Raw genomic sequence first — 115,343 nt, 5'->3', positions numbered from 1 at the left:
GGTCTAAGCCCAATTTTATGGCCTTTTTAGCTAAAGCTATTTTACCTTGATTAAGATAGTGGTGAATGATGTTTTCAAATTCTTCGGAATCGAAGAACAAAACATGATTTGTTTTTAGCATCGATTCAAACTTGGTTAATGGTAAATCGTTATTGTCATCATGACTAAACTCCATAAGCACATTTGTAAAGTTCTACTTGAATAAATTTAAGCTTCTATTCCTTTTTATTAGTCGTAAAACTCAAATGTTTTTAACAAAGTAATGAACACTTTTGTTTTTTGTAAGAATAAAATGGTCTTATTTATTGGTTTTCAAAAAGTTATGATATAAATATTATTTGTGAATTTTATTTAAAATATCAATAATAATAGCACATCCTTTGATGATTTCGTCGTTTGAGATGGTTAAAGGCGGGGTAATTCGTATCGCTTTAGGTTCAAAAAGTAACCAAAAGAGTATCAAACCGTTATCTTGACACTGCAAAATAACCGAATTTGTTATGTCTGCAGAAGGTGTCATTATGGCAAGCATGAGTCCTTTTCCACGAACATCTTCAATTAATGGGTGCACTAAAAGTTTACGAAATAACTGTTCTTTTTCTAAGGCTCGGGCCATTAAATTACTTTCGGTTATTTCTTTTAAAGTAGCAAGTGCCGAGGCTGCTATTACAGGATGCCCACCAAAGGTGGTAATATGTCCAAGTTTAGGATTGTCCTGCAGTAAATTCATCAAGTTACTTGAAGCTGTAAAAGCACCAATGGGCATACCGCCACCTAAACCTTTGCCCATTACTAAAATATCTGGTATACAGTTGTAGTTTTCAAAACCAAAAAGTTTTCCGGTTCTACCTACACCAGGTTGAATTTCATCTAAAATTAAAAGAGCGCCAACGGCATCGCAACGATTTCTAACTTTTTCTAAATAACCATTTTGGGGTTCAATAAAACCAGCACCGCCTTGTATGGTTTCTAAAATAACACCTGCAGTTTTTGTGGTTATAAGCTTTAAATCGTCTTCATTATTAAAATTAATAAACCGAACATCAGGTAATAATGGTCTAAATGCTTGTTTGCGTTCTTCATAACCCATAACGCTCATAGAACCCATGGTGTTGCCATGATATGCATTTTTGGCGGATATAATTTCACTCCTGCCTGTAGCACGTTTAGCCAATTTTAAAGCACCTTCAATAGCCTCAGTTCCTGAATTGACCAAATAGGTGTTTTCTAAGGGGTAAGGTAGGTTTTTGGCCAATAACTTAGCAAGTTCTACAGCGGGTTTTTGAATGTATTCGCCATAAACCATCACATGCAAATACTTGTCTAATTGCTCTTTGATGGCATTTATAACTTTTGGGTGATTATGCCCTAAAGGTGTAGCTGAAACACCTGCAACAAAATCTAGATAGGCTTTGTTATTGGTGTCGTAAATATAACTTCCGTTGGCATGTGAAACTTCCATAGCTAACGGATTTGGTGTTGTTTGGGCTTGGTATTTGAGGAAGTCTTGTTTCATTTATTTATTTTTTTGTAATTCGACTAACTCTGCGCCCCATAGATATATTTTATCAGTTTTCTTTGTCTTGCTTATTACCGCCCTTATGTCGTTGATGTCAATAGCTTTTTTACAGGTAATAGTATATTTTTCCCATTTATCTGTTAGGATTATATTTTGAACGGTATAATTAGTGTAATCACCACCTTCTTCTTGCAAATGCATAAACACAGATCCAGATCCTTTCATCCATAAAGAAAACTTAAAATCACCTTTTTTATAAGGAACTGATTGATATATATATCCGCTATCACTTTCATTGCCATAAATAAAATCAGCAGTATTTGTTTTATTTGGAGCTGAAGTAACGTTAGACTTTACTATGAGTTCATTTTTAGACCAAGCTACGGCATTAAATTCAAGGTTTGATTTTAGTAAATTTTCTTCGGAAAAAGTAAAAGAATCTTCTGGTACATTTCTGGCTGCTTTATTTATAATACCTGGTTGTCCTGCCAATTTTACCCGTTCCAACAATTCTTCATCAAAGAAGGCATCTTGCGGGATGTAATCATCCAAACCTTTAATAATGGGTAATTCCAATGGTTCATCATCTTTGAATAAATCTTCAACGCTTAGTGGACGTTCATCCTCACGCCAATCGAAACCTTTTAGAAGCTTTTCGTTTTTAGGATATTTAGATTCTGGGTATAAATTACCGTCAACTTGGTTGAACCTAGTGTATTCTTCAATATCACCATCAGCAAAAAGAATGGATATACTTCCAGACCTTGCTTTGTCAATACCAATAAGTTCCTGTTTGTCGTTCCTTGCGTAAAAAATAGATTCGGCATTTTTATCGATGTTTACTTTTCTAAGTTTGTTTTCTTCATTAAATAATCCAGTTAATTTTATCCCAAAAATTTGATTGAAGCCATTCTTGCTTATAGTGTCCTTGCTTATAATGAATGCATTGTTGAATACGAGTAGTGAGTCTAGTTTTTCTGTCTTGGAGTTAGAAATTAAGTGAATGGTGTCACCTGTCATTTGATTTTCAATATTCCACATGATGGGTCTACGTTTGGTAGAAAAAACATCTTTAGATGAAAAGCGCGCTAAATTTATAAGTTTTGTAATACCTGTTTTTTGGTCTGAATGAATAGAATCAGCCTTTCCGCTTATATCCGATTTGTATATTTTAGCATTGTAATAAGCCCTAACTATACGGTTTTCTGGTTTGCCGGTCATCATTATTTTATCGGCATGCATATAAATAGAATCGTTTTCTTGTTTGGTTGCAACTAAGGCGCGTTTTGTTATGAATAAGGAATCCTGGGCTTTAAAAACTTCAGCGTAATGGCCTTTTGCGATGCTATGGTTAACAGTATCTGTTACTTTTACATTGTTGGTTGCAGATGCAAATTTTTTGGAATCATCAAAGTATAAACTATCGGCTTCTATAATACGATTGTTGTAATGAATTTTAGAATTTTTAACGGCATAACCATTTTTATTCTTAGTATCATAAAATCCTTTTTCAGTGTAGGTTTTACTTTCCGCGGTGGTTATAGTTGAAGGTCCGTATATATAGGCGTATTTAGTGTCTGAATAAAAATCGAAGTAATTTGAATTGATGGTGGCGTCTTTATTTACTAACACAACATCATTTACAAATTGATACTTCTTTTCGTTCATATAATAACGACCAATTTTACTGGTAACAGTGCCAGATGTATCTACTACAACAGTACCACCATTTTTATAAAAAGCTTGTTGTTTTACACGATCATAATATAAAGTGTCGGATGAAATGGTTGAATTTGGATCTTTCAAAAACACATCGCCACTTGCAAAAGCCAATTGTGTAATACCACTATATTCAATATATTTTGAGGTCATGTGGATGGTGTCTCCTTGAATCAATTTCACATTTCCATAGGCTTCAATAAAATTTTCTCCACTGTAATAAATGGCTTTATCGCTCCACATATTTATGCTGCCTTGCATAATATGTACTTGTTGCATCTCGTCTCTAGTTAAAACTTTTGCTCCTGGGTAGTTTTCTTCATCAATAGTTAGTCTACCAGCATATTCAATTTCAATCTTCTTTTTTTCTTGAGCATATAAAGAAGTTATTGAAATAAAGCAAAAAAGCAGTATGGAATATATAGATTGTCTTTTCAAATTGTAAAAGTTTGTCGCAAAAATAACGATAATTATAATGTATAATTGTATGTGAACAAAAAACGCTCCAAAATAATTCGGAGCGTTTTTTTAATATATTTAGTGGAATATCCTACTTTCTAAAAATAGTCTGTTTTCTATCTGGTCCAACAGAAACGATGGTGATAGGGATTTCCAATTCTTTTTCTAAAAACTCAATATAATCGTTTAGAGCTTTAGGCATTTGAGAAGTGTCAGACATTTCGGTTAAATCTTCTGCCCAACCTTCTACTTCAGTATAGATAGGCTCTACATTTTCTGGTTCGATGTTGTATGGAAAATGCGAAATAACTTCACCTTTATATTTGTAAGCGGTACATACTTTTAAGGTTTTAAACCCAGAAAGCACATCGCCTTTCATCATCATTAATTGTGTAACACCGTTTACCTGACAAGCGTATTTTAAGGCAACTAAGTCTAGCCATCCGCAACGTCTTGGGCGGCCAGTAGTAGCACCAAACTCATTACCAACACGACTCATAGTGGCGCCATCTTCATCAAACAATTCAGTAGGGAAGGGGCCTGAACCAACACGGGTTGTGTATGCTTTAAAAATACCAAAAACCTCACCTATTTGGTTTGGAGCCACACCTAGGCCAGTACAAGCACCAGCAGCAGTGGTGTTACTTGAGGTTACAAACGGATAGGTTCCAAAATCGATATCTAATAACGATCCTTGAGCACCTTCGGCAAGAATGGTTTGTCCAGATTTTTGCGCTTGGTATATAAATTCTTCCGAATCAATGAATTTTAATGATTTTAAAACTTCAATAGCTTTAAAAAATTCAGTTTCCAATTCAGCTAAGTTATATTCAATATCAACATTGTAAAAAGCAATCATACTTTCGTGCTTATCAGCCAATGCTCTATAGCGTTCTTTCCAATCGCTTAATTCCAAATCGCCCACACGCAGTCCGTTTCTACCTGTTTTGTCCATGTAAGTTGGGCCAATACCTTTTAGGGTAGAGCCAATTTTAGCTTTTCCTTTTGAAGCTTCACTAGCAGCATCTAATAAACGATGTGTTGGTAAAATGATGTGTGCTTTACGAGAAATTACTAAGGATTTTCTGTAATCTACATCCTGCGCTTCAAGTTTGTCTAATTCTCCTTTAAAAATTACAGGGTCTATTACAACGCCATTACCAACTAAATTGGTTGTGTCATCATGAAAAATTCCTGAAGGAATGGTATGCAATACGTGTTTTTTTCCGTTGAAAACTAGTGTGTGTCCTGCATTTGGACCTCCTTGAAAACGTGCAATAATATTGTAGTTAGAGGTCAGTACGTCAACAATTTTCCCTTTGCCTTCGTCTCCCCATTGTAATCCTAGTAGTAAATCTACTGCCATTGTAAAAAAAAGTTATTTAGTTGATTTTCTATTTCCGTAGAAATAAAGTGAATGATTATTAATTTCGATATCGAATATTTCTTCGATGGTTTTTTTGATGGATTGAATTCTTGGGTCACAAAATTCTATAACTTCGCCGGTATCTGTTAAAATAACATGATCGTGTTGTCTGTCGAAATACGATTTTTCGTAATGTGCTTGGTTTTGCCCAAATTGGTGTTTTCTAACCAATTTACATTCAAGAAGCAATTCTATGGTATTATAAAGTGTTGCGCGAGATACACGATACTTTTTATTTTTCATATTAAGATATAGAGATTCTATATCAAAATGTTCCTTATTGTTATAAATTTCTTGCAGTATAGCGTATCGTTCGGGCGTTTTGCGGTGTCCGTTATTCTCTAAAAAGTTAGTAAAAACAGTTTTTACTATCTCTTGATTTTTAGTTTCTGCGTTATCATCCATAATTTCGTCGCAAATTTACACTTTTTTTACTGTCTAGTAACCTTATCTATACCATTAATTTTTTTAAGTTTATCTAATAGCTTTTTTAAAAGGGTATTATTTTTTACCACCACATTAATTTTTCCAGAAAATATACCACCATCACTTTCAAAACTGATACTTTTCATGTTTACGTGCATATTTTCAGAAATTACTTTGGTAACATCGTTTACCAAGCCTATATGGTCTATACCCGTAATTACAATTTGAGCTAAAAATTCTTGTTGCGTAGAATCTACCCACTTTGCGGGCATAATTCTATAAGCATAATTAGACTGTAAACTTAATGCGTTCGGACAGTTTTTTTTATGCACTTTTATGCCTTCTGAAACGGTTAAAAAACCAAAAACATCATCACCAGGAATGGGGTTGCAACAACTTGAAAGCTTATAATCTAACTTTTCTTCTTCTTTACCAAATACAAGTGAATCATAATTAGTTGTTACTTCCTCTTTGTCAATATCCTCCTTCTTAATAGTAGCTTTTCTTGAAATTTTACTTTTAATAAAACTCATTAAAGCATTACTTCTAGAAGCAGCATAATCTTTAAGCATGTTGTTGTCTATAGTGCCGATGCCTACACGATAGAATAAATCTAAACTGGTTTTTAGTTTAAAAAAACTAACCAATTCGTTTACGGACGCTTCGTTTAAATTTATTTTAAGTTGTTTTAGTTTACGCCGTAGTATTTCTTTTCCTTCTTCACCAAGTCGTTTTTTATCTTCTTTTAAAGCCGATTTAATTTTGCTTCTAGCCCTTGCTGTTGTGGCATAGTCTAACCAGTTTGCGTTTGGCTTAGCAGTTTCAGATGTTAAAATATCAACTTGATCACCACTTTGTAGAACATGATTTAAGGGTACTAATTTGCCATTTACTTTGGCTCCTCGGGTTTTCATACCAACTTCGGTATGTATATTAAAAGCAAAATCTAACGAGGTTGCACCTTTAGGGAGTGATTTTAATTCACCGGCAGGTGTAAAAACAAAAATTTCTTTTGAGTATAAATTGAGTTTGAATTGTTCAACAAAATCTACGGCATTTGTTTCTGGGTTTTCCAATGCTTCTTGCAGTTTGTTTATCCAGTCTTCTAAACTATCTTCTTTTTCGCCTTCTTGTTTATATTTGTAATGTGCTGCATATCCTTTTTCAGCAATTTCATTCATGCGTTCGCTTCGTATCTGTACTTCAACCCAGCGTCCTTTTGGTCCCATTACGGTTATATGCAAGGCTTCGTAACCTGTTGATTTTGGCGAAGAAATCCAATCGCGCAATCGAATGGGATTCGGTCTAAAATGGTCAGTTACTATAGAGTAAATTTTCCAAGCGAGAAATTTTTCACTTTCAGGATCGCTTGCATAAATAATTCTAATGGCAAATTTATCGTATACTTCATCAAAAGAAACACCTTGTTTAATCATTTTTCTTCTGATGGAGAAAATAGATTTCGGACGTCCTTTAATAGTGTAAGCTAAATTTTCTTTATCCAATGATTTTTTTATAACCTCACTAAATTGTGCTATATACAGGTCTTGCTCTTCCTTGCTTTCTTTTATTTTGAATAAAATATCATTATAAACATCCGGATCGGTATATTTTAAGCCTAAATCTTCAAGCTTGGTTTTGATATTATATAGTCCAATACGATGCGCTAAGGGTGCATAAATATATAAGGTTTCAGATGCTATTTTTTCTTGTTTGTCAGAGCGCATCGAATCCATGGTCTGCATATTGTGCAAACGGTCTGCTATTTTTATAATGATTACACGTACATCATCATTAAGAGTAAGTAGCATTTTTCTGAAATTTTCAGCTTGCAAAGACACATTCATGTCTTTCTCTTTACTTAATGATGATATTTTGGTAAGTCCATCTACAATGGTTGCAACGGTTTTTCCGAATAGTTTTTCAATATCTGCAATTTCATAATCAGGGCTATCTTCAACCACATCATGCAGTAATGCCGCAGCAATGGAAGTGGCGTCAAGCCCAATTTCTTGTGCTACAATTTTGGCAACAGCTATGGGATGAAAAATATAGGCTTCACCCGATTTTCTACGCTGATCTTTATGTCCGTCCAATGCAATTTCAAAAGCCTTACGAATTAGTTTTTTATCGTCGTCAGTAAGTGTAGTGTAACTAACTTTTAATAACTCTTTGTAGGCTTTGGTTATGGCTGCATTTTCTTTTTCAATTTCTTCCTCTGTCATGATTTAAAAGTAACATAAAGAATATTAACAACCAATAGCATTGTTAAAATTTATAATGATTTTTTAAGTTTGAGAATTTAAAAAAGCAACGAGTTGCAATACAGCTTTTCCTCGGTGTCCAATACTGTTTTTTAAACTTAAATCCATTTCGGCAAATGTTTTTTCATGGCCTTGCGGTTTAAAAATGGGGTCGTATCCAAAACCATGTTCACCTTGTTTTGCTTTTGTAATTTCTCCTTTGCAAATACCTGTAAAGATGTGTTGTTTGTTGTTAAGTTGTAAGGCAATTACGGTTTTAAATTGGGCGTTTCTGTTGGGGCTGCTTTTTAATGACTCTAATAATTTGTTCATATTGTCATTATCATTGCGTTGCTCACCTGCGTAACGTGCGGAAAACACACCTGGTTCCCCATTTAAAGACTCAACTTCTAAACCTGTATCATCTGCAAAACAATCGTATCCGTATTTTTCCTTAATATAGGTCGCTTTTTGAACAGCGTTACCTTCAATGCTGTTTTGGGTTTCAGGAATATCTTCAAAACATTCAATATCTTTTAAACTGAGTAGTTTGATATGATTAGGAATTAAAGCTTGTACTTCTTTAAGCTTATTTAAATTATTGGTAGCGAAGACGAGTTGCATATAAATTTGATATAGAATTGTTTTCAAAAATACTATTATAAAATTTTCAAGATGAATCTATATACGGAAATATTTTAACTTTTTTTATGATTAAAGCATGAAATATTTCATTAAAAATAATGTAATTTACATGACGTTAAATTAATAAAAAGTAATTATTATGACAGTAAATTTCCAATACGTAGGAGTAGATGTAAGTGACACATTATCAACTTTCACAGAAGAAAAATTAATAAAACTATTCAATAAATATGAATTTTTAATAAGTGCTACCGTGTACTTTAAACAGGATGAAAATAAGCATCAATCAGGTAAAATATGTAATATAGAACTAAGTTTGCCAGGTCCTAGAATTTTTGCTACTTCCACCGAACGCAATTTTGAAGTAGCTGTAAGAGAAACTATTAGTGATTTAGAACGCCAATTATCTAAAAGAAAAGAGGTTTTTAAAACACATTAGTCAATTAATAATCAACAATTGTCAATTACGAATTATCTATGGTGGTAGGGTTCATTTTTTAATATAGTAAACCCTCTGTATAGTTGTTCTATAAAAAATAAGCGAATCATTTGATGGGAAAATGTCATTTTAGATAATGATAGTTTCCCATTTGCTTTATTATAAACATCCTGTGAAAACCCGTAGGGACCTCCAATAACAAAAACCAATTGTTTGATGCCAGAATTCATGTGTTTTTGTAAATATTCCGAAAATGCTACCGAATCGTGTTGTTTTCCGTTTTCATCCAGTAATATTAAGATATCTATCGCCATTAACTTACTTAAAATAAGTTCACCTTCTTTTTGTTTTTGTTGTTCTTCACTTAGGTTTTTAGCCTTTTTTATATCTGGAATAATATCAATTGAAAACTTAATATAAAAACCTAAACGCTTGGTATAGTCGTCCATTAACGATTGTAAATGGTTGTTATCCGTTTTTCCTATGGCAATTAATTTGATGGTCATAATGGCAAAATTACTACATACTATTTATGAATAATGAATTTAAATATGAAAATTTTATAAAATTCATAATTGTAAAATTTAAAAAAGTAAATCTATTTCTTATTTTTGTGCCAAATCAACCCTTAATATGATAACACAAGAGCAATTTGATCAAGAAGTCAAATCTATAATTTCTAATGCCATTAGAGAAGATGTTGGAGATGGCGATCATAGTTCATTAGCATGTATTCCTGAGAATGCCCGAGGAAAAGCGAAGCTTTTAGTAAAAGACAAAGGTATTATTGGTGGTGTTAACTTTGCTAAAAAGGTTTTTGCGTATGTTGATAAAAACTTGAAATTAGAAGTGCTTATTGAAGATGGTACAGAAGTAACTTATGGCGATGTGGTTATGTACGTAGAAGGTTCATCTCAATCTATATTAAAAGCGGAACGTACTGTGCTTAATGCTATGCAACGTATGAGTGCTATTGCCACCAAAACCAGAATGTTTGTAGATTTGTTAAAAGGCACCAAAACCCAAATTTTAGATACAAGAAAAACCACTCCAGGTATTCGAGTATTAGAAAAATGGGCAGTAAAAATTGGTGGCGGTGAAAACCACAGGTTTGCTTTATATGATATGATCATGCTAAAAGATAACCATATTGATTTTGCAGGCGGTATTACCAAAGCTGTTGAAATGAGCAAGCAATATTTAAAAGACACTGGGAAAGATTTAAAAATAATGGTTGAAGCAAGAAACTTAATTGAAGTTGAGGAAATTCTGCAAAACGATGGTGTTTATAGAATTTTACTTGATAATTTCGATTATGAAGATACTAAGAAAGCAGTAAAAATGATAGGGGATAGATGTTTAACGGAATCTTCTGGCAACATAAACGAAACTACCATTAGGCATTATGCAGAGTGCGGGGTCAATTATATTTCATCGGGTGCATTAACGCATTCCGTTCATAATATGGATTTAAGCTTAAAAGCCATCAAGTAGTTTTACTTACTATATTTTTAATGTCAGTATAATTTACTTTTATTATACTGACATTTTTAATTTTAATAACTTTGTTGTGAATTTTAACGTACACTATTAATGACAAAGCCCCTTGACGAAAGACTCGATAAAATTCCCGTTTTAAATGTTTTGGTGCGTTTTTTTAAACGAGCCAAATTGCCAGGTTTAGAAGGTTTATCGTTCTACGATTTATTAGAACTCTATATTACCGGTATTGTAAAAGGAGCTTTAACCACTAGGGCAAGTGCCATAGCCTTTAGTTTTTTTATGGCATTGTTTCCTTTTTTGCTGTTTGTTCTAATCGTTATACCTTATGTACCAATTGACGATTTTAAAATTGAGTTTTTACGCTTCTTAGAATCGTTTTTGCCACCAAACACTTCAGATTTTTTCTTTGAGAGTATTTTTGAGGGGATAGACCAATCACAACGTGGTGGTTTGTTATCCTCCGTATTTGTATTATCTATAGTACTTATGGCAAATGGCGTGAATGCCTTGTTTTCTGGTTTTGAAAATTCGTACCACGAGCAGTTATCTAGAAACGTATTTAAGCAATATCTATACGCATTGGGAGTGGCTTTAATTTTGGCTTTTTTATTAATATTTACCATTGCGGTATTGGGATATTTTCAAATTTATGTAGTGCAAAGGGTGTTAGATACTTTGCATAATAAAGGGTACAATGTTGAGGCGCAAAGTGTATTTTGGTTTAATATGGCCAAATATGTGTTTTTCGTTTTCATTGTATATATAGCTACGGCAACCATGTATTATTTTGGAACTAAAGAAGGGAAATATTCTAAATTCTTTTCTGTAGGCGCTATTTTTACCACGTCGCTTATTATTATATTGTCTTATTTGTTTGGTATTTATATTGAAAATTTTGGTCAGTATAACAAACTTTATGGCTCTATTGGAGCGCTTTTAATTCTCATGATTTATTTATGGCTTAATGCCAATATTTTATTGTTGGGTTATGAGTTAAATGCATCAATTCAATTTTTAAAAAAATATCCTAAAGAGAATAATTAATACTAACATTTTTAACGTTACACACTTTGGGATATACAACCAAAGTGAATTCAACTCATTTATTCTCAGTAATTAATGTAAATTGAAGTGTGTTTCCTTTAAAATTTTAAAATCGAATTTTATTTTCTAAGATAGTTTTTAAAGGAAACCTGCTATCTTTGATTATGCTAAATTTTATAGATGTCATTATACCCGTACCACTTCAAAAGTTGTTTACTTATAGCATTACAACTGCTGAATCTGAATTTTTACAACAGGGTATGCGCGTGTCTGTGCCTTTCGGAAAATCAAAAATTTATACAGGTATAGTCACTAAAATCCATAACGATCCACCAACAACCTATGAAGCAAAAGAAATTCATCAAATATTAGATGAAGATCCAATTGTTAACGAAAAACAGTTACAACTGTGGCAATGGATAGCCAATTATTACATGTGTACATTAGGTGAAGTGATGCGAGCAGCTTTACCAAATGCATTTATTTTAGAGAGCGAAACGGTTATTACCAAACACAGCAAAATTATAGATGAATCTATATTGAAAGATGATGAGTTTTTGGTTTATGAAGCATTGCAGCACCAATCATCATTAAAAATCCATGATATTTCCAATATTCTTGATAAAAAAAATGTACTTCCCGTTATCAAACGATTGATTGAAAAAGAAGCCATTTCAGTAGAAGAAGAAGTGTATGAAAAATACAAACCAAAATTAGTTAGATATGTAAAGCTGCACTCAAACTTTACATCGGAATCATCACTTCAAAAATTGTTAGACGATTTAAGTCGCGCACCCAAACAGCATCAAGTTATTTTAACCTTGTTTTCTATTTCGGCAACAACAAAAAAGCCTGTAAAAGTAGCCGATTTATCAAAGGAAAGCGATGCTTCCCCAGCCATCATAAAATCATTAATAGATAAAGGCATTCTTGAGGAATATTTTATTCAAACAGACCGAGTTCAATATTCGGGTGATGAAAGTGAAGATTCAAAAAACTTAAACGAATATCAAAGCATAGCATTAACCGAAATAAAGGAATCGTTTAAAGAGCAATCTGTGGTGTTGCTTCATGGTGTAACATCTTCAGGTAAAACTGAAGTATATGTAAAACTTATTGAAGACGTTTTAAACAAAGGACAACAAGTGTTGTATTTGTTGCCTGAAATAGCATTAACAGCACAATTAATCACCCGTTTACAAAATTATTTTGGCGAACAAGTGGCAGTGTTCCATTCTAAATATTCGTCGCATGAACGTGTGGAGGTTTGGAATAATGTGTTAAACAATTCCGCGAAAGCTCAAATAGTTTTAGGTGCACGTTCTTCTATATTTTTACCATTTAATAGTTTAGGTTTGATTATTGTAGATGAAGAGCACGAACAATCTTTCAAACAATTCGACCCAGCACCGCGTTACCATGCACGCGATACCGCTGTTGTTTTGGCACATATACACGAAGCGAAAATGCTATTAGGTTCGGCAACCCCCAGTTTGGAAAGTTTTTTTAATGCGAAACAAAATAAATACGGTTTTGTTGAAATTACCAAACGGTTTAATGATGTTTTAATGCCCGATATTGAGTTGGTTGATATTAAGGATAAGCTAAAAAAGAAGTTGATGAAAGGGCATTTTAGCGACCGACTTATAGAGGAAATGACTGAGGCTTTGCGCGACGGCCATCAAATTATACTATTTCAAAACCGACGCGGATTTTCGCCTATTGTAGAATGTCATACCTGTGGGCATTCACCGCAGTGCCCTAATTGCGATGTTAGTTTAACTTACCATCAATATCGCGACCAATTACGTTGCCATTATTGTGGGTTTGTTGAAGTGATGCCTAAAACCTGTAAAGCTTGCGGAAGTCCCGAATTGGATAATAAAGGATTTGGAACCGAACAAATAGAGGCCGAAGTTAAATTGTTATTTCCAGATTACAAAGTTGCAAGAATGGATTTAGATACCACACGTGGTAAATATGGTTATGAGAAAATAATTACCGCCCTAGAACAGCAAGAAATTGATATTTTGGTGGGAACACAAATGTTAACCAAAGGCTTGGACTTTAGGAACGTCAAGTTGGTGGGCATTATGAATGCAGATAACATGCTAAACTTCCCCGATTTTAGAGCGCACGAACGCAGTTTTCAACTCATGTTGCAAGTATCGGGAAGGGCAGGACGTACCGAAGAACGTGGAAAAGTGTTAATTCAAACCTATAATCCGCACCATAATATATTGCAGCAAGTATCTACCAATAATTATATAGATATGTATAACGAGCAAATGAACGATCGTTATAATTATAAATACCCACCTGTTTATAAACAGATCAAGATTACTTTAAAGCATAAAGATTTTAATAGAGTGGATACCGCTTCCATTTGGTATGCTAAATCTTTAAGGAATGTATTTGGTGATTATATTTTAGGACCCGAATCGCCACCAATAGCCAGAATTAGAAATCAATTCCATAAAAACATTTTGGTAAAGATTCCTAAAAAGCAGTCATTGTCAAAAACAAAAGAAGCTATCATTAAAATAAATAATAGCTTCTTAAGTGTAAAAGATTTTCGGTCGGTTAAAGTAATTTTAAATGTCGATAACTTCTAAATTTAGTTGGTTATAAATTTAAATATTATTTAAAGCATCAACCAATTGAGTCTTTTTATTTCTGCTTAAAGGAATTTCGTAAGCACCAACTTCAACATTTTTACTGTTAAATCTGTCTATTTTATCTAAATTCACGATATACGATTTGTGAATTCGTAAAAATTTACCTTCAGGCAATTCGGTTTCAAAAGATTTCATAGTAGATAGTACTACTAAGCTGTTTTCTTCTGTAACAAGTTTTACATAATCACCAAGGGCTTCAATCCACTTAATGTCTTTTATGTACACTTTACGTTTTTTTAAATTACTTTTAACAAAGATGTGTTCACCCTCTTCTTCGTTAAAATCTTGGGTTAATTTATGCTGCTCTAGGGCTTTTTCTACAGCTACGTTAAAACGTTCTCTCGTAATTGGTTTATGTAAATAGTCGGTAGCATCATAATTAAATGCTTTAAAAGCATATTCGGTTTTACCGGTTACAAAAATAATTTGAGGTTTGTTGTTTAAAACATCCAAAAGTTCAAATCCGTTTAGCACTGGCATTTCAATGTCTAAAAAGATTAAGTCTACTTGGTGCGTGTTTAAACCATTTTTGGTTTCTAAGGCACTACTGTACTCTGCAATTAAGTTTAGAGCGGGGTGGTTCTCTACTAACTTAACAATAGAGAGACGCTGTATTGCTGAATCGTCTACTACTACACAGTTTAAAGTCATAACATTTGTATTATTTCGGTTAAGATATCGACAATAGTACAAAAAATTCGGCTAAAAACCAAAAAACATCGTTAAACTGTTTAATTTAACATAATTTTAACATTTGTTTCCTAATGCAAATATAGTATAAAATATAGTATCAATATAGTTGTTTAATATGTTTTTATTAGCTATTTTTGCACCCATTTTTAACAATAAACACGATTTTTATGAATCATTATGAAACTGTTTTCATCTTAAATCCCGTTTTATCTGAAGACCAGATAAAGGAAACAGTAAAGAAATACGAAGATTTTCTTGTTTCTAACGGCGCTAAGATGGTATCAAAAGAAGATTGGGGGCTTAAAAAATTAGCTTATCCAATTCAAAACAAGAAAAGTGGTTTTTATCACTTATTCGAGTACACTGTTGCCGGTGAGGTAATTAATACTTTGGAAGTAGAGTTTAGACGTGACGAGCGTTTTATGCGTTATTTAACGGTAGCGTTAGATAAGCACGCTATTTCTTGGGCAGAGAGAAGAAGAGTTAAACTTAAACAAAAAGCTTAATTATGTCATCTATAGAACAACAATCTAAAGGAAAAAAAGACGGAGAAATTAGATATTTAACTCCTCTTAATATTGATACAAACAAGAAGAAAAAGTATTGTATGTTTCAAAAATCTGGAATCAAATATGTTGATTACAAAGATCCAGATTTTTTATTAAGATTTATAAACGAACAAGGTAAAATTTTACCAAGACGTTTAACAGGAACTTCATTAAAGTATCAAAGAAAAGTGGCTGTTGCTGTAAAAAGAGCACGTCATTTAGCTTTAATGCCTTATGTAGCAGATTTATTAAAATAAAATACCGATAACAATGGAACTTATATTAAAACAAGACGTTGAAAATTTAGGATTTAAAGACGATGTTGTAACAGTTAAGAACGGTTATGGTAGAAATTTTTTAATTCCTCAAGGACAAGCTATTATGGCGACGGTTTCAGCTAAAAAAGTATTAGCAGAAAACTTAAAGCAAAGAGCTTATAAAGAAAAGAAAATAGTTGATGAAGCTAACAAAATTGCTGAGGCTTTAAGAGCTTTAGAAATTAAAATAGCTGCAAAAGTAGGAACAGGCGATAAATTATTCGGTTCTGTAAATAATATTGATGTTGCTGCTGCTTTAGAAAAAGAAGGTCAGTCTATCGATAAAAAATTTATCACAGTTACTACAGTAAAACGCACAGGAAAATACACTGCTGCTATACGTTTGCATAGAGAAGTAACAGTAGATTTAGAATTTGAGGTTATAGCACAAGCTGCTGAGTAATTTCAAATAGATTTATATAAAAGCCTCAACCTAGTTGGGGCTTTTTTGTTGTTTTTTAGACCTCACAGGTTTTTAAAACCTGTGAGGTCTCTTAAGAACAAGATTTAACTTTAAATAATTATTCCCTCCAAGGAGATTAAGAAGGAACATGAAATATTCAAGACTTACAAAAGAGCAATTTGAAGAACTGCACCAAGAGTTTATAAATTTTTTGGCTACCCAATCTATTACTGCCGATGAGTGGGCTAATTTAAAAGCCAATAAACCTGAATTGGCAGAAATGGAATTAGATGTTTTTAGCGATTTAATTTGGGAAGGCGTTTTAAACAAAGCAAAATATTTAGAACATTTTTCGGCACAACACATGTATTTGTTCCGTTTAGGAAAAAATAAAATGAAAGCTATTGTGGTAAACGTAAAGAATAAAAGCGTAGATATTACCACCAAAGAAGGCTATAATTGGCTACGCGAAAATTTGATGGACGATACCGTTGAATTTTTTCAAGCAGATAAAGATTATACCGACGATAAAAACCTAGATAAGTTTAAAATGATTGAACAAGGTGCCGTAATAACCAAAGGCGATTTGTTTAAGTATTTTGATGAATTAATCAATTAGTCTTTTGTAAATTCGCGGCTAATACAAATTTGTTTAATTGTTTATGCGTTGAATTGTTTAGTCGTAACGACCAATTCGTAATTCGTAATTCGTAATTCGTAATTGAATATGGCTAAAAAACCAAGCATCCCAAAAGGAACCCGAGATTTTAATCCTGAACAAGTAGCAAAACGCAATTATATTTTTAATACCATTCGTGGTGCTTTTGAAACCTTCGGATTTCAACCTATTGAAACACCAAGTTTTGAAAACTCTGAAACCTTAATGGGAAAATATGGCGATGAAGGCGATCGATTGATTTTTAAAATTTTGAATTCTGGTAATTTTTTAACCAATTTTAATGATTCAATTAAATCAATACTTACTGATTCTATCTATAATTTACTTGGTTTTTTAAGCAAGGAATCATTAGATTGGAAAATATATAAAGATAGATTTTTAAAAAATATTCCAAATGAAATTAGAACAACAAAAAGAATACAATTATCAGAAGAGAAAATTGATTTTGAACAGTTGGCATTGGATTTATGGAATATAATTGAAGATAAAATTCTTAATACTGAGAGTAATACTGAGATATTTATTAAAGAAGGGGAAAATAGATTTAGTAAATATGTTTTACTTGTCTTAGGCGAATTTTATAATAGGGACGGGGAAAATTATTTATCCAAATATATCACCGAAAAAGCCCTACGTTACGACCTAACCGTACCATTTGCACGTTACGTAGTACAACACCAAAACGAGATAGAATTCCCATTCAAACGTTATCAAATTCAACCTGTTTGGCGTGCCGATAGACCACAAAAAGGGCGTTTTAGAGAATTTTACCAATGCGATGCCGATGTGGTTGGTAGTAAATCGCTTTGGCAAGAAGTGGAATTTATTCAATTATACGACACCGTTTTTTCAACTTTAAAACTGGAAGGTGTTACCATTAAAATCAATAACCGTAAAATACTTTCTGGTATAGCGGAAGTTATTGGAGCTTCCGATAAACTCATCGATTTTACAGTCGCTTTAGATAAGCTTGATAAAATAGGTGAGGATAAGGTAAAAGAAGAAATGCTTTCCAAAGGTATTTCAGAGGAAGGAATTTCTAAATTGCAACCCTTATTTACCTTATCAGGTTCGTTTGAATCACAAATAGAAAGTTTAAAAACCATTTTATCTGCTTCAGTAGAAGGGACAAAAGGCATTGAAGAATTGGCTTTTATAAATGAAGCTATTTCAGAATTAGGTTTGAAAACAGCTACTTTACAATTAGATGTTACGTTGGCACGTGGTTTAAACTACTACACAGGCGCTATTTTTGAAGTTGCTGCACCAAAAACCGTACAAATGGGTTCTATTGGTGGTGGCGGACGTTATGACGACCTTACTAGTATTTTTGGAAAACCAGATACCAGTGGTGTAGGCATCAGTTTTGGCTTGGACCGTATTTATTTGGTATTGGAAGAATTAGGTTTGTTCCCGGAAACGGTGACTAAAAACGTAGAGGTTTTGTTTATCAATTTTGGAGATAAAGAAGCCTTGTACTGTTTAAAAGCTATTAAGGAATTACGTTCCGCAGGTATTCATACTGAATTATACCCGGATGCCACTAAAATGAGAAAGCAAATGGATCATGCCAATAAAAGAAATATTCCGTTTGTGGTTTTAGTAGGCGAGGAGGAAGTTACTTCAAATACCTATACTCTTAAAAACATGGTTTCGGGCGAGCAGTTTAAACTATCGATTTCCGAACTTATAAAACATATAAAATAAAAGAGTCCTAATTATCTCATTAGGACTCAGTTATAAAGCTTGATAAAATGATGGTAGATTTGGAACTACAATTGACTAACTCAAAAAGCTTTAATTTATTAATACTTTTTTAGAAACTATTCCAGCATCTGTTTTAAGTTTTATAATGTATGTGCCTGAACTTATGTGTTTAGGTTTATACTCTAAATAATTTTTGTTTGTATTATCATTCGATTGAAAAACAGATTGACCTAAAACATTAAATATTTCGATAGATATAATATTTTTTAAATGAGGATTGTGAATGATTACACTCCTGTTTTCATTTGAAAAATAGACTTGAAGCGAACTGTTTTCAATATTATTAGTATTTAATGACGCTTGATCTTCATTAGCAAATGTAACTTCAAAACGGTTTAAGTATTTTCCGGGTGATAGATATACGTCATATTTGCTTTCCTTTAAATTATGATAAGTGTTTAACTGTTTATCATGTAAATAAATATTCAAATCGGTATCTATATTTTCTAAAGCCTCAATTTTAATAGAAGCTAAACCTTGTTTGCTAATTTTTATTCCTAAAGGAAGTATTTGTTCAACATCCAATTTATTTACGGCTTGTATAATGAAATTGTTGTTGTTGAATACCCAAAATAGATCTTCATTGTTGTTTTCTACAAGTGGCGCATCATAACCTAAATCAAAATTATTAGAGGCATTCTCATCTGCACCCACTAATAATTGACGGTGGTACCCTTTAGGTGAATCAAACTTTAGTCTAATTTTTTGTCTACTATCAACATTAGCTGTCGTTGAAGCCGTTTGTTTACTTTTTGTATTTGAATTTTTTACAAATAAAGAAGTACCAGAAGTTTCGGTAACAAAAGCACGCTGACTGTTTTTGAATATTATGTTGCCGCCATCAATGGAACTTGCTAAGTTGGGATCGTTGCTGGTTCCTACAAGTGCAGGGTCTAAAATGGCATTTACAAAAAAGCCTTGAGCTACTGGAATATAACGTCCGGGTACTTTTGTGCCTACAACACCAGTTGCTTTAATTCTTGCATCATTACTAACGGCAGGAGTGCCACCCATTAAGGTGTACGTAGCATAACCACCTTGATATTCTGCTAAAGCGTGTGTGTTGCTAGCAAAATGATCCCAGAAATAAAGTGCACCACTAATAACATTGTTAGTGTTATTTCCACCATCTTTTATATTATCTCTGATGAATTCGTCTGCATCTAAGGCTGAAGGGTATGGGTTTCCAACTAAGTACTCGTTTCCAGCTGAAATAGATAGTGTAATATCACCATTATTAGGTTTTCCGTTAAACACATAGTTTTGTGTTTGGGTTATATTACCACTGGTGTTTGCAACTCCTTTCATGGTAAATCCTTCTGCGGGTAATATGGTTCCATTTCGTCTCATATGTTGCCATGAGCTGTAACTGTCATAGGTTTTATTTGCGAATTTCCATATCCAATAGTCTGCAATGCTAATATTGGTTCCGGATGTATTGCCATTATAGCCAGAGGTTAAGAAAGTAATGTTATTTGGAGTCGCTGATACAGTACCATTTTTCAGAACATTATCTATCATTCTGTAACTATTGTTATTGGATGTGCTATTACGAATCCCTACTGGTGAAGACCAATAATTATATGTAAATAAATCTTTAGTGCCTTGTTGGTCTCTTTCAATATAACCGCTACTTGTTACGTCCAATTTGCTATCGGGCCCTTGAACTAATTGGGATTCGCCATCTAAATCTACAAAACCGTCAAGTTTTAAATACCAACTTACACTAAGTTCAGAGTCATCTTGTATACTAAATTCTATTGGGTTTGAACTAATTTTATCTAGAGCATCAACTATAAGGCCTACATGTTTTTGATTGGCGTTATAAGTAATAGCATCGTGTGAAATTTTTACAATGGACCAATCGTAAGTAACAGCATCATTACCATTTACACCTTCACCGGGGATATTTAATGCTGTAAGTAAGGAGGTTCCGCTTTGTTGCGTAACGAATGGGAGAGGTGCCGATTGTACATCTATAATTTTTGTATTGTATATTTTTGCGCCACTACCAGTATCTATGCTAGCAGTTGTGAAATCATCAAGAATATCGTCTTTATAAGCATCCATTCTAAAATACCTTTTCACGTTTGCCCAAGGCAATGCGGAAGCCACATCTGTTATAGGGTCATAATCGGTTACATCCAAAGGAATTATGGCACCTCTTGTGGTTCCAGAGTTGTTTGATAGCTCTTGATAAATCATTTTATGAATTTCATTAGCAGTTAAAGCTTTGTCAAATACACGTAATTCATCCATATACCCATGATAATGTTTATCACCTGCTGATGATCGTCCTATCATAAGATTAGATGCATCTGTAATACCTCCAGAAGCATTACTAGCTTCTTCAACACCATTAATATATAATTTAGTACTTCCGGATTTTGTGGTGGCTGCAATATGAGTCCATCTACCATCTACAATGGCTGTTGTAGAGGTTAGTGTAGTCCCTTCAACTACAACACTTACTGTGTTATCTGCATGGTTTACTCTTAAATAAAAGTCATTTTGACCAGCAACTATTCTATCTTGATTAAGGGTGTTAGCGCCATTGGATCTTATAAAAACCATTATGGAAGCATCTCCAGAAGGGATCACATTCGTATCTTCTCCATAATCATTACGACCATCAAAAAATAAATGGAGTTTTCTGTCTAAATCTCTAGGTGAGCCAAAACGGTTATCATCAGTATCAAATAAATCGACGATGCCATCGCCATCGGCATCATTGGTATCGTCTATAACACCATCATTATTGGCATCTAGACTTGCATAAAGTGTACCAGCAATATCCCAAGTTGAACCATTCGACATCGTATCTATATAATCAGGAATGCCATCGCCATCTGTATCCTTAACATAGTAAACAGTTCCTGTAACAGTTCCTTGGCTATCATTACCATAGGCATTTGTATAGTTATTAGCGCTGCTATGAAAATCGTAAATATCTAATATACCATCCCCAAAGTATTCCGGTGTACCATCACCATATACATCTTTTTCACGAAATGCTTCCGATTCTGGTCCGTCACCAACGCCATCGCCGTTAATATCGCCATCACCATTTTGGAAGTAAGCATTTCCAGTATTTCCAGTTCCCGATTCATCTACGTCAAAAATGCTATCATTATCACTATCTAAATCATGGTAGTTAGGTACACCATCACCGTCAGAGTCTAATACAACATTTCCTTCTGCTGCATCATGCATTCCATTACCATTAGCATCTACCCAAGCAACATCTATTTTTCCAGTACCGTTACTAAGATGACCTAACCCAATTTCAACAATATCAGGAATCCCGTCATTGTCATCGTCTAAATCAAAAATATCAGCAATGCCATCGTTATCAAAATCGCAAAGGGTTTGTCTAATTTCAATATCATCCAAAGCCAAGTCGTTACCCGTACCACCTGTTTCATTGTTGGTAAAGATTACTTGAAACTCGGTGACACTAAAAGTTAAATTTGCAGTAAACTGATGCCAGCTATTTGTAGGATCGCCATTAATGGATGGTGGGATGTTTCCAGTAGTAACTACTGCTGGTAGGCCTGTTGCAATATTTGTTAGCACATTACCTGCCATATCTTGGAATTCCACTTTTATATTTGGTCTTAATCGAGTTGCGATTCCTGGTGCCAATGTAGTATCTAGGTTAAGTACCCAAAAACTATAAGTAATAGGTACATTGGCAAGGGATCCTCTTATGTGTGCCGTATAGAAAATACCTGGATCATAAGAAGCATTAAACATAGCCATTCTACCATTTACATCGCCCGAAGTATGGTCTTCTCCAGTATACCAATAGGCATCTGCCCAAGAAGACACTTCGCCATTAGGCGTATCATTAACACCATCGCCATCGGCTGCTTTATAGTACAAAGTGTATTCACCATCGTTTAAGTCGATAGAATTTAAAGATGTACAGCTTCCTGTATTGGTGCCTACTGTACCATCTTCATAGCAATATGTCGTTAAGGCATCGTAAGTTGTGTTTATTGTTGTACGATTTCCAGTTCCAAAAGTTTCTTCTAAGAATTTATAATTTACAGAATATGAAATGGGTGAATTTCTACAATCTGCTTCTTCTTCTGAATCGATGATACCATCATTATCATCATCAATATCTATATTGTCAAAAATACCATCATTATCACTGTCATAGAACAGTTGAACTGCGGTACCTTGAATAACAAAATCGTAAACTGCTTCATTAGAGTCGTTATTATTTACTGTAACAGTACAGGTTTTAGTCCCTACGCTCACACCTGTAAAAGTAACCCCAAACGTGGTAGTACCCCCAGAAGTTACAGGAGAACTATAGGCTGTTGTTATTGAGAAATCGGTTGTGTTGGATAAGGTGATGCTAGAAACTGTTAAATTTGCTGTTCCAGCTGTATTATCTATCGTAAACATTCTTTCTAAAGTATTGCCCACATTAATGGATCCATAATTGGTGCCATCTACATTATCTGGTACGGTATCCCCATCTACAATCTCTGTAAGTACAGTGCCTCCCATAATTTTAATTTCTGGGGCTGGTGTAAACGATGTACCCGACAAAGTAAAGGTATAAGGGTTCTCGTTGCTGTCATTGTTATTAATGTTTATTACAGCTGTATGCGTACCGTTTGCCAAAGGGTTATAGTTAACGGTAAATGTTACATTAGATCCCCCAGCAATATTTGTGTTTTGGGCTGGTTGCGATGTAATGGAAAAATAACCTGAAGGGTTACTGGTAAATGTTATATTGACCCCTTGGCTAATTATTAATGTACTAGCCGCAGCAGCAGTGTTTTTTATAGTAAACGTATGTGGGGTGTTGCTGCCAGTACCAACAGTTCCCCAGCCTGTATTATCGGTGGTAGTGGGTGTCGCGTCTCCAGTGACTATGCTAACACCTAGACCTGTTACATCAATTTCTGGTGGTGGCAATGTTCCTGTACCTTGAATACTAAATGTCCAAGGATTTTCATCAGGGTCGTTACTATTTATAGTAATTGTAGCTGTTCTAAGTCCAACTGCAGAAGGGTTAAATGATATTGTAAAGGTAGCACTATTGCTTCTTGCTATTGTAGAAATGGAACTTGTAATAGTAAAATCTGAAGCATTTGTACCTGATTTAGTAATACTAGTGATGTTTAAAACATTATTGGATGGACTTCCGCCTGAATGTGTGTTTTGTATTTCGAAAGTTTTTACAACTGGGGTTCCAATAGCTGTACTGCCAAATTCCGTGCCTTCTCCAACAGAGGGACTTGTGTCTCCTCTTTGTATATCCATTAGTGGAGAACCTCCACGAACATTAATGTCTTGTGATTGCGAGTAGCCTCTGGAAACTAAAAGACATAAAAAGAGCAGTGTTGAAAAAGTGAGAGACAAATTTTTCATAATGGTTAATTTTTATTTTGGGACTAATTATTTTAACAATTTACGGTTGTAAAACTATGTATTTTATCCATGAAATGCAAATATATTCGATAAAATACATATGTTGAATTTTAAATAATTGAAAATCAATTATTTAAAAATTTTATTTATTTTGGGGATTTGATACTAATTATTATAAAACCAGAAAATGTGAAGTGATATTATGTAACTATTTGATTTGTATTACATAGTAAAAAAGGGCTACTAATAAAAGCAACCCTTTTGGTTATAATAGTTGCACCCAACGGGTTATGGTTTTTTATTTAAAATTTAATCAATCGTTTACGTATGCTTATTCCTGTTTTTATACTGGTTAGTTCTATTAAGTATGGAGCTTGTTCTAATTTACTTAAACCCGAAACATTAATAATTCCATTTATATTGTCGTATTTTTTACTGAATACCAGTCTTCCATTTAGGTCGAAAACTTTTATATCAAATTTACTATTGTTATAACTAAGTGGAAGTTTAATATTGATTGCATCATTAAATGGATTTGGAGTAATTAGTGTGTATTCTAAATTGAAATCATTAATTTCCAATACACCATCAAGTGTCGCTGGGTTACAATCGTCGTCAATACTGTTGCCTGGTATTTCAGTTGAACCTGGGTTGGTATTTGCATCATTATCATCACAATCAGTATTGTCAGTTACATATCCGGTTGGAGTTGTACAATCAAGTATGGTGTTATTTGGGTCTCCAAATCCGTCTTTATCTGTATCGGCAAAATATGTGTTTGGTGTACCGGACACTTCCCATTCACAAGTTGTGTTGTTGAAGTTTGTAGTTTCCCAACAATTTGTGGCAACAGGCTCGGTAGGTTGCGTACCTTCATTAATCCAAGCACATGTATCGGTATCGAATTGGTAATCGTCCCAACAGTTTGTGGCAACGGGCTCGGTAGGTTGTGTACCTTCATTAATCCAAGCACATGTATCGGTATCGAATTGGTAATCGTCCCAACAGTTTGTGGCAGCAGGCTCGGTAGGTTGTGTACCTTCATTAATCCAAGCACACGTATCGGTATCGAATTGGTAATCGTCCCAACAGTTTGTGGCAGCAGGCTCGGTAGGTTGTGTACCTTCATTAATCCAAGCACACGTATTGGTATCAAATTGGTAATCGTCCCAACAGTTTGTGGCAACAGGCTCGGTAGGTTGTGTACCTTCATTAATCCAAGCACACGTATCGGTATCAAATTGGTAATCGTCCCAACAGTTTGTGGCAACAGGCTCGGTAGGTTGTGTTCCATTATTATCCCAGCTGCATGTTCCAGCATTAAATACAAAGTTATCCCAACAATTTGTTTTTGCTGGTGCAGGTGCATCAGGGTATATGGTGTCATCGCTATCATCACAATCATCATTGGTCAAGCTATAACCAGTACCAGGATCAGAAGGAAATTGCGTACCTGTAGTATCGTTTATGTCGCCAAAACCATCTCCATCGGCATCCACATAATAAGTGGTTCCGGTGGTCCCAATATATGTAAATTTCATTATGACCCCCGGATTTGAAAGAGTAACGCTGGAGCTGCCGGAAGGCCCAGAAGTTGTTCCCTGTGAATCGGTAATGGCATAAAAGGTAATGCCGTCAGGATCCATGGCAAGATCCCTGTAGCGGTCGTTGGAAGAATGGAATTCCTCAAATTTATTATCAGTGGTTATGTCTACCAAAGCGTCGCCAGATGTATTTAATTTAGCTCTAAAAATAGTACCTTCTTTAAGGGTCGTGATCAGTAATGAGCTTCCCCAATTGGGAATGAGGCCACCTTCATATATATCGATACTTGAAGGCGCCACGGTAGGCCATGTCAGCCACCCACCTGAAGGGTCGTAATTCGTGGTACTGTCATAAGTTCCGATAGGAGGTTGAAAATTTGACAATAAAGAATTGTTTACAGGGTTGAATTCATTTACAGATGTAACACCGGAAGGGCAGTTATGGTCCGTAAACCCTCCAGAGCTACAACCGCCAGGGGTGCTTGACCAGTTGCAATAGCTATAGGCCAGATTATCATAGTAGCCGGCAATATGTGGCCATCCATAGTTTTTACCGGCAGTGACAATGTTCAGTTCATCATCTACTTTTGCACCATGTTCCGAGGCGTACAGTTTTCCATTGGAACCAAAGATGATGCCTTGCGTATTTCTGTGTCCATAAGTATAAACGTGACTTTTAACGCCGTTCAGTGATGGATTATCGGAAGGAACGGTACCGTCTAAGTTTAAACGTAAAACCTTTCCTTTATAAACGCTATAATCTGAAGGTGAGGACGGCAAACTTTGGGATTCTATAGGGTTACAGGCATTTCCAAATTGGTTGGCGCCTTGATCTCCAATGGTATAGTATAATTTTAGATCAGGGCCAATTATCAACCTTCCAGAGTTATGGTCGTTACTGGCATGGGGTATTTCTATAATTTTACCATTGGCGTCGAGCGAGGTATCTACGGCAAGGGTTTTGGTTGTGTTGTTATAGAGCAATCTGGCAATTCTCAACTTTCTGCCGCTGTCAGCACCATTAGAAGAAAACGTATATGCAACATAAACATAATTATTCGTAGCAGTGCCTGGATTGGCCATTAAATCTGGATGGATGGCCATACCCATCAAACCATCTTGTCCTCCTGTTTGATAAACGGAACCGGAAAGGTTTATCATATCCGCTTTAGTATTGCCGGTACCTACAGAGTTGACCCTAACTATTTTTTTGTTTGTACGCTCGGTGACCCATAAATAGCCATCGGTAAAATAGGTTATTTCGTAAGGGTTGTTCAATTGCGAGTTCGCGGTTATGTTCGTAACGGTCCAAAGGCCTGTGTCTCCGGTCGCTTTTGAGGACCCACGGATAACAAATGTATAAGTCCCTTCATCACTATCATCACTTTCAATAGTTACCGTAGAAGAATGTTTGCCAGAGGTTCCTGTATATCGAATACTGAATTGGGTATTTCCGCCAGGACTGACCGAAGCGCTATAGGGCGTTCCCACAATTTGAAAATCGGTGGTATTTGATAAGCTGATATCGGAAATGTTTAAAGGGCTAACTCCCGTATTGTATATATTGTAGACTTTAGTGGACGTATTGCCAATATTTACAGAACCGAAATTGGTATTGTTGAATGTACTGGGGTACAGGTCCCCATCGGCAATACTGGAACCGTTCCCGGTCACATTAATTTCTGGAGCAGGGGATACGGAAGTTCCCTGAACGGTAAATGTATAAGGGTTTTCATTGCTGTCGTTATTGTCAATGCTTATTATCGCAGCGTGTGTGCCATCTGTTAGCGGGTTATATTCTACTGAAAAGTTTAAGCTGTTTACGCCATTGATGCTATTTGAGGCGGGTTGCACTGCAATTGAAAATTCGCTATCACCGGTAATATTGACAATAGGTGATCCTGTTAAAGCTAATGTTGTGTTCCCAACAGTGTTTTGGATAATGAATTGCTGGTTAAAAGAGGTTCCCGTAGCGATGGTTCCAAAATTGGTTCCGTCCGTGGTACTGGGCGAACCATCGCCGCTTGCAATGGTATTGCCTTTGCCTGTTATGTTTATCTCGGGTGTTGGCAAAACTCCTGTTCCTTGAATGGTAAAGGTATAGGGACTATTTGTGCCCGTTGTAAACGTTATTGTCACATGGGCTGTTTTAACACCAGTTGAAGTTGGTGTAAATGTTATGGTATGATTTAACGGTGTGGCATTTCCTTTTAAATCACCAAGGCTGGCAGTGTTTGTTGCAAAATCTGAAGAACCACTAATAGCTATTTGGATACCTGTAAGTTGATCAGATGGATTTCCATTGGTTGCTGTGTTGTCTAGAACAAATATATTTTGCTTATTGGCACCAATTTGTACGTTCCCAAAATCAGTAAGATTATCTGTATTGGTTGTAGTAGGTAGGGTGCCACTATTAATAGGGTTTCCATTAGCAGTTACAGCCAGAGTACCTTGGGCAAATATAGGGGCAGTAAAAGATAACAATGAAAATACTACAATAATGTGTAATGAAATGTTCGAGAGAAATTTTGTTTTCATGTGAGAGATTAGGTTTAATTTGAACTTTTGGTTAGTTGTTCAATCAATTTACGCGGCTAAGATATAATAATAATTTAAAAAACATCCATGAAATGCAAAAAAAATCGATAAAGTGTATTATTTTGGTTGTTGTTATATAGATTTTCAATAGGTTGTAAATTCTGCTAATTATTGTGATAATCTTAGTTATGGACTATAATGTTCTCGAATTGGAATAAAAAAAAGAGTGAAGTATTTAACCTCACTCTTTTTTAAATTAATTTAAATTCTATTATGTTTTATCAATCTACCTTTATGATAATACGGTCCGTTTTAATAGGTTCGCCTTTTTCGTTTGAAATTCGAACAAGGTATAATCCTTCAGAAAGCCCATCTATATCAATTTTAGATAAATTAGTTTTCAAAATAATATGTCTTACCAGTTGTCCTGTAACAGTATATAATTTTAAATCAGAACTTGAATTGAAACCATCACGTGTTATAAACAAATTACTCGATGCAGGATTTGGATATATTTTTATTGGTTCTGCAATAGCACCATTTATTGCTTTTTTGTTCACTGCAATTTTAGAAAATACATTGGTTGAACAATAGGACACAGCACTTAAATTTATGCTCATATTGCTATTGGTGTTACCATTTAGTCCATCAGATAAACTTACAATAATACGTTTTACAACTCCAGCTTGCACAACATTTACACTACTAACATTTGTACCATCAAATACTCCGTATAATTGAGTGACATCATTTCCATCAATATATGAAACGGTTACAAGATCAATATATCTATCACTAGGTTTTCCATTAGTAACGGAACTTAAACCACTAATACCAAAGGAAATGTCTTCGCTAATTCCTGTTAAGTCTAAAATTGTGGTGTTAGATCCAGAACCAGAATGCGTTAATGGGTTTTCGTTAAAAGGGGTGATCAAATCTTCGCAAGTAGTATCACAACCATCAGGAATACCATCCCCGTCAGCATCAAGGTTATCATCAAACCCAGGACACTGGTCTACAGAATCGGCCACGCCATCATTATCAGAATCAATTAGTGGATCACAACCATCAGGTATGCTATCACCATCCACATCCACGTTATCATCAAATCCGGGACATTGATCTTCTGAGTCTGCCACACCATCATTGTCTGAATCAACTAAAGAATCACAGCCATCTGGGGTACCATCCGCATCCGCATCAATGGTGTCATCATATCCTTGACATATATCGCATCCATCAGCAACCCCATCAGCATCTGTATCTGCTGTGTCATCAAAGCCTGGGCATTGATCTTCAGCATCAGCCACACCATCATTGTCAGAATCAATTAAAGGGTCACAGCCATCAGGAATGCCATCAGCATCTATATCTATTGCATCATCAAAACCAGGACATTGGTCTTCAGAATCAATAACGCCATCACCATCAGAATCTTCATAATCTAAAGTTAAAGGGTCACAATCGTTATCAATACCGTCATATAGTACCTCGGTGTTTCCAGGATAAGCTAACGGTTGATTATCATCACAATCGATATCAGAATTCACACCATCACCATCGGCATCTACAGTATCCAATGTTAAAGGGTCACAATCATTATCAATACCATCATATAGTATTTCGGTATTTCCAGGATAAGCTAGCGGTTGATTATCATCACAATCGGTATCAGAATTCACACCATCACCATCGGCATCTACAGTATCCAATGTTAAAGGGTCACAATCGTTATCAATACCATCATATAATATTTCAGTGTTACCTGGATAAACTAATGGTTGATTATCATCACAATCATCATTGGTCAAGCTATAACCATTACCAGGATCAGAAGGAAATTGAGAGCCTGTAGTATCGTTTATGTCGCCAAAACCATCTCCATCGGCATCTACATAATAAGTGGTTCCGGTAGCCCCAACATATGTAAATTTCATTATGACCCCCGGATTTGAAAGAGTAACGCTGGAGCTGCCCGAAGGCCCAGAAGTTGTTCCCTGTGAATCGGTAATGGCATAAAAGGTAAGTCCGTCAGGATCCATGGCAAGATCCCTGTATCTGTCGTTTGAAGAATGGAATTCCTCAAATTTATTATCAGTGGTTATATCCATTAGAGCGTCGCCAGATGCATTTAATTTAGCCCTGAATATGGTGCCTTCCTTAAGGGTCGTGATCAGTAATGAGCTTCCCCAATTGGGAATGAGGCCACCTTCATATATATCGATACTTGAAGGCGCCACGGTAGGCCATGTCAGCCACCCACCGGAAGGGTCGTAATTCGTGGTACTGTCATAAGTTCCGATAGGAGGTTGAAAATTTGACAATAAAGAATTATTTACAGGGTTGAATTCATTTACAGATGTCACGCCTGAAGGGCAGTTATGGTCCGTAAACCCTCCAGAGCTACAACCTCCAGGAGTGCTTGACCAGTTGCAATAGCTATAGGCCAGATTATCATAGTAGCCAGCAATATGTGGCCATCCATAGTTTTTACCGGCAGTGATAATGTTCAGTTCATCATCTACTTTAGCGCCATGTTCCGAGGCGTACAGTTTTCCATTGGAACCAAAGATGATGCCTTGCGTATTTCTGTGTCCATAAGTATAAACGTGGCTTTTAACGCCGTTCAGAGATGGGTTGTCGGAAGGAACGGTACCGTCTAAATTTAAACGTAAGACCTTTCCTTTATAAACGCTATAATCTGAAGGTGAGGCCGGCAAACTTTGGGATTCTATAGGGTTACAGGCATTTCCAAATTGGTTGGCACCTTGATCTCCAATGGTATAGTATAATTTTAGATCAGGGCCAATTATCAACCTTCCAGAATTATGGTCGTTACTGGCATGGGGTATTTCTATAATTTTACCATTGGTGTCGAGCGAGGTATCTACGGCAAGGGTTTTAGTCGTGTTGCTATAGAGCAACCTGGCAATTCTTAACTTTCTGCCGCTGTCAGCACCATTAGAAGAAAACGTATATGCAACATAAACATAATTATTCGTAGCAGTGCCTGGATTGGCCATTAAATCTGGATGGATGGCCATACCCATCAAACCATCTTGTCCTCCCGTTTGATAAACGGAACCGGAAAGGTTTATCATGTCCGTTTTGGTATTGCCGGTACCTACAGAATTGACCCTGACTATTTTTTTGCTAGTACGTTCGGTGACCCATAAATAGCCATCGGTAAAATAGGTTATCTCGTAAGGGTTGTTCAATTGCGAGTTCGCGGTTATGTTCGTAACGGTCCAAAGCCCAGTATCTCCGGTCGCTTTTGAGGACCCACGGATAACAAATGTATAGGTACCTTCATCACTATCATCACTTTCAATAGTTACCGTAGAAGAATGTTTGCCGGAAGTTCCTGTATATCGAATACTGAATTGGGTATTTCCGCCAGGACTGACCGAAGCGCTATAGGGTGTTCCCACAATTTGAAAATCGGTGGTATTGGATAAGCTGATATCGGAAATGCTTAAAGGGCTAACTCCCGTATTGTGTATGTTGTAGACTTTAGTGGACGTATTGCCAATATTTACAGAGCCGAAATTGGTATTGTTGAATGTACTGGGGTACAGGTCCCCATCGGCAATACTGGAACCATTCCCGGTCACATTAATTTCAGGAGCAGGGGATACGGAAGTTCCCTGAACGGTAAATGTATAAGGGTTTTCATTGCTGTCGTTATTGTCAATGCTTATTATCGCAGCGTGTGTGCCATCTGTTAGCGGGTTATATTCTACTGAAAAGTTTAAGCTGTTTACGCCATTGATGCTATTTGAGGCGGGTTGCACTGCAATTGAAAATTCGCTATCACCGGTAATATTGACAATAGGTGATCCTGTTAAAGCTAATGTTGTGTTCCCAACAGTGTTTTGGATAATGAATTGCTGGTTAAAAGAGGTTCCCGTAGCGATGGTTCCAAAATTGGTTCCGTCCGTGGTACTGGGCGAACCATCACCGCTTGCAATGGAATTGCCTTTACCTGTTATGTTTATCTCGGGTGTTGGCAAAACTCCTGTTCCTTGGATGGTATAAATATAAGGGTTTTCATCAGGGTCGTTGCTTGATATAGTTACTCTAGCTGTTCTTAACCCAGCTGCACTTGGCCTAAAGGTTATTGTAAAGGTGCTACTATTATTTCTTGAAATAGTTGTAATGGAACTGTTTATCAAAAATTCACCAGCATTTGTTCCAGAAACTGAAATACTATTAATCGTTAATTCGTTCTTGTTAGGGTTGCCATTTGGGTACGTATTCTGAATTTCAAAAGTTTTTACAACATTTACACCTAAAGAAGAACTTCCAAAGTCAGTATTATCGGAAAGGCTAGGGTTCGTATCATTGTTTAAAATTGTAATGGCATTCCCTCTAATATTGATATCCTGATCTTGAGAGTAACCATTTGAAAATGATAGAAATAAAGAAAAAATAAATAAATAGAAATTGATTTTTAATGTAAATGGTAGTATTATTTTCATTGTTGGTTGGTTTTTTTATAAAGTAACTACTTTTTTATTTTTTATCAACGAATTAATACTACTTAGATATTGACATTTTATTAACAGAATGATGAAAATTTAAAATTCTGAGGAATACAAAAAAACTAACTCCCTGCTTTATTTAAAGCATCGAGAACTATTATTAAGAATATGGTTTAATTACTAAAGATGTTGTCTGGTGACAAATTTCATTATTGTAGTGGTTGTACAATAAAAGTGATTGATACCGCTTGAACAGGGGATTCGTTCTTAGAGTCTTTAATAAGTCAGTTTAAAAATAGAGTTAAGTTCCAAGTAGCTTTAAATTTTGCTTGTGCAGTTGGTGCATAGGTGACATAAAGTGAGCGCACAAATCCTGTAATATTAAGACAAGATATTGTTGCTTTTATAAAGCCATATTGAAGTATTGAAAGCAGAAAACTAAAGGTCTTTTTTAATAAAATTATTTAGGTATCTGTTGGCTTAAACAATGCAACGTACCAAATCCCCAAATAAAATCGGTTGCAGCAATTCCAATAATTTCCCTATCGGGGAAGCAATCAGCAATTATATTTAGTGCAATACGGTCCTTAGCGTCATTAAAAGTAGGTACTAAAACAGTTTTGTTCAATATTAAAAAGTTGGCATAACTTGCAGGAATCCTAATACCATCAAAATCTAAGCGTTTAGGCATTGGTAAGATAACAATTTTTGGTTGTTTGCCATTCTCTAAAACAGAAGCTTGCAAACGCTTTAAATTATCTTGAAGTGGTTTGTAATTGGCATCTTTTGGATTATCTTCCACAACAGTAATGATGGTATCGTCATTTGCAAAACGAGCCAAATCATCTATATGTCCGTGCGTATCATCTCCTTCTATGCCATTTCCAAGCCAAATAACATTGGTAACTCCTAAATATTCTTTAAAAACAGCTTCGTAATCTTGTTTGGTAAAACCTTCATTTCTAACCTGTACCGTTGGGTGCAGTAAACATTCTTCAGAAGTTAACAACGTTCCTTTTCCGTTAACGTCAATAGCACCGCCTTCTAAAATCACAGGTTTGCCATTATGAGTAGCTTGTTCTAAAGGAATATTTAAAAATTCAGCTACTTTTGAAGGTACATGTTTATCTAATTTATAGTTAGTATATTTTGCCCAACCATTAAAATTGAAGTTGATGGCTTTTCTTGAAATACCATTTTTTACGACAATAGGCCCAGAATCACGCATCCAACTGCGATTGGTTTTATGAATGATAAAAGACACATTTTTTAACTGAACATGTGCCTTTTCAAGCATGCCGGTTACTTTGTTTTTTAGTTTTTCATCGGCAACTAAAAGTATCACTTCTTCAACCGAAGCAACTTTTTTTATAAACTCAACAAATGCCCATTGTACCGCTTCGTATTTCCCTGGCCAATCGTTACCGTTATGTGGAAAACATAATAAAATACCTTGTTGTTTTTCCCATTCGGCAGGAAATATCCAGTCATTTTTCATTTTTAAAATTATTGGAATTTGGAATTTATTTTTTGGATTTAAATTTAATCGATAGCTCTTTTAGTGATTTCTCCATATTTATCAATACGTCTGTCGCGTAAAAAGGGCCAGTTTTGGCGAACGTTTTCTTGTAAACTTAAATCGACTTCAGCTATTAAAATTTCTTCTTTATCAATCGAAGCTTGTGCTAAAATTTCACCTTGAGGACCCACAATAAACGATGAGCCCCAAAATTCAATACCATTTGTATCTGGTAAGTATTTTTCCAATCCAATTCTATTGGCAGCGGCTACGTAAATACCGTTTGCAACAGCATGCCCACGCATCACATTCATCCAAGCACCTTGTTGGTTTTCGCCATATTGTGCTTTTTCTTGTGGATGCCAACCAATAGCGGTAGGGTAGAAAAGCACTTCGGCTCCTTGTAAAGCGGTTAAACGCGCCGCTTCTGGATACCATTGATCCCAACAAATTAAAGTCCCAATATTTCCTTTTTTAGTTGGAAATGATTTAAACCCAATATCTCCCGGAGTAAAATAAAATTTTTCGTAAAAATGCGGATCGTCTGGAATGTGCATTTTTCTATACAAACCAGCTTCTGTGCCATCGGTATCAATAATGTAAGCACTATTGTGGTAAACACCAGCCATTCTTTTTTCGAAAAATGGCACTATAATAACCACGCCTAATTCTTTAGCCAATTCGCTAAAAGCAATAAATGATGTGCTGTATAGAGGTTCGGCAAGTGAAAAATTATCAACATCTTCACTTTGGCAAAAATAATGACTGCTATATAATTCTGGTAACGAGATAACTTCGGCACCTTGTTTAGCGGCGTCTTTTACCCATTGGATGCATTTCTTAAGATTATTTTCGGGTTTGTCGTTCAGGTTTAATTGAATAACGGCTATTTTGTATGTGTTTTTAGGCATTACTTACTATTGAAAATTTAATGCAAATATAATTAAATTTTATATCGTAGTTTTTAATGATTCATGTAAGTTTTTTTTTATTTTTAAAAATCGAATTGTATCAAATATAAAATGAAACAACTAATTGTAGTTCTACTTTTACTATCTACTATTAAAATTTTTTCTCAAACTGAATTAAATAAACATGAATGGTTTGATTATTTTGGAAAACCTTCACCAACTAATGAACTTTCCCTATATTTTAGAGAAAATATAAATTTAGAATTGCTGAAAGCAATAAAATTTAAAGACACAATTGAAGATAATAAGCGAATAATTTTGTCATTTCAATTTACAAAAAACCTTAAAATTATAAGCGTTAAAGCAAACTCTCAATATGGGGAATTAAATAATGAAATAGAAAAGGCTTTTAGAAATTATGACTTGAAAAAAATAAAATTCCCCGATAATCGAGGACTATATAATTATAAGCTTCAAATTATTTCAAGTTTTAATAATAGTGCCATAATAAACTGCAGCACATTCCTGATTTATGATAAAGAACCTGTTTATGATGGCTGCGATCTCATAAACAATCATTCTAATCTTTCAACATGTAATTATAGAATATTAGAATCCTTTATTGCGGATAATATGAATCCAGAAATTATTCAAGACTTTAAAAGTTCAGGTCAACTAATTTTACAACCAAAATTCACTATAGATGTTAAAGGTGAAATTACAGCAAACAACAGTAATGCGCCAACTAAAGTTTTAAAAGAAGAATTAGACAGGGTTTTAAAATTATTGCCAAAACCAATAGCGCCAGCTACCCGTAATGGAAAACCTATTTCTAGAGAAGTGAAATCGTCTATAGTACTATTTGTTGAACCAAAAGATAGTTTGAGTGAAACATTAAAATCAGAACCATTAGTTATTGAATATCCTAAAACTACTGATTTAAGTATTTATTTTAAGAATAATTTGAAAACCGAGGATTTTAAATCGTTAAGTCAAAAATCAGTAAGAATTTATTTTGAATTAGATAAGAAAGGGAGGTACATAAATGTTTGGAATAATATAAAAGACAGGGAACTTAACCTAAAGCTTTGTAGTATTTTAAAAAGATATCCGGTAGCCAATTATAACATTACAAACAAAGATTTATTGAATATTTATTCCTACACTCTTTTAGAGAAATTAGAAGACAAAAACATATATAGATTTACGTCAGAGCTGTGTCCTGAAACTTTTAGGTTTCCTATAGTTAAAGGTTGTGAAAAATCAAAGAGTTCCAAGGACTTAAGCAAGTGTAACGGTGATTCCTTTTTCTTCTTTGTAAAAAGAAATTTTAATACGAATTTGAGAAATAAAACAAAATTATCAAATAGTATTTGGATTAAATCTAGTTTCAAGATAGATTCTCTAGGTAAAATAGTTGATTTAAAGGTTAGTTCTCCTAATCCTTATTTTGCAAATGAGATTGAAAAACTATTAAATGATTTACCATATAAAATTGAACCCGCTCTTAAAAATGGTGAACCTTCGGATTGCTATTTTAATTTCCCTATTCGTTTTAAAATTAATAGAGATTTTGATGCTTATAATTTTGTAACTAAATAAGTTTACTTATCCTTCTTATAAAGCGGAATTCTGTATGAAAGCGTATAACTATAACCTGCACCTATGCCAGTACTATCATAGGTTTTATTAAATCCTGGGATATAAACATTCTCAAAATTATTGGGTTCGGTTTCGCTTGCCAAAACTTTAAGTTGCACGTTTAAACAAAGATATAGGTTGGTTAATAGCTGGGTTTTTATACCTAAAATAAGTTCTCCCCAAAAGGCAGTTAAACCATTAAACTCTTGCAAGTCTGATGATGAAAATTGTGGTGACCAATACGGATCGGTATTATAAATTGTGTAGCTATTAAGTTTTTGGTTAAATGTACTGGCACCAACACGAAAACCTGCGTAAATCATGTTATCCATATCTAACCAATTTTGATATAAATTATAGTCTATTCCGGCTTTAATGTAACTTCCGCTAGTGGTAACATTTAAATAATCGGTGGTGGTGTTTTTTTCTTCAATTCCTAATTCTCCAGCAATGTATAAGCGTTTTTTTAATCGGAAATCGCCAGAAACTTCAAAACCTGTATAATCATCATCTACAAAAGAACGGACTAGTTTGCCAATGTCACCACCGATTCGGAGTCCGTATTTTTCTTTAATTTTTATGGAATCTTTAACGGTATTTGCAATGCTATCGTTTTGAGCGTTTAAAGACACAGAAAACAAAACCATATAGGCTAAGCTACTAATGAAATATATTATAATGTGTTTCTGTTTCATCTTCTACAGATTGGTTGTCGTTTAAAGGTTGTCTAGATTTTATCCAATTATCGCTATCAGGTTCTATGGTAAAAGTTACATTTCTATAAATGGTTTTATAGCCACAGGCACGCGATACATACACTTCTTCTCTGGAATAATTAATGGTGACAATATCGGTATTGCCATCATAATAATCATCACTTGTATCATCTGGGGTGCCGTTATTATTTACAAAAGCGTCCTTTATAAATGCATATTGTGTAGTGTTGGCATCGGTTTTTAATGGTAGAACTATTTGCGTTGCCGATACAATACCGTTTGTTAATGTAAAATCGTTACCAATACCTCCAATTAGCAATTTGGTAACCGCTTTTTTGTTGTCGGGGTTATCAACATCATAAGTATCAATGATTAGGCTAGGGGTCGTTGGGGTACTTGCTGAACAAATGTCATCGGGTTCGCAACCTATTGTAATGCCTATTCCAACGAAGGTTAATAATAATAAAAGTAAACTTGTTCTTTTCATTAATCTCTTTATTGTTTGTTGTTAAGTTGTATGTTGTTAAGTTGAAAGCCAGTTAAAAACGACTCCACGACAAACAACTTAACGCTTTTCTAATAGCACCACGTTTTCAACATGAAATGTTTGCGGAAACATATCAACAGCCTGCGTTTTTGTTACTTTATACATAGTGTCCATTAGCTCTAAATCTCTAGCTTGGGTAGCGCTATTACAACTTACATACACTACTTTTTTAGGGGCAATATTTAATATTTGTTGCACCACATCTTTATGCATGCCGTCTCGAGGTGGGTCGGTAATAATAACATCTGGTTGCCCGTGCGCAGCTATAAATGCGTTATTAAAAACATGTTTCATATCGCCTACAAAGAATTCAACGTTATTAATGTTATTTAATTGTGCATTTTCTTTAGCAGCAGTAATAGCATCAGGAACAGCTTCTACACCAATTACTTTTTTGGCTTGTTTTGCCACAAATTGCGCAATGGTGCCTGTGCCCGTATATAAATCGTAAACCAGCTCGTCTCCTGTTAAACCAGCAAAGTTTCTTGTTATTTTATAGAGTTCAAACGCTTGGTCGGAATTTGTTTGATAAAACGATTTGGCATTTATTTTGAATTTCAAACCTTCCATTTCTTCAAAAATGTGGTCTTCACCTTTATAACAAATCACTTCTTGATCGTAAATGGTATCGTTTGCTTTTTCGTTGATGATGTATTGTAATGAGGTTATCTGCGGAAATGTTTCAGCAAGAAAATCCAATAACATAACGCGCTTGGATTTATCTTCTTTGTAGAATTGAATGACCACCATCACATCGCCGGTTGTAGACGTACGAATCATCATGGTTCTTAATAAGCCTGTTTGATTGCGTGTGTTGAAAAATTCAAAATTATTATCAAGCGCAAATTGCTTCACCGCATTTCTAATAGCGTTTGAAGGATCTGCTTGTAAATGGCATTTTTTAATGTCCAAAATTTTGTCCCACATACCAGGAATATGGAAACCTAAAGCATTTCTATCACCCAAATCGGCATCCGATTGAACTTCTTCCAACGTTAACCAACGACTATCACTAAATGAAAATTCCATTTTATTTCGGTAGAAATATTGATTGGCTGAGCCTAAAATAGGCGTAATCTCTGGCAATTCAATATGACCAATACGGGTTAAATTATTGGTGACTTCTTTTTGTTTATAATATAGTTGATGTTCATAGCCCATATCTTGCCACTTGCAACCTCCACAAACGCCAAAATGTTCGCATGCAGGAGTCGTTCTTTTATCGGATAATTTATGAAATACGGTGGCTTTCGCTTCGTAATAGGCTTTACGGGCTTTAAATGTTTGCACATCTACCACATCACCGGGTACGGTATTGGATAGAAATATAACCTTTCCATCGGGTGCTTTGGCAATGGTTTTTCCTTTAGCACCTGCATCTAAAACTTCAACGTTTGTAAACGCTTGTTTTTTCGTTCTTTTTGACATGCTGCAAAAGTAATGAAAGGATTTACGATTTACGATTTTTGATTAACGATTTTTAATTTATTTAGCATTTTTATATGGATATTAAAGTGAATGGTTTTCGATATTTTTTATCATAATTCACTTTCAAAACTTTGTGACTTTGCAACTTTGTAACTACAAAGAATATTCACTAACTTGCGCCTCTATCTGGGGATGATTTCTCTCCCACGCTGCTTTTTCGAACACTTTCGGAAGAATAAAGGTACAGTAGGAATGGTTATTTTATCAATTTAAATTTTTATTTAAAATGGCTATTTTAGAACAATTAACTTCGCAACAAGCGATAGATTTAGAAAAACGTTACGGATCAAACACATACCATCCTTTACCCGTAGTTTTAAGTAAAGGCGAAGGTGTCTTTGTTTGGGATGTAAACGAAAAAAAGTATTACGATTTTTTATCAGCATATTCAGCTGTAAACCAAGGGCATTGTCATCCAAAAATTGTAAATGCATTAATTAAACAAGCACAAACATTAACCTTAACATCTAGAGCATTTCATAATAATGTGCTTGGGAAATACGAGAAATTTGCCTGTGAATATTTTGGTTATGATAAATTATTGCCAATGAATTCTGGTGCAGAAGCCGTAGAAGCTGCTATTAAGCTTTGTAGAAAATGGGGCTATGAAGTTAAGGGTATTGAGGAGAATGAAGCTAAAATTATTGTTTGCAACAAAAATTTTCATGGACGTACTACGACCATTGTTTCATTTTCAAGTGATGAAACTGCCAACAAGAATTTTGGCCCCTATTCCAATGGTTTTATTAATATCGATTTTGATGATTTAGAAGCTCTTGAAACCGTATTAAAAAGCAACAAAAATATTGCAGGTTTTTTGGTAGAACCTATACAAGGTGAAGCAGGGGTATATGTACCGAGTGAAGGGTATTTGAGACAAGCAAAAGCCTTATGTGAACAGCATAATGTTTTGTTTATTGCAGATGAAATACAAACGGGAATAGCAAGAACAGGTAAACTGTTAGCCGTAGATCATGAAAATGTTAAACCCGATATTTTAATTTTAGGTAAGGCTTTGAGTGGCGGTGTTTATCCGGTAAGTGCAGCTTTGGCAAATAATAATATTATGGGTGTGTTAACTCCGGGAACACATGGTAGTACTTTTGGAGGTAATCCCATGGCTGCGGCAGTTGCAATAGCGGCACTTGAAGTAATTAGGGATGAAAATCTTGCAGAAAATGCTGAAACCTTAGGGAATTTGTTTAGAAGTGAATTAAATAAGTATATTGAAACAAGCAGTATTGTAAATTTAGTAAGGGGTAAAGGTTTGTTAAACGCTATAGTTATCAACGATACTGAAGATGGCGATACCGCTTGGAATATTTGTTTGGCATTACGTGATAATGGGTTATTAGCAAAACCAACCCATGGTAATATCATTCGTTTTGCACCACCATTGGTCATGACAAAAGAACAACTGTTGGATTGTGTATCTATTATAACAAAAACACTCAAACAGTTTGAAAAGTAAACTTGTAAAGTTGAAACAATAAAAAAGCGACCATTTGGTCGCTTTTTTATTGTTTGTATATAAGGTTTATTGTCCCATAAATTCACGCATTCTTTCTTGCATTAATTCTTGATCTTGCATAGCTTCCCATCCAAAAACAGATATAATCCAAACTACAAAAATTAAATATAAAACACTTAGTACAATACCAATAATAGCAAGTATTTTTCCTGTTTTTACATTCGAATATCCGGTATAAATTTCTGGGTTTGCTATATAAAGTTGCGTTGCTTTAGAAGCTAATATAATAGCTGTAATACCTAATGCTAAACCAATAATACCATAACAACAACAGGTAACTATTGATAAGATTCCGAATACTAAAATGAGCGTTGAATTTGGTAGTTTTTGTTGTTCCATAAAATTTTTGTTAGATTAGAAATGTTTTTATTATAAAATTGGCAATAATTACTATGGCATTTAAAACAGCCAAAATAAAAATTATTGCATTAGCATTTTTAAAATTTTTGAAAAAATTTAAAGTTATAATTGCAAAAAGTAATAATAATGTATAAATAGCCGGATACATATAAAAAGCCTCAACAAATTCACCATGAAGTATAAGACTAATGGACCGTTGAAAACCACAACCCATACATTCAAAACCAAAAAACTTTTTGTTTAAACAAGGTAACATGTAATCGTCTAAAGAAGACATACTATAATTTTTAGTTTTTTCAAATTTATTAAAATTATAGAGTGTTGTTGGTTTTTGTTACCGTTATTTTTTACCGCCAACAATAATTTTTTTACTAAAAACCTGGTCGTTTTCTAATAGTATATTTACAATATATACACCATCGCTTAAACTTTTTGTAGAGTAAGATTGTGTGGTTTCTTTAGAACGTGTTTTTTTATTAAGAACAAGTTTGCCTGTAACATCATATAGCTCAAAACCATCTACAATTAAGGCTTTTGGATTGTTTATGGTTAGTTTAGAACTGTTATTGTTATGATATACCTTAATGGTTTTAAATTCTTCAAAATCAGTGCTTAATGTGTTTTTGGTAAAAGTAATTTCAAAACGGTCATTATAAGTGCCTTTTGGAAGCTTTATATTAAAAGTTCCATTTACAATGTCAGTATATGAATTGGTAAGTTTATCAAAAACATAAACTTCAAGACTTTCGGGTGTTTCTTTTAATGTGTTTATAGAAATGCTAAAATCCGAATTTGCTTTGTTGGTTTTTAATCCAAAAGGTATTTTAACATCTTGGGCATAATTAATGGATTTGACAACTAATTGTTTGTCGCTAGAAACTAAATAGGCGTCAGTGTTCAATTCATTGATATTTCTAGCATCAAAAAATTTATTGTACACATTGTTATTAGGGGTACTTTTTCTAAATGCTATTACATTTTCCTTATAAAATGTATTGTCAATATGTGTATGAAGTTTTATTTCGGGAATGATAGTTGGTTGTTTAACAATGGCATTATAATCTACACCATTGTTGGATTGAGGAATGATTTTTTCTTTTGAAGTATTGTTCTTCAAGTTTTTGTTTTTAGCAAAAATTGAGCCGTCACCAGAAGGTGTAGAATCCTCCGGAAGATATACGCGCATTGAATTTTCAAAAATGGCATCACCACCATTAACATTGCTGGCAATTATAAACCCTTGTCCAATAGCAGCAAAGCGTCTTTGGTTATTGCCACTAAAATCGGCTGTGTTTCCTGTTGTGGTATCATTGGTGCTTCCATCTCCATTATAATTTTCAAAAGGAGCACTAGTATATGTTCCATTATCTAATAAATCTAAAGGATCTCCAGGCGCATAAATACCATAGCCTCCTTCATAATCAGCTAAATAATGGGAGTTTTTTTGTTTTTGTTCCCAGAAAAATATTTCACCACTTAAATCTGCAACATTGTTGGGATGGATAAGAAATAGTTTTAAATCTAAAGCAGAAGGATATGGATTGCCAGTTAAGGTTTCGGCATAATTAAGAGTACCGGAATTTGGTTGGTTATCAACACCATCAAAGGAGCAACTAACCGTAATGGTGCCATTATTTGGTCTGCCTCTAAAATCTAAAACATTATTAATATTGGGGCTACCTTTTAGTGTAAATCCGTAGCCTGTGCCAACATCTCCTGTATTTGAAATTCTATTCCAATTATAGTAACCTTCACCGTCTTTTAATGTATACATCCAATAACTGGATAATTCTGTAGCAGTTCCGTTATATGCTGTCGTGTATAAATAGGGAGTTGAATTTACATTGGCTAAATCTGTAGCATCTACGGGGTCGTATATATTGGAGCCGTTAAAGGCGACGTTCTTTTTTGTAGTGCCATCAACACTAACACCAACAGGAGAACACCAATAGTTGTATTCATAAATATTTGTTGTTTGGTTTTGATATATCGAGAGATTGCCAGCATCAGAATTCTTTACATCTGAAATTTGATAGAGTTGGGCATCTCCTCTAAAATATAAGTTTGAGGTTGGGGTTTCTAACCTAATGTCGTTAGTAACGGTTACTACAACATCTTTGGCATATAGATATGTGTTATTGCCTATATACAAATCTTGGGAAAAACTAATATCAACAAAAGACAAAAATATTACCAACCCTGCAAGTGGTTTAGATAACTTTTTAAGTTTTGAATAAATTAAGAGTGAAATAAAAGATTTGTACTTCATGGGGCAATAAGTAATTAATTCAATCAAATATAATAATTTCAGAATAAAAAACTTACGTATTTATATTTTAATCGTTATAAATAGACTTTAATCGAGTAAAATAGAAGCTTTAATCTAATGTGTAGGTTCTTAATTTTATAATAAATTATTGTAATTTAGGGTTCTAAATTTACATGTTAATAATGAAATATTTTAACTATATAATAATAGTACTTGGTGCTATTGTTGCTATTTATGCTAAAACAGGAACAGAGCAAAACCAATATGTTTTAATTGGAGGTATCGTGATTCTTATGGTTGGGATTTATAGAATTTCTAAAACCATTCCAAGTAAAAGTGAGGATGAAGATTTGAATAATGATAAAAATTAATAATGATGATTTTTGAAGTAGGTGACAAAGTTTTGGTTTTGGATGAAGCGATGCAAGGTGTTGTGAAAAGAATAGTGGGTAATACTATTTCAATTGAAACTACGGATGGTTTTTTGCTTGATTTTGAAAGTGAAGAATTGGTAAAACAGACTTCAAAAAACGTTATTAATAAAGACATGCTTTCGTATGCGGGCATAAATTCGGCTAAAAAAGAGAAGGAACAATCAGCCAAAAGAAAGCAGCCAAAAACCAAACCTAAAGAGCGTTTTGAGCCTACTATGGAAGTCGATTTACACATCAACCAATTGGTAAAATCATCAAGGGGAATGAGTAATCACGACATGCTAACACTGCAACTGGATACCGCGAAACGCCAATTGGATTTTGCTATTTCAAAACGCATTCAAAAAATAGTTTTTATTCATGGCGTAGGCGAAGGTGTGCTAAAAGTTGAGTTAGAATACCTTTTTGGGCGCTACAATAACGTGAAATTCTACGATGCCAACTACCAAAAATACGGTGTTGGAGCTACCGAGGTTTACATTTACCAAAATGTTCCCAATAATTAGTTGAAATTGGGTGTTTCTTTTCTAGAAGTTGATAAAGCACTATTTGCTAAAACACCAAAATCAAAAACATCTAGGGATATTATTTGTAAATCGAAATTAGAGACGGTAAGTGTTACCAAATAGGTTTTGTAAATAGTATGTTCCCTGTATGCTGTTGCTGGTACCGTGGTTGCTACTTCAATATTTAAATAATCGGCAATACCGTTTAAACTTGTATCGTTTGATGGGTTTTGATCTTGAGATTCATTTTCTTCATCACGGGTTTTTACGCCATCACCATCGTCATCATCGTCTAAATAATTTGGTATGCCGTCTCCATCGGTATCCAAGGCATCGCTTAAATTACCGTCTCCATTCGGGTCTGGTTTTTCATTTTTGGTAAGTACATTGTCACCATCGTCGTCTTCATCTAAATAATTAGGAATTCCATCGCCATCAGTGTCATCGTCGGTTAAATCGCCATTACCATTAACATCTTCTAAAGCAGCAGGAATGCCATCGTTGTCATCTTCAGTCAATACTGTTTTTATATGTACATTTCCACTGGTGCTTTCTAAATCTTTAATGATTTTTATTTCAGAAAGAGGGATGTCGTTACAAAACAAATTATTAGGTAGCGTAGCATTACTGTATGTTATATAATTAAATGTGTTTGTAGTACTTAAGCTAAAATCGGCTTCGTATACACCGGTTTCGTCAACATCAAGTAATTCTTCAAGTGTTAAATTGGCTATAATTATCGATAAAGATTCCGATGGATCGCTTTTTGTTTTGTAGAAAACCAAATCGTTTGTTCCGCATACTTGAAATGTTTCATCAAAATCAAATTCAATATCTAAGACATCTCCGTCATCACAAGTATAAAAACTAAAAAAACAAATACAAGAAACAAATAATAACTTACGCATTAGGTTTGGGTTTTAGGCAAAAATAAACGAATTGTTAATTATAACGTAGCATATTAATAATAATTTTATTCTAAGTATTTTTGCAGTCTAAAAAAGACATATGCAACAGGTTTATTTTGATAATGCTGCTACTACGCAAATAAGAGATGAGGTTATAGCTTCTATGGTAGAAGTAATGAAAACTAACTATGGAAATGCTTCATCATCACATAGTTTTGGCAGATCATCAAAAGTATTGATTGAAAAATCAAGAAAAGCCGTTGCAAGCTATTTGAATGTTTCAGCTAGTGAAATTATTTTTACATCTGGGGGCACCGAGGCTGATAATTTAATCTTATTAAGTGCCGTTAGGGATTTAAAAGTAACGCACATTATTACTTCTAAAATTGAGCATCATGCGGTTTTACATACTGTAGACCAGTTGGTTAAAGATTATAAAATTTCGGTTAGTTATGTCGATTTAAAGCCAAATGGAAAAATTGATTATTTGCATTTAGAAACTTTATTAAAAAGTGAAAGCAAAACACTAGTAAGCTTAATGCACATTAATAATGAAATTGGTAATGTATTAAATTTAGAACGTGTTGCCAGCTTATGCAAAGCTAATAACGCTTTGTTTCATAGTGATACGGTACAATCGGTAGGGCATTATAAACTGGACTTGCAAGCTACACAAGTTGATTTTATAACTGGCGCAGCACATAAGTTTCATGGGCCAAAAGGAGTTGGTTTTGCATTTATTAGAAAAAATTCGGGCTTGAAACCCTTGATTTTTGGAGGCGAGCAGGAGCGTGGTTTACGTGCAGGTACAGAAAGTGTTCATAATATTGTAGGTATGGAAATAGCTTTAAAAAGTGCTTACGAAAACCTTGAAAAAGAAGCTGCCTATATAAAAGGGCTAAAGCAATATTTTATACATAACATTGAAACCAACATACCCAATGCCACCTTTAATGGAAAGTCTGGTGATATGGAAAAAAGCACCTACACCTTAGTAAATGTATGTTTGCCCATACCGCCAAAAAAAGCAGCCATGTTATTGTTTCAATTGGATTTAAAAGGTATAGCCTGCTCAAAAGGAAGTGCTTGCCAAAGTGGAAGCAACCAAAACTCCCATGTATTAACCGAAATTTTAAATGCTGAAGATTTGCAAAAACCATCCATTCGGTTTTCATTTAGTATTTATAATACGAAAGAAGAAATAGATTATTTGGTTGAAGTTTTAAAGGATTTTTCTATTTAAATCCAATTGAAACAAAAAACAAGCATTTTTTATTTTGTGCTTTTAATCCTTTGAAAATTGTTTTTCATCGGTATTTTTGATAAATTGCATTAAATATTTTTAGTCTCTCACAAAAAACAAACTCCCTAAATCATTACTATGAGTAGATTTTTAAGAATTTCTATAGGCATTTCCATTTTATTTTTTTTACAACAAAGTATTTATTCACAAGTAGGTATAGGAACAACAGTACCTGATCCTTCTTCAGTATTGGATGTATCATCAACGACTCAAGGTTTGTTAATTCCTAGAATGACTACGGCACAGCGTAATTTAATAGCAACTCCGGCAGTGGGTTTGTTGATTTTTGATACTGATGAAAGTACTTTCTGTTTTTACGATGGTGCAAGTTGGGTGAAACTTAGTGCAGGAAATACGGCTAATGATTACACAGGATGGGCTGATTATGTTGACGGGACTTATACTTCTGCTAGTCCATTTGTTGTTAGTACTACCAAACTTACTTTACCAAATGATGCAGATGTTGTTAGGGATAGTCAAAAACCAATAGATGTAACGACGTTTTATGATTCAACTAGTTCTACTATTACAGGAAGAGATGGTGATGGCATTAATATTGTAATTGAATTTAAAGCAAGACCTAACACTACTTCAGAGTCTAGACTGACTTTAACAATAGATATTGGTGCGCCCGTAGGTGAGATTTACAAAAGAGATTTTGTGTTAAATAAAGGTAATGATGTTGAGCATTATTATTTAAGTTCTTTTAATGCCTATACCCTAGGTACTTGGCAAGCAAACGGTGGTATTGTTAAAGTTGTATCGACGGCTTCTATTGATATTTACGACATACGATATGTTATAACAAGAACTCATAAAGCACGATAAAACAAATACCTTAAAACTTCATAGTAGTTCTCACGTTAAAAACCCTAGGTGTTAAATAATTTGGAATGGCATATTGGCGTTTTGTGTACACATCGCGCACCCAAGTATTTGTAATGGAGTTTTGTACATCAAATATGTTATAAATTTCAAACCCAAAAGAGAGCTCTTTGAATGGTTTTTTCCAACCGCTTTTAAATTGCTTTTTAGCATCCACTAAAACCAATTGTAAACCTAAATCGGCACGTTTGTAATCGGGTAAACGGTTTTGGTATTCGTATGGGTCGGCATAACTTGGAGAACCTCCCGGTAAACCGGTGTTGTAAACTAGGTTTAAATACAGTTTCATATTAGGCACATTGGGTACATAATCTTGAAACAAAGCGGCAAACTTTAAACGTTGGTCTGTAGGGCGTGCAATATAGCCTTTGCCATCAATATTTTCTTCCGTTTTTAAATAGCCAAAACTAAACCACGATTCAGTTCCAGGTACAAACTCTCCATTCAACCGCATATCTAAACCATACGCATACGCTTTCGCATTATTGTTGGCTGCATACCGAATGCGTACATTCTCCAAAGTATATGGGTTTACATCCGAAAGGTTTTTGTAATAAGCCTCAGAAGTCAGTTTAAAAGGGCGATCCCACATTTTAAAACTATAATCGTTTCCTAAAACAAAGTGAAATGATTTTTGTGCTTTTACATTGGGCTGCACCACACCATCGGCATCACGAAGTTCTCTGTAAAAAGGCGGTTGGTAGTAAATACCCGCCGCTATTCTAAAAAGCATATCTTTTTCCCAATAAGGTTTGATAGCGAATTGTGCACGCGGACTAAATACGGTTTGATTTGTTGATGAAATACCATCACCACTTACTGTCCAATTATGAACACGAACGCCTGCATTGTACCAAACATCGTTACTACCTAAAGTAGCACGCTTGCTCCATTGTGCGTAGGCTTGCAGTCGGTTTATTTGTGTGTAATTGGTAGCTCTTACATTTGTAAATGGTTCTAGCGGACCGCTATAAGGTACATATGGTTGCTCGTTTGCGGGAATTGTTTTTGGAGGCCTTATTGAAAATCCTGCAGAATCTATAACTTCCCATTCTACCAAACGGTCGCGAATATCTTCGTTGGTGTATTTAACCGACCATTCAAAACGATTATCATTAATACTGAAATCACCTTTATGCTCCATATTGGTAATTAAGGCATCTAAATCGTTTCTTCCGTGGTTTAATTGACTGCCAACACCTCTACTAAATTCAACTTCGCCTAAATTTTCATCACCTATATTTGAATTGACTTCTCCCAATCTGTATTGTGCCAAAATATCAAAATACTCTTCTTCTGTAGTATAGTACCTTGATGCTATAAGTTTTAAAGTTAAATCATCGTTAGCAAAATAAGTTCCTTTAAAAGCGCCAAAATAGGTTTGGTAGCGGTCTTTTTCCTGGCCTTCATAAAATACCAAAAGCGCTATTGGGTCTGCAAGGGTACCAAAATTGGTTTGTCGTGTTTGGGGTTCGTAATTATATTTGTTTATGGAAGCATTTCCTAAAAAACTTAAATGAAATTTGCTTGTGAATTTATAAGTGAAATAAGCTTGAGCATCGGCAAACGAAGGCTTGAAATTGGTTTCGGTTTCTTTGGCATCTACTAATAAACTATTGTCCCTATAGCGAAGCCCCATAATACCAGAGAATTTAGAATCTTTGCTAATGTTTTCAATGGAAAAACTTCCGCCTAATAAGCTTAAATCGGCATTAACTTCAAATTGATACGGGTTTTTATAAGTGATATCTAAAACGGAAGAAAGCTTATCTCCATATTTAGCTTGAAAACCACCTGCCGAAAAATCGACGTTCTGTACCATATCGGTATTCACAAAACTCAATCCTTCTTGTTGTCCAGAACGTACTAAAAACGGTCTGTACACTTCAATATCGTTTACATACACTAAGTTTTCATCATAATTACCACCACGCACCGAGTATTGTGTACTAAGTTCGTTGTTGTTGCTAACTCCAGGAAGCGTTAATAATAAGTTTTCAACACCGGCATTAGCACCAGGAATTTTACGAATGGTTTCGGGTTTTAGGGTAATAATGCCTTCTACATCGCGTTGGCGTTTATTGGTGACTATTACGGCAGCTATTTGTTCTATGGAAGTGCTCATAACCGGATTAAATTCATAATCCTCGCCATTTTTTAAATTGAATGAGCTAACTATTTTTTTATAGGAAAGATGTGAAAATTCAATAGAAACATCTTGGTTTGCAGGAATTTCTAAGATATAAAAACCATTGGAATTTGTAACCGTTCCTTTGGTATTCGTTTTAATATTTACGTTTGCAATAGGTGTGTTGGTTTCGTCTAAAATGACCCCTTTTATAGTAGCTGTTTGCGAATAACCAATAACTATTACCGATAAAAAAAAGATGATAAAAACGTGAAATTTTGTTTTCAAATGGTTGCTGTTAAGTTTTATTTTCTAAAAAATGTTGCTTCAAAAGTAGTACTATTTCCAACATTATCGGTTACAATTAGCTTAAAATCGTTCTTGGTATCTGTAACAATCCCATCGTTAAAATCGTAAGTAAGTGTGTCGGTTTTATAGTCGTATTCCATTAAAATCCATTTATCATTTATCGTGCCCCGGTAATTTGAAATTCCAGAAAGGGCATCATCTATTTTAACTTTTAAAAACCTATAATTGCTTAACCATTGGCCGTCTTTAAAATTTATAGGAGATATGGTTGGTTTTACCGTATCGGTTGCAAGTGCATAAGTGCCCAATGTTTTAGTGCTAGTGGATAATATGTTACCTTCTCTTTTTGTAAAAGAGTATACAGGGTATTTTTTATAGCCTACCAATCGTGCAATGAACAATTTGTCTTTGTCGGCGTCTTTGTAATTGCTGATATCGTAATTGATGGTGAAATTTTTTCTGGTAGGAACCACGTCTTTATGTAGTGTAAGCGTATCACCATTCACATCAAAATCAATATAAAAATTCTCGTAAAAGGTATCTGGGTAAAAATCGACCGATACGTTGCCCGATTTTAAATTGGTAGCTTGATTTGCGGTAATATAATAAGGTGTAATTTTTTCTGTTTTGGCATTTGAAACATTGGATTTGTTTCCTTTTATATTAATGGTAACAAACGATTCGTTATTTTTAAAATCGGAAACCCGAATTTTATAAACCGAAGCAGTACTATCTTTAATAGTTAAAGAACCATCATTTATTATAGGTTTTAAGATGCTTAACGGGTTGTTTTTTTTGAATAATTTTTGAATGCGTTGTCTGCTATTACTGTAATGTTCATAGTCTATAAACTGATTGATGCACGACGATTCATCAAAAGAAAACACACTAAAATCTACTTCAAAATAAGGGTTGCCATTTAAAAATGTTTGAATGTTGTAAACACCGTTTGAGTTTGCCGCTAAGTTTTGTCTGTCGGTAGTTTCAATACCAAAACCAATATTGCCATAGGCTTCGATACTTTCGGTTGTATAATCGCCACTTTTTAATGGAATCAATCTTAATTTTTGTTTAGAATTCGATTTGTTTACGGTTGAATTTTCATCTAAAGCATAAGCATAAATACCGCCAACTACGGGTTTTGTAGAATCTATTATATCAATTCCAAAAAGCATGGGGTTCATGGGGCGTTCCTCTTTATCGCGAATTTCAAAATGCAAATGCGGACCACCTGAACCACCCGTGTTTCCACTATAAGCAACTAAACTTCCTTTGGTAACCGGTAAGGTTTCGGCACTTGGGAACAATTCTATTTCATACGATTCCTTTTCGTACTGTTGTTTCTTAATATAAGCTTCTATTTCGGGCGAAAATTTCTGTAAATGCCCATAAACGGTTGTGTAGCCATTGGGGTGGGTTATGTATAAAGCTTTCCCGTAGCCAAAATGCGCCAGTTTTATTCTGCTTACAAAACCATCGGCACAAGCTAGTACATGCAAACCTTCGCGCTGTTGCGTTTTAATATCCAAACCAGAATGGAAATGGTTGGAGCGTAATTCGCCAAAAGTTCCAGATAGAACAAGAGGGATTTCTAATGGTGAACCGAAATAATCTTGCGGATAATTGTTTTGGGCATTAATAATTAAGGTAGAAGCTAGAAAAAGGGACAGAATTAATCTCATATAAAAGTAGTTGTCGCTAAAATATTAATTAGTTATCAATGTGCAAAAGAATAAAACAAAAATCAAGCCGTAGTGCCGATTTTGGGTAATAACGAGAAATTTAAAATTTTATTAAAAAACAATTGTAATTTATAAGTAGGTATGTTAACTTTGTGAGATAAGTATTGAAATTTGCAAATGAGTAATATTGAAGATATTGTAGATTCTTTAGAAAACAAAATTAGCAAGGTATTACACAAACTAGAGCTTTTGAAGCTTGCTAACTTGAAATTGAATGAGGAATTAGAGGTTTCAAAGCAAGAAATTCAAAACCAAAAGTTGCACATAGCAGGTTGGGAAGAAAAGTATGAAGCCCTTAAAATGGCAAATTCAATACTGGGTAGTGACGAAAATAAAAGAGAAACTAAGCTTAAAATAAACGCCTTAATTAGAGATATTGATCATTGTATTGCTCAATTATCAGATTAAGCAACATGAAATTCAATGTCAGAAAAGCTTAAAATAAAGCTGTCTATAGCTAATCGAGTATACCCTTTAACTATTGATGCAAGTCAAGAAGAAGGCTTACGAAAAGCAGCTAAAAACATTGATGAAATGATTAAGCAATTTGAGCAAAGTTATTCTGTTCGAGATAAACAAGATGTATTGGCTATGTGTGCCTTACAATTTGCTTCTCAAGTAGAGCAGAAATCTATAGATAAAGAGAGTGTAAGTGAGCATGTAGAAGAAAAACTAAATGCATTAAACAGTTTGTTACAATCTCATATAGTCTCTTGAACGTTCTTTAAAATAAACTAAAAAGTTACTGCCTACATTAGTTATTTATTTTTGATAAACTCAACGTTAATTCTTTAAAAAGGGTGAGTTTAAGTTGTAAAAGCATGCTGCCTCGAGCAGATCCTTGATCAGCTTGTTAGCCCTAAACTTGTTTTTAAGGAGTTTATACAAAATCTCAAACTGGTGTAGGCTTTTTTATATATTTAATTCAACTAAACACAATAATGGATAACTCAATTATATTGATTGCAGGAGGGGTAATTTTAGGGCTTATATTAGGTTTTATTATAGCGAAAGTCTTAGAAAAAAACAATGCTTCAAAACTTGTAAAAGAAGCTAAAAAAAGTGCTACTTTAATACTTAAGGAAGCTAATAGTGAAGGTGAGTCAATTAAAAAAGACAAGATTCTTCAAGCAAAAGAAAAATTTTTAGAGCTTAAAGCAGAGCATGAAAAAGTCATTTTATCACGCGATAAAAAAATGGCTGAAACCGAAAAGCGTATTAGGGATAAAGAATCTCAAATATCTAGTGAACTTGCCAAGAATAAAAAATTAAGCGAGAGTCTTGAAGCAAAAGAAAATGATTACAATCATAAATTAGATGTGCTTGAAAAAAAGCAAGAGGAGATTGATAGATTGCACAAAAGCCAAGTGCAGCAACTAGAAGTTATTTCTAGTCTTTCTGCCGAAGAAGCGAAATCGCAATTAGTAGAATCTTTAAAAGGTCAAGCTAAGAATGATGCGATGGCGTTTATTCAAAGTTCTATGGAGGAAGCTAAATTAACGGCTGAACAAGACGCAAAGAAAATCATTATTAATACCATTCAACGTATTGGAACGGAAGAAGCAGTAGATAACTGTGTATCTGTTTTCAATATAGAATCTGATGATGTTAAAGGACGCATTATTGGCCGTGAAGGTAGAAATATTCGTGCCATTGAAGCAGCAACAGGTGTAGAAATTATAGTTGATGATACACCAGAAGCAATTATACTTTCTTGTTTCGATTCTGTAAGACGTGAAATAGCACGTTTATCGTTACACAAATTAGTGACCGATGGTAGAATTCACCCAGCTAGAATTGAAGAAGTTGTTGAGAAAACAAAGAAACAAATTGAGCAGGAAATTATAGAAGTAGGTAAGCGTACTGTTATAGATTTAGGAATCCATAATTTACATCCAGAGCTTATTAAAATGGTAGGTAGAATGAAATACCGTTCTTCTTACGGACAAAACTTATTACAACATTCACGTGAAGTTGCCAAACTTTGTGGTGTCATGGCTGCCGAATTAGGTTTAAATCCAAAATTAGCTAAACGAGCGGGATTATTACATGATATAGGTAAAGTGCCAGATGCTGAAGCTGATATGGAAACACCGCATGCTATTTTGGGTATGCAATGGGCAGAAAAATATGGTGAGATTCCAGAAGTATGTAATGCTATTGGAGCGCACCATGATGAAGTAGAAATGAAGTTTTTAATTTCACCAATTATTCAGGTTTGTGATGCTATTTCTGGTGCACGCCCAGGAGCGCGTCGTCAAGTGTTGGATAGTTACATTCAACGTTTAAAAGACTTGGAAGATATTGCATTTGGATTTAACGGTGTTAAAAAGGCCTATGCTATTCAAGCAGGTAGAGAATTGCGTGTCATTGTTGAAAGTGAAAAGGTAGATGACCAGAAAGCAGCCGATTTATCATTCAGTATTTCTCAAAAAGTGCAAACCGATATGACGTATCCAGGTCAAGTGAAAGTGACGGTTATTAGAGAAACCAGAGCTGTTAACATTGCAAAATAACATTTCTGCGAAAGCATGGAATGTCAATATAAAAAATCCAGTGTAAACTGGATTTTTTAGTTTTGCCTAAAGCCTAAAGCCTAAAGTAAAACTACCTTCTCGGATGATACTTCTCCACAACTTTTGTTAAATGGCTTTTATCTAAATGCACATAAATTTCGGTAGTGGTAATGCTTTCATGACCCAGCATAAGTTGAATAGATCTCAAGTCGGCATTATTTTGTAAAAGATGCGTAGCAAATGAATGTCTGAATGTATGAGGTGAAATACTTTTTTTAAGCCCTATTTTATCGGCCAATTGTTTAATAATGGTAAAGACCATAGCTCTGGTAAGTTGTTTTCCTCTACGGTTTAAAAACAAGGTGTCCTCAAATCCAGCCTTAATAGAAACATGATTCCGAATTTCAGTTCTATAAATATTGATGTATTTTTGGGTAATATCTATGATGGGTACAAAACGTTGTTTGTCGCCTTTACCGGTTACTTTTATAAAGCCTTCATCAAAAAATAAATCTGAAATTTTAAGGTTTATGAGTTCGCTTACCCGTAAACCACAGCCATATAAAGTTTCTAACATGGCCCTGTTGCGTTCGCCTTCGGGTTTGCTTAAATCGATGGCGTTAATAAGTTTGTCAATTTCTCCTTCCGAAAGTGTGTCGGGTAATTTTCTGCCAATTTTAGGTGATTCAATCAATTCAAGCGGGTTGATGCTGATATAATCTTCAAACACCAAATAACTAAAAAAACTTCGCAATCCAGATATTAAACGCGATTGGGAACGGGTGTTAACTGTTTTTGCTGTTTCATAAATAAATTGTTGGATGGTTTCGGTTTTGATTGAAATGGGCGATTCGTTAATGGTATTCGTTTCCAAATAACCAATCAGCTTTTTCACATCAAGACTATAATTGTCAATGGAATTTTTAGACAAACCACGTTCTATCTTTAAATATAATTGATAATCTTTTAGTGCGTTTTGCCATTTCATCTGTTCGTGTGTTCTCTAATATTTATAGTTAACTCGTTATATAAGTGTAAAAATAACGTAAATTTTTAGTTTTTGTTGGGTAAAAGGTATACGTAGTTATACGTATTTTACTTATAAATTGTTAATAACATTTTTTTTAAAAATTTGATTATTAGCATTTTATGTATTTATGTTAATAAAGTTGTTGACAATGCTTGTATTATTTTAAAATTATAAACAAAAAAGCATTTAATTTGTGTATTAACCAATTAAAACAATTTAAATTATGAAAAAATTATTTTTAAGTGCTGTAATTGCAGTATTCGTAATGTGTAATGTTAATGCACAAGATGTTAACTTTGGGCTAAAAGCTGGTGCTGATTTTGCTTCTTTGAAGTTCAAGGTTGATGGCGATAATGCTTCAACTTCAGAAACGGGATTTTATGTTGGTGTTTTTGCTGAGATAGGAATTTCTGAATCGTTCATTTTTCAACCAGAAATACTATATGTATCAGTTGAAGATCTTGACCAAATAGCTATTCCGCTTATGGCTAAATTTCCAGTTTCGGAAGAATTTAATGTATTGGCAGGTCCTGCTTTAGGTATTTTACTTGATACTGAAGAAGGTGTGAACTCATTTAATTTTGGTCTAGAAGCAGGTATTTCATATGACATATCTGAAAATTTCTTAATTGAAGCAAGATATAATTTAGGTCTTGCTAATTTGATTGAAGATGCTCCTGATGATGTCTCTTTAAAGCTTAGTGGATTTTTTGTTGGTATAGGGTACAAATTCTAATTTAAATAAAAATATAGTTAAAAACCGAAGCTAACACCTTCGGTTTTTTATTTGCAAAACATTCACTATCAGGTTTAAATGGGGTGTTTTACCGATTATGATGTATTAAAGACAGAAAAAATCGCTATTATAAGTAAAATTTTTCTTGTTTAATTTGAATCTTCGTTTTATGTTTGCCGGATAATTATAAACCAATTAAACTAAATTTATTATGAAAAAATTATTATTAAGTGCTGCCATTGCAGTTTTAGGATTATCACAAATAAATGCTCAAGAAGCAGCTACAGGAGGTCAAACTTCTAAAGGAAAATGGTTAATAGAAGCTAATACAGGTTTTTCTGCAGGTGGTGGGGAAATAGGGCTTTTACAACACACGTCAAATACAGGTTTTGGATTAGTGTCTGTTGATGGAATGACTATTTGGTCTTTAGGAGCTGAGGCTGGTTATTTTGTAATGGATGACTTAGCTATTAAAGCAGGTTTAGGTTATACGGATTACGATGGTGATTCAGTATTTTCGTATAAGCTTGGTGCTAAATATTATATCATGAGTAAAGTACCTGTTCAAATTGATTTTAATGGTGCTAGTATAAAAGATTTTGATGAAAACCCATTATGGTTAGGATTGCAAGGAGGCTATGCTATCTTTTTAGGTGAAAATGTAAGTATAGAACCAGGTTTGAGATATAGTCATTCTTTAAACGAAGACTTTACAGATGAGAGTATTTTTGAAGTACGTATTGGTTTTGCTTTACATTTTTAATTTAAAAAGTATTTTTTATAAAACCGAAGCTAATACCTTCGGTTTTTTTATGTCCAAATTTTAATATATTTACGTCATGAAAAAACTAATCATCATCAACGGGCCAAATTTGAATTTATTGGGTAAACGAGAACCGGCCATTTACGGTAGTTTAACGTTTACCGAGTTTTTAGAAGCGATTAAAGATAAATATCCAAAAGCTCACATAGATTATTTTCAATCTAATATTGAAGGTGTTCTAATTGATAAATTACACGAAGTTGGTTTTAGTTTTGATGGTATTATTTTAAACGCCGGAGCATACACCCACACCTCTATTGGTATAGGTGATGCTATAAAAGGCATTGAAACTCCTGTTGTAGAAGTTCATATTTCAAATACATTTGGAAGGGAAGAGTTTAGGCATCAATCGTATATTTCACCAAATGCCAAAGGCGTTATTCTTGGCTTTGGTTTGCAGAGTTACGAGTTGGCTATTCAAAGCTTTCTTTAAAAGGCTATCCCTAATGTAATTCCCCATATAAACCCTGTAGTTGTTTGATTGTTAACTGTAGCTAATCCACCCCCAATATAGGGATCAAGTGTGATTAAGTCCTCAATCAAAAATTGGTATCCAACAATGCCGTCAATTTCAAAACCAAAAGCATTTTCTTTTGATCTTGTAAAAACACTTCTTTCCTTGGACTCCGCATAAATAACTAAAACTCTTGGTCCTATATGGAAGCCACTGGGTGATGTTTTTGAAAGATAGTATCTCGATTGAATACTTAAACCAAAAATATTTATTCCGGATTCTGAACCATATCCCGCACCAACCTCCATAGAATTATTTTTTTTAATATTAAATTCATAAGATAATTGATAAAAGTTGTATTCAGAAATGCTACCAATGTCGGTTTTAATAACACTTTTTTTTTCTTGTGAAATACTTTTAAAAGCAATTAATAAAAAGCTAAGAACAATAAAATTCTTCACGAATATATTCATAAGAAAAACATTCTACAAATGAATAACTTCATCATAAGCAGCTGCAACAGCTTCCATAACTGCTTCACTCATGGTAGGGTGAGGGTGTACTGCTTTTAATACTTCGTGTCCTGTAGTTTCAAGTTTTCTGCCTAAAACAGCTTCGGCTATCATGTCGGTAACACCGGCACCAATCATGTGGCAACCTAACCATTCGCCATATTTAGCATCAAAAATAACTTTTACAAAACCATCTTTGTTACCACCAGCACTCGCTTTTCCAGAGGCAGAGAATGGGAATTTACCAACTTTAATATCGATTCCTTTTTCTTTTGCTTGTTTTTCAGTTAAACCAACACTTGCAATTTCTGGAGTACAGTAAGTACAACCTGGTATGTTTCCGTAATCTAAGGATTCCACATGCATTCCTGCAATTTTTTCAACACATAAAATACCTTCAGCCGAAGCAACGTGTGCTAATGCTTGCCCTGGAGTTACATCGCCAATGGCATAGTATCCAGGCATATTTGTTTGGTAAAATTTATCAACTAATATTTTATCGCGGTCTACAACAATACCTACATCTTCCAAACCAATGTTTTCAATGTTAGTTTTAATTCCAACGGCACTTAAAATAATATCAGCTTCTAAAACTTGTTCACCGTCTTTGGTTTTTACAGTAGCTTTAACGCCATTTCCAGAAGTATCAACTTTAGTAACTTCAGCCGACGTCATGATATTGATACCGCTTTTCTTAAACGATTTTTCTAATTGTTTTGATACATCTTCATCTTCAACAGGTACCACATTTGGTAAAAATTCTACAATAGTAACTTCAGTTCCCATAGAGTTGTAGAAGTAAGCAAACTCAACACCAATAGCTCCAGAACCAACAACAATCATTTTTTTAGGTTGTTTGTCTAAACTCATGGCTTCTCTGTATCCAATAACTTTTTTACCGTCTTGTGGTAAACTTGGTAATTCGCGAGAGCGTGCACCAGTAGCAATAATAATGTGGTCGGCACTGTATTCGGTTCCGTCAACATCTACTTTTTTGCCCGGTTTAATTTTTCCGTAGCCATTAATAACATCAATTTTATTTTTCTTCATCAAGAATTGAACACCTTTGCTCATACCATCGGCTACACCACGGCTACGACCAACTACGGCGTTAAAATCTTTATCATATTCTTTAACAGATAAACCATAATCGCCTGCATGCTTAAGATATTCAAATACTTGGGCAGATTTTAATAAGGCTTTTGTAGGGATGCATCCCCAATTTAAACATACACCACCAAGATTTTCTTTTTCTACAATAGCAGTTTTAAAACCTAACTGTGATGCTCTAATGGCTGTAACATAACCACCTGGACCACTTCCAAGAACAATAATATCGTATTTACTCATGAGATTTTTTTAATCGGTTAATATCAGGCTACGAATTTACGAAACCTAATTTGAATAAAGAATTTAGAAGTCTATAAATTTATATCTTTTATTACCTTTGTTTTTAAGAATAGGAATATGAATATACCTTTAACAAGTGATCCTCGAGTTATAATTATTGGAGGTGGTTTTGCAGGCGTTTCGTTGGCAAAAAAGTTATCAAAGCAAGAAGTACAAGTGGTTTTGTTAGATAAAAATAATTATCACACATTTCAACCACTTCTATATCAGGTGTCTACAGGTGGTTTGGAGCCGGATTCCATTGCGTATCCTATTCGAAAAATACTTAAAGATTTCCCCAATTTCCACTTCAGGTTGGCAAATGTTGAAGAAATTAATACGGTTGAAAATAAAGTACTCACTGATATTGGCAAACTTAAATTCGATTATTTGGTGATTGCTTCAGGTGCCGAAACCAATTATTTTGGTAATTCTGAAATTGAAAAGCACAGTATGGCCATGAAAACCATACCGGAATCTTTAAATTTAAGAAGCCTTATTTTAGAAAATTTTGAAGAAGCGTTATTAACTTCCGATTTGAACGAGCGTAACTCCTTAATGAATTTTGTAATAGTTGGCGGTGGCCCAACAGGTGTAGAGCTTGCGGGTGCTTTGGCTGAAATTAAAAAAGGCATTTTACCAAAAGATTACCCCGATTTGGATACACGTTTGGCTCAAATTCATATCATCCAATCCAGCGATTGTATTTTGAAAGGGATGAGTGATAAGGCATCTGAAAAAGCCGAAGATTTTCTGGAAAAATTGGGAGTGAATGTTTGGAAAAATGTGCGCGTTATCAATTACGATGGTAAAACAGTGACTACCAATACCGATTTAACTTTTGAAACAGCCACTTTAGTTTGGGCAGCAGGTGTAAAAGGAGCTGCTATTAAAGGTATGGATGCTGGCGAATTTGTGACTAAGGGCGAACGACTTTTGGTAAACGAATTCAATCAAGTTAAAGGTTTTAACAATGTTTTTGCGATAGGTGATATTGCTTGTATGGCTACCGAAGAATTCCCAAACGGATTGCCCATGATGGCACAACCCGCTATTCAACAGGGGAAACAATTGGGTGAAAACATGGTTCGATTGATAGAGGAAAAACCAATGCAACCTTTTGTTTATAAAGATAAAGGAGTCATGGCCACTATTGGGCGCAATAAGGCAGTGGTAGACTTACCTAAATTCAAATTTCAGGGTGTTTTTGCGTGGTATGTTTGGATGTTTGTACACCTGTTTTTCCTAATTGGTTTTAGAAACCGCATGGTGGTTTTTATAAATTGGGTGTATAATTATATCCGTTTTGATAGAGAAGCCCGTTTGATTATAAGACCTTTTAAGAAGAAACTAAAAAGTTAAAACAATTAAATCAGCTTAGTAACTTTGCGACTTTGAATCTTAGAAACTTTTTTACAAATTATCCGTAAAGTGTCGTCTTTCTTTTGCTTTGCTAAATTTTTCTTCGTTATATTTTGATGAATTTCCTTTAGGTATAGAAAGCGATTGCCATTGATTACCTTTTAAAAGTTTTCCTAAAAAAACAATTTGCCCAATGTGGTATGGATAATGTGCCAATTGTCTGTTTAAGGCTTCGGTAACGGTATGCCCTTGGTTTCTTATATAAATGATGCGCTCTAAATCTTCACTTTTTAAAGATTTTAAAGCAGAAAATAAACAAGCCCAACCACTTTCCCAAGAGGCTATTAAATCTTCAAAAGAAGTATAAGTGTCTTTAAATTCCGCATCACGATGTCTCCATGTTTTTTCGCCATCTTCGGTTAAAAAATGAGTCCACCGGCTTAACATATTGCCAACAATATGCTTTACTATAATGGAGATAGAGTTCGAGTCTTCATTACTTTGCCATTGAATTTCTTCAAAAGTTAATTGATTGAAAGTTTTATCACCTAAACTTTTATAGTATTCAAATTGTTTGATAACACTTACTAAATAGTTTTCCATAGTATTCAAGTTTCAAGAACTAAGTTACACAAAACTAGTTGCTAAAGCTGTTTTTTTGATAGAATTAAGTTAGAATTTGGGATTTGCTTTTTGGGATTTTTAGAGTTTATTATTCTGGAATAAACTTTAATGCCACACCATTTATACAATGTCTTTTACCCGTAGTGTTTTTGGGTCCGTCATTAAAAACATGTCCTAAATGGCCGCCGCAGGTAGCACAATGTTCTTCATCACGCGAGTATCCCAAATCGTTGTCTTTACCAAAAGCCACATTGCCTTTTATTTCTCTATCAAAACTAGGCCAACCCGTACCAGAATCAAACTTATGCTCACTTTTAAACAAAGGCGTTTCACAAGCGGCACAAACGTAAGTGCCTTTTTTGTAGTTTTTGTTTAAAGGACTGGAAAAAGGGCGTTCGGTTCCTGCTTTTCTAAGTACATAATATTCCATATCCGATAACTGAGCTTTCCATTCGGCATCCGTTTTAGTAATCTTATAGGTTTGCTTTGTTTCTTTTTGAGCGTTTCCTTTACAACTAAAAACTATTAATGAAAGGCATAAAATTATTAATTGCTTCATAATCTTTTTTTAGTAGGTCGAAATTAATTAGAAAACATAACATTGCTATAGAAATGTTAGTTATAGAAAATAAATATAAAATAGTGTAAAAAACTAAAGGCACAATTTTTGTATTTTTATATCGAAATAAAAAACAATAAAGATGAAACTGAAAAATGCATTTATAATATTAGGTACGGCGGGATTGATTTCAGCGTGTGCTACAAACCCGTTTACAGGAAAGAAAACCATGGCAATAGTGCCAAATTCTCAGTTGTTCCCAACAGCTTTTGCTCAATATGATCAGTTTTTAGCTGAAAATAAGGTTATTAAAGGAACATCCGATGCAGCTATGGTAACAAGGGTAGGACAAAAAATTGCAGTGGCGGCTGAACGTTGGTTAAATGCAAATGGTTATACTGGATATTTAAATGATTATAAATGGGAGTATAATTTAGTAGACGATAAAGCAGTTAATGCTTGGTGTATGCCTGGAGGAAAAATTGTAGTTTACACGGGTATTTTGCCAATTGCAAAAGGAGAAACAGGTTTAGCAGCCATAATGGGGCATGAAGTTGCTCATGCTCTGGCAAATCATGGACAACAGCGTATGAGCGCTGCTTATGTGCAACAAGGTGTTGCCATTGCCGGAAACGTAGCTATTAAGGATGAGGAATCTAGAAATGCTTTTAACCAGTATTATGGTATTGGTTCACAAGTAGGGGTTATGTTGCCTTTTAGTAGAGCGCATGAAACCGAAGCTGATAAAATTGGATTGTATATTATGGCAATAGCAGGTTACAATCCGGACGAAGCGGCAGAACTTTGGAAACGTATGAGTACACAAAGTAATGGACAAGCGCCACCTGAGTTGTTAAGTACACACCCTTCTAACGATTCAAGAATTGCAAATCTTACGGCATTAGCACCTAAAGCCAAAGCGGAAGCAGCTAAATTTGGGGTGACTTCATTTAAGTAATAATATGGTAAGATAGAATTCAAAAATATTTGTTTACTTTGAAGCTGCTCATATAAAGGGCAGCTTTTTTTATTATGGAACAACTTGAAAAAGGAAGTAAAAAACTTTTAAATGCGTGGGCGTTTTACGATTGGGCTAATTCGGTTTATACTTTAACTATTGCATCATCTATATTCCCCATATTTTATTCCGCATTATTTTTAAGTGAAATAAAAATGGTACATGCTTTTGGAATGGATTTTAAAAGCACTGCATTAATAACCTTTGTTACTGCATTTACTTTTTTGGTTGTAGCTGTTACATCACCTATACTTTCTGGTATTGCCGATTATGTAGGTAATAAAAAGAACTTTTTAAAATTCTTTTGTTACGTTGGAAGTGTAGGATGTATTGGGTTGTATTGGTTTGATATAACTCCCGAAAGAATTCATTTGAGTTTGGTTTTTTATTTTATGGGATTGATAGGCTACTGGGGAAGTTTGGTTTTTTATAATTCCTATTTGCCAGACATTGCTTTTCCAGAACAACAAGACAAAGTGAGTGCTAAAGGCTTTTCACTTGGTTATATAGGAAGCGTTATTTTACTTATCGTAAATTTAGCAATGGTGATGAGTCAAGATGATGGTGCCTCTAAAATGCAGATGATGCGTTATTCATTTATAACCGTAGGACTGTGGTGGGCGTTATTTAGTCAATATTCATTTTATTTTTTACCTAAAGGAACTTCTTCGGGTCATAAAGTTACTACAGCCATTGTTTTTAACGGGTTGAAAGAATTACGATTGGTTTGGTTACAATTAAAACAAAATTTAAGGTTGAAACGTTATTTGTATGCTTTTTTTGTATTTAGTATGGCGGTTCAAACCATTATGTTGGTAGCGGTTTATTTTGGAGAAGAAGAAATAGCTTGGGGTGGTGATGGTGAAAAAACCACAGGACTTATAGTTAGCATATTAATTATACAGTTGGTAGCGGTTATTGGAGCGATTTTAACATCCAGAGCTTCTGAAAAATTTGGAAACATAAAAACATTGATTTTTGTTAATTTCATCTGGATGAGTTTATGTTTTTATGCTTACTTCATGGAAACTCCTGTTCAGTTTTACATCGCAGCGTCTTTGGTAGGATTGGTTATGGGAGGTATTCAAGCATTGGCAAGATCTACTTATTCTAAGTTTTTACCAGAAACCGAAGATACCACATCATATTTTAGCTTTTATGATGTAGCTGAAAAAATAGGGATTGTAATTGGTATGGTTATTTTTGCGTCAATCGACCAAATAACGGGTAGTATGCGAAATGGCATTCTGTTTTTGTTTTTATTCTTTTTGGCAGGTATTGTTTTGTTATTTAGAGTGCCTAAAACGTATGAAAATTAATATTAAATATTTATGTTTGTAAAAATTAATTTATTATTTATGAAATTATATAGAATCGTATTATCTGCTTTTGTTTTATTATTTACAGTTTTAATCACATCTTGTAATATCGAACCTTATGAAGGGGAAATTCCTGAGGCCACAAGCAATAAAAACCAAGGTGTTTTTAAAGTTGATTTTGATGGACTAACCTATGAAGCCGATAACGTACAAGCTACTTTATTAAATGATGTTTTAAATATTTCAGGTTTTAGAGGGAATTCTGGAGAAGTTTTAACTTTAACGGTATTTAATCCTTCATTAGGGAGACATGCCTTAGGAGTTACCAATAATTCATTAGAAACAAATGCAGCTGCATATAGTGAAGCTAATAATACGGGATCTGGTAGCTGGGTTGCTTTCTCTCAAGCAAACATACCGCAAGGAGAGATAAATATAACAGGCATAAATGAAACTGATAAAACTATTTCTGGCACATTTTATTTTACAGGAACTAATGCGTCAATATCTAAAGCAAAAGAATTTACTAAAGGTGTTTTTACAAATGTTTCTTTTGAAGCAAGTTTAGGAGGAGGAAATACTAATAATAATACCTTTTTTGCCAAAGTTGACGGTGTTGAATTTAAGGAAAATCTTATTGCAGGTATATTTCAAACCCTTAATGGCGTTTCTACTATTGGAATTTCTGCAACTAAAGACAACCTTCAAACTATTGGATTTAATTTAGATGGGAACATATTACCAGGAGAGTATACATTTAATACTTTTGGTACACCTTCGGCTTTGTATAATAGGTCGATGAGTGATATTAATACAGGTAAAGGAACGTTAAAAATATCTAGCCACGATAAAGCTAAAAAACGTATAGTAGCTACCTTTCAGTTTACTGCGAGCCCTTTTTTAAGTACGGGAACAAGTTATGAAATTACAGAGGGTAGTTTTGATGTAACCTATTTTTAAAAAAACGAGTTCCATAAAATATCACAATGATTTTAATTGTTATAGGCGTGATTATTTTCACATCTATTTATTAAATTAAGGTAGTATGCGAAATGGTATTCTGTTTTTATTTTCTTAGCAGGAATTATATTATTTAGAGTTCCTAAGAAAAATATAGAAGCTTAAATCCTAATTATTAAATGAATTAGGATTTAAGCTTTCTGTTTAATCTAAATTAATTTCAATTCTCTTTTTCTCATATTTTTAGCTGCTTTAACCAAGTTTTTTAAAGCCTCTTTTGTTTCTGGCCAATCTCTGGTTTTTAAACCACAATCGGGGTTTACCCAAATATGTTGCGTTGGTAAAACATTTTTAGCTTTCATTAACAAGGTCTCAATTTCTTCTAATGATGGTACTCTAGGAGAATGAATATCATAAACACCAGGGCCGATTTCATTAGGATATTTGAAGTTTACGAAGGCATTTAATAATTCCATTTCAGATCGGGAGGTTTCAATAGTGATGACGTCGGCATCCATATCGGCGATATTTGAAATAATATCATTAAATTCAGAATAGCACATATGTGTATGAATTTGTGTTTCATCATTTACACCACTTGCCGAAATTCTAAATGCCTTAACTGCCCAATTTAAATAGTGCTGCCAATCTTCTTTTCTTAGAGGTAAACCTTCTCGAATAGCAGGTTCGTCTATTTGAATAATTTTTAAACCATTTTTTTCAAGATCAACAACTTCATCTCTAATGGCCAAAGCTATTTGGTTGCAAGTAGTTGCTCTGGGCTGATCGTTTCTAACAAATGACCACTGCAATATCGTTACCGGTCCCGTTAACATGCCTTTTACAGGAATATTGGTTAAGCTTTGTGCATAACCAGACCATTTGATTGTCATGGGTTTTTCACGAGACACATCGCCAAATAAAATAGGTGGTTTTACGCATCGGCTACCGTAGCTTTGTACCCAACCATAGTCGCTAAAAGCAAATCCGTTTAGTTTTTCTCCAAAATATTCAACCATATCATTGCGTTCAAATTCGCCATGAACAAGCACATCTAAGCCTATTTCTTCTTGAAAACGAATAGAGTCTTCTATTTCTTTAGCTATTAAAGCATCATAGTCGTTTTGTGATAGAAGGCCTTTTTTATATTTTAATCGCCAGCTTCTAACTTCTTTGGTTTGAGGAAAAGATCCAATAGTTGTCGTTGGGTACAATGGTAATTTCAGTGCTACTTTTTGTTTCGCTTGCCTAAGTGAAAAATTGTTTTCTCTATGGCTATCGGCTTCTTTTAAGTTAGATATGCGCTCTTTTACTTTTTGGTTATGAATGAGTTTGGAGTTTTTCCGATTTAGGTTTGCTAGTTTGTTCTCTTCAAAAAGCGAAAGATAGCTTTCGTTATCAGGAGAAGATAGTGCTTTAAGTGTAGCTATTTCCTCTAACTTCTGTTTAGCAAAGGCAAGCCATTGCTTTATTTCGTTTGGTAAATTGATTTCTAAATCTAAATCGTAAGGTGTATGCAACAGCGAACACGATGCTGAAATCCATAAGTTATCAGGATTGATTTTTTCAGTAGCTTTTTTAATGACTTTTAAAGATGCTTCAAAATCGTTTTTCCAAATGTTTCTGCCATCTATAAGTCCTAATGCTAGTTTTGTTAAAGGATTGTAATGTTTGGATTCTAGAATATCGTCTAACTGCGAAGGGCATCTTATCAAATCTAAATGCAATGTGTCAACAGGAAGTTGAAGTACCGTATTTAAATTTTCACCGTAACAGTCAAAATAATTGGCTAGATATATTTTTAATTTTGGGAATTTATTATGAATTGTCTTGTAAGTAGTAGTTATAGCTTCTCGCTCTTTTTCCGAAAGATTAAGTGCTAAACAAGGTTCGTCAAATTGGATGTATTCAACACCTAAATTTGTTAGTTCTGTTATAATTTTATAATAAACAGGAAGTAGTTTGTCTAATAAATCAAGTCGATGAAACCCTGTTTCTTTTTCTTTTCCTAACAATAAAAACGTTACAGGGCCAATTAAAACGGGTTTCGTTTTGATACCTAAAGCCAATGCTTCTTTATATTCTTCAACAACTTTTTTAGAGAAGAATTCAAAGTGTTGATTTTTTTCAAATTCAGGCACTATATAGTGGTAGTTGGTGTCAAACCATTTGGTCATTTCCATAGCGGTAACATCTTTAGTATCTTTTTGATGCCCGCGTGCCATAGCGAAGTATAACTCTAGAGAATTGGTTTTGTCAAAATCCTTGTAACGTTTGGGGATGCATCCAAAAGTTAGGCAAGCATCTAGAACTTGGTCGTAAAAAGAAAAATCGTTGGAAGGAATTAAATCAATTCCAAATTCCTGTTGTTGTATCCAATTTTGTTTTTTTAATTCCGAAGCTGTTTTTAATAACTCTTCTTTATCAATTTTTCCAGACCAGAATGCTTCATTAGCTCTTTTAAGTTCGCGTTGGCTTCCAATTCTTGGATACCCTAAAATGGTAGTTTTCATAATGTATTATAGGTTTATTATCTGTCCAAAATTATATATAAAGAATAAAGTATTGTAAAAATGGAATTTATTTAGAAGTATTAACTAATTTTGAATATTATTTTAGTTGTTTAATCTTTTAAATTATGGAAATGATACGCTCAATAGATAATAATTCTGTGACGTCTATAGATGAAATAGATATACGCCTTTTGAAATTATTACAATCTAGATCTAACTTTACAACCAAAGAGTTGGCTGCTAAGGTAAATTTATCAACTACTCCTGTTTTTGAACGGGTAAAAAAATTAGAGAAAGGTGGCTATATTAAAAACTATGTAGCTGTTTTAGATGCTGAAAAATTGAATAGAGGATTGATGGTTTTTTGCAACATTAGGTTGAAAGAACATACTAGGGAGATAGGTAACCAATTTGTAAAAGATATTCTTTCTTTAGAAGAAGTAACCGAATGTTATAACATTTCTGGAGATTATGATTTTTTTCTAAAAATATTGGTAAGTGATATGAAGTCCTATCAAAACTTTGTTTTAAACCATTTGGGAAGTTTACAGAACATAGGAAGTGCACATAGTACATTTGTTATGGGAGAAATTAAAAATTCGTATTCGATCCCTATTTAATATTTTGAGAAAAATAGAGACATAAAAAAACTCGAAAATTATTTTCGAGTTTTTTTAATATTAAAGAACAATTTTTTAAGATTCCGCTGGCTTTTCGGCCTTTTCAATACTGATACTTAGTTCTTGAGTTTTCTCATCTAAATCAATATTAATGCTGTCACCTTCTGTAACATGTGAAGTGATAATTTCTTCAGCTAAAGCATCTTCAACATATTTTTGAATGGCTCGCTTTAAAGGTCTTGCACCGTATTGCTTATCAAATCCTTTGTCGGCGATATAATCTTTTGCTTTGTCACTAAGTTTTAAATTATAGCCTAAATCTTTAATTCTTAGAAGCAGTTTGCCTAGTTCAATATCAATAATTTTGTTGATATCTTCTTTTTCTAAAGGATTGAATACCACCACATCATCAATTCTATTTAAAAACTCTGGTGCGAATGATTTTTTTAGTGCATTTTCAATAACGCTTTTTGCATTGGCATCTTCTTGTGCTTTTTGCGAAGCGGTTCCAAAACCAATTCCTGTACCAAAATCTTTAAGTTTACGCGCTCCAATGTTTGAAGTCATAATGATGATGGTATTTCTAAAATCAATTTTTCTACCTAAACTATCTGTTAAATAGCCATCGTCAAGCACTTGAAGTAGCATATTAAATACGTCTGGATGCGCTTTTTCAATTTCATCTAAAAGAATAACCGCATAAGGTTTACGTCTTACTTTTTCGGTTAATTGACCACCTTCTTCGTAGCCAACGTATCCTGGAGGTGCACCAATTAATCTAGAAATAGCGAATTTTTCCATGTATTCACTCATGTCTATTCTAACAAGGGAATCTTCGCTATCAAACAATTCGCGAGACAATACTTTGGCCAATTGTGTTTTACCAACACCTGTTTGACCTAAAAAGATAAACGAACCAATGGGTTTGTTCGGGTCTTTAAGTCCGGCGCGGTTACGTTGAATGGCTTTTACTACCTTGGCAACGGCGTCGTCTTGACCAATAACTTTACCTTTAATAAGGTTAGGTAATTCTGCCAATTTATTGATTTCAGTCTGAGCAATTCTGTTTACAGGAATACCGGTCATCATCGAAACCACGTCGGCTACATTATCTTCGGTAACAATTTCACGGTGTTGTTTGGTGTCTTCTTCCCATTTTTCCTGTGCAATGGCTAATTCTTTTTCAATGCGTTTTTCATCATCTCTTAGTTTTGCCGCTTCTTCATATTTTTGCTTCTTAACAACCGAATTTTTGGTTTCTTTTACCGTTTCTAGTTGTTTTTCAAGTTCAATAATTTGCTTTGGCACTTCAATATTAGTGATGTGTACACGTGAACCAGCTTCATCCAAAGCATCAATAGCTTTGTCTGGTAAAAACCGCTCGGTCATATACCTGCTTGTTAATTTCACGCAAGCTTCAATAGCTTCGGGTGTGTAATCAACATTATGGTGTTCTTCGTATTTAGCTTTTATATTGTTAAGAATTTCAATAGTTTCTGAAACCGTTGTTGGTTCTACAATGACCTTTTGAAAACGACGCTCTAAAGCACCATCTTTTTCAATATACTGGCGGTATTCATCTAAAGTGGTAGCACCAATACATTGTATTTCACCACGTGCCAATGCAGGTTTAAACATGTTTGAAGCATCTAAACTCCCCGTTGCGCCACCAGCACCAACAATGGTATGGATTTCGTCTATAAATAAAATAACATCATCATTCTTTTCAAGCTCGTTCATAACGGCTTTCATGCGCTCTTCAAACTGCCCACGGTATTTAGTTCCAGCAACTAAACTTGCTAAATCTAAAGTTACAACACGTTTCCCAAAAAGTATTCTTGATACTTTTCGTTTTACAATACGAAGTGCTAAACCTTCCGCAATGGCCGATTTACCAACACCAGGTTCGCCAATTAAAAGCGGGTTGTTTTTCTTTCTTCTACTTAAAATTTGAGAAACACGCTCAATTTCTTTTTCTCTACCAACTACAGGGTCTAACTTGCCTTCTTCTGCCAAAGCAGTTAAATCGCGTCCAAAATTATCTAAAACCGGGGTTTTGGATTTCTTGTTGGTTTTGCCTGTTGGTGAATTGAAAATATCTTTTGAAGCATCATCTTCCGTATGGGAATCATCATCTTGAAAAGATTCTGCTTTTGGTTCTATATAATCGCTGTCGTTTGTTATCATAAATTTGAATTGTTCTTTAACATTGTCGTAGTCAACTTTAAGCTTATTTAAAAGCTTGGTAGTGGGGTCGTTTTCATTTCTTAAAATACACAGCAGTAAATGTGCCGTATTTATAGAGGTACTTTGAAACAGTTTAGCCTCTAGAAATGTTGTTTTTAAAGCACGTTCTGCTTGTCTTGTAAGATGCAAGTTTTTTTTTTGGTTTGCAGCTGCTGACATATTTGGGTTTGCCGGACTTAGTATCTCAACCTTTCTTCTTAAGTGGTTCAAATCTACATCTAGGGCATTTAAAATATTTATAGCCTTGCCATCGCCATCGCGTAAAAGTCCAAGCATTAAGTGTTCTGTCCCGATAAAATCGTGACCTAAACGCAATGCTTCCTCTTTGCTATAAGCAATTACATCTTTTACTCTTGGGGAAAAATTATCATCCATAGTTAGTTCCTTTCTGCATTAAAAATACTAAAACATTTTACTAACGGCAAAAACTATACCTTAAAATGTGTGAAATCGCCATTAACAAGAAGTTTTTTGAAAAAAAACACCAATGAGAATAAAGCGATACCATATGTCTTTTAAAAAAACAATTCATATTTACATATGAAAGTTGCTAATTGACGAAAAAATCTTTATAAAATCAAAATTTTGCATAGCATATTTATTAACGAAAAAAGCATGTATAATTGTTAATAAAAAACACGAAAAAATGGCACATTATACCTTTTCATAAGTATCGAAATACGTATATTAGCATGTTTTGAAAAACTCATAAAACTTAATTAAATTATTTATGGCAGAAGGAGAAAAATTGATCCCTATTAATATTGAAGATGAGATGAAAACGGCTTACATTGATTATTCAATGTCAGTCATTGTGTCACGTGCTTTACCAGATGTAAGAGATGGATTGAAACCAGTTCACAGACGTGTGCTTTTTGGTATGCACGAATTGGGAGTTAGAGCAACAGGTGCCCACAAAAAATCGGCAAGAATAGTTGGAGAGGTTTTAGGTAAATACCACCCACATGGCGATACATCGGTTTACGATGCCATGGTACGTATGGCTCAAGAATGGAGTTTAAGATATATGTTAATTGATGGCCAAGGAAACTTTGGCTCTATAGATGGCGATAGTCCTGCGGCAATGCGTTATACCGAGGCGCGTATGCGTAAAATATCGGAAGATATGTTGGCGGATATAGACAAAGAAACCGTTGACCATAAACTGAATTTTGACGATACTTTACAAGAACCAACCGTTTTACCGACCCGTATTCCTGGGCTTTTGGTTAATGGTGCTTCTGGTATAGCAGTAGGTATGGCAACCAACATGCCGCCTCATAATTTAACCGAGGTTGTAAATGGAACAATTGCCTATATTGAAAATAACGATATAGAAATAGAAGAGTTAATTAAACACGTTAAAGCACCAGATTTCCCAACAGGAGGTACTATTTATGGATATGATGGTGTAAAAGAAGCATTCCAAACCGGTAGAGGTCGTATTGTAATACGCGGAAAAGCCAATATAGAAGAAGTTCAAGGGCGTGAGTGTATTATTGTGACCGAAATACCTTACCAAATCAATAAAGCAGAAATGATTAAAAAAACTGCTGATTTGGTAAATGAAAAGAAACTGGAGGGTATTGCTACCATTCGTGATGAATCCGATAGAAACGGAATGCGTATTGTTTACGTATTAAAACGCGATGCCATACCAAACATCGTTCTTAATAAACTATACAAATACACAGCGTTACAATCATCTTTCAGTGTAAATAATATTGCACTTGTAAATGGGCGTCCGCAACTTTTAAATTTAAAGGAGTTAATTCATTATTTTGTTGAGCATAGGCATGATGTTGTTGTAAGACGTACAACTTATGAATTGCGTAAAGCTGAAGAACGTGCCCATATATTAGAAGGATTGATTATTGCATCTGATAATATTGATGAAGTTATTGCTATTATTAGAGCATCGGCAAATGCTGATGAAGCTAGAGAAAACTTAATAAAACGTTTCGAACTTTCAGAAATTCAAGCTAGAGCTATTGTAGAGATGCGTTTGCGTCAACTTACAGGCTTAGAGCAGGATAAACTGCGTTCAGAATACGAAGACATCATGAAACTTATTATCGACTTAAAAGACATCTTAGATAAAAAAGAGCGTCGTATGGAAATCATTAAAGATGAGTTGACTGTTGTAAGGGAAAAATATGGTGATGAGCGTCGTTCAACCATTGAATATGCTGGTGGTGATTTAAGTATTGAAGATATGATTGCCGACGAGAAAGTGGTTATTACCATTTCTCATGCGGGGTATATCAAGCGTACATCATTATCGGAATACAAAACCCAAAATAGAGGAGGGGTTGGTCAAAAAGCTTCGACCACAAGAAACGAAGATTTCTTAGAACATTTATTTGTGGGTACCAACCACCAATACATGTTGTTCTTCACCCAAAAAGGAAAATGTTTCTGGATGCGTGTTTACGAAATACCAGAGGGCAGCAAAACATCTAAAGGGCGCGCTATTCAAAACTTGATAAATATCGAACAAGATGATGCCGTCAAAGCATTTATTTGTACACAAGACCTTAAAGATGAGGACTATATTAACAGTCATTATGTTATTATGGCAACCAAGCAAGGTCAGGTTAAAAAGACTTCTTTAGAGCAATATTCACGTCCAAGAACTAATGGTATTAACGCCATTACTATCAAAGAAGATGATATTTTATTAGAAGCACGTTTAACAACTGGAAACAGCCAAGTAATGTTAGCACTTAAATCTGGTAAAGCCATCCGTTTTGAAGAAGCCAAAACACGCCCAATGGGACGTAGTGCATCTGGTGTTAGGGGTATAACTCTAGCCGATAAAAATGATGAAGTAATTGGTATGGTTACTATTGAAAACCCTCAAGAAGAATCTGTGTTAGTAGTTTCTGAAAATGGTTATGGAAAACGCACCTATATTGATGATCCGGAAGACGGAGAGCCAGTATATAGAATTACCAATCGTGGTGGAAAAGGTGTAAAAACTATTTCTATTACAGAAAAAACAGGTAAATTAGTAGCTATAAAAAGTGTTACAGATAGTGATGATTTAATGATTATCAATAAGTCTGGCATCGCCATTAGGTTAGCGGTGAAAGATTTAAGGGTTATGGGTAGAGCCACTCAAGGCGTTAAATTAATTAACCTTAAAAATAATGATTCCATAGCTGCTGTAGCAAAGGTAATGCACGATGAAGATGAAGTTGAAGCAACTGAAGAAGGTGTTGAAAACACTGGAACTCCAGACGATGGCACAACTATTGATACTGATTTAGACGAAAATAACATAGAAAATTAAATTAAATATTAATACAATGAAAAAACAGATTATCATAGCCTTAGCGTTTTCAGTTAGTGCATTTTCATTTGCGCAAAAAAAAGAGCTGAAAGCAGTAGAAAAAGCTATAAAAGGGAATAACTATGCAGAAGCTAAAGCAGCTTTAAAGCAGGCAGAAGCTTTAATGTCTTCAATGGACGACAAACTTAAATCGCAATATTATTATTTAAATGCAGAAGCATTATATGCAAATGGTGCAGGTTCTATAGGAGATATTGATGCTGCTTTAAAAAGTTTAGATAATGTAAAGGAAGGATATACTTCAGAGGTTTCTGAGTTAAAGCAAACCATGGTTAATGGTATTTTAACAAAAGGAAACAAATCTTATGAAGGTAAAGATTTTTCAACAGCATCTAAATATTTTGAAAAAGCCTATAGATTAAGTACAAAAGACACGTTGTTTTTATATTATGCAGCAGCTACGGCTGTGAACGTTCAAGAATATGATAGAGCTTTGGGTTTGTATGAAGAACTTAAAAACTTAGGATATACAGGTATAGAAAAACAGTATTTTGCAACTAATGTAGAAACAGGAGAAGAAGATATTTTAGACAAAAACACCCGCGACCTTTACGTTAAAGCAAAAAGCCATAGCAATCCTGGAGAGCGAAAAACGGAGTCTAAAAAGCCAGAAATTGTAAAGAATATAGCGCTTATATATGTTAGCCAAGGAGATGATCAAAAAGCTATTGCAGCTATGAAGGATGCAAGAGCAGCAAGTCCTGATGATGTGAATCTAATTTTATCTGAAGCCAATATTCATTTTAAATTGGGTAACACAGCTGAATTTAAAGCTTTGTTGGAAAAAGCAACTCAAATGGAGCCAAATAACCCTGAATTACAATACAATTTAGGGGTTGTTGCAGGAGAGTCTGGACAACCAGAAGAAGCCCAAAAGTATTATGAAAAAACTATTGAATTAAATCCGCAATACACCAACGCTTATATAAATTTAGCAGCTTTAATTTTATCAAAAGAAGAAGGTATTATTAAAGAAATGAATGGTTTAGGAAGTTCTAAAAAAGACGATTTACGCTATGATGAGTTAAGAGATCAGCGTCAAAATTTATACAAAAAAGCTGTTCCTTATTTAACAAAAGTATTAGAGATTGATTCTAAAAATTTAAGTGCAGCTAAAACCCTAATGAATATTTACAGCATATTAGGTGAAACAGCTAAACACAATGAAATGAAAGAAAAAGTTGCGACTTTAGAATAAAATAAAAGCACCAACAAAAAAAGCCGCAAATTGCGGCTTTTTTTGTTTTTAAGATCAGGGTCAACCTTAAACTTTAAATTTTTTAAATCACTTTTTTAATAACCCGTAATTTATGGGTGTGTATTTTTTTGTCTACATTATAAATGCCCGAATGGTCCAGTCTGTCAATTCTAACTTTTCCATGTGCATGAATAATATAGTTATCGCTCATAATAATACCAACGTGGGTAATAATACCTTCGTTATTATCAAAAAATGCTAAATCCCCTGGTTCACTTTCCTCAATAAAACTTAAAGCTTCACCTTGGGTAGCCTGTTGCGATGCGTCTCGTAATAATCTATAGCCATTAAGTTTGTAAACCATTTGGGTAAACCCAGAACAATCAATGCCAAAAGGAGTTTTTCCTCCCCATAAATAAGGAGAGTTTAAATATAAAAAGGCAGTTTTAATAAGGTTTTCTTTTGGGTTGGTTCCTTCTACGGCATTGCCATCGTGGTTGTGGTTTAAAATGGATAAACCATTAAGTGAGGAACCTAATAAAATAGGGTGCAATTGTTGGTCTATATCTTCTATAAATTCTACTAAATCTATAGATAGTTTAGGTGTTTTTTTATGTAGGTTTTGGTATTGTGCTTCGGTAATTTCAAAAAACTGTTTATTGTCTATCCAGCCTTCGTACTTATCAAAAGCGAGTCTTATTTTGCTCCAGTTTTTTCGCTGTTCCAAGATTTTAAAAATTTCGCCATATAATATTTGCGAAACCAATTCACTTTTATCGGAAGCATCTAATCTTAAGGGAACAATGCTTAAATTACAAATTCCGTACTGCATATATAATTATAAACTATTAATTATTGAAAATTATATATTGAAATGCAATAACACATTAAACTTTATATCCTTAACAAAAAAATTAGAGTAATAAACCATATTCAAATTATAAATATTCAATAAAAATAATCAATGTTTTAGCGTTCTATAATAATTGCAGAAGCGCCACCACCACCATTACAAATTGCTGCAGCCCCAATTTTAGCATTGTTTTGTTGTAACACATTTAATAGTGTGATGATGATTCTAACACCCGAACACCCAAGAGGATGACCTAGGGAAACGGCACCGCCATTTACGTTCACATTAGAATCGTTAAGCCCAAGAATTTTCATATTAGCTAATCCAACTACCGAAAAAGCTTCATTAAATTCAAAAAAATCAACATCATCTATTTTAATATCTGCTTTATGCAAAGCTTTAGGTAGTGCTTTTGCAGGAGCTGTGGTAAACCATTCAGGTTCGTGTGCAGCATCGGCATAACTTTTAATAGTGGCAAGCGGTTTTAAACCGAGCTCTAAGGCTTTTTCTTTGCTCATTAAAACTATTGCCCCAGCACCATCGTTTATGGTAGAAGCGTTAGCAGCAGTTACGGTACCGTCTTTTGTGAAAGCAGGACGTAATTGTGGAATTTTATCTAAAATAACATTGGTGAATTCTTCATCTTTGCTTACTATAATGGGTTCTCCACGGCGTTGAGGTACTTCAACGGGTACAACTTCATTGCTAAACTTACCAGCTTCCCAGGCCGCTGCAGAGCGTTTGTACGATTGGATAGCATAGGCATCTTGCTCTTCACGAGAAAAATTGTATTTAGTGGCGCAAGCATCGGCACAAACTCCCATGGCATTTTGGTCGTATGCATCTACCAAACCGTCTTTTTGCATGCCGTCAATTAAAGAAGTTGGTCCAAATTTTGTTCCAGTTCTGGCGTATAAATAATGCGGAATTAAACTCATGTTTTCCATACCACCGGCAACAACAATATTGGTATCGCCTAAAGCAATACTTTGTGCTGCTTGTATAACTGCTTTCATGCCAGAAGCACAAACTTTGTTTACAGTTGTACAAGGCACTGAATTTGGAATACCAGCATAAATAGCGGCTTGTCTTGCAGGTGCTTGTCCGGTTCCTGCTTGTACTACGTTGCCCATCAGCACTTCGTCTACCAGTTCCGGCTTCAGGTTAATTTTACTTAAAGCACCTTTTATTGCAATGGCTCCTAGTTGAGGTGCGGCAATCGATGAAAGCGCCCCCATAAAACTGCCAATAGGCGTTCTAGCTGCCGAAACAATAACTACTTCTTTGCTCATTAATTCGTTATTAATTTTGTTGTATGCGAAATTAATCAATTTTTGGCAGAAATAAGAGCGATTCAAATATTATAAAAAATGGTATTGGCTTATAATTTTATTACTTTTGGTTTTCCTTAACTTTTTAAATGGAAGACTTTATAAATAAACTTTACAGAAACCATTCCTTAATTTACAAGGGGTTGTTGTTTGTTTGTACCACTTTTTTAATTGTGTATTTATTTCCTAAAAGCGGAAAATTTAAGTACAATTTTGAAAAAGGAAAGCCTTGGCAATCTGAAAATTTATATGCACCCTTTAATTTTGCCATAAAAAAATCGGATGTCGAAATTGCTGAAGAAAAGCAAGCACATATAGATAATTCCATTTTATATTTTGATATAGACAATACCGTTGAAAAAAGCGTAAACGAGAAGTACAGCCAAGAATTTAAAAAGTTTTTTTCAGATTCTATTTCAAAAAAGACATTCAATAATTTATTTAAAGTAGGACAAGAAATTATAACTGAACTTTATGCTTTCGGGGTTTTAAATGAGAGTTATGATTTTGCCGAAAATAGAGCTATTGCTATACTTGATGAGCGTGTAAAAAAGCAAGATGGTTATTTTTCCGATTTAATAAAACAGGATGCTGTTACACCTGTAATAAGCAAAGTGTTGCAAAAGCATAATTTAATAGCATACAAAACGGATTTTGTTTCTTTGTTTTTTGAATTGATCACGCCAAATTTAACCTTTGACAAATCGTTTACAGAAAAAGCATTGCAAGAAGATTTAAATGAAATAGTCTACGCTAGAGGAAGTGTAGAAAAAGAAACTTTAATTATATCAAAAGGTGAAGTTATTGAAGGCGATAAATATCAAATTTTAAAGTCTTTACAATCGGAATACGAGTCGCAAGTTTGGAGTAAATCTAATTATAATTGGATTTTGTTTGCTTATACCTTGCTGGTTTCGCTAGCCTTGTTAATGTTGCTTTTATTCTTAAGAAAGTATAGAAAAGAAGAGGTTTTTGAAAACAACACCAAAGTCACTTTTATTTTTTTCAATATCTTTTTAATGATATTTATTACAACGTTGGTTGTTAACTATGATTCAAAATTTATATACGTTGTACCAATCTGTATTTTACCACTCATATTTAAAGCCTTTTTTGATGCTCGTTTGGGGTTGTTTGCACATGTTATTACGGTATTGTTGTTAGGCTTTATTGTACCTAATAGTTATGAGTATATGTTCCTTCAAATTATAGCGGGAATTGTTACTATTTTAACAGTTTCAGAATTGTATAAACGTGCCAATTTGTTTATTTCGGTTGGGCAAATAACACTTATCTACATCGTCGCTTATTTTGCGTTTTTTGTTATACATGAAGGAAGCGTAGAAAGCATACGGTGGGAAATGTTTATATGGTTTGTTTTAAGTGGACTTGCAACATTATTTGTGCAGCCTTTAATTTATGCTTATGAAAAGATTTTTGGATTGGTGTCCGATGTGTCTCTTTTAGAACTTTCCGACACCAATTCAAGGCTTCTTAAGGAATTATCCAATAAAGCACCGGGTACGTTTCATCATTCTTTAAATGTGGCAAATTTAGCTGAAGCATCGGCAAACGAAATAGGGGCAAATGCTATGTTGGTTAGGGTAGGAGCTTTGTACCATGATATTGGTAAAATGAAAAACCCAACCTATTTTACCGAAAACCAATCTACGGGAATCAATCCGCATGATGAATTATCATCTAAAGAAAGTGCCAGAATAATTACGGGGCATGTTATTGATGGTATTGAAATAGCTAAGAAATATAATTTACCAGATAGAGTTATAGATTTTATTAGAACACACCATGGAACAAGTGTGGTGTATTATTTTTATATGCAGGAGAAAAAGGATTTTGAAGATGTGGACAAGTTAGATTTTAGTTACCCAGGCCCTAAACCATTTAGTAAAGAAACCGCTATTTTAATGATGTGCGATAGTGTGGAGGCAGCTTCTAAAAGTTTAAAAGATCCTACGTCAACAAAAATTGATGTGTTTGTTGAAAATATTATAGATAAACAAATTGAAGGAGGTCAATTTTTAAATGCGAATATTACTTTTAAGGAAATTCAATCTATAAAAAAAGTGCTAAAGCACAAGCTAGCAAACATTTATCATTTAAGAATTGAATATCCAGAATAATAATAAAAAAAAATAAAAAAAATAGTTGCGTTCTTGTTAAGTATAGATTACATTTGCAACCGCAATTTTATTGCATAAGTTCATAATAAAAGTTTAGGAGAGGTGCCAGAGTGGTAATGGAGCAGATTGCTAATCTGTCGACGGGTAACTGTCGCCAGGGTTCGAGTCCCTGTCTCTCCGCAATTTTTCGGGGTGTAGCGTAGCCCGGTTATCGCGCCTGCTTTGGGAGCAGGAGGTCGCAGGTTCGAATCCTGCCACCCCGACTTTTTAGTATATCAGATAGTGTCAAAAACTTGGTAATCGAATGGTTATCAAGTTTTTGCATTTTAAAGGATCAGATTTAATTTGTTTTGGTAAAAAAAGTGACCTATTCGGTTACCATTATTAAAAAACAATGAAAAAGATAGCCGAATGACTTGATTTGACTTTTGTTTTTTATGTTTAATTTAAGAATGAAAGATTATGACTCGTTCAAACACCTTCAATATCCTGTTTTGGCTAAAACTGGCAAGTGCCAAAAACAGGAAAGCCCCGCTTTATGCCAGAATTAAGGTAAAAGGCAAACGTTCTGAACTTTTTCTAAAGCAAAGAATTTCCATTTTCGATTGGGACACCGCTAAAAGCAGGTTAAAAGTCGTAAGCGATGAAAATAAGTTGGTCAATGGTTATCTAGAATAGGTCTATGCAAAACTGTTCTATTGTTTTTAGTAATTGGAAAATAATAATTGGACTTACAGAGGATTATTAAAAGCCATCCTAAAATTTATTTTATTGGAACCAGATGGTATTATTATAAGCCCTAAGGTACCAAGCCCATCTGATGAAAGATTGTTAGACGTGTTTGATGGTTTAAACACATAAAATCGTTTACTTTGCTGATAAAATAAAGCATGTACGTTAACATTTCATTTTAGCCAAATCATAAATTTATCATAAAATTTAAAAAAACAGAGGGGTAATCTACTGTTTTAACGTCTTATGATACAGCATATAAAACCAATTTACATCGAGTTTTGTTGAAGACAAAACCATATTTAAAATTGAAGAAACAAAAAAAGTAATGAAGAGAATAACCCTTTTTTTAGTGCTTATAGCTTTTGGTATAGCTCAGGCACAAATTCTAGAGCCCGTAAAATGGTATACATCTGTAGAAAAAATATCAGATACCGAATATAAACTCATTTCTAAAGCAAAGATTGATTCGGGTTGGCATTTGTATTCGCAAATGGTACCAGAAGGTGGTCCTATTCCAACAACATTTACTTATGATGATAGTGAAGGAGGTTTTAAATTGCTAGGCAATACCAGTGAAGAAGAAGGACATATCGTTAACGACCCTGTTTTTGGAATGAAAATAAAATTCTTTGAAAAAACAGCAATATTTGAGCAAAAAATTGAAATTTCAGGAGAACAAAGCACCTTAAATGCCTTTGTGGAATTTATGGTTTGTGATGATACTAGATGCTTACCACCAAGTGAAATGGATTTGGTGTTTATCTTAAATCCGTCAGAAAACAATTCAGGGTTACCAATTGATTCTGGAAAAACATCATCTGTTGATAATACAAAAGTAAACGATTTATTATACGGCCTATCACCAGAAGATATTAGTAAATCATCAAGCAATTGTGAGGGTGAAATTGCTATAACTTCAAGTACTGAAGACGGAGGAAAATCGTTGTGGAGTATTTTTGGCTTAGGTTTTTTAGGAGGTTTACTCGCATTATTAACACCATGCGTTTTCCCAATGATTCCTTTAACAGTTAGCTTTTTTACAAAAAAAAGTGGTCAAAATAAAGCTTCTGGTATATCAAAAGCTTTATTATATGGCTTTTTTATTTTTGCTGTTTATATTGCTTTAAGTATTCCTTTTCATTTGTTAGATTCTGTAAATCCTGATATTTTAAATGAAATCTCAACCAATGTGTGGCTTAATGTTATATTCTTTTCCATATTTTTATTCTTTGCCTTTTCGTTCTTCGGATATTATGAATTAACATTGCCTTCCAGTTGGACAAACAAAACCACACAAGCGGAAAATGCTGGTGGTTTGATTGGTATTTTCTTTATGGCATTAACCTTAGCCATTGTTTCGTTTTCTTGTACAGGGCCTATTTTAGGCTCTCTATTAGCAGGTTCTTTGACCGCTGATGGCGGCGCATGGCAGCTTACAGCAGGTATGGCAGGTTTTGGTGCATCGTTAGGATTGCCGTTTGCATTATTTGCTATGTTTCCTAATATGATGAATGCGTTACCAAAATCGGGTGGTTGGTTAAATACCACAAAGGTAGTTTTAGGATTTTTAGAATTGGCGCTAGCATTTAAATTTCTATCCAATGCCGATTTAGTGCAACATTGGGGCATATTAAAAATAGAACCTTTTTTAATTATTTGGATTATTATTTTTGGTGGACTAGCTTTATATTTATTTGGAAAAATAAAGTTCCCCCACGATTCACCTATAAAAAAACTATCATTTTCAAGAATAGCTGGAGGGATACTAGTTACAGCATTTGCTATATATTTAGTTTCAGGTTTTCGAGTTAACGAAGAAACTAAAACATTTACACCACTAACACTTTTAAGTGGTTTGGCGCCACCTGTTGGTTATAGTTTTATTTATCCAAATGATTGTCCAAATAATTTGGAATGTTTTAAAGATTTGAAAACAGGTATTGAATATGCAAAAAAGGTAAACAAACCTATTATGCTGGATTTTACAGGTTATGCATGTGTGAATTGTAGAAAGATGGAAGAGCATGTCTGGTCTGTAAAAAACATTGATAATATAATTAGAAATGATTACGTGCTAATTTCACTATATGTTGATGATAAAAAAGAATTACCAGAAGATGAACAAATTTTGGTAAATCGTATTAACGGTGGAACAAGACAACTCGAAAACTATGGACACAAGTGGGCTAATTTTCAAACGCAGTTTTTTCAAACAAATTCGCAACCTTACTATGTGCTTTTGAATTCTGATGGCACACAAATTCTAAATACACCTGTAGGTTACACACCAGATGAGGATGATTACGCTAAGTTTTTAGAGTGTGGTTTAGAAGTTTCAAAAATGAATGACAATGAGTGAAGTTTTTAAGTCATCTAATCTATAAAATTATATTAAACCTTATTAGAGAAAATATTATTGGTTTAAATAAAAGGTTCCATTCACCTTACGGCAAAAAGGAAATTATTTACGCTGACTTGACAGCGACCGACCGTGTGTTTTGTATAGGAAGATAAAAGATAACCGAAAGACTTGATTCAACTTTTATTTTAAATTGTTTTGTTCTTCTTTTTTCCGTTTAGAATACACAACATAAACATTAGTTAAAATCACTAAAAAAATAATGGTCAAAGCGGTTTTTACAATATAGTTGTCTAAAAGGTCTAAAATACCAGACACAAAAATACCAACAGCTAAAATGCCACAAAGTATTAAAGATTGTCTGTCGTTTAGCATAATTTAAATTCCTGTGTAGTTGCTAGGAGTAATACGTTTTAATTCGTCTTTTATTGTGTTAGATACTTCTAAAGTATCAATAAAATTAGAAATAGAATCTTTATTTATTTTTTCATTCGTACGTGTTAAACCTTTTAAAGCTTCATATGGATTTGGATATGCTTCACGACGTAAAATGGTTTGAATCGCTTCAGCAACCACAGCCCAATTGTTTTCTAAATCTTCAGCAAACTTAGCTTCATTTAAAAGTAACTTGTCCAATCCTTTTAAAGTCGATTTAAAACCAATTAAAGTATGTCCAAAAGGCACGCCCACATTTCTTAAAACGGTGCTATCGGTTAAATCGCGTTGCAATCTAGATATAGGAAGTTTAGCCGATAAATGCTCAAAAACAGCATTGGCAATACCTAAATTGCCTTCACTATTTTCAAAATCAATCGGGTTAACTTTATGTGGCATCGCAGAACTTCCAACTTCACCCGCTTTAATTTTTTGTTTGAAATAATCCATAGATACATAGGTCCAAATATCACGGTTTAAATCAATGATGATTGTGTTAATACGTTTTAAAGTATCAAACAAAGCAGCCATATGGTCGTAATGTTCAATTTGCGTGGTTGGGAACGAGTGGTGCAAACCTAATTTTTCTTGCACAAATTTACTTCCAAAAGCTTTCCAATCAATATTTGGGTATGCTACATGGTGCGCGTTAAAATTTCCTGTAGCCCCACCAAATTTAGCGGCGCTAGGTATATCGTTAAGTAAATTAAATTGTTCTTGTAATCTTACCACAAATACTTCAATTTCTTTTCCAAGTCGGGTAGGAGAAGCTGGTTGTCCGTGCGTTCTTGCCAACATAGATATACTTACCCAGTCTTTAGATAAAGCTTTCAGTTTGTTTAAAACAACCGTATATTCCGGCACATAAATAGCATTCATAGCTTCTTTAATGCTTAAAGGAATCGCCGTATTATTAATGTCTTGAGACGTTAACCCAAAGTGAATAAATTCTTTAAACGGTGCTAAACCTAAAGCATCAAATTTTTCTTTTATAAAATATTCAACTGCTTTAACATCATGGTTTGTAACGCTTTCAATCTTTTTTATAGCCAGTGCATCCTCACTGCTAAAGTTTTTATAAATCGCTCTCAAATCATCAAAAACCGCAGTATTTACATCCTTAAGTTGTGGTAATGGAATTTCGCAAAGCGCAATAAAGTATTCTATTTCTACCAGAACACGGTATTTTATTAGGGCTTCTTCCGAGAAAAAAGGTGCTAATTCGTTTACTTTACTTCTATAGCGTCCATCAATTGGTGAGATGGCATTTAAAGATGATAATGGCATGTGTTGTTTGATTTTTTTGAAGTTGCAAAGATATGAAATTGATTAACGATTAACGATTAACGATTGATGATTTTTAAGATTTTAAAAATAGAACATTTTAATAAGAAAACTTAAAACTAAAAATTCAAGAATTATTTTTCATTTGCCTATAGCCAACTGGTTTAAGCTTCTTCAAAATACGTTTAGCTCTCACTTTATAGCCAGCACTTTGTGTAGAGAAATCTTGTTCCAAAATTTGGACTAGTTGCGGATGTACCCAAGAGTGGTTTTTTCCTAAAAGAAACAAAGCGTCCATGGCATGCGCTTTGGCTGCAATTTTTTGGTCGCTAATCAACCAATCAAAACAAGCTTCGATTATCAATTCAATATGTTTAGAGTTCAACACTTTTTTCAAAGTATTGGGTTGTTTAGAGTCGTATTCTTGCCCAATTAAACTGCAAACTTTGGCAATGGGTCGCACTGCAGAATCTAAATGCACTTTTTTAATGTTGGTACAAAAAGTATCTAAATACGGTACAATAGCATAAATATAGTGCTCGCAAACAAACTCAAAAACCCAAGCGGCACGACACGATATTTTGTCATTGACCCGAAACATAACATCTATCAATTTCGGAAATAAGCTCATGTCGTCTAAAACCATTTGGGCATATTTTTGTCGGTTTTCCCGCGAAGCATCTACAAAATTTAATTCATCATAAAATTCTTCTAAACTCATATTTAAATTTACTATTTTTAAACTTTTAATTAAAATCGATATGAAAATAGTAAAAAAGATCTTCTTATTCCTGCTTATTGCATTAGTTATTGCACAATTTTTTGGACCAGAAAAAAATGAAGGCGATTTAGCATCTATCGATGCTTTTTTAGCTGAAACCAATCCTCCAGAAGATGTAAAACTTATTTTAAAGGAAACCTGTTACGATTGCCACAGCGATGTAACCAGATACCCTTGGTACAACAACATAACGCCAGTAAATTATTGGTTGGCTGGCCATGTAAAAGACGGAAAAAAACATTTTAATGTTTCAAATTGGGAAGGTAATTCGGTAAAACGTAAAGACCATAAATTTGAAGAATTGATTGAAATGGTAGAAGAGAAAGAAATGCCATTGGAATCTTATACATGGACGCATAGTGAAGCTAAATTAACTGATGCACAAATAAAATCGGTAGTAGATTGGGCAAAATTAGTTAGAGCAAAATATGCTTTAATGCCAAAAGCGGAGTAAGAATATAAATTCCAAAATTTAAAATTCCAAATTCCAATACATTGCGATTGGTATTTGGAATTTGTTTTTTTAATATTGATGTTTTAATTTTTTATGAAGAAAGAAATATTAATCATAGGCTTTGTGTGGCCAGAACCCAAAAGTTCTGCTGCCGGTAGCCGCATGATGCAATTGATTTATTTTTTTCAATCAAAAGATTATCAAATTACATTTGCGAGTCCGTGCGCTAAAAGCGACCATGCTTTTAATTTGGAAAGTATTGGTGTTTCGCAAATTACCATTCATTTAAATCATTCCAGTTTTGATGGTTTTGTAAAGAATTTGAATCCGGACATCGTCATGTTCGACCGTTTTATGATGGAAGAGCAATTTGGATGGCGTGTAGCGGAACAATGTCCTGATGCTTTACGTATTTTAGATACCGAAGATTTGCATTGCCTACGCAAGGGCAGGCATCAAGCTTTTAAAGATGGAAATGCTTTTGATACGTCGTATTTGTTCAACGATGTTGCTAAACGCGAAATAGCCAGTATTTATAGATGCGATTTAAGTTTGATTATTTCTGAAGTTGAAATGGAAATTCTTAAAAATCAATTTAAAGTCCCTAATGATTTGTTGGTGTATTTACCATTTATGCTGGACGGAATTTCAAAAGAAAGCATTCAAAAGCTCCCAAAATTTGAAGACCGCCAACATTTTATAACCATCGGAAACTTTTTACACGAGCCTAATTATAATGCGATTCTGTATTTAAAAGACACCATTTGGCCATTGATGAGAAAGCAATTACCTAAAGCGGAATTGCATATTTACGGTGCATATGCTTCAGAAAAAGTAAATCAACTTCACAATCAAAAGGAAGGGTTTTTAATAAAAGGTTTTGTTGATGATGTTAATGAGGTGATGCAACAAGCCAAAGTGTGTTTAGCACCCATTCGTTTTGGAGCCGGTTTAAAAGGGAAATTAGTTGATGCGATGCAAAACGGAACGCCTTGTATAACCACTTCAATTGGAGCAGAAGGGATGTTCGGTCCTGAAATTTCGAGATTGTATGTTAATGGTTTTATTGAAGATGAACCAGGCGTTTTTGCAAACAAAGCAGTTCAATTATATGAGCATAAAAATCTGTGGTATGAAAAGCAGCAAAACGGATTTCAAATAATTAATAAACGTTTCAACAAAGTCGAAATGCAACAACAATTAGCTCTTGTTTTAGAGGAAACAGCGAAGCAACTTCATAACAAACGCCTAAACAACTTCACAGGGCAAATGCTACAACATCATACCATGCAAAGCACCAAGTTCATGAGTAAATGGATTGAAGAGAAGAATAGGAAAGATTAATTACTTGCTAAACTCAGCCATTCGAAACTAGATATTTGTATACCAAATGCACAATCATCTTGACAGCCATTCGGTATATAATAACAGTTCTTAATTATATTGGAATCATCAACAATAAATGTAATGCTATTTGAATCTGCATCTACGGATAAATAGTCGCTTAAGCAGGTATCATAAAGTGCATCAATTACAACAGGTTTTGCTCCCGAATCATGAGTGTTTAAAGTTTCGCTGTTTTCAGTGTAAGATTCTAAAACAACTCTATTTTCAAAGCCTACATAATTGTTATTTTCATCATAAATAGAATACGCTTCGTATATTCTTGTAGTAACAGTGCCATTAATCACTGTTATCGTGGTATGGCTACCAAACCCAAAAACAGATCTAGAACTTATAGTATACTTATAAGAATTTCCTTTAATATCTTTCAATGAATTCCAAGTGTTTAAGCTTGATTTGTACTCTGCAATACTTTTAGCTTTTGAAGTATCGTTTGTATCACAGCTTAAGTTTAAGCCAAAAAAAGAGGTAATAAAAATTAATAGAATCAGTTTCTGTTTCATGATTAGTTTTTATTACCTAGATGCGTAAAAAGGGAAAAGGTTGCGTAAGAATTTTAATTAAGCTTCAACTTCCTGTTTCTTAATTTTTCTATAAGTAAACGCGTTGAAAATATTACGTTTTGCAAAACGCGTTAATTTATCAGACTGACAAAGTTTAATGTACAACGCTTTGTTTACGCCAAAATATTCATAGGTATTGCCATCTAAAAAAGTAATTTCTAAAACCAAACCTTTGTGTTGCCAATCCATAATAGGGCTATTGATGGTTTCGTTGTACTCTTCTAAATTAGCTGCTTTGGTTTCAGGGGCAATGCTTACTAAAAAATGGTAGCCATCAATAATTTTTCTACTCATCAATTCGGCTTCAATAGCTTTTTCATCACCAGCTTGAAACTTATCAGGATGCCACTCTTTTACCAAATTTCTATAAGTGGTTTTTAGTTGTTTAAGTGTCATGTCGTTTTCAACATTAAACAATTTTTTGTACTCGTTAATACGTTTCATAAGGTGATTTTTCTAAATAAGGCGCGAAGATACTCTTTTTTAAGATACTAGATATCAGATAAAAGACAAAAGATAGTAAGTTTATAATGGGCATTATTTTATGGGCTTAAAATCTTAGGTCTAACATCTAAAATCTAACTTCTTTTTATAGATTTGCAACTTTAAAAATTTACTATGATTTCAGTTGATAATTTAGCGGTTGAATTTGGCGGAAGTGCCTTATTTAGTGAGGTGTCTTTCACTATAAATGAAAATGATAAAATTGCCCTAATGGGTAAAAATGGTGCCGGAAAATCTACCATGATGAAAATTATTGCCGGTGAACAAAAAGCAACTCGCGGGCATGTGCGTTTTCCAAAAGATGTGGTTATTGCCTATTTGCCACAACATTTATTAACTGAAGATAACTGTACAGTTTTTGAAGAAGCCTCTAAAGCTTTTGAACATGTTTTTGTGATGCGCGACGAAATGGCGCGTTTAAACAAGGAATTGGAAACCAGAACCGATTACGAATCGGATGAATACATGAATATTATTGAAAAGGTATCCGATTTGGGTGAAAAATATTATGCGCTTGAAGATGTAAACTACGATGCCGAGGTTGAAAAAGCCTTGGGCGGATTGGGTTTTAAACGCGAGGATTTTACACGATTAACCAGCGAGTTTAGTGGTGGTTACCGTATGCGTATTGAATTGGCTAAAATTTTATTACAAAAACCCAACTTAATTTTATTGGATGAGCCTACCAACCATATTGATATCGAATCGGTTATTTGGCTTGAAGATTTTTTATTGAACAAAGCCAAAGCGGTTATGGTTATTTCGCATGATAAAGCCTTTATTGATAATATTACCAATCGTACCATAGAAGTGACTATGGGTCGTATTTACGATTATAAAGCAAACTATTCACACTATTTACAATTGCGTGAAGATAGACGTGCACACCAAATAAAAGCCTACCAAGAACAACAAAAATTTATTGCCGATAATGTGGCGTTTATCGAGCGTTTTAAAGGAACCTATTCCAAAACCAACCAAGTAACGTCTCGCGAGCGTATGTTGGAAAAACTGGAAATAATTGAAATAGATGAAGTGGATACGTCGGCGTTAAAATTACGTTTCCCACCAGCACCTCGTTCGGGCGATTATCCTGTAACGGTGAAAGATTTATCAAAATCTTATGGCGATCATGTGGTGTTTAAAAATGCCAACATGTCTATTTCTCGTGGGGAAAAAGTATCCTTTGTGGGTAGAAATGGTGAAGGAAAATCTACCATGATTAAATCTATTTTAGGGGAAATAGATTTTGAAGGCAAATGTGCATTGGGGCATAACGTGAAGGTGGGTTATTTTGCGCAAAATCAAGCATCCTTATTAGATGAGAATTTAACTATTTTTCAAACGGTTGACGAAGTGGCAGAAGGTGATATACGTACCCAAATAAAAACTATTTTAGGAGGTTTTATGTTTAAGGGCGATGATATTGATAAAAAAGTAAGTGTGCTTTCTGGTGGTGAAAAAACCCGATTGGCTATGGTGAAGCTCCTTTTGGAACCCGTTAATTTGTTGATTCTGGATGAGCCAACAAACCATTTGGATTTAAAATCGAAAGATGTTTTAAAGGAAGCTTTAAAGAATTTTGATGGTACCTTGATTCTAGTTTCGCATGACCGTGATTTTCTTCAAGGTTTATCGCAAAAAGTATTTGAGTTTAAAGACCAACGCGTTATCGAGCATTTTGAAACCATTGATGATTTCTTAGTTAGAAACCGTATTGAAAACTTGAAACAGATTGATTTGAAGAAATAAACGTTTGATAATTAACGAAATATGTGAATTAAAAATAAATCCCTATTAAGTCTATATATTTAGTAGGAATTAAATATATTTGTCAAAACAATAAATGCATAATTTATGCAAAAGGGCAAATATATCAGTTTAGGAATTCTGTTCCTTATTTTAATACATTTTAGGGGGAATGCCCAAAAGAATGTAGATAATCAACAGCTTTTATGGGTTAGGTATAATCTTAAATTAAAGATTAATAACGCTTACCAAATACGTCAAGAGTTTGAAGAAAGAACTTATCGGTTTCCTTGGCGGCAACATCAAATGCTTTCAAAAACACATTTGGAGCGTTCTTTAGGAAATGGTTGGATTGCTGGTGTTGGATTAACTTATTCAGAGCAATCGCTTCCTAATAACCCCAATATCTCGGATACCTATAATGTTGCAGAAATACGACCTCAAGCAGAAATTTATAATAAGCAAATTTTAACAAATTCACTAAATTTAGAACACCGGTATTGGGCGGAGTTTAGGTTTTTTGAACAGCCCGATGGTTCATTTGAATTTTCAAATACTAGAATGCGTTACAAGTTAGAGTTGCAATATAATCCTGTAAAAAAAGCAACCGTAAAAGTCTTTGATGAAATCCTTATCAATGTTGGTAGTTCAATTACTAACAATGTGTTTGACCAAAATAGATATGGCGGCAGTATTCAGTATTTGCCTTCAGAAGATTTCGGATTTGAATTAGGTTATATCAACTGGTTTCAGCAAAGACCATCGGGTGTAGATTTCTATAATAGAAACATTGTTCGGTTAACTTTTCATCATAATATCAATCTTAAAAAGAATAAATCACATGTCTGAATTATTTAATGTTTTAACCATACCATTTCTTTTAGCTATGTTTTTGGCGGTAACCATGGGAGGTAGCGGAACCGCACCTTCATTTTCAGCGGCCTATGGTGCCAATGTTATAAAACGTAGTGTTATACCAGGTTTATTTGGTGTTATGGTATTGGTAGGTGCTTTAATTGCAGGCAAACAGGTATCTTTAACTTTGGGTGATGGCCTTTTAGACCATTCGTTTTTTACGCCTGTTAATACGTCTATAATATTATTATCAGTGGCTTTGTCGTTATTGATTTCTAATTTAATAGGTGTTCCACAATCTACCAGTCAATCAACAGTATTGGCTATTGCTGGCGCCGCCACTGCTTTAGATGGGTTAAACACTCATAAACTGTTTTTCGAAATTATTCCTTTTTGGATTTTGCTACCAATCATTTCATTTTTAATAATGTTTTTTCTTACTAAGTGGGTGTTTCCTGTTTTGAAAAGCAAAATCATTACATACAAATTTGGTGAAATAAATCAAAATGGTAAATGGCTAAAAGCACTTCTAATTTTATCCTCGTTATATGTAGCGTTTTCAATTGGCGCCAATAATGTAGCAAATGCTGCCGCACCCATTGCATCATTAACAGCAAATGAAATTGGGGCCGACAGTATTAAAAATTTTATGCCCATAATTATTTTATCGGTTTTAATTGTAGCACCTTGTTTTGCTATAGGAAGTTCACTTTTAGGACATAAAGTAACCGAAACAACAGGGAAAGAAATAATAGAAGTCACCCCGTTTTATGCTACTGTTATAGCCATATTAGTCGCTAGTCTCCTTATTTTTGCTTCGGTTACTAAAGGCATACCAACTTCGCTTGTGCAACTAAATGGCGCTGCTTTTATAGCTTTAAGCATTAGTAAAAAGGGCTTAAAAAGCACTTTTGAAAACAAAATAGTGAGACGTTTTTTTGTTGTTTGGAGTGTTGCACCTATTTTTTCTTATTTTCTAACGCTCATTTTGATTAGTATGTTTAAGTAATGGTTATGCCGAAACTAATACATGAAAATCCGTATCTAAAATTTAAAACAGTTTGATTTAAACAAATAAATAAATAAGTTTTTGAAAATCAAATATTTAAAGTATTTCTTTTAAATAGAACTATTGCCCTTTATTTAGGTTACATTCGCTTAAAATGAATGTCTATAGAATCTAAAGTAAGGCAGATTGAAAAATTGTTTGAACGTCTTGATGCTGAAATTTCTGAATTTCAAACTCAAACCAATTTAAACTGTGTTGCTGGTTGTGGCAAATGTTGTACAAAACCAGATATTGAAGCATCTCCGTTAGAATTTCTTCCATGGGCTTTCCATCTTTTTTTGAATGGTGAAGCGGAAAAAACACTTATCAAATTAAAGAACACTTCAAGTTCTATATGTCATATATATCAACCATTATCATTATTAAATAGTGGCAATGGGCGCTGTGGAAATTACCAATACCGCGGACTTATATGTCGTTTATTCGGGAATGCCGCAAATAGCGATAAATATGGGAAACTTAGATTGGCTACTTGTACCATTATTAAGGAAAACCAGAACATTGACTATAAAAAAACTGAAGAAGCCATAGGCAAAGGACTGTATGTGCCTATTTTTACAGATTATTATATGCAACTTAATCAGATTGATTTTTACCTTGGTAACACTATTTTACCTATCAACCATGCTTTAAAAATTGCCATTGAAGAAGTGTTGAATTATTATATATACAGACCATTACCCAATGGGTTTCAAAATGCTTCATAAATATATTTTATTATTATTTTTTGCAATACGTTTAATTAAAGAAGTAAATAGATTATCATATTAAATCATGGGAAAAGAACCTTTGCGACAAGATGAAACCTGCCTAAATTGTAATTATTCTGTCAAGGGGCGCTTTTGCCCAAATTGTGGACAAGAAAACACAGAAACTCGTCAAAGTTTTTATCGTATATTCAGTCATTTTTTTAAAGACTTCACCCATTACGATAGTGCGCTTTGGAGAACAATCTACAGTTTGCTATTCAAACCAGCGGCTTTATCTAAAGCCTATATGTCTGGCAAACGTTTATATTATCTAAACCCCATCCGACTTTATATTTTTATCAGTTTCATTACTTTTTTTATAATTTCGGTTTTTCCAAATGAAACCGAAGTTATTAAAACCAACACAAACCAAAAATCCACAAAACAAACCAGTATTCCTTCAATAGATTCATTGCATATTGACGCGAGAGGGATTGATGGATTAACAAAAATAGGTGTGATTTCTCAAGAGAGCAATGACACTATAAAAAAACTGCTTAAGGAAACTAATAAGATTAATTCTAAAGGCATTATAAATTTAGGTTTTGAAAATATTAATGAATTAGACTCCTTGCAAAAAAGTGGCGCAAAAAACATTGAGGTTAACTCGGTAAAAAACTACTTTCTTAAAAAATGGCTTACTGTAGAAGAGGAGCACACAGGAGAGGAAATATTCACTAAGTTTTCAGAGTCTTTTAGTTACAATTTTCCAAAAGTATTGTTTATTTACATGCCCATATTTGCTTTTATTTTATGGCTTTTTAATAACAAAAAGAAGTATTATTATTTTGATCATACTATATTCACGCTTCACTATTTCTCTTTTCTGATTATCATGTTATTGGTACTCTTTTTTATAGATAAATTAAAGCCATTATTAAGCATATCTCCTGTTTTGGGTTGGATCCATTTTAGTTTGAAAACATTAGGCATATTATTCATGTTTTATTATTTTTTTCCTGCTCACCGTCTTTTTTATGGCGATAAATTTTTCCTTTCTTTTGTAAAAAGTGCTTTGGTGTATTTAATTAATTTGTTTGTTTTTAGTGTGATATTGGTTTTGTTTAGTTTGTTTACTTTTTTGAATTTGAAGTAGATTCAATAACTTTTAGTAAAGTATCAATGCTGAAGGTGTGTTTTTAAGCTTGATTTTATAGAAAAAACCAACTACCTCCGTTTAAGCTTCGAATATAATTTATTGAAACGGAGTCATATTTGCTGAACGTCTAACGAATAAAAAATCAATCAATAAAGTCTTTAAATATCCTCCTCAATCAACTCCACGCTAACCACTTGTTTTATAGGGTAAACCGAAGGTCCAAATTGGTTAAATACCGCTACATCGGCAGCATCGTGCCCGTAGCCAATAGCTACATAACCACCTTTGGGTCCGTGTTGGGTAGCATCAAAGGTGTACCAACGTCCGCCAACGTAAGCTTCAAACCATGCATGCATATCCATAGGTTCTAAATGGTGCAAATAGCCCACCACCATACGGGCAGGAATACTCAAACTTCTACATAAGGCAATTCCCAAATGCGCTAAATCTCTACACACTCCAGATTGTCTGTGATTAACCTCGATGGCAGAAATAGGGTAGTCGCTACTCCCAGGAATGTAACTAATAGTATTTCGTAACCACATTTCAATGGCGGCTACTTGGTTGTAACCCGGTAATTGGTTAGCGGTTATTTCCATGGCTAAATCATTAAATCTATCGGACTCACAATAACGGCTTGGTAATAAATAATTTAAGAGGTTGTGTGGTAAATTTTGGATGTCTATAAACGGTGCATCAAATGCTGTGTCAACAAACTGAGATGTTTTAACATCGGCCGTTGTGTGTATAGAAAAGTATCCTGGTTGCGCCACCAATCTTTGGCATAAATTGCCATAATCATCCGTAAATTCTACTACCGGAACATCTGGCTTTATTTTAAATTCATCGCGGGCTACCCACTGATGTTCACCACTTCTAGGGCGCAACATGAGAATAAACGGCGTAGGAACTTCTATTTCAAATGATAAGTCACAACCAACTCTTAACCACATAAATCCAAATATTAAAATACTATTTCAAAATTAAGTGATTAAATGCAGATATTGGAAGTGTTTATGTTATTTGATTGTGTTTTAGTAAATTAAAATAGATAATAAAATGGAAAGGCTATTTATTGTGTTATTAATAATTTTAATATCTTTTTTATGCCAATGGTTGCATTTTCTGCAACAACTGTTAAATTAAATTTGCTCTCCATACTTGGTTTTGGGTCTATAAAATACGTTGGCGTATTTTCGGGAACATAATGTCTTAAACCAGCTGCGGGATATACTTGCATAGAGGTACCGATAATTAGTAGAACATCGGCAGTTTCACAAATTTCTATAGCTTTTTCAATCATAGGCACGTCTTCTCCAAACCATACGATATGGGGTCGTAATTGGTGTCCATTGGGGCAAGTATCACCCAAATGAATGTCGGTTTTACAATCAAATAAAGTAAAGGGGTCTACAATATTTCTCGATTTCAGCAATTCACCATGTAAATGAATTACGTTGCTGCTTCCTGCTCGCTCATGTAAATCATCCACATTTTGAGTAATGATGGAAACGGTAAAATCTTTTTCAAGTTTGGCCAAATCAACATGTGCGGAATTTGGTTCAACTTCAAATAATTGTTTACGGCGTTGATTGTAAAAATCCAATACCAATTTAGGATTTGCAGCAAAACCTTCGGGAGTGGCAACTTCCATAACATCATGACCTTCCCATAAGCCATCGGCATCACGAAAGGTTTTTATACCGCTTTCGGCACTCATGCCAGCGCCTGTAAGTACAACAAGGTGTTTTTTCATAGTATAAAAATAGTTATTATTTGTCATTCCTGCGAAAGCGGGAATCCACTCATTTTTACTAAATTCGAAATTTAATAGAATTATGGCCGACCTAAAACTCCTAGAACATTTAGAAACTTTTTTAACCGAAGCACGCAAAGAGAAATTTGAAAACGTATTGGCGCAACGCACTAAACATTTTACGGTTGCTACTGAAGATGTGTATCAATTACATAACACCAGTGCGGTAATAAGAAGTTGTGATGTGTTTGGTATACAGGAAGTTAATATTGTTGAAGAACGCAACTCCAAACGTATTGATAGGGAAATTGCCATGGGTGCACAAAAGTGGGTAGATATAAACCGCTTTCACACAGTCAAAGATTGTATTAGTCATTTAAGGAAAAATGGTTACCAAATAGTTGCCACAACACCACATGCCAATGATTGCGAATTGCACGCATTTGATGTTACCAAAAAATCTTGTTTTTTCTTTGGGAGGGAAATTGAAGGTCTATCGGAAGAGGTTTTAAAAGAAGCCGATTGCTATTTAAAAATACCGATGGTTGGTTTTACCGAAAGTTTGAATATTTCGGTTAGTGCTGCTATTATTTTACAACATGTTACCACAAAACTGAAACAAACTGCTATTGACTGGAAACTAACGGAAACTGAGCTTATTGAAAAACGTTTTGATTGGATAAAAAAAACGATTAAGAGTTATGATGATATTGTTTCGAGGTATTATGCAGAATAAAAAAAGAGGAAGCAAACGCTTCCTCTTTTTACTTAAATTTTATTTCCTCTACTTCGGTTTAATACCTTGTATTCCTCATAACATTCGCTTATGGCATCTAGTATTTGAAGATCGTTAGCGGTTTGTATAAATCCTTTGGAGTAATTGCATTGTCTAACAATTTCATCTAAATCAACCCGGTCTACTTGCAGTAAAGCCATAAGCATTTCCCTATCAAAACGAGAAGCCAAAAGGTTTCTGATTTCGTCGTCCTCCTTCATCTTTTTCAACTTACGCATTTCGTTTGGGTTTTTACCAAACATGCGATGCAGAAAATCGGCAGGATTGAATATAGAACCAATAATTTTTGTAATGGTTGATGATTTTCCTGCTTCATAGCCGCTAGGCAAACCAGAAATACTATAACGGTAATTGTTGTTAATCGTAGGCACTTGTTTGATGTCTACTTCTAAATACCCCGTTAATTTTAATTGATTTACAACCACTTCTTCCAGCGCCAATGCCAATTCGGTAAGTTCAATTTTAGAACTGCCAAATTTTAACCAGTCGTTGGTAACACGTACTTTTATAGATTTAAACCCTAAATAGGATAAGTGTAGCGTATCATTAGCTTTAGCAACAATTTGAAAACTTCCTTCGCTATTGGTTGCCGTTCCTTTAACCTGATTCAGATTTACAATATTTACATTTTCTAGCGGTTCGCCGTTTGATGAATTTACTACAACTCCCATAACATTATTTATTTCTTGAGCCATAGCCATGGACGAGATAAATAAACATATAAAAAGGAGTAGGTAATTCTTCATGCAACTCATAGGTTAAGGTAAAATATGGTTATAAAAGTACTAAACAAAACATGAATAATAAATTTATAGGTTTTATTTTGACTTAAAATTAACAAAAGGGTTTAACTAACGTCTAGAGCGTCTTGGTCTTGTAATACCAGAATCACTTGGTTTAGAGTCGCCACCTGAACGTCTTGCAGTCCTGTTTGGTGCCGAACCATTTGATTTGAAATCGCCACCAGAGCGTCTTGGTCTTGACTCATCGCCACCACGTCTGTCGCCTTTAGAACTAGAACGACGTTCGCTACCGCCACGTCTTTCGCTTCGGTTTCCACCATCACGTCTTCCGCCACCACCACGTCGGTCGTTGCGTCTTCCTCCGCCACCGCGGTTTTCAGAAACTTCAACATTAACAAATCGTCCGTTGTGTTTGTAATCAGTAAAGAACGCTAATATTTTATCTTTTAGTTCATTTTCAGTATTGAAGAAAGAGAAACTGTCTTTTACTTCTACTTTAAAAACATCGTCTCTACCAAGTTCTAAAACTTCTTTAAGGAAGTCTTTCAACTGCATCCAATCGAAACCATCTTTACTACCAACATTTATAAAGTAACGCGTAGAATCGGAGCTGCCACCAAAATCACGACCGCCATCTCTATCGCGAATATCGGCATCCGAAATATTTAGGTTTTTCGATTTTTGATAATAGTTGTAGAAACGTGTAAATTCAACCGAGAAGAATTTCTTGATTAATTCATCTTTTGAAGTGTCTTCAAACAATTCATTAATGCTTGCTAAATGCTTATCAATTTCATGGTTGATTTCTGTATTGTGAATTTTATTGGCAAGTGACATTAATTGCACTTCACAAATTTCAGAACCATCTGGAATATCTTTTTTCTCGAAGGCTTTATTAATAATGCGCTCGATGCTTTTTATTTTACGTACTTCACTTTTTGAAACAATAACCATGGAAACACCTGTTTTTCCGGCACGACCTGTACGACCAGAACGGTGTGTGTAGGTTTCAATTTCATCAGGAAGTTGGTAGTTTATTACGTGGGTAATATCGTCTACATCAATACCACGCGCAGCAACATCCGTCGCCACAAGCATTTGTATTTGGTTATTTCTAAACGATTTCATTACCAAATCACGTTGGTTTTGGCTTAAATCGCCATGTAAAGCGCCAGCACTATAGCCATCTTCAATTAATCGTTCGGCAACTTTTTGTGTGTCATTTTTAGTTCTACAGAAAACTACCGAAAAAATATCCGGATTCGCATCTGCCAAACGTTTTAAAGCATCGTAACGGTCTCTAGAATTTACTAAATAGTATTCGTGCGATACCTGACTGGTGCTTTCATTTTTATTTCCAACAGTAATTTCCTGTGGGTTTTCCATGAATTTCTTAGCAATAGTTGCAACCTCTCTTGGCATGGTTGCAGAAAATAACCAAGTGCATTTCTCTTCAGGCGTGTTTGATAAAATATCGGTAATATCTTCATAAAAACCCATGTTTAACATTTCGTCAGCTTCATCTAAAACAGCATATTCTATTTTAGAAATATCAACCAACTTTCTGCTGATCATATCTTTAATTCTACCGGGAGTCGCTACAATAATTTGCGCACCTTTTTTAATATCTCTCGCTTGGTCTGTAATGCTAGAACCACCGTAAACAGCCACCACGTTCAAACCTTTACAATATTTACCGTAAAGTTTCATTTCGTTGGTAATTTGCAAACAAAGTTCTCGGGTTGGCGATAAAATTAAGCCTTGTGTTGTTCTGCTATCCACATTAATTTTGTGAAGCATTGGGAAACCAAAAGCAGCAGTTTTTCCTGTTCCAGTTTGGGCCAAAGCCACTAAATCGGTTTCAGATTCTAATAAAATGGGAATTGCTTTGCTTTGTACTTCACTTGGTTTTGTAAAACCTAAATCGGTAATTGCGTGTAAAAGGTCGTCATTAAGACCTAAATCTTGGAATGTGCTCATTCTGTTGTATAAGTATTCGATTTGTTATGTGGTGTTACATAAGAAGCGAATCGACATACTTAAACCTAAACTTCTAGTAACACATCCTCACTCTGAGGAATTATTTTCAAGCGGCAAAGGTACACATTTATTTGTTATTTCAACTATGTTAAGATTTCCTAATGAATTACTGCTAAAATCTTACCTAAAATGGGATTTTGGTTATCTTTATTCCAAATTAAAGATAAGGTGGTGCGTTGTGGAATTTCATTAAGTTCTATAAATTTTAAGTTCTGGTTTGTTTCTGTTTGAAGTGATTTGGGCACAATGGAAACCCCAAAACCATTTTCAACCAGTTTGTAAATAGACCCTGCATGAATGGTATTGTGTGATACTAAAGGAGAAAATCCATGGTCGTCAAAAATTTCCATAACTTTTTCATAGTAAGAAGCGCTGTATTCGGGGTCGAATAAAATAAAATGATCTGCTTTGCATTGTAACAAGGTCTTAAAATTTGAAGCATCAACAGGATGGTTTTTAGGAAGCACCAAGCAAAAGGGTTCTTTTAAAATGGGTTCAAGTTCCAAGCCCCTTGGCACTTTGTCCAATCTTACAAAACCGATATCCATAGTTTTTGCAAGCAAGCCTTCTATTTGTTTGTTGTTGTCCATTTCCTTTAGACTAAACACTATATTCGGATGGTTTTTTGTGAACTTTAACAGCAACTCAGGTATTATTTTTTGCATGGCAGACCCAACGTAACCAAAGTTTAATAACCCTTCTTTGCCATCTTCCAATAATTTGGCGTGGTGTAAAATGTCATCTAAATTTTTAAGGTTTTTTGCAAGCGCTTCTTTTAAATACAACCCAGCGTGTGTTAATTTTACTTCGCGGTTGTGTCTGTCAAAAAGCTTAACTCCTAAGCTTTCTTCCATTTCCTTAATTTGTCGGCTTAACCCAGGTTGCGAAATAAAAAGCGATTCGGCCGCTTTTCTAAAATGTAAATGTTCGGCAACAGCCAAAAAATATTTTAAATGCCTTAATTCTATTTGATAACTCATAGTTATTAATTGATTAAAATAATAGTCTTATTTAGTATCAAATTTATCAATAAATTTGTATGGAAAGCATTTAATAATCAATTATTTATCAATAAAAAAGAATGTTTGTTTACGGAACAGATCGATTAACGGTAGAAAAGGTGATGGCCATTGCCAAGGGTTCACTTAAAGGTGTTCTGACTGATTATAGCATTTCAAAAATAAACGAATCCAGACGAAAGGTAGAGGTGATGGCTAATTCCAATAAGCCCATTTATGGCATTAATACGGGGTTTGGCCCTTTGTGTGATGTGAAAATTTCTCCAGATGAAACTAGTTTGCTTCAAAAAAACTTATTACTGACCCATGCGGTTGGTGTTGGGAATCCAATTTCGAAAGACTTATCAAAAATCATGATGATTTGCAAAGTGCATGCTTTATGTAAAGGATTTTCAGGTATTCGATTGGAAGTTGTTGAGCGTATTATTTTTTTTATTGAAAACAACTTGATACCGGTAGTTCCGGAACAAGGCTCGGTAGGGGCTTCTGGAGATCTAGCACCTTTATCCCATTTATTTTTGCCATTAATTGGTGAAGGTGAATTTTGGCTTGGTGAAGAAGTGGTTCCAGCGAAAACACTTTTAGAAAAGCACGATTTAAAACCTATTGAATTACAGGCTAAAGAAGGATTAGCCCTTATAAATGGCACACAGTTTATTTTGGCGCATGCCATAACAGGACTTTATAAAATGGCATATTTACTGGATTTAGCCGATGTTGCAGGCGCCATGAGTTTGGAAGGTTACCAAGGAAGTGAATCGCCTTTTAAAGAATTGTTGCACAGCATCCGCCCATTTAAAGGGAATTTAGAAGTGGCAAGACGCATGCGTATGTTGTTTAAGAATTCTAAAAATATAAAGTCGCATAAAAACTGTGCTCGGGTGCAAGACCCTTATTCCATGCGTTGTATTCCACAGGTGCATGGCGCTTCAAGAAATGCGTATTACCATTTAAAAGAACTCACCGATATTGAAATGAATTCGGTAACCGATAACCCCATTGTTTTAAGTGATACGGAAGCTATTTCAGGAGGTAATTTTCATGGACAACCACTGGCCATGGCTTTGGATTATGGTTCCATTGCTGCATCCGAGTTGGGAAATATTTCCGATAGACGATGCTATTTACTCATTGAAGGCAAATATGGATTGCCCCGTTTATTAACTGCAAGCGGTGGCTTAAATTCAGGGTTTATGATTCCGCAATATACCACGGCGGCTTTGGTAAGCGAGAATAAATCGTTGTGTTTTCCGCCATCGGCAGATAGTATTCCCACTTCATTAGGGCAAGAAGACCATGTGTCCATGGGAAGTATTTCTGGGCGTCAATTCAACCAAATATTAGGGAATATTGAAAAAATATTGGCTATCGAATTGATGTATGCTGCACAAGCCATGGAGTTTAGGCGTCCTAATACTTTTTCAGATATTATAGAGAAGAACTTTCGAATTATACGCAGCAAAGTCGCCAAATTGGAAGAAGATCGCTTGCTTAAAAACGATATAGATGCCTTGGTTGCTTTGGTTAAAAATCGTGCATTTATAGTAAATTAGAAGCATATGACATTTAAAGCAAACATATTACAAGGTATTCCAAATAAGTTGCCACCACCATATCGTTTTCCGGATCATGTAAATCGCGCTCCAAAACGAAAGGATGTTTTATCAAAGGAAGAAAAAAAGCTAGCTATAAAAAACGCGCTTAGATATTTTCCTAAAGATTGGCATGAGGTGTTGGCTGTAGAGTTTGCACAGGAACTTCAAGATTTCGGGCGTATTTACATGTATCGTTTTAAGCCAAGCTATAAAATGCATGCACGACCCATTTCAGACTATCCAGCAAAGTCTACGCAGGCAGCTGCCATCATGCTCATGATTCAAAATAATTTAGATCCAGCAGTAGCGCAACATCCCGAGGAATTGATAACTTACGGAGGAAACGGTGCTGTATTTCAAAATTGGGCGCAGTACTTGTTGACCATGCAATATTTAGCACATATGACTGAGGAACAAACCTTACATATGTATTCAGGGCATCCCATGGGATTGTTTCCTTCCTCAAAAAATGCTCCAAGAGTTGTGGTTACTAACGGCATGATGGTTCCCAATTATTCAAAACCAGACGATTGGGAAAAATTCAACGCCTTAGGGGTTACTCAATACGGACAAATGACTGCGGGCTCCTTCATGTATATTGGTCCGCAAGGTATTGTACATGGTACAACCATTACTGTAATGAACGCATTTCGCAAAATTTTAAAACGCGGAGAAAACCCAAATGGCAAGATATTTTTAACCGCTGGTTTGGGAGGCATGAGTGGTGCACAACCCAAAGCAGGAAACATTGCAGGTTGTATTACTATTGCTGCTGAAGTGAATGCAAAAGCAGCAACAAAACGCTACGAACAAGGTTGGGTAGATGTGTTGGTTGATAATTTAAACAATTTAGTAGCTTGTGTTAAAACAGCCCAAGAAAATAAAGATGTAGTTTCAATAGCTTTTATTGGAAACATTGTTGATGTTTGGGAACGTTTTGATGAGGAAAATATTTTCATTCATGTTGGTTCTGATCAAACCTCATTGCATATTCCTTGGACAGGCGGTTATTACCCTGTAGGTGTATCGTATGAAGAATCCAACCGACTAATTCGTGAAGAACCAGATGTTTTTAAAGAAAAAGTTCAGGAGTCTTTAAGAAGACATGCCGAAGTAATAAACAAACATGTGGTAAAAGGCACCTATTTTTTCGATTATGGAAATGCTTTTTTATTAGAAGCTTCAAGAGCTGGAGCCGATGTGATGGCTGATAACAATATCGATTTTAAATACCCATCCTATGTGCAAGATATTTTAGGGCCCATGTGTTTCGATTATGGTTTTGGACCTTTTCGTTGGGTATGTACCTCGGGAAAACCAGAAGATTTAGATAAAACAGATGAAATTGCCATGGAAGTGCTTCAAAAAATCATGAAAAATTCGCCTGAAGAGATTCAACTTCAGATGCAAGATAATATTACATGGATTAGAGATGCGAAGAAAAACAAGATGGTAGTAGGTTCACAAGCACGTATTTTATATGCCGATGCTGAAGGGCGTGCTAAAATAGCCCAAGCCTTCAACAATGCCATTGCAAAAGGTGATATTGGTTCTGTGGTTTTAGGTCGCGATCATCACGATGTTAGCGGCACCGATTCACCCTATCGTGAAACTTCCAATATTTATGATGGCAGTAAATTCACTGCAGACATGGCCATCCATAACGTTATAGGCGATAGCTTTAGGGGTGCCACTTGGGTATCCATCCACAATGGTGGTGGTGTAGGTTGGGGCGAAGTAATCAATGGCGGTTTTGGCATGTTGTTAGATGGTTCCAAAGCAGCCGAAGAACGCTTAAAAAGCATGCTGTTTTTTGATGTGAATAATGGTATTGCTCGCAGAAGTTGGGCAAGAAACGATGAAGCATTGTTTGCTATAAAGCGTGAAATGGAACGGACACCTCATTTAACCGTAACAATTCCTAACTTAGTGGACGACGATTTACTAGAAAACCTATTTTAATGCGAACCTTATTCAAAAATATTAAAGAACTGCTGCAAGTTAGAGACCAAAGCATCGCTTTTGTTTCTGGGGAAGCTATGGGCAAACTTCCCACTATAATAGATGCTTATTTGTTGGTTGAAAATGGCCTGATAAGTGGTTTTGGAACCATGGATGCGTGTCCTAATTTTGAAGTAGATACCATCATCGATGCCACGGGTAAGATGTTATTGCCAACATGGTGCGATTCGCATACCCACATCGTATTTGCCGGAAATAGGGAAAGCGAGTTTGTCGATAAAATAAAAGGACTGTCGTATCAAGAAATCGCCAACAAAGGCGGTGGTATTTTAAATTCAGCCAAAAAGCTCCAAGAAACTTCAGAAGATGACCTTTACGAACAAAGTAAAAAACGTTTGGAAGAAGTTATGGCTTTAGGTACGGGCGCTATAGAAATAAAATCGGGTTACGGCCTAACGCTGGAATCCGAACTAAAAATGCTACGTGTTATCAAACGCTTAAAGGAAAATTACCCATTGCCCATCAAAGCCACTTTTTTAGGTGCACATGCAGTCCCCAGCGAGTTTAAAAACAATAAAGAAGGCTATATCAAATTGCTTATAGAAGACATCTTGCCACAAGTAGCCCAAGCACAATTGGCAACCTATATCGATGTGTTTTGCGAAACAGGTTATTTCTCGGTAGAAGACACCGAACGCATTTTAAATGCAGGAAAACAATACGGACTCCAGCCCAAAATACATGTCAATCAATTTACATCCATAGGTGGTGTGCAGGTAGGCGTAAGGCACAACGCCCTTTCTCTAGACCATTTAGAAGAGATGCGTACCGAAGATATAGAAGCATTAAAAAATACCAAAACCATGCCCGTGGCATTACCGGGGTGTTCGTTCTTTTTAGGCATTCCGTATACCCCAGCACGAAACATGATAGACGACGGTTTGCCATTGGCATTGGCTACCGATTACAACCCCGGTTCGTCGCCATCAGGAAACATGAATTTTGTTCTGGCTACAGCCTGTATAAAAATGAAATTAACCCCCGAAGAAGCCATAAACGCAGCCACCATAAATGCAGCCTACGCTATGGGTTTGGAAAACGAAGTAGGTAGTATAACCGTAGGCAAAAAAGCCAATATCATACTTACCAAGCCAATAAACTCGTATGGTTTTATACCCTACGCCTTTGGTACCAACCACATTGAAACGGTATTTATAGATGGGGTAGCGCTCTAATTTTTTGGGTGTTTTAACACGTTTTACTCATTTATTATATTTTAAATTTTGGAATTCGTGAATATAAATATTTACGCTATATCTTTTTAAAACATCATAGCAAGGAGTAAGTTACGTGGCTATCTGTTTATTGTTTTCAAAGTTTTAAAAGGATACCGCTTCAATCGTTAACGCACACATCTGTCAAGGTCATTGTTGTAAAGTAGTAACGACTATGGCAATCTGTTTAATTTTAGTTTAATTATTTCATTTGTTAAGGCTGCTATTATTAATTCAAATATTGGATACTAAATCATTAAAAAACTATTTGCTAAGAAAAATATATATATATAGTTACAACTATTAATATGATGACTGCACCAATGGTTTTTGCATGTTTCCAAGGTGTAATATCTACATCGTTTGTAAGTTCTAAGCTAAAATCTGTTGCTCTTGGACTTAATTTTCCAATAATTAACATGATGATGATATTCATAACAAATAAAATGGCCATGACATGTAAAAAGTGCGGATAGTTTTCAGTACCAAACACATATGGTTTTAAAATGAATTGGCTTATCATATACAGAATGGCACCAAGAACAATGGCTATATTTGCGGCTTTTGCAGGTACTCGTTTTGTTAAGTAACCAACAACAATAATGGTTAAAATAGGGATACTATAACAACCGTTTACTTCCTGTAAGTATCCAAATAAACCATCTGGTGCATTGGCAATAAAAGGCGCCACAAACATAGATAATAGAGCTAAAAACACTCCAAAAAGTTTACCTGCTTTCACGGTTTCTTTTTCAGAGGCACTTTTATTAATAAATTCTTTGTAAATATCGATACCAAATAGTGTAACCGAACTATTAAGCGCACTATTAAACGAACTTAAAATAGCTCCAAAAAGTACCGCAGCAAAAAAGCCAACTAAAGAAGCAGGTAGCACTTGGGTTACAAGTTTAGGGTATGCTTCGTCTGGATTTGCAAGATTGCCTTGAAATAAATGAAACGCAATAATACCTGGAACAACAACAATAAGTGGACCTAGAATTTTAATAAAAGACGCTATTAATAACCCTTTTTGGCCTTCTTCTAAATTTTTAGCTCCTAATGCACGTTGTATAATAGCTTGATTGGTTCCCCAGTAAAATAATTGGACCAACATCATACCTGTAAAAATGGTTGCAAAAGGAATGGATGAACCTGAATCACCAATAGCATTGAACTTTTCTGGGTTCGAAGTCATCAATGTAGATATGCCTTCCGAAATACTCCCATTACCAATTTCGCGTAAGCCAAAAAAAGGTATTAAAAGACCACCAATTAATAAACCAACGGCATTGATTGTATCAGAAACAGCAACCGCTTTTAAACCACCAAAAATAGCATATATAGAGCCAATAATACCTATGGCAAAAACGGTTATCCATAAGGCTAAGTTTTTTGAAACACCTAACATTTCAGGAACGTTAAACATGGCATTAATAGCTAAGGCTCCTGAGTAAAGTACAATAGGTAATAATACAACTACATACCCAGATAAGAATAAGCCAGATGTTATGGCTTTTGTAGTTTTGTTGTAGCGTTGCTCTAAAAATGTTGGAATGGTAGCAATACCGCCACCCAAATAACGCGGTAATAAAAACAAAGCCGTTACAACCATAGCAATGGCTGCTAAAGTTTCCCAAGCCATAACCAAAATACCTTCTTTGTAGGCTGAACCGTTTAAACCAACTATTTGCTCGGTTGATAGGTTTGTTAAGAGTAGTGAACCCGCAATAACAACGCCGGTTAAGCTTCTACCTCCTAAAAAGTAGCCATCAGAAGTAGACTCGTCAGTTTTTCTAGTTTTAAAATACGAGATTACAGCAACTAGTATTGTAAAGCCTAAAAATGATAAAATTTGCATAATGTTTTAGTTTAGTTTGGTTCTAATATAAAATATAGTTTGAATTTTCTAAGTGGTTTTATAACTATATCACTCAAATAAAAACCTCCAACTAAAAGTTGAAGGTTTTATTACTGTTTAAATAGAATTACTTTATAATTACTTTTTTTACCGTTTTATTGTTATTAGAATCTTCAATACTTATTAAGTAAATGCCAGATGTAAATTTGCTTACATCTAACTGATTACTGTTGATTGTTGTAGTTTCTAATATTTTTTTACCGGTAATACTATATAATGCGACTTTTGAAATACCGTTTTTACCATTAATATTCAAAACATCATTTGCAGGGTTTGGGTAAATAGAAAAAGATGTAGTTTCAAAATCATTTACGCCTAATGCTGGATCAAATACAAAGGCAATATTATCTATAACTATGTTTCCTGATTCTGAAGGTCTGCCTTGATTAGGGTTATCAGCATCGGCAAATCTAATTCTAATCGAATCGGCATTTCCTGTCCAAACAGTTGCATTACTCAATTGTAATCCATAAGTAACAAAATTACCATCACTAGTGGTCATTGTTACAGGTGTTAATGTTTCAGTTGTTCCGCCTTTAATAACAATAGGAGTTATTTGATCGGTAGATGTAGTTTCGTTTTTTAAAGTTACATTTACTTTGTTATAAGTACCTGTTGGGATTGGGAAATCATATAAATTAAATCTTGAAAATTGATTTGCTGTAAGAGCTAAAGTTACCAAACCACCTGCGTGAGATGCTACCGACACTTGAGGGTCTGTAGACCAGCCTTCTAAATCACCATCGGTACTGAATTGAAAATTATAATCAAAACTAGGATCTACAACAAAATTTGCTGTACCTGTTTTGTCTGCATCCATTGTAACACTTGTTGAAGCCCCTCCAGAGATATCGCCACTCCAGCTATCAAATAACCAGTGTGTATTTGCCGTAGCTACAAGATTAACAGAACTAGCTGATGGATAGTATGGTGCTTCAGGGGTTTTTGTAACAGTTCCTCCGCCATTAGTATCTACAGTTAAAAGAAAATTACCTGAAGGCGTCAGCAAATTAACATAAGCATCATCAAAATAAAAGGTACCCCCTGAGGCATCATCACACCAAAGTCTAACATTCGTATTTACACCAGCAGTTAGTGAAATATCTGAAATGGTATAAGATTGCCAAGTGCCATCTAAAAGTAATGGGGCTCCAACTTTTCCAGCACCAGATTGAAATACTTGCCCATGAAAATTAGTTCCATTTGTTCCTTTTACGAAAAGTGTCAATTCATAAGTGTCAGCAGTTATTGAAAGTTGTACTGTAGCCGATTGCGCTCTTGAAGAAGCATTTGCGGCATTAAGTTGTAAAGAACCATTGGCTGTATTTCCATCGTCTGCTTTATGAACTACAGAAGCACCAGAACCGTTAGAACTCCATGTAGAAATATCAGAGTCAAACGTATTGTTCGTAATTACTACGCCACTTTGGGAAAACCCAAATACAGGTAAGATTGTTAACAGTAAAAATGTAAATTTTTTCATGATATTTAGTTTTATATGGTTTAAAAATTTATTAATATTTTTTTGTTTATTATAGTGTTGTCTTCTAAGTTTATTTTTAAAATGTAGATTCCTGGCTTTAAATTCGCCAAATTCAAATGTTGTAAATCAGATTTATAAGAACATACTTCTTTTCCTAGTTCGTTAAATAGTTTTATAGTTCTGATAGGCTTATCTGTTTTAAAAAAAGCAATATTCTTTGCTGGATTTGGATGAATTTTAAAAGACAATTCTGTGGGTTCGTTTTTATATAATCCTAGTAAATCTTCACCTAAAAGAGCGTCTTTTACATCTTCAACCCAAGTTCTGTCAGTTGCTTTATAAATGGTTTTGCCAGCTTTATCACCCGCATCCCAAGCTGTAAATGAAAAACCTAAATCAATGGCTTTTTGCGCTAAATACCGGTGAAACTCTACTCTTGAAGCATTTTCTGGACCGCCGTATGCACCATAGGTTTGTGTATAATAATTAAAACCTCCTTCGTTATCTGCACCAAACTCACCAAAAAACATAGGGATGTTGTTTGTTGTAGACCAATCTTTCACGGCTTGAAAGTTTGTGTCAATTTCAGCTTTGTCTTCAGGTGTTCCCCAATCAAAATCGTTGTGCTCTTGACTTGCAGATGCGGTAAAGGCTCTTGGCCAATAATAATGAAATGTTGCTATTAAATAGGGGTCGTTGTGTAAATAGTTGTTGTTATCGGGGTAGGAAGTCGCCAATTGAAGAGGTGCTTCATAAGAATTTTTCCCTCCACCGTTAACAATAACATTTCGTGTTGGATTGCTGATTCTAGTGATTTCTAAAATCTGCGTATTTATATTGTCCACTTCTGAAGCATTCATAGAAAAGTAGGCTTCATTCATGATTTCAAACAATAAATTTTCCGATTTGTTTTGAAATCTGTTTGAAATCGCGGTCCAAATAGCCTTGAAACGATCAACGGCTGCTTCACGGTCGGCACCAGTTTTGTATTCCGGATTTGGGTTGCCTTGCTTAAACTGTCTATAGCTTTCCCAAAACCAATGGTCGCCATGTACATCTATAATGGCAACTAAACCTTTGTTTATTGCCCAATCTGTTACTTCTTCAATTCTATCCAAATATGAAGTTTCAACTACATAATCATTAATACTGCCTATGTAATTGCCACCAACATCTTTATAGTTTACAGTTTCTAGCTTGGTGGTGTGTTCATCAAATCTAATAGGGATTCTAACGGTTTTGAAACCCACTGCGATAACATCATCAAAATAAGTTTCTTCAACTGCAGGTGCCCAATTGCCTTCAATTGGAGCACTCAAAACATTTCCTAAATTGATGCCTCTACCCATTCTTTCAACCATTTGATGTGGTGTAGCTTGAGACACCCCATTCTGATAAACGAATAAAATAAAAAGAAAATAGACAGGAAATGTTGAGTGTTTCATAATTGCTATTAATTAGGACTGATTTTACTCTTCTTCTTTTTTGCCTTCGCGTCTTGCCTTAACTTGTTCTTTAGTTAAAACCTCTTTATAGATTTTTTGAAAATATTTTTTGTTAATGACTTTGTTGGCGTCTTTGTCGGCACCATTTTTCTTAGCGTCTTTTAATTCTTTTAAACGCTCTAAGTGAATGTTGTAAATTTGGGTTTTTTGTTCTTCTGTTAGCCCTTGTGATTTGTCTCCTGCAACTAGTTCTGAATTTAATTGCTCGACTTTTTCTTTTACAGATTCTTTCATTTTATCAGATTGAGCGAAACCAGAGATTGATAACCCTACAAATAAGATACTTGCTACTATTAATTTTTTCATTGTAATTATATTTAGTTTAATAATTTAAATACAAGTTTGTATTTCGGTTTTGTAAAATTCTAAAATTTATAACTTAAAGGGGTTTGATAATTGTCTGATAAAGTTTGATTATCGTAAATTTGAATTTTTTGTGTGGCTTATAAGGTTGTTTTTATGGTAATTATAACCTTAAGAAAGAAAACCTTGTAAAATAAAATGATTATTTTTTCAAAGGAAATAATTGCTGAAGCCCTTCTAGATTTTGTTGTAGAATAATTTCAGGATCACCACCTTTTACATGGCCTAAAATCCCAAATGGACCAGAATATTTTAAATCCAATAATTGCTGAATCATGTCTTTTTCAAGATTGCCTTCTCCAAGCGTGATGATTTTTGGACCATCCTTTTTCATACCATTCAGGTTAACACACCACAAATAGGGTAGGAGTGTTTTTATATTTTTTGAATAATTTTCTAAATCCTCATGGGCATGATGAAAATTAAAAATAACACCTATGTTTTCATTGGGAAGTGCTTCTGTAATTTTCAATTGGTTTTCTGGTTTCCCGAACCAACCACCATGGTTGTATAAAGCTATTTTACATCCTAAAGATGAAGCTCTTTTTGATAAATAGCTAACCATAGCAACGGTTTGCTCTAGAGATTCTTCTTCAGTTAAATTTTCAAAATAGGTAGGTTCAAAACCAATCCAAATTTGTGTTTTAAGACCTACAGCTTCTAAATTCTCAAAAACAGCTTCACTTTCTGGTTTTAATGCATTGGGTTGGTCTTTTTTAAGATTCACATACAACCAAACCGCGTCAATTTTAATATTGTTCTCTTTTGCCAATTCCCATTCTTGTTGCATGGTTGGAATGTGTTTTGGCCTATTTCCGTAAGCATAACGGTTAAACCCCAAACGTTGCAACATGTCTATGCGTTCTTTCGGAGTTCGTTCTTTTACATCAAAACCAACAATAGACCATGGGATGAGATTGTCTTGTTTAAAAACGTAGGAATTCGATTTTTTTTCCACCTGCTTTAGTTTACAAGAATAGAAAAGTAAAAGACTAAAACCCAACAGTAAAATTTTAAATAATTTCATTTTTAAATTTAAAAACCTAGTGTTTAATAATTCTTTTGATTAGAATGCTATCTCTATTTTTGATTTTAACAATATATATTCCATTTAGTCCATTTAACTCTAAATTCATTTTAGAACTTGTAATTGCTGTATGTTGAACCAATCGACCTAAACTGTCAAAAACATCAATCTTTCCTGTTTTCAAATCTGGATTTTTAAAATTAAAGTTTAATCTAGAATTCGTCGGATTTGGATAAACAACAACTTCACTCTTATTAAAATCATTAATAGTTAAAGTTGAACCATCATTATATGAAATGATGAGTTGTGGGGCAGAATCACCTTCTTTACTGGATACGGTCATAAAACTACTGGCATTATTTAAAGCGAAACTAACTACTTTATCGCCTTGAATTTCTGAATTTACATAGGTGGTAACATCCATATCAAAATCACCGACTGCATCAAATTGGTAGGTTCCAATATTAGCACTTATAGCAGGTTGGTTATTCCATGTAATGGTACTTTCAAGCCAGGAATCATCTGCAACGCGATTTAAATCAACAGACCCTGTATTTGCCCCAGTGTTTCTAAGTCGAAGTACAGCAGACACCACATTGTCAATACTTGTTAAATCAAATTTTAAAAACGCTTGTCTTGTGGCATCTGTATTGGTGGTTTCCCTTAATTGCAAATTTGCGTTTGTTCCATAATTGTCATTTGCATAAGTTCCAATTCTTACATGAGCATCATGAACTGTAGAAAACGTTGTTGATACTATTGATGAAGAAGATAAATTTACACTGGTAATATTTGAGGCATTAGACTCATTGTAAGATCGATCTTTAGCCGTTACGTAATAGCTGTAATTTTGGTTTGAAACAGTATTATCTGTATAAGTATTTGTTCTTAAATCGGATGCAATCATGGTATAGGCACCTCCATTTTCAGAACGATAAATCGTGTAGGTATCGAATGCAGAATCTGTAGAAGAACCCCAATTCAATACGGCCTTCCCTGATTGATTTACGCCTACTAAATTAGTTAAGGCATCAGGAGCTGTATTGTCTATGGTTGTATAAAAATAGTCGTTTCTAAGAGTCATTGATCCTAGGTAAACTTCATATCCTGCTGAAATAGATTTTATCCAAAGATCATCTAAAGCTACTTTGTCATGCGCTAATTTTACTTCGTCTGAAGTGTCGGGTAAATCAATATATTGTATGTAATCCTTAGTACAATCAATAAATTTTTTTAAAGAGTGGTCAAAATACGGCATTTTAATATTGTCGTAAGGAATAAATTTAAGATGTACTTTATCAGATTTTGCACCAGAGTTTTCGGTGAAAAATTTATAACGTACAGCAAATTTATATAAAGTGCCCTCAATATAAATTTCGAAAAACTTCAAAGGTTTTAAATTGGTAACAGGGTCAATCCCTGTTTTTTCTCTAGCGAAATACCAATATTGATTACCGCTAGCATTTGCCTCGCTTTTATCAATAAAATCATCGTTTTCATACGAAACATTTTGTATTACTAAATCGTAATCTCTATAAGTAACATCGGGAGGATATGTTCCTGCGTTTGAAGCATTGTAACCTGGAATTGTAGCTGGGTTTTCCAAGTCAAAAATCACGTTAATAGTTGCCCACCACTTAGCTCCCGAACTGATATTTTCTTGAGATGTTTTCCAATTAAATCTAAGATTATCAGTTAAATCTTTAATTTGAATAGGCATACCGCATGCACTTTTGTTTCCAGCAGTATATACATTATTTGCCTTAAAACCACCCACAGTTCCGCTAGGGTAGCCATCAAATCCTGTAGTTCCGGGTTCATTTGTGTAGTCTATACTAAAGGCAGCTCCTAGCTCATCTACTTGAGACGGATCATAAGACATCGGTGAAGGCGTTGAATCGTTATATAGTGGATTTGATAACCCAAAGTTGTGATTAGGCTTAATTAAAGTGTTAAAACTTGTTACTGTGGTTTGCGCTGTAACAAAATTAATCGCAGTAAATAATGCAGTAATAAAAAAAGTATTTCTTTTCAAAATGATTTATTTAGTAATTGGTATCTACAAATTAACCTATTAAAAAAGAAAAGTATGGTATAATAACTATCAGAAAGGGTATAACCTGGTTTTGGTTTCCAGTAATATTTTGTTGGTAATCACTATGCAGAAGTTTTTTAAAATTTCAATAAACTCATTATCTAAAACTTTTAAACCGCCTCTAGGAGTGTGGTGAATGGTATTTTTTTTATGATGATATTGTTGCTTGTACTTACATATAAACCTCTAGTATCAATATAAGAAGGTCTATTTACACCTTCTTTTCTAAACCAAATATCTACATATTGGGCGCAGTAACGCTGTTTTCTGCATGCCATAAGTGTGAATTGTGTTCTACACTATAAATATAACTTGGATTGTAGCTTAGGTTTGATAACTGTTAGCTCAAAAATATAGTATAATATTAAACATAAAAGGATTGAAAATTGTCATAATAAGCCATGGTTAGACTTATAATGAACCATATCGGTTAGATAGAAGACTCTTCTATGTGTTTTTCCACGTATTTTTATATTATAACTAAATAAGCTATGAAACACATTTACTTTAAGAATCTTATTTTTCCGATTCTATGTTCATTATTTATATCCAATGCCATAGCGCAAATGGATTTAATGAATGCCATTCCTTCCAATTTAGCAACACATACAGCTATACAAAATGGATCTTGGTTTGACACAACAACATGGAACACTGGAACCATACCTGGTGAAGGGGCTATTGTTTATATTCCAAGCACTTTTACAATTGATTACGATGGTACTTCGGGTAACCATATTTTTGCTATTAGAGTGGATGGTAATTTTAACATTACCCAATCGAATTCAACCCAAACCACACGGTTAAAGTTCGATACTTTTTTCGCAACACACACTTCTTATGTTACCATTTTAGCAAATAATGCTTCTAACGGAAACATAATTATTAATATTGAGCCTTTTGATATTGAGGCGTATAAAGCGGGCACCAATATTTGGTCTATAAATGCCCAAAATCATTTTAGAGATGATGGTGTGGTTACACAAAAAACCAGAACGGGACAAGGTGATGATAGATACAATACTATTGAGGAAGCTAATAGTGGAAATTTTCAAATTATAGAATCTAACCCAACAACAATTAATGATGGTCCCGGTGTTTTAGGACGTTATAATTGGGATCCTAAACAACTAAGCTTAGGTATGGTTACCATGGGTCAATTAGAAATTATTGGTCAGGAAAAACTAAATATGGCAAAATTAGCAGCGGATGCTAATTCTGGACAAAATAAGATTGAATTAACTGAAATACCAACGGGATGGAAAGTAGGTGATCAAATCATTATTACTAGTGGAGGCAATGCATCTACATCAAATAATGGTGAAGATGAAGCTGTTATTCAAAGTATTTCGGGTACAACAATTGCTCTAAATTCTAATTTATCTAAAAACCATCATGGCAGACTTACTGAAGATTTACATTGCTATGTAGGTAACTTAACAAGAAATATTGTTTTTAAATCGCCCTTTACTTCTGTGGTTTCACAAAGAGGACACGTTATGGCGATGCATAATGATACCAATGTTCAGATAAAAAATGCTCAATTTTTAAGATTGGGGAGAACTGATAAATCAAAAATATTGGATGATTTTGTTTGGAACAATTGGTTAGATCCTGTTGTGTTCACCTCCAAAATATCTGCTTTAGGTCAAGAATGTGCTGAAATGCGTGCCATTCCTGTTGATGAAGTGACTAATCCAAGAGGGCGTTATTCTATTCACTTGCACAAACTAGGAACAGCATTTGGGGCTACTATGGCACAAGTAACCGGTAACGTGGTTTGGGATAATCCTGGTTGGGGCATTACACACCATGATTCCCATGCAAATGTATCTCAAAATGTGGTTTATAAAGTTATTGGAGGAGGTATAGTATCCGAAACAGGAAGCGAAACAGGAACATGGGATAATAACCTTATTGTTAACGTTGCAGCAGGACACAATACAGACCCATACACAGCGTCTTTATACCATGATGATTATTTGTTTTCAGGACAAGGACTGGCCATGAAAGGTCGTGCAGTACTTTGTAGAAATAATGTTATTGCCAATGCAATACAAGGTGTTGGTGTGATTAATATGAATAATTCTACTAACAATTTAGATAGATTGGACGCTCAAGCATTAGCAACAACAAGACCTGGTTATGAAGTGGATAATTTCCCATTAAGCCGAAATGGGTATAGTAAAGAAGGTGATGGCGTCATGCCTGTAGAAGCTGCTTTAATAATGGAAAACACAATAGTAATCGACTCGAATTTTGGTTTGCGCTCCATTGAACGTGATATGGGTGTAAACCATGAGTCTCGTTCTATTTTTGATGGATTTAAGGCGTGGGGCACTAAAACAGGAATTTCTATTACCTATCAAGCAGACTATTCATTTAAAGATGTTTATATTTCTGGTGATAACCCAAACAACGCAGTGGGTATTGATTTGTGGAAACATTCGCATAACCAGACCTTTGAAAACATTAAAATGGTAGACCTTGAATATGGTATAA

The 115,343-nt window shown here is 34.4% G+C and carries 93 protein-coding genes, 2 tRNA genes and 1 other RNA gene (2 of these 96 cut by a window edge); 47 read left to right on the top strand and 49 right to left on the bottom strand.

What is annotated here, in order from left to right; translation table 11 throughout:
* The 7 genes from ACGK9U_RS06250 to ACGK9U_RS06220 all read right to left on the bottom strand — a co-directional run.
* Window positions 1–175, bottom strand: the 5' end (the start) of a protein-coding gene (locus ACGK9U_RS06250; RefSeq protein WP_394465505.1) for a tetratricopeptide repeat protein. Its footprint begins 1,214 nt before the window's first position; only the first 175 of its 1,389 coding nucleotides appear in the window; the start codon lies at window positions 173–175; its stop codon lies beyond the left edge, outside the window.
* A 159-nt stretch (window positions 176–334) separates the two neighbouring features.
* The gene (locus ACGK9U_RS06245; protein ID WP_394465504.1) at window positions 335–1,516 is read right to left on the bottom strand and encodes an aspartate aminotransferase family protein; all 1,182 of its coding nucleotides are present in this window, start codon (window positions 1,514–1,516) and stop codon (window positions 335–337) included.
* The gene (locus ACGK9U_RS06240) at window positions 1,517–3,676 is read right to left on the bottom strand and encodes an OstA-like protein (RefSeq protein ID WP_394465503.1); all 2,160 of its coding nucleotides are present in this window, start codon (window positions 3,674–3,676) and stop codon (window positions 1,517–1,519) included.
* 112 nt (window positions 3,677–3,788) lie between these two features.
* Window positions 3,789–5,063 carry an adenylosuccinate synthase gene (locus ACGK9U_RS06235; RefSeq protein WP_394465502.1) on the bottom strand — a complete coding sequence of 425 codons (1,275 nt, stop codon included), beginning with the start codon at window positions 5,061–5,063 and terminating at the stop codon, window positions 3,789–3,791.
* 12 nt (window positions 5,064–5,075) lie between these two features.
* On the bottom strand, window positions 5,076–5,528 hold the full coding sequence (locus ACGK9U_RS06230; protein WP_394465501.1) for a Fur family transcriptional regulator: 453 nt from the start codon (window positions 5,526–5,528) through the stop codon (window positions 5,076–5,078).
* Between the two features lie 26 nt (window positions 5,529–5,554).
* Entirely contained in the window at window positions 5,555–7,774 is a 2,220-nt protein-coding gene (locus tag ACGK9U_RS06225) for a RelA/SpoT family protein (protein ID WP_394465500.1), read from the bottom strand.
* Window positions 7,775–7,837: 63 nt separating this feature from the next.
* Window positions 7,838–8,416, bottom strand: a complete 579-nt coding sequence (locus ACGK9U_RS06220; RefSeq protein WP_394465499.1) for a non-canonical purine NTP diphosphatase — start codon at window positions 8,414–8,416, stop codon at window positions 7,838–7,840.
* A gap of 160 nt (window positions 8,417–8,576) precedes the next feature.
* On the opposite strand from ACGK9U_RS06220, the gene hpf reads away from it, so the two are divergent.
* Window positions 8,577–8,876, top strand: coding sequence for a ribosome hibernation-promoting factor, HPF/YfiA family (gene hpf / locus ACGK9U_RS06215; protein WP_394465498.1), 300 nt, complete (start codon window positions 8,577–8,579; stop codon window positions 8,874–8,876).
* Between the two features lie 32 nt (window positions 8,877–8,908).
* On the opposite strand, the gene rlmH is transcribed toward hpf, so the two are convergent.
* On the bottom strand, window positions 8,909–9,382 hold the full coding sequence (gene rlmH, locus ACGK9U_RS06210; RefSeq protein ID WP_394465497.1) for a 23S rRNA (pseudouridine(1915)-N(3))-methyltransferase RlmH: 474 nt from the start codon (window positions 9,380–9,382) through the stop codon (window positions 8,909–8,911).
* A 127-nt stretch (window positions 9,383–9,509) separates the two neighbouring features.
* Here rlmH and nadC point away from each other — a divergent pair, with 127 nt between their 5' ends.
* The 3 genes from nadC to priA all read left to right on the top strand — a co-directional run bounded on the left by nadC (window position 9,510) and on the right by priA (window position 14,038).
* On the top strand, window positions 9,510–10,370 hold the full coding sequence (nadC, locus tag ACGK9U_RS06205) for a carboxylating nicotinate-nucleotide diphosphorylase (protein ID WP_394465496.1): 861 nt from the start codon (window positions 9,510–9,512) through the stop codon (window positions 10,368–10,370).
* Window positions 10,371–10,469: 99 nt separating this feature from the next.
* Complete coding sequence (locus tag ACGK9U_RS06200) at window positions 10,470–11,423, top strand: YihY/virulence factor BrkB family protein (RefSeq protein ID WP_394465495.1); 954 nt, start codon at window positions 10,470–10,472, stop codon at window positions 11,421–11,423.
* Window positions 11,424–11,587: 164 nt separating this feature from the next.
* The gene (gene priA / locus ACGK9U_RS06195) at window positions 11,588–14,038 is read left to right on the top strand and encodes a primosomal protein N' (protein ID WP_394465494.1); all 2,451 of its coding nucleotides are present in this window, start codon (window positions 11,588–11,590) and stop codon (window positions 14,036–14,038) included.
* An 18-nt stretch (window positions 14,039–14,056) separates the two neighbouring features.
* On the opposite strand, the gene ACGK9U_RS06190 is transcribed toward priA, so the two are convergent.
* Window positions 14,057–14,752, bottom strand: coding sequence for a LytR/AlgR family response regulator transcription factor (locus tag ACGK9U_RS06190; protein ID WP_394465493.1), 696 nt, complete (start codon window positions 14,750–14,752; stop codon window positions 14,057–14,059).
* A 209-nt stretch (window positions 14,753–14,961) separates the two neighbouring features.
* Here ACGK9U_RS06190 and rpsF point away from each other — a divergent pair, with 209 nt between their 5' ends.
* The 5 genes from rpsF to hisS all read left to right on the top strand — a co-directional run bounded on the left by rpsF (window position 14,962) and on the right by hisS (window position 18,448).
* Window positions 14,962–15,300 (top strand): 30S ribosomal protein S6, encoded by a 339-nt coding sequence (rpsF, locus tag ACGK9U_RS06185; RefSeq protein WP_117176518.1) that lies wholly within the window; start codon window positions 14,962–14,964, stop codon window positions 15,298–15,300.
* Between the two features lie 2 nt (window positions 15,301–15,302).
* Window positions 15,303–15,599 carry a 30S ribosomal protein S18 gene (gene rpsR / locus ACGK9U_RS06180; RefSeq protein ID WP_117176520.1) on the top strand — a complete coding sequence of 99 codons (297 nt, stop codon included), beginning with the start codon at window positions 15,303–15,305 and terminating at the stop codon, window positions 15,597–15,599.
* A 13-nt stretch (window positions 15,600–15,612) separates the two neighbouring features.
* Window positions 15,613–16,062: a 50S ribosomal protein L9 gene (gene rplI, locus ACGK9U_RS06175; RefSeq protein ID WP_394465492.1), complete on the top strand. Its 450-nt coding sequence runs from the start codon at window positions 15,613–15,615 to the stop codon at window positions 16,060–16,062.
* A gap of 148 nt (window positions 16,063–16,210) precedes the next feature.
* Window positions 16,211–16,681: a DUF6495 family protein gene (locus ACGK9U_RS06170; RefSeq protein WP_394465491.1), complete on the top strand. Its 471-nt coding sequence runs from the start codon at window positions 16,211–16,213 to the stop codon at window positions 16,679–16,681.
* A 108-nt stretch (window positions 16,682–16,789) separates the two neighbouring features.
* Window positions 16,790–18,448, top strand: a complete 1,659-nt coding sequence (gene hisS / locus ACGK9U_RS06165; RefSeq protein ID WP_394465490.1) for a histidine--tRNA ligase — start codon at window positions 16,790–16,792, stop codon at window positions 18,446–18,448.
* 90 nt (window positions 18,449–18,538) lie between these two features.
* On the opposite strand, the gene ACGK9U_RS06160 is transcribed toward hisS, so the two are convergent.
* From ACGK9U_RS06160 to ACGK9U_RS06140, 5 genes are all read right to left on the bottom strand, one after another.
* On the bottom strand, window positions 18,539–23,902 hold the full coding sequence (locus ACGK9U_RS06160; protein WP_394465489.1) for a choice-of-anchor D domain-containing protein: 5,364 nt from the start codon (window positions 23,900–23,902) through the stop codon (window positions 18,539–18,541).
* 302 nt (window positions 23,903–24,204) lie between these two features.
* Window positions 24,205–27,984 carry a PQQ-dependent sugar dehydrogenase gene (locus tag ACGK9U_RS06155; protein ID WP_394465488.1) on the bottom strand — a complete coding sequence of 1,260 codons (3,780 nt, stop codon included), beginning with the start codon at window positions 27,982–27,984 and terminating at the stop codon, window positions 24,205–24,207.
* A gap of 281 nt (window positions 27,985–28,265) precedes the next feature.
* Window positions 28,266–32,465 (bottom strand): PQQ-dependent sugar dehydrogenase, encoded by a 4,200-nt coding sequence (locus ACGK9U_RS06150; protein WP_394465487.1) that lies wholly within the window; start codon window positions 32,463–32,465, stop codon window positions 28,266–28,268.
* A 463-nt stretch (window positions 32,466–32,928) separates the two neighbouring features.
* Window positions 32,929–33,966, bottom strand: a complete 1,038-nt coding sequence (locus ACGK9U_RS06145; RefSeq protein ID WP_394465486.1) for an agmatine/peptidylarginine deiminase — start codon at window positions 33,964–33,966, stop codon at window positions 32,929–32,931.
* Between the two features lie 44 nt (window positions 33,967–34,010).
* Window positions 34,011–34,898: a carbon-nitrogen hydrolase gene (locus ACGK9U_RS06140; protein ID WP_394465485.1), complete on the bottom strand. Its 888-nt coding sequence runs from the start codon at window positions 34,896–34,898 to the stop codon at window positions 34,011–34,013.
* 111 nt (window positions 34,899–35,009) lie between these two features.
* Between ACGK9U_RS06140 and ACGK9U_RS06135 the strand changes: the two genes are divergently transcribed.
* Window positions 35,010–36,500, top strand: a complete 1,491-nt coding sequence (locus ACGK9U_RS06135) for a hypothetical protein (RefSeq protein ID WP_394465484.1) — start codon at window positions 35,010–35,012, stop codon at window positions 36,498–36,500.
* 2 nt (window positions 36,501–36,502) lie between these two features.
* On the opposite strand, the gene ACGK9U_RS06130 is transcribed toward ACGK9U_RS06135, so the two are convergent.
* The 3 genes from ACGK9U_RS06130 to rlmD all read right to left on the bottom strand — a co-directional run bounded on the left by ACGK9U_RS06130 (window position 36,503) and on the right by rlmD (window position 39,230).
* Complete coding sequence (locus ACGK9U_RS06130) at window positions 36,503–37,234, bottom strand: DUF6048 family protein (RefSeq protein WP_394465483.1); 732 nt, start codon at window positions 37,232–37,234, stop codon at window positions 36,503–36,505.
* Window positions 37,200–37,742, bottom strand: coding sequence for a DUF6452 family protein (locus tag ACGK9U_RS06125; RefSeq protein ID WP_394465482.1), 543 nt, complete (start codon window positions 37,740–37,742; stop codon window positions 37,200–37,202). Before ACGK9U_RS06125 ends, ACGK9U_RS06130 begins: the two co-directional genes overlap by 35 nt.
* A 78-nt stretch (window positions 37,743–37,820) precedes the next feature.
* Entirely contained in the window at window positions 37,821–39,230 is a 1,410-nt protein-coding gene (gene rlmD / locus ACGK9U_RS06120) for a 23S rRNA (uracil(1939)-C(5))-methyltransferase RlmD (RefSeq protein WP_394465481.1), read from the bottom strand.
* A gap of 286 nt (window positions 39,231–39,516) precedes the next feature.
* On the opposite strand from rlmD, the gene rocD reads away from it, so the two are divergent.
* Window positions 39,517–40,761 (top strand): ornithine--oxo-acid transaminase, encoded by a 1,245-nt coding sequence (gene rocD / locus ACGK9U_RS06115; RefSeq protein WP_394465480.1) that lies wholly within the window; start codon window positions 39,517–39,519, stop codon window positions 40,759–40,761.
* A 66-nt stretch (window positions 40,762–40,827) separates the two neighbouring features.
* Here the strand turns inward: rocD and ACGK9U_RS06110 are convergent, their stop codons facing one another.
* The 3 genes from ACGK9U_RS06110 to ACGK9U_RS06100 all read right to left on the bottom strand — a co-directional run bounded on the left by ACGK9U_RS06110 (window position 40,828) and on the right by ACGK9U_RS06100 (window position 43,450).
* On the bottom strand, window positions 40,828–41,160 hold the full coding sequence (locus tag ACGK9U_RS06110) for a CCC motif membrane protein (protein ID WP_394465479.1): 333 nt from the start codon (window positions 41,158–41,160) through the stop codon (window positions 40,828–40,830).
* A 10-nt stretch (window positions 41,161–41,170) separates the two neighbouring features.
* Window positions 41,171–41,437, bottom strand: a complete 267-nt coding sequence (locus ACGK9U_RS06105; protein ID WP_394465573.1) for a DUF2752 domain-containing protein — start codon at window positions 41,435–41,437, stop codon at window positions 41,171–41,173.
* Window positions 41,438–41,521: 84 nt separating this feature from the next.
* Window positions 41,522–43,450, bottom strand: coding sequence for a T9SS type A sorting domain-containing protein (locus tag ACGK9U_RS06100; protein ID WP_394465478.1), 1,929 nt, complete (start codon window positions 43,448–43,450; stop codon window positions 41,522–41,524).
* Window positions 43,451–43,632: 182 nt separating this feature from the next.
* On the opposite strand from ACGK9U_RS06100, the gene ACGK9U_RS06095 reads away from it, so the two are divergent.
* Window positions 43,633–43,821, top strand: coding sequence for a hypothetical protein (locus ACGK9U_RS06095; protein ID WP_394465477.1), 189 nt, complete (start codon window positions 43,633–43,635; stop codon window positions 43,819–43,821).
* Window positions 43,822–43,826: 5 nt separating this feature from the next.
* Window positions 43,827–44,390 carry a Smr/MutS family protein gene (locus tag ACGK9U_RS06090; RefSeq protein ID WP_394465572.1) on the top strand — a complete coding sequence of 188 codons (564 nt, stop codon included), beginning with the start codon at window positions 43,827–43,829 and terminating at the stop codon, window positions 44,388–44,390.
* On the opposite strand, the gene ACGK9U_RS06085 is transcribed toward ACGK9U_RS06090, so the two are convergent.
* Window positions 44,387–45,298, bottom strand: coding sequence for a hypothetical protein (locus tag ACGK9U_RS06085; RefSeq protein ID WP_394465476.1), 912 nt, complete (start codon window positions 45,296–45,298; stop codon window positions 44,387–44,389). The two genes, ACGK9U_RS06090 and ACGK9U_RS06085, sit on opposite strands and share 4 nt — an antisense overlap.
* A 100-nt stretch (window positions 45,299–45,398) precedes the next feature.
* On the opposite strand from ACGK9U_RS06085, the gene ACGK9U_RS06080 reads away from it, so the two are divergent.
* The gene (locus tag ACGK9U_RS06080; RefSeq protein WP_394465475.1) at window positions 45,399–46,541 is read left to right on the top strand and encodes a cysteine desulfurase family protein; all 1,143 of its coding nucleotides are present in this window, start codon (window positions 45,399–45,401) and stop codon (window positions 46,539–46,541) included.
* Between the two features lie 138 nt (window positions 46,542–46,679).
* Entirely contained in the window at window positions 46,680–47,429 is a 750-nt protein-coding gene (locus ACGK9U_RS06075; RefSeq protein WP_394465474.1) for a hypothetical protein, read from the top strand.
* A gap of 10 nt (window positions 47,430–47,439) precedes the next feature.
* Here the strand turns inward: ACGK9U_RS06075 and ACGK9U_RS06070 are convergent, their stop codons facing one another.
* Together ACGK9U_RS06070 and ACGK9U_RS06065 are read right to left on the bottom strand one after the other, a co-directional pair.
* Entirely contained in the window at window positions 47,440–49,902 is a 2,463-nt protein-coding gene (locus tag ACGK9U_RS06070; RefSeq protein ID WP_394465473.1) for a carboxypeptidase-like regulatory domain-containing protein, read from the bottom strand.
* 17 nt (window positions 49,903–49,919) lie between these two features.
* Entirely contained in the window at window positions 49,920–51,605 is a 1,686-nt protein-coding gene (locus ACGK9U_RS06065) for a M23 family metallopeptidase (protein WP_394465472.1), read from the bottom strand.
* A 177-nt stretch (window positions 51,606–51,782) separates the two neighbouring features.
* Between ACGK9U_RS06065 and ACGK9U_RS06060 the strand changes: the two genes are divergently transcribed.
* From ACGK9U_RS06060 to rny, 4 genes are all read left to right on the top strand, one after another.
* Complete coding sequence (locus ACGK9U_RS06060) at window positions 51,783–52,073, top strand: hypothetical protein (protein ID WP_394465471.1); 291 nt, start codon at window positions 51,783–51,785, stop codon at window positions 52,071–52,073.
* A 15-nt stretch (window positions 52,074–52,088) separates the two neighbouring features.
* Window positions 52,089–52,382 carry a cell division protein ZapA gene (locus ACGK9U_RS06055; protein ID WP_394465470.1) on the top strand — a complete coding sequence of 98 codons (294 nt, stop codon included), beginning with the start codon at window positions 52,089–52,091 and terminating at the stop codon, window positions 52,380–52,382.
* A gap of 58 nt (window positions 52,383–52,440) precedes the next feature.
* Window positions 52,441–52,547, top strand: a non-coding RNA gene (ssrS, locus tag ACGK9U_RS06050) — 6S RNA.
* Window positions 52,548–52,606: 59 nt separating this feature from the next.
* Window positions 52,607–54,181 (top strand): ribonuclease Y, encoded by a 1,575-nt coding sequence (gene rny, locus ACGK9U_RS06045; protein ID WP_394465469.1) that lies wholly within the window; start codon window positions 52,607–52,609, stop codon window positions 54,179–54,181.
* A 91-nt stretch (window positions 54,182–54,272) separates the two neighbouring features.
* On the opposite strand, the gene xerD is transcribed toward rny, so the two are convergent.
* Window positions 54,273–55,169 carry a site-specific tyrosine recombinase XerD gene (xerD, locus tag ACGK9U_RS06040; RefSeq protein WP_394465468.1) on the bottom strand — a complete coding sequence of 299 codons (897 nt, stop codon included), beginning with the start codon at window positions 55,167–55,169 and terminating at the stop codon, window positions 54,273–54,275.
* 265 nt (window positions 55,170–55,434) lie between these two features.
* On the opposite strand from xerD, the gene ACGK9U_RS06035 reads away from it, so the two are divergent.
* The 3 genes from ACGK9U_RS06035 to aroQ all read left to right on the top strand — a co-directional run bounded on the left by ACGK9U_RS06035 (window position 55,435) and on the right by aroQ (window position 57,203).
* Window positions 55,435–55,947: a porin family protein gene (locus tag ACGK9U_RS06035; RefSeq protein WP_394465467.1), complete on the top strand. Its 513-nt coding sequence runs from the start codon at window positions 55,435–55,437 to the stop codon at window positions 55,945–55,947.
* 211 nt (window positions 55,948–56,158) lie between these two features.
* The gene (locus tag ACGK9U_RS06030) at window positions 56,159–56,710 is read left to right on the top strand and encodes a hypothetical protein (RefSeq protein ID WP_394465466.1); all 552 of its coding nucleotides are present in this window, start codon (window positions 56,159–56,161) and stop codon (window positions 56,708–56,710) included.
* Window positions 56,711–56,786: 76 nt separating this feature from the next.
* Entirely contained in the window at window positions 56,787–57,203 is a 417-nt protein-coding gene (gene aroQ, locus ACGK9U_RS06025) for a type II 3-dehydroquinate dehydratase (RefSeq protein WP_394465465.1), read from the top strand.
* On the opposite strand, the gene ACGK9U_RS06020 is transcribed toward aroQ, so the two are convergent.
* Together ACGK9U_RS06020 and lpdA are read right to left on the bottom strand one after the other, a co-directional pair.
* On the bottom strand, window positions 57,200–57,685 hold the full coding sequence (locus tag ACGK9U_RS06020; protein WP_394465464.1) for a DUF3575 domain-containing protein: 486 nt from the start codon (window positions 57,683–57,685) through the stop codon (window positions 57,200–57,202). The genes aroQ and ACGK9U_RS06020 overlap by 4 nt on opposite strands.
* 24 nt (window positions 57,686–57,709) lie before the next feature.
* On the bottom strand, window positions 57,710–59,086 hold the full coding sequence (lpdA, locus tag ACGK9U_RS06015) for a dihydrolipoyl dehydrogenase (protein ID WP_394465463.1): 1,377 nt from the start codon (window positions 59,084–59,086) through the stop codon (window positions 57,710–57,712).
* 117 nt (window positions 59,087–59,203) lie between these two features.
* Between lpdA and ACGK9U_RS06010 the strand changes: the two genes are divergently transcribed.
* Complete coding sequence (locus tag ACGK9U_RS06010; protein ID WP_394465462.1) at window positions 59,204–60,487, top strand: NAD(P)/FAD-dependent oxidoreductase; 1,284 nt, start codon at window positions 59,204–59,206, stop codon at window positions 60,485–60,487.
* Between the two features lie 51 nt (window positions 60,488–60,538).
* On the opposite strand, the gene ACGK9U_RS06005 is transcribed toward ACGK9U_RS06010, so the two are convergent.
* Both ACGK9U_RS06005 and msrB read right to left on the bottom strand, forming a co-directional pair.
* The gene (locus ACGK9U_RS06005) at window positions 60,539–61,090 is read right to left on the bottom strand and encodes a DUF1572 family protein (RefSeq protein WP_394465461.1); all 552 of its coding nucleotides are present in this window, start codon (window positions 61,088–61,090) and stop codon (window positions 60,539–60,541) included.
* 109 nt (window positions 61,091–61,199) lie between these two features.
* Window positions 61,200–61,670, bottom strand: coding sequence for a peptide-methionine (R)-S-oxide reductase MsrB (gene msrB / locus ACGK9U_RS06000; protein ID WP_394465460.1), 471 nt, complete (start codon window positions 61,668–61,670; stop codon window positions 61,200–61,202).
* Between the two features lie 142 nt (window positions 61,671–61,812).
* Between msrB and ACGK9U_RS05995 the strand changes: the two genes are divergently transcribed.
* The 3 genes from ACGK9U_RS05995 to ACGK9U_RS05985 all read left to right on the top strand — a co-directional run bounded on the left by ACGK9U_RS05995 (window position 61,813) and on the right by ACGK9U_RS05985 (window position 64,967).
* Entirely contained in the window at window positions 61,813–62,628 is an 816-nt protein-coding gene (locus tag ACGK9U_RS05995; protein WP_394465459.1) for a M48 family metallopeptidase, read from the top strand.
* 74 nt (window positions 62,629–62,702) lie between these two features.
* On the top strand, window positions 62,703–64,007 hold the full coding sequence (locus ACGK9U_RS05990; RefSeq protein ID WP_394465458.1) for an MFS transporter: 1,305 nt from the start codon (window positions 62,703–62,705) through the stop codon (window positions 64,005–64,007).
* A 39-nt stretch (window positions 64,008–64,046) separates the two neighbouring features.
* The gene (locus tag ACGK9U_RS05985) at window positions 64,047–64,967 is read left to right on the top strand and encodes a DUF6252 family protein (RefSeq protein ID WP_394465457.1); all 921 of its coding nucleotides are present in this window, start codon (window positions 64,047–64,049) and stop codon (window positions 64,965–64,967) included.
* A gap of 209 nt (window positions 64,968–65,176) precedes the next feature.
* Here ACGK9U_RS05985 and metE read toward each other — a convergent pair whose 3' ends face one another.
* Complete coding sequence (metE, locus tag ACGK9U_RS05980; protein ID WP_394465456.1) at window positions 65,177–67,480, bottom strand: 5-methyltetrahydropteroyltriglutamate--homocysteine S-methyltransferase; 2,304 nt, start codon at window positions 67,478–67,480, stop codon at window positions 65,177–65,179.
* Window positions 67,481–67,605: 125 nt separating this feature from the next.
* On the opposite strand from metE, the gene ACGK9U_RS05975 reads away from it, so the two are divergent.
* Complete coding sequence (locus tag ACGK9U_RS05975) at window positions 67,606–68,100, top strand: Lrp/AsnC family transcriptional regulator (RefSeq protein WP_394465455.1); 495 nt, start codon at window positions 67,606–67,608, stop codon at window positions 68,098–68,100.
* 75 nt (window positions 68,101–68,175) lie between these two features.
* On the opposite strand, the gene ACGK9U_RS05970 is transcribed toward ACGK9U_RS05975, so the two are convergent.
* Window positions 68,176–70,722, bottom strand: a complete 2,547-nt coding sequence (locus ACGK9U_RS05970; protein WP_394465454.1) for an ATP-dependent Clp protease ATP-binding subunit — start codon at window positions 70,720–70,722, stop codon at window positions 68,176–68,178.
* Between the two features lie 355 nt (window positions 70,723–71,077).
* On the opposite strand from ACGK9U_RS05970, the gene gyrA reads away from it, so the two are divergent.
* Window positions 71,078–73,642, top strand: coding sequence for a DNA gyrase subunit A (gyrA, locus tag ACGK9U_RS05965; RefSeq protein WP_394465453.1), 2,565 nt, complete (start codon window positions 71,078–71,080; stop codon window positions 73,640–73,642).
* 16 nt (window positions 73,643–73,658) lie between these two features.
* Window positions 73,659–74,900 carry a tetratricopeptide repeat protein gene (locus tag ACGK9U_RS05960; RefSeq protein ID WP_394465452.1) on the top strand — a complete coding sequence of 414 codons (1,242 nt, stop codon included), beginning with the start codon at window positions 73,659–73,661 and terminating at the stop codon, window positions 74,898–74,900.
* A gap of 82 nt (window positions 74,901–74,982) precedes the next feature.
* Here the strand turns inward: ACGK9U_RS05960 and ACGK9U_RS05955 are convergent, their stop codons facing one another.
* On the bottom strand, window positions 74,983–75,732 hold the full coding sequence (locus tag ACGK9U_RS05955) for an NlpC/P60 family protein (protein WP_394465451.1): 750 nt from the start codon (window positions 75,730–75,732) through the stop codon (window positions 74,983–74,985).
* Window positions 75,733–75,869: 137 nt separating this feature from the next.
* Window positions 75,870–77,045, bottom strand: coding sequence for an acetyl-CoA C-acyltransferase (locus tag ACGK9U_RS05950; protein ID WP_394465450.1), 1,176 nt, complete (start codon window positions 77,043–77,045; stop codon window positions 75,870–75,872).
* Window positions 77,046–77,173: 128 nt separating this feature from the next.
* Between ACGK9U_RS05950 and ACGK9U_RS05945 the strand changes: the two genes are divergently transcribed.
* The 6 genes from ACGK9U_RS05945 (at window position 77,174) to ACGK9U_RS05920 (ending at window position 82,319) form a co-directional block, all read left to right on the top strand.
* On the top strand, window positions 77,174–79,225 hold the full coding sequence (locus ACGK9U_RS05945) for an HD family phosphohydrolase (protein WP_394465449.1): 2,052 nt from the start codon (window positions 77,174–77,176) through the stop codon (window positions 79,223–79,225).
* 96 nt (window positions 79,226–79,321) lie between these two features.
* A tRNA-Ser gene (locus ACGK9U_RS05940) sits at window positions 79,322–79,405 on the top strand.
* A gap of 8 nt (window positions 79,406–79,413) precedes the next feature.
* Window positions 79,414–79,488: transfer RNA gene (locus tag ACGK9U_RS05935), tRNA-Pro, on the top strand.
* Window positions 79,489–79,687: 199 nt separating this feature from the next.
* A complete protein-coding gene (locus tag ACGK9U_RS05930; RefSeq protein WP_394465448.1) occupies window positions 79,688–79,903 on the top strand; it encodes an Arm DNA-binding domain-containing protein in 216 nt (71 codons plus the stop codon).
* Between the two features lie 33 nt (window positions 79,904–79,936).
* Window positions 79,937–80,086 (top strand): hypothetical protein, encoded by a 150-nt coding sequence (locus tag ACGK9U_RS05925; RefSeq protein ID WP_394465447.1) that lies wholly within the window; start codon window positions 79,937–79,939, stop codon window positions 80,084–80,086.
* A gap of 199 nt (window positions 80,087–80,285) precedes the next feature.
* Complete coding sequence (locus ACGK9U_RS05920; protein WP_394465446.1) at window positions 80,286–82,319, top strand: protein-disulfide reductase DsbD family protein; 2,034 nt, start codon at window positions 80,286–80,288, stop codon at window positions 82,317–82,319.
* 183 nt (window positions 82,320–82,502) lie between these two features.
* On the opposite strand, the gene ACGK9U_RS05915 is transcribed toward ACGK9U_RS05920, so the two are convergent.
* The 3 genes from ACGK9U_RS05915 to ACGK9U_RS05905 form a co-directional block, all read right to left on the bottom strand.
* Window positions 82,503–82,694 (bottom strand): hypothetical protein, encoded by a 192-nt coding sequence (locus ACGK9U_RS05915; RefSeq protein ID WP_394465445.1) that lies wholly within the window; start codon window positions 82,692–82,694, stop codon window positions 82,503–82,505.
* A 3-nt stretch (window positions 82,695–82,697) separates the two neighbouring features.
* Window positions 82,698–84,041 carry an adenylosuccinate lyase gene (gene purB / locus ACGK9U_RS05910; protein WP_394465444.1) on the bottom strand — a complete coding sequence of 448 codons (1,344 nt, stop codon included), beginning with the start codon at window positions 84,039–84,041 and terminating at the stop codon, window positions 82,698–82,700.
* Between the two features lie 124 nt (window positions 84,042–84,165).
* Window positions 84,166–84,759: an adenylosuccinate lyase gene (locus tag ACGK9U_RS05905; protein WP_394465443.1), complete on the bottom strand. Its 594-nt coding sequence runs from the start codon at window positions 84,757–84,759 to the stop codon at window positions 84,166–84,168.
* Between the two features lie 40 nt (window positions 84,760–84,799).
* Between ACGK9U_RS05905 and ACGK9U_RS05900 the strand changes: the two genes are divergently transcribed.
* Together ACGK9U_RS05900 and ACGK9U_RS05895 are read left to right on the top strand one after the other, a co-directional pair.
* Window positions 84,800–85,273, top strand: coding sequence for a heme-binding domain-containing protein (locus ACGK9U_RS05900; protein WP_394465442.1), 474 nt, complete (start codon window positions 84,800–84,802; stop codon window positions 85,271–85,273).
* A gap of 93 nt (window positions 85,274–85,366) precedes the next feature.
* Window positions 85,367–86,617 (top strand): glycosyltransferase, encoded by a 1,251-nt coding sequence (locus ACGK9U_RS05895; RefSeq protein WP_394465441.1) that lies wholly within the window; start codon window positions 85,367–85,369, stop codon window positions 86,615–86,617.
* Here the strand turns inward: ACGK9U_RS05895 and ACGK9U_RS05890 are convergent.
* The gene (locus tag ACGK9U_RS05890) at window positions 86,614–87,180 is read right to left on the bottom strand and encodes a hypothetical protein (RefSeq protein ID WP_394465440.1); all 567 of its coding nucleotides are present in this window, start codon (window positions 87,178–87,180) and stop codon (window positions 86,614–86,616) included. The genes ACGK9U_RS05895 and ACGK9U_RS05890 overlap by 4 nt on opposite strands.
* Before the next feature lie 57 nt (window positions 87,181–87,237).
* Window positions 87,238–87,684, bottom strand: coding sequence for a KTSC domain-containing protein (locus ACGK9U_RS05885; protein WP_394465439.1), 447 nt, complete (start codon window positions 87,682–87,684; stop codon window positions 87,238–87,240).
* A gap of 174 nt (window positions 87,685–87,858) precedes the next feature.
* On the opposite strand from ACGK9U_RS05885, the gene ACGK9U_RS05880 reads away from it, so the two are divergent.
* The 5 genes from ACGK9U_RS05880 to ACGK9U_RS05860 all read left to right on the top strand — a co-directional run bounded on the left by ACGK9U_RS05880 (window position 87,859) and on the right by ACGK9U_RS05860 (window position 93,262).
* Window positions 87,859–89,496, top strand: coding sequence for an ABC-F family ATP-binding cassette domain-containing protein (locus ACGK9U_RS05880; protein ID WP_394465438.1), 1,638 nt, complete (start codon window positions 87,859–87,861; stop codon window positions 89,494–89,496).
* Between the two features lie 105 nt (window positions 89,497–89,601).
* Complete coding sequence (locus tag ACGK9U_RS05875) at window positions 89,602–90,342, top strand: DUF2490 domain-containing protein (protein WP_394465437.1); 741 nt, start codon at window positions 89,602–89,604, stop codon at window positions 90,340–90,342.
* Window positions 90,335–91,357 carry an inorganic phosphate transporter gene (locus ACGK9U_RS05870; protein ID WP_394465436.1) on the top strand — a complete coding sequence of 341 codons (1,023 nt, stop codon included), beginning with the start codon at window positions 90,335–90,337 and terminating at the stop codon, window positions 91,355–91,357. The genes ACGK9U_RS05875 and ACGK9U_RS05870 overlap by 8 nt, the downstream gene beginning before the upstream one ends.
* Before the next feature lie 158 nt (window positions 91,358–91,515).
* Complete coding sequence (locus ACGK9U_RS05865) at window positions 91,516–92,124, top strand: YkgJ family cysteine cluster protein (protein ID WP_394465435.1); 609 nt, start codon at window positions 91,516–91,518, stop codon at window positions 92,122–92,124.
* A gap of 67 nt (window positions 92,125–92,191) precedes the next feature.
* Window positions 92,192–93,262, top strand: coding sequence for a DUF3667 domain-containing protein (locus ACGK9U_RS05860; RefSeq protein WP_394465434.1), 1,071 nt, complete (start codon window positions 92,192–92,194; stop codon window positions 93,260–93,262).
* Window positions 93,263–93,423: 161 nt separating this feature from the next.
* Here ACGK9U_RS05860 and ACGK9U_RS05855 read toward each other — a convergent pair whose 3' ends face one another.
* Window positions 93,424–94,218 (bottom strand): transglutaminase family protein, encoded by a 795-nt coding sequence (locus tag ACGK9U_RS05855; RefSeq protein WP_394465433.1) that lies wholly within the window; start codon window positions 94,216–94,218, stop codon window positions 93,424–93,426.
* Window positions 94,219–94,337: 119 nt separating this feature from the next.
* Window positions 94,338–95,021, bottom strand: coding sequence for an NAD-dependent deacetylase (locus tag ACGK9U_RS05850; RefSeq protein ID WP_394465432.1), 684 nt, complete (start codon window positions 95,019–95,021; stop codon window positions 94,338–94,340).
* Window positions 95,022–95,103: 82 nt separating this feature from the next.
* Between ACGK9U_RS05850 and ACGK9U_RS05845 the strand changes: the two genes are divergently transcribed.
* On the top strand, window positions 95,104–95,757 hold the full coding sequence (locus ACGK9U_RS05845) for a TrmH family RNA methyltransferase (protein ID WP_394465431.1): 654 nt from the start codon (window positions 95,104–95,106) through the stop codon (window positions 95,755–95,757).
* A gap of 32 nt (window positions 95,758–95,789) precedes the next feature.
* On the opposite strand, the gene ACGK9U_RS05840 is transcribed toward ACGK9U_RS05845, so the two are convergent.
* From ACGK9U_RS05840 to ACGK9U_RS05830, 3 genes are all read right to left on the bottom strand, one after another.
* A complete protein-coding gene (locus tag ACGK9U_RS05840; protein WP_394465430.1) occupies window positions 95,790–96,563 on the bottom strand; it encodes a carboxypeptidase-like regulatory domain-containing protein in 774 nt (257 codons plus the stop codon).
* Window positions 96,564–96,668: 105 nt separating this feature from the next.
* Window positions 96,669–98,540 (bottom strand): DEAD/DEAH box helicase, encoded by a 1,872-nt coding sequence (locus ACGK9U_RS05835; RefSeq protein ID WP_394465429.1) that lies wholly within the window; start codon window positions 98,538–98,540, stop codon window positions 96,669–96,671.
* A 158-nt stretch (window positions 98,541–98,698) separates the two neighbouring features.
* Window positions 98,699–99,580, bottom strand: a complete 882-nt coding sequence (locus tag ACGK9U_RS05830) for a LysR family transcriptional regulator (RefSeq protein WP_394465428.1) — start codon at window positions 99,578–99,580, stop codon at window positions 98,699–98,701.
* A gap of 101 nt (window positions 99,581–99,681) precedes the next feature.
* Here ACGK9U_RS05830 and hutH point away from each other — a divergent pair, with 101 nt between their 5' ends.
* The 3 genes from hutH to hutI are packed head-to-tail and all read left to right on the top strand — an operon-like array spanning window position 99,682 to window position 104,411.
* Window positions 99,682–101,172 carry a histidine ammonia-lyase gene (gene hutH, locus ACGK9U_RS05825; protein WP_394465427.1) on the top strand — a complete coding sequence of 497 codons (1,491 nt, stop codon included), beginning with the start codon at window positions 99,682–99,684 and terminating at the stop codon, window positions 101,170–101,172.
* 6 nt (window positions 101,173–101,178) lie between these two features.
* Window positions 101,179–103,176: a urocanate hydratase gene (locus tag ACGK9U_RS05820; RefSeq protein WP_394465426.1), complete on the top strand. Its 1,998-nt coding sequence runs from the start codon at window positions 101,179–101,181 to the stop codon at window positions 103,174–103,176.
* Window positions 103,176–104,411, top strand: coding sequence for an imidazolonepropionase (gene hutI, locus ACGK9U_RS05815; RefSeq protein WP_394465425.1), 1,236 nt, complete (start codon window positions 103,176–103,178; stop codon window positions 104,409–104,411). The genes ACGK9U_RS05820 and hutI overlap by 1 nt, the downstream gene beginning before the upstream one ends.
* 310 nt (window positions 104,412–104,721) lie before the next feature.
* Here the strand turns inward: hutI and ACGK9U_RS05810 are convergent, their stop codons facing one another.
* From ACGK9U_RS05810 to ACGK9U_RS05780, 7 genes are all read right to left on the bottom strand, one after another.
* On the bottom strand, window positions 104,722–106,308 hold the full coding sequence (locus tag ACGK9U_RS05810) for a solute:sodium symporter family transporter (protein WP_394465424.1): 1,587 nt from the start codon (window positions 106,306–106,308) through the stop codon (window positions 104,722–104,724).
* Between the two features lie 127 nt (window positions 106,309–106,435).
* Window positions 106,436–107,851, bottom strand: coding sequence for a T9SS type A sorting domain-containing protein (locus ACGK9U_RS05805; RefSeq protein WP_394465423.1), 1,416 nt, complete (start codon window positions 107,849–107,851; stop codon window positions 106,436–106,438).
* A 20-nt stretch (window positions 107,852–107,871) separates the two neighbouring features.
* On the bottom strand, window positions 107,872–109,296 hold the full coding sequence (locus ACGK9U_RS05800; protein ID WP_394465422.1) for a cellulase family glycosylhydrolase: 1,425 nt from the start codon (window positions 109,294–109,296) through the stop codon (window positions 107,872–107,874).
* 24 nt (window positions 109,297–109,320) lie between these two features.
* Complete coding sequence (locus tag ACGK9U_RS05795; protein ID WP_394465421.1) at window positions 109,321–109,662, bottom strand: hypothetical protein; 342 nt, start codon at window positions 109,660–109,662, stop codon at window positions 109,321–109,323.
* Window positions 109,663–109,861: 199 nt separating this feature from the next.
* Entirely contained in the window at window positions 109,862–110,677 is an 816-nt protein-coding gene (locus tag ACGK9U_RS05790) for a sugar phosphate isomerase/epimerase family protein (protein WP_394465420.1), read from the bottom strand.
* 85 nt (window positions 110,678–110,762) lie between these two features.
* On the bottom strand, window positions 110,763–112,781 hold the full coding sequence (locus ACGK9U_RS05785) for a T9SS type A sorting domain-containing protein (protein ID WP_394465419.1): 2,019 nt from the start codon (window positions 112,779–112,781) through the stop codon (window positions 110,763–110,765).
* Between the two features lie 170 nt (window positions 112,782–112,951).
* Entirely contained in the window at window positions 112,952–113,119 is a 168-nt protein-coding gene (locus tag ACGK9U_RS05780) for a hypothetical protein (RefSeq protein ID WP_394465418.1), read from the bottom strand.
* A 213-nt stretch (window positions 113,120–113,332) separates the two neighbouring features.
* On the opposite strand from ACGK9U_RS05780, the gene ACGK9U_RS05775 reads away from it, so the two are divergent.
* On the top strand, window positions 113,333–115,343 hold the 5' portion of the coding sequence (locus tag ACGK9U_RS05775) for a T9SS type A sorting domain-containing protein (RefSeq protein ID WP_394465417.1). It continues 1,433 nt past the right edge of the window; the window shows 2,011 of its 3,444 coding nt (coding positions 1–2,011); it begins with the start codon at window positions 113,333–113,335; its stop codon lies off the right edge, out of view.

It is taken from the genome of Mariniflexile sp. HNIBRBA6329, from assembly GCF_043558645.1.
GTDB lineage: Bacteria > Bacteroidota > Bacteroidia > Flavobacteriales > Flavobacteriaceae > Mariniflexile.
The sequence above is the reverse complement of the archived record's forward strand: the minus strand, read 5'-3'. Positions and strand labels throughout refer to the sequence as shown.

Bases quoted from the DNA above. Each gene is read 5' to 3' on its own strand.
- ACGK9U_RS06245 (WP_394465504.1), bottom strand. From the start codon at position 1,516: ATGAAACAAGACTTCCTCAAATACCAAGCCCAAACAACACCAAATCCG.
- ACGK9U_RS06235 (WP_394465502.1), bottom strand. From the start codon at position 5,063: ATGGCAGTAGATTTACTACTAGGATTACAATGGGGAGACGAAGGCAAA.
- ACGK9U_RS06230 (WP_394465501.1), bottom strand. From the start codon at position 5,528: ATGGATGATAACGCAGAAACTAAAAATCAAGAGATAGTAAAAACTGTT.
- ACGK9U_RS06225 (WP_394465500.1), bottom strand. From the start codon at position 7,774: ATGACAGAGGAAGAAATTGAAAAAGAAAATGCAGCCATAACCAAAGCC.
- ACGK9U_RS06220 (WP_394465499.1), bottom strand. From the start codon at position 8,416: ATGCAACTCGTCTTCGCTACCAATAATTTAAATAAGCTTAAAGAAGTA.
- hpf (WP_394465498.1), top strand. From the start codon at position 8,577: ATGACAGTAAATTTCCAATACGTAGGAGTAGATGTAAGTGACACATTA.
- rlmH (WP_394465497.1), bottom strand. From the start codon at position 9,382: ATGACCATCAAATTAATTGCCATAGGAAAAACGGATAACAACCATTTA.
- nadC (WP_394465496.1), top strand. From the start codon at position 9,510: ATGATAACACAAGAGCAATTTGATCAAGAAGTCAAATCTATAATTTCT.
- ACGK9U_RS06200 (WP_394465495.1), top strand. From the start codon at position 10,470: ATGACAAAGCCCCTTGACGAAAGACTCGATAAAATTCCCGTTTTAAAT.
- priA (WP_394465494.1), top strand. From the start codon at position 11,588: ATGCTAAATTTTATAGATGTCATTATACCCGTACCACTTCAAAAGTTG.
- ACGK9U_RS06190 (WP_394465493.1), bottom strand. From the start codon at position 14,752: ATGACTTTAAACTGTGTAGTAGTAGACGATTCAGCAATACAGCGTCTC.
- rpsF (WP_117176518.1), top strand. From the start codon at position 14,962: ATGAATCATTATGAAACTGTTTTCATCTTAAATCCCGTTTTATCTGAA.
- rpsR (WP_117176520.1), top strand. From the start codon at position 15,303: ATGTCATCTATAGAACAACAATCTAAAGGAAAAAAAGACGGAGAAATT.
- rplI (WP_394465492.1), top strand. From the start codon at position 15,613: ATGGAACTTATATTAAAACAAGACGTTGAAAATTTAGGATTTAAAGAC.
- ACGK9U_RS06170 (WP_394465491.1), top strand. From the start codon at position 16,211: ATGAAATATTCAAGACTTACAAAAGAGCAATTTGAAGAACTGCACCAA.
- hisS (WP_394465490.1), top strand. From the start codon at position 16,790: ATGGCTAAAAAACCAAGCATCCCAAAAGGAACCCGAGATTTTAATCCT.
- ACGK9U_RS06160 (WP_394465489.1), bottom strand. From the start codon at position 23,902: ATGAAAAATTTGTCTCTCACTTTTTCAACACTGCTCTTTTTATGTCTT.
- ACGK9U_RS06155 (WP_394465488.1), bottom strand. From the start codon at position 27,984: ATGAAAACAAAATTTCTCTCGAACATTTCATTACACATTATTGTAGTA.
- ACGK9U_RS06150 (WP_394465487.1), bottom strand. From the start codon at position 32,465: ATGAAAATAATACTACCATTTACATTAAAAATCAATTTCTATTTATTT.
- ACGK9U_RS06145 (WP_394465486.1), bottom strand. From the start codon at position 33,966: ATGAAAAATGACTGGATATTTCCTGCCGAATGGGAAAAACAACAAGGT.
- ACGK9U_RS06140 (WP_394465485.1), bottom strand. From the start codon at position 34,898: ATGCCTAAAAACACATACAAAATAGCCGTTATTCAATTAAACCTGAAC.
- ACGK9U_RS06135 (WP_394465484.1), top strand. From the start codon at position 35,010: ATGAAACAACTAATTGTAGTTCTACTTTTACTATCTACTATTAAAATT.
- ACGK9U_RS06130 (WP_394465483.1), bottom strand. From the start codon at position 37,234: ATGAAACAGAAACACATTATAATATATTTCATTAGTAGCTTAGCCTAT.
- ACGK9U_RS06125 (WP_394465482.1), bottom strand. From the start codon at position 37,742: ATGAAAAGAACAAGTTTACTTTTATTATTATTAACCTTCGTTGGAATA.
- rlmD (WP_394465481.1), bottom strand. From the start codon at position 39,230: ATGTCAAAAAGAACGAAAAAACAAGCGTTTACAAACGTTGAAGTTTTA.
- rocD (WP_394465480.1), top strand. From the start codon at position 39,517: ATGGCTATTTTAGAACAATTAACTTCGCAACAAGCGATAGATTTAGAA.
- ACGK9U_RS06110 (WP_394465479.1), bottom strand. From the start codon at position 41,160: ATGGAACAACAAAAACTACCAAATTCAACGCTCATTTTAGTATTCGGA.
- ACGK9U_RS06105 (WP_394465573.1), bottom strand. From the start codon at position 41,437: ATGTTACCTTGTTTAAACAAAAAGTTTTTTGGTTTTGAATGTATGGGT.
- ACGK9U_RS06100 (WP_394465478.1), bottom strand. From the start codon at position 43,450: ATGAAGTACAAATCTTTTATTTCACTCTTAATTTATTCAAAACTTAAA.
- ACGK9U_RS06095 (WP_394465477.1), top strand. From the start codon at position 43,633: ATGAAATATTTTAACTATATAATAATAGTACTTGGTGCTATTGTTGCT.
- ACGK9U_RS06090 (WP_394465572.1), top strand. From the start codon at position 43,827: ATGATTTTTGAAGTAGGTGACAAAGTTTTGGTTTTGGATGAAGCGATG.
- ACGK9U_RS06085 (WP_394465476.1), bottom strand. From the start codon at position 45,298: ATGCGTAAGTTATTATTTGTTTCTTGTATTTGTTTTTTTAGTTTTTAT.
- ACGK9U_RS06080 (WP_394465475.1), top strand. From the start codon at position 45,399: ATGCAACAGGTTTATTTTGATAATGCTGCTACTACGCAAATAAGAGAT.
- ACGK9U_RS06075 (WP_394465474.1), top strand. From the start codon at position 46,680: ATGAGTAGATTTTTAAGAATTTCTATAGGCATTTCCATTTTATTTTTT.
- ACGK9U_RS06065 (WP_394465472.1), bottom strand. From the start codon at position 51,605: ATGAGATTAATTCTGTCCCTTTTTCTAGCTTCTACCTTAATTATTAAT.
- ACGK9U_RS06060 (WP_394465471.1), top strand. From the start codon at position 51,783: ATGAGTAATATTGAAGATATTGTAGATTCTTTAGAAAACAAAATTAGC.
- ACGK9U_RS06055 (WP_394465470.1), top strand. From the start codon at position 52,089: ATGTCAGAAAAGCTTAAAATAAAGCTGTCTATAGCTAATCGAGTATAC.
- rny (WP_394465469.1), top strand. From the start codon at position 52,607: ATGGATAACTCAATTATATTGATTGCAGGAGGGGTAATTTTAGGGCTT.
- xerD (WP_394465468.1), bottom strand. From the start codon at position 55,169: ATGAAATGGCAAAACGCACTAAAAGATTATCAATTATATTTAAAGATA.
- ACGK9U_RS06035 (WP_394465467.1), top strand. From the start codon at position 55,435: ATGAAAAAATTATTTTTAAGTGCTGTAATTGCAGTATTCGTAATGTGT.
- ACGK9U_RS06030 (WP_394465466.1), top strand. From the start codon at position 56,159: ATGAAAAAATTATTATTAAGTGCTGCCATTGCAGTTTTAGGATTATCA.
- aroQ (WP_394465465.1), top strand. From the start codon at position 56,787: ATGAAAAAACTAATCATCATCAACGGGCCAAATTTGAATTTATTGGGT.
- lpdA (WP_394465463.1), bottom strand. From the start codon at position 59,086: ATGAGTAAATACGATATTATTGTTCTTGGAAGTGGTCCAGGTGGTTAT.
- ACGK9U_RS06010 (WP_394465462.1), top strand. From the start codon at position 59,204: ATGAATATACCTTTAACAAGTGATCCTCGAGTTATAATTATTGGAGGT.
- ACGK9U_RS06005 (WP_394465461.1), bottom strand. From the start codon at position 61,090: ATGGAAAACTATTTAGTAAGTGTTATCAAACAATTTGAATACTATAAA.
- msrB (WP_394465460.1), bottom strand. From the start codon at position 61,670: ATGAAGCAATTAATAATTTTATGCCTTTCATTAATAGTTTTTAGTTGT.
- ACGK9U_RS05995 (WP_394465459.1), top strand. From the start codon at position 61,813: ATGAAACTGAAAAATGCATTTATAATATTAGGTACGGCGGGATTGATT.
- ACGK9U_RS05990 (WP_394465458.1), top strand. From the start codon at position 62,703: ATGGAACAACTTGAAAAAGGAAGTAAAAAACTTTTAAATGCGTGGGCG.
- ACGK9U_RS05985 (WP_394465457.1), top strand. From the start codon at position 64,047: ATGAAATTATATAGAATCGTATTATCTGCTTTTGTTTTATTATTTACA.
- metE (WP_394465456.1), bottom strand. From the start codon at position 67,480: ATGAAAACTACCATTTTAGGGTATCCAAGAATTGGAAGCCAACGCGAA.
- ACGK9U_RS05975 (WP_394465455.1), top strand. From the start codon at position 67,606: ATGGAAATGATACGCTCAATAGATAATAATTCTGTGACGTCTATAGAT.
- ACGK9U_RS05970 (WP_394465454.1), bottom strand. From the start codon at position 70,722: ATGGATGATAATTTTTCCCCAAGAGTAAAAGATGTAATTGCTTATAGC.
- gyrA (WP_394465453.1), top strand. From the start codon at position 71,078: ATGGCAGAAGGAGAAAAATTGATCCCTATTAATATTGAAGATGAGATG.
- ACGK9U_RS05960 (WP_394465452.1), top strand. From the start codon at position 73,659: ATGAAAAAACAGATTATCATAGCCTTAGCGTTTTCAGTTAGTGCATTT.
- ACGK9U_RS05955 (WP_394465451.1), bottom strand. From the start codon at position 75,732: ATGCAGTACGGAATTTGTAATTTAAGCATTGTTCCCTTAAGATTAGAT.
- ACGK9U_RS05950 (WP_394465450.1), bottom strand. From the start codon at position 77,045: ATGAGCAAAGAAGTAGTTATTGTTTCGGCAGCTAGAACGCCTATTGGC.
- ACGK9U_RS05945 (WP_394465449.1), top strand. From the start codon at position 77,174: ATGGAAGACTTTATAAATAAACTTTACAGAAACCATTCCTTAATTTAC.
- ACGK9U_RS05930 (WP_394465448.1), top strand. From the start codon at position 79,688: ATGACTCGTTCAAACACCTTCAATATCCTGTTTTGGCTAAAACTGGCA.
- ACGK9U_RS05920 (WP_394465446.1), top strand. From the start codon at position 80,286: ATGAAGAGAATAACCCTTTTTTTAGTGCTTATAGCTTTTGGTATAGCT.
- ACGK9U_RS05915 (WP_394465445.1), bottom strand. From the start codon at position 82,694: ATGCTAAACGACAGACAATCTTTAATACTTTGTGGCATTTTAGCTGTT.
- purB (WP_394465444.1), bottom strand. From the start codon at position 84,041: ATGCCATTATCATCTTTAAATGCCATCTCACCAATTGATGGACGCTAT.
- ACGK9U_RS05905 (WP_394465443.1), bottom strand. From the start codon at position 84,759: ATGAGTTTAGAAGAATTTTATGATGAATTAAATTTTGTAGATGCTTCG.
- ACGK9U_RS05900 (WP_394465442.1), top strand. From the start codon at position 84,800: ATGAAAATAGTAAAAAAGATCTTCTTATTCCTGCTTATTGCATTAGTT.
- ACGK9U_RS05895 (WP_394465441.1), top strand. From the start codon at position 85,367: ATGAAGAAAGAAATATTAATCATAGGCTTTGTGTGGCCAGAACCCAAA.
- ACGK9U_RS05890 (WP_394465440.1), bottom strand. From the start codon at position 87,180: ATGAAACAGAAACTGATTCTATTAATTTTTATTACCTCTTTTTTTGGC.
- ACGK9U_RS05885 (WP_394465439.1), bottom strand. From the start codon at position 87,684: ATGAAACGTATTAACGAGTACAAAAAATTGTTTAATGTTGAAAACGAC.
- ACGK9U_RS05880 (WP_394465438.1), top strand. From the start codon at position 87,859: ATGATTTCAGTTGATAATTTAGCGGTTGAATTTGGCGGAAGTGCCTTA.
- ACGK9U_RS05875 (WP_394465437.1), top strand. From the start codon at position 89,602: ATGCAAAAGGGCAAATATATCAGTTTAGGAATTCTGTTCCTTATTTTA.
- ACGK9U_RS05870 (WP_394465436.1), top strand. From the start codon at position 90,335: ATGTCTGAATTATTTAATGTTTTAACCATACCATTTCTTTTAGCTATG.
- ACGK9U_RS05865 (WP_394465435.1), top strand. From the start codon at position 91,516: ATGTCTATAGAATCTAAAGTAAGGCAGATTGAAAAATTGTTTGAACGT.
- ACGK9U_RS05860 (WP_394465434.1), top strand. From the start codon at position 92,192: ATGGGAAAAGAACCTTTGCGACAAGATGAAACCTGCCTAAATTGTAAT.
- ACGK9U_RS05855 (WP_394465433.1), bottom strand. From the start codon at position 94,218: ATGTGGTTAAGAGTTGGTTGTGACTTATCATTTGAAATAGAAGTTCCT.
- ACGK9U_RS05850 (WP_394465432.1), bottom strand. From the start codon at position 95,021: ATGAAAAAACACCTTGTTGTACTTACAGGCGCTGGCATGAGTGCCGAA.
- ACGK9U_RS05845 (WP_394465431.1), top strand. From the start codon at position 95,104: ATGGCCGACCTAAAACTCCTAGAACATTTAGAAACTTTTTTAACCGAA.
- ACGK9U_RS05840 (WP_394465430.1), bottom strand. From the start codon at position 96,563: ATGAAGAATTACCTACTCCTTTTTATATGTTTATTTATCTCGTCCATG.
- ACGK9U_RS05835 (WP_394465429.1), bottom strand. From the start codon at position 98,540: ATGAGCACATTCCAAGATTTAGGTCTTAATGACGACCTTTTACACGCA.
- ACGK9U_RS05830 (WP_394465428.1), bottom strand. From the start codon at position 99,580: ATGAGTTATCAAATAGAATTAAGGCATTTAAAATATTTTTTGGCTGTT.
- hutH (WP_394465427.1), top strand. From the start codon at position 99,682: ATGTTTGTTTACGGAACAGATCGATTAACGGTAGAAAAGGTGATGGCC.
- ACGK9U_RS05820 (WP_394465426.1), top strand. From the start codon at position 101,179: ATGACATTTAAAGCAAACATATTACAAGGTATTCCAAATAAGTTGCCA.
- hutI (WP_394465425.1), top strand. From the start codon at position 103,176: ATGCGAACCTTATTCAAAAATATTAAAGAACTGCTGCAAGTTAGAGAC.
- ACGK9U_RS05810 (WP_394465424.1), bottom strand. From the start codon at position 106,308: ATGCAAATTTTATCATTTTTAGGCTTTACAATACTAGTTGCTGTAATC.
- ACGK9U_RS05805 (WP_394465423.1), bottom strand. From the start codon at position 107,851: ATGAAAAAATTTACATTTTTACTGTTAACAATCTTACCTGTATTTGGG.
- ACGK9U_RS05800 (WP_394465422.1), bottom strand. From the start codon at position 109,296: ATGAAACACTCAACATTTCCTGTCTATTTTCTTTTTATTTTATTCGTT.
- ACGK9U_RS05795 (WP_394465421.1), bottom strand. From the start codon at position 109,662: ATGAAAAAATTAATAGTAGCAAGTATCTTATTTGTAGGGTTATCAATC.
- ACGK9U_RS05780 (WP_394465418.1), bottom strand. From the start codon at position 113,119: ATGGCATGCAGAAAACAGCGTTACTGCGCCCAATATGTAGATATTTGG.